The organism is Brevibacillus sp. AG (assembly GCF_028369215.1).
GTDB lineage: Bacteria > Bacillota > Bacilli > Brevibacillales > Brevibacillaceae > Brevibacillus > Brevibacillus porteri.
On the sequence record NZ_JAQMYO010000010.1, the window covers coordinates 1 to 115,343 of the forward strand.

The 115,343-nt window shown below is 47.6% G+C and carries 114 protein-coding genes, 1 other RNA gene, 3 pseudogenes, 1 riboswitch and 3 other annotated features; of the genes and pseudogenes, 46 read left to right on the forward strand and 72 right to left on the reverse strand.

The features are described from left to right. Window positions 1-40: 40 nt before the first annotated feature. Window positions 41-301, reverse strand: coding sequence for a hypothetical protein (locus tag POF51_RS23990; protein ID WP_017247929.1), 261 nt, complete (start codon window positions 299-301; stop codon window positions 41-43). 103 nt (window positions 302-404) lie between these two features. Between POF51_RS23990 and cax the strand changes: the two genes are divergently transcribed. Further along, the gene (cax, locus tag POF51_RS23995) at window positions 405-1,448 is read left to right on the forward strand and encodes a calcium/proton exchanger (RefSeq protein WP_026043017.1); all 1,044 of its coding nucleotides are present in this window, start codon (window positions 405-407) and stop codon (window positions 1,446-1,448) included. A 56-nt stretch (window positions 1,449-1,504) separates the two neighbouring features. Here the strand turns inward: cax and POF51_RS24000 are convergent, their stop codons facing one another. The 5 genes from POF51_RS24000 to POF51_RS24020 all read right to left on the reverse strand — a co-directional run bounded on the left by POF51_RS24000 (window position 1,505) and on the right by POF51_RS24020 (window position 7,750). Further along, window positions 1,505-2,839 carry a sodium-dependent transporter gene (locus POF51_RS24000; RefSeq protein WP_017247926.1) on the reverse strand — a complete coding sequence of 445 codons (1,335 nt, stop codon included), beginning with the start codon at window positions 2,837-2,839 and terminating at the stop codon, window positions 1,505-1,507. Window positions 2,840-2,902: 63 nt separating this feature from the next. Next, window positions 2,903-3,140, reverse strand: a binding site (T-box leader). A 49-nt stretch (window positions 3,141-3,189) separates the two neighbouring features. After that, window positions 3,190-3,429: a binding site (T-box leader), on the reverse strand. 108 nt (window positions 3,430-3,537) lie between these two features. Further along, the gene (locus POF51_RS24005) at window positions 3,538-3,819 is read right to left on the reverse strand and encodes a YlaN family protein (protein ID WP_007725848.1); all 282 of its coding nucleotides are present in this window, start codon (window positions 3,817-3,819) and stop codon (window positions 3,538-3,540) included. 93 nt (window positions 3,820-3,912) lie between these two features. Further along, window positions 3,913-4,845 (reverse strand): glutaminase A, encoded by a 933-nt coding sequence (gene glsA / locus POF51_RS24010; protein ID WP_017247925.1) that lies wholly within the window; start codon window positions 4,843-4,845, stop codon window positions 3,913-3,915. 78 nt (window positions 4,846-4,923) lie between these two features. After that, window positions 4,924-6,093, reverse strand: a complete 1,170-nt coding sequence (locus POF51_RS24015; protein ID WP_069852178.1) for a MalY/PatB family protein — start codon at window positions 6,091-6,093, stop codon at window positions 4,924-4,926. Between the two features lie 130 nt (window positions 6,094-6,223). Then, window positions 6,224-7,750: an AbgT family transporter gene (locus POF51_RS24020; RefSeq protein ID WP_017247923.1), complete on the reverse strand. Its 1,527-nt coding sequence runs from the start codon at window positions 7,748-7,750 to the stop codon at window positions 6,224-6,226. Between the two features lie 406 nt (window positions 7,751-8,156). On the opposite strand from POF51_RS24020, the gene POF51_RS24025 reads away from it, so the two are divergent. Further along, window positions 8,157-8,666, forward strand: a complete 510-nt coding sequence (locus tag POF51_RS24025) for a hypothetical protein (protein WP_069852180.1) — start codon at window positions 8,157-8,159, stop codon at window positions 8,664-8,666. A 95-nt stretch (window positions 8,667-8,761) separates the two neighbouring features. On the opposite strand, the gene POF51_RS24030 is transcribed toward POF51_RS24025, so the two are convergent. Together POF51_RS24030 and POF51_RS24035 are read right to left on the reverse strand one after the other, a co-directional pair. Then, on the reverse strand, window positions 8,762-8,899 hold the full coding sequence (locus POF51_RS24030; protein ID WP_007725857.1) for a sporulation histidine kinase inhibitor Sda: 138 nt from the start codon (window positions 8,897-8,899) through the stop codon (window positions 8,762-8,764). A gap of 276 nt (window positions 8,900-9,175) precedes the next feature. Beyond that, window positions 9,176-10,387 carry an ornithine--oxo-acid transaminase gene (locus tag POF51_RS24035; RefSeq protein WP_017247921.1) on the reverse strand — a complete coding sequence of 404 codons (1,212 nt, stop codon included), beginning with the start codon at window positions 10,385-10,387 and terminating at the stop codon, window positions 9,176-9,178. 196 nt (window positions 10,388-10,583) lie between these two features. Here POF51_RS24035 and POF51_RS24040 point away from each other — a divergent pair, with 196 nt between their 5' ends. Together POF51_RS24040 and POF51_RS24045 are read left to right on the forward strand one after the other, a co-directional pair. Then, window positions 10,584-12,002 carry a sigma-54 interaction domain-containing protein gene (locus tag POF51_RS24040; protein ID WP_017247920.1) on the forward strand — a complete coding sequence of 473 codons (1,419 nt, stop codon included), beginning with the start codon at window positions 10,584-10,586 and terminating at the stop codon, window positions 12,000-12,002. A gap of 427 nt (window positions 12,003-12,429) precedes the next feature. Further along, window positions 12,430-13,818, forward strand: coding sequence for an amino acid permease (locus POF51_RS24045; protein ID WP_069852182.1), 1,389 nt, complete (start codon window positions 12,430-12,432; stop codon window positions 13,816-13,818). A 284-nt stretch (window positions 13,819-14,102) separates the two neighbouring features. On the opposite strand, the gene POF51_RS24050 is transcribed toward POF51_RS24045, so the two are convergent. Beyond that, on the reverse strand, window positions 14,103-15,320 hold the full coding sequence (locus POF51_RS24050; RefSeq protein ID WP_271756248.1) for an MDR family MFS transporter: 1,218 nt from the start codon (window positions 15,318-15,320) through the stop codon (window positions 14,103-14,105). A gap of 134 nt (window positions 15,321-15,454) precedes the next feature. Here POF51_RS24050 and POF51_RS24055 point away from each other — a divergent pair, with 134 nt between their 5' ends. Then, a complete protein-coding gene (locus POF51_RS24055; protein WP_017247917.1) occupies window positions 15,455-16,336 on the forward strand; it encodes a LysR family transcriptional regulator in 882 nt (293 codons plus the stop codon). Between the two features lie 8 nt (window positions 16,337-16,344). Here POF51_RS24055 and POF51_RS24060 read toward each other — a convergent pair whose 3' ends face one another. Together POF51_RS24060 and POF51_RS24065 are read right to left on the reverse strand one after the other, a co-directional pair. Further along, window positions 16,345-17,013 carry a phosphatase PAP2 family protein gene (locus POF51_RS24060; protein ID WP_173621519.1) on the reverse strand — a complete coding sequence of 223 codons (669 nt, stop codon included), beginning with the start codon at window positions 17,011-17,013 and terminating at the stop codon, window positions 16,345-16,347. Then, a complete protein-coding gene (locus POF51_RS24065; protein ID WP_017247915.1) occupies window positions 17,010-17,462 on the reverse strand; it encodes a YaiI/YqxD family protein in 453 nt (150 codons plus the stop codon). The genes POF51_RS24060 and POF51_RS24065 overlap by 4 nt, the downstream gene beginning before the upstream one ends. A gap of 69 nt (window positions 17,463-17,531) precedes the next feature. Between POF51_RS24065 and POF51_RS24070 the strand changes: the two genes are divergently transcribed. Next, window positions 17,532-17,858 carry a hypothetical protein gene (locus tag POF51_RS24070; protein ID WP_017247914.1) on the forward strand — a complete coding sequence of 109 codons (327 nt, stop codon included), beginning with the start codon at window positions 17,532-17,534 and terminating at the stop codon, window positions 17,856-17,858. A 74-nt stretch (window positions 17,859-17,932) separates the two neighbouring features. On the opposite strand, the gene POF51_RS24075 is transcribed toward POF51_RS24070, so the two are convergent. Next, on the reverse strand, window positions 17,933-18,847 hold the full coding sequence (locus tag POF51_RS24075; RefSeq protein WP_069852188.1) for a S8 family peptidase: 915 nt from the start codon (window positions 18,845-18,847) through the stop codon (window positions 17,933-17,935). Between the two features lie 187 nt (window positions 18,848-19,034). On the opposite strand from POF51_RS24075, the gene POF51_RS24080 reads away from it, so the two are divergent. After that, entirely contained in the window at window positions 19,035-19,301 is a 267-nt protein-coding gene (locus POF51_RS24080) for a stage VI sporulation protein F (RefSeq protein ID WP_069852190.1), read from the forward strand. 112 nt (window positions 19,302-19,413) lie between these two features. Here POF51_RS24080 and POF51_RS24085 read toward each other — a convergent pair whose 3' ends face one another. From POF51_RS24085 to rnz, 4 genes are all read right to left on the reverse strand, one after another. After that, window positions 19,414-19,503, reverse strand: a complete 90-nt coding sequence (locus tag POF51_RS24085; RefSeq protein ID WP_100169674.1) for a YjcZ family sporulation protein — start codon at window positions 19,501-19,503, stop codon at window positions 19,414-19,416. Window positions 19,504-19,631: 128 nt separating this feature from the next. Further along, the gene (locus POF51_RS24090) at window positions 19,632-20,288 is read right to left on the reverse strand and encodes a YczE/YyaS/YitT family protein (protein WP_271756249.1); all 657 of its coding nucleotides are present in this window, start codon (window positions 20,286-20,288) and stop codon (window positions 19,632-19,634) included. A 26-nt stretch (window positions 20,289-20,314) separates the two neighbouring features. Beyond that, the gene (locus tag POF51_RS24095) at window positions 20,315-20,539 is read right to left on the reverse strand and encodes a hypothetical protein (RefSeq protein ID WP_017247910.1); all 225 of its coding nucleotides are present in this window, start codon (window positions 20,537-20,539) and stop codon (window positions 20,315-20,317) included. 43 nt (window positions 20,540-20,582) lie between these two features. Continuing rightward, the gene (rnz, locus tag POF51_RS24100; protein WP_017247909.1) at window positions 20,583-21,539 is read right to left on the reverse strand and encodes a ribonuclease Z; all 957 of its coding nucleotides are present in this window, start codon (window positions 21,537-21,539) and stop codon (window positions 20,583-20,585) included. Between the two features lie 126 nt (window positions 21,540-21,665). Between rnz and POF51_RS24105 the strand changes: the two genes are divergently transcribed. The 3 genes from POF51_RS24105 to POF51_RS24115 are packed head-to-tail and all read left to right on the forward strand — an operon-like array spanning window position 21,666 to window position 24,255. Further along, a complete protein-coding gene (locus tag POF51_RS24105) occupies window positions 21,666-22,658 on the forward strand; it encodes an ABC transporter substrate-binding protein (protein WP_069852192.1) in 993 nt (330 codons plus the stop codon). Window positions 22,659-22,664: 6 nt separating this feature from the next. After that, window positions 22,665-23,468 carry an ABC transporter ATP-binding protein gene (locus POF51_RS24110; protein ID WP_069852194.1) on the forward strand — a complete coding sequence of 268 codons (804 nt, stop codon included), beginning with the start codon at window positions 22,665-22,667 and terminating at the stop codon, window positions 23,466-23,468. Further along, entirely contained in the window at window positions 23,449-24,255 is an 807-nt protein-coding gene (locus tag POF51_RS24115) for an ABC transporter permease (protein WP_069852196.1), read from the forward strand. The genes POF51_RS24110 and POF51_RS24115 overlap by 20 nt, the downstream gene beginning before the upstream one ends. Window positions 24,256-24,335: 80 nt before the next feature. Here the strand turns inward: POF51_RS24115 and POF51_RS24120 are convergent, their stop codons facing one another. From POF51_RS24120 to POF51_RS24130, 3 genes are all read right to left on the reverse strand, one after another. Next, the gene (locus tag POF51_RS24120; protein ID WP_069852198.1) at window positions 24,336-24,722 is read right to left on the reverse strand and encodes a VOC family protein; all 387 of its coding nucleotides are present in this window, start codon (window positions 24,720-24,722) and stop codon (window positions 24,336-24,338) included. A 64-nt stretch (window positions 24,723-24,786) separates the two neighbouring features. Further along, window positions 24,787-25,746, reverse strand: a complete 960-nt coding sequence (locus tag POF51_RS24125) for a tetratricopeptide repeat protein (RefSeq protein WP_271756250.1) — start codon at window positions 25,744-25,746, stop codon at window positions 24,787-24,789. Between the two features lie 64 nt (window positions 25,747-25,810). Then, on the reverse strand, window positions 25,811-26,185 hold the full coding sequence (locus tag POF51_RS24130) for a hypothetical protein (protein WP_012685928.1): 375 nt from the start codon (window positions 26,183-26,185) through the stop codon (window positions 25,811-25,813). 166 nt (window positions 26,186-26,351) lie between these two features. Here POF51_RS24130 and POF51_RS24135 point away from each other — a divergent pair, with 166 nt between their 5' ends. Both POF51_RS24135 and POF51_RS24140 read left to right on the forward strand, forming a co-directional pair. Beyond that, on the forward strand, window positions 26,352-26,795 hold the full coding sequence (locus POF51_RS24135) for a DUF2621 domain-containing protein (RefSeq protein WP_017247903.1): 444 nt from the start codon (window positions 26,352-26,354) through the stop codon (window positions 26,793-26,795). Between the two features lie 65 nt (window positions 26,796-26,860). Next, window positions 26,861-27,103, forward strand: coding sequence for a hypothetical protein (locus POF51_RS24140; RefSeq protein WP_271756251.1), 243 nt, complete (start codon window positions 26,861-26,863; stop codon window positions 27,101-27,103). A 93-nt stretch (window positions 27,104-27,196) separates the two neighbouring features. Here the strand turns inward: POF51_RS24140 and POF51_RS24145 are convergent, their stop codons facing one another. Continuing rightward, entirely contained in the window at window positions 27,197-27,796 is a 600-nt protein-coding gene (locus POF51_RS24145; RefSeq protein WP_069852204.1) for a DUF502 domain-containing protein, read from the reverse strand. 98 nt (window positions 27,797-27,894) lie between these two features. Between POF51_RS24145 and POF51_RS24150 the strand changes: the two genes are divergently transcribed. Further along, the gene (locus tag POF51_RS24150) at window positions 27,895-28,722 is read left to right on the forward strand and encodes a sulfurtransferase (RefSeq protein WP_271756252.1); all 828 of its coding nucleotides are present in this window, start codon (window positions 27,895-27,897) and stop codon (window positions 28,720-28,722) included. A 244-nt stretch (window positions 28,723-28,966) separates the two neighbouring features. Here POF51_RS24150 and POF51_RS24155 read toward each other — a convergent pair whose 3' ends face one another. Beyond that, window positions 28,967-29,419, reverse strand: coding sequence for an Lrp/AsnC family transcriptional regulator (locus POF51_RS24155; protein ID WP_069852208.1), 453 nt, complete (start codon window positions 29,417-29,419; stop codon window positions 28,967-28,969). A 173-nt stretch (window positions 29,420-29,592) separates the two neighbouring features. Between POF51_RS24155 and POF51_RS24160 the strand changes: the two genes are divergently transcribed. Further along, complete coding sequence (locus POF51_RS24160; RefSeq protein WP_069852210.1) at window positions 29,593-30,765, forward strand: serine hydrolase domain-containing protein; 1,173 nt, start codon at window positions 29,593-29,595, stop codon at window positions 30,763-30,765. Window positions 30,766-30,888: 123 nt separating this feature from the next. Next, window positions 30,889-31,146: pseudogene (locus POF51_RS24165) on the forward strand (MFS transporter); the annotation flags it as partial. Here the strand turns inward: POF51_RS24165 and POF51_RS24170 are convergent. From POF51_RS24170 to POF51_RS24190, 5 genes and pseudogenes are all read right to left on the reverse strand, one after another. After that, the gene (locus tag POF51_RS24170; protein ID WP_271756274.1) at window positions 31,105-31,419 is read right to left on the reverse strand and encodes a hypothetical protein; all 315 of its coding nucleotides are present in this window, start codon (window positions 31,417-31,419) and stop codon (window positions 31,105-31,107) included. The pseudogene POF51_RS24165 and the gene POF51_RS24170 sit on opposite strands and share 42 nt — an antisense overlap. A gap of 106 nt (window positions 31,420-31,525) precedes the next feature. Next, the gene (locus POF51_RS24175; protein WP_083261740.1) at window positions 31,526-32,689 is read right to left on the reverse strand and encodes an SMP-30/gluconolactonase/LRE family protein; all 1,164 of its coding nucleotides are present in this window, start codon (window positions 32,687-32,689) and stop codon (window positions 31,526-31,528) included. Between the two features lie 32 nt (window positions 32,690-32,721). Then, on the reverse strand, window positions 32,722-32,970 hold the full coding sequence (locus POF51_RS24180; RefSeq protein WP_244521835.1) for a zinc-binding dehydrogenase: 249 nt from the start codon (window positions 32,968-32,970) through the stop codon (window positions 32,722-32,724). Window positions 32,971-33,265: 295 nt separating this feature from the next. After that, window positions 33,266-33,496 (reverse strand): annotated as a pseudogene (locus tag POF51_RS32215) (alcohol dehydrogenase catalytic domain-containing protein); the annotation flags it as partial. 93 nt (window positions 33,497-33,589) lie between these two features. Continuing rightward, window positions 33,590-34,435, reverse strand: a complete 846-nt coding sequence (locus POF51_RS24190) for an SDR family NAD(P)-dependent oxidoreductase (RefSeq protein WP_069852218.1) — start codon at window positions 34,433-34,435, stop codon at window positions 33,590-33,592. Between the two features lie 298 nt (window positions 34,436-34,733). On the opposite strand from POF51_RS24190, the gene POF51_RS24195 reads away from it, so the two are divergent. The 5 genes from POF51_RS24195 to POF51_RS24215 all read left to right on the forward strand — a co-directional run bounded on the left by POF51_RS24195 (window position 34,734) and on the right by POF51_RS24215 (window position 39,599). After that, the gene (locus tag POF51_RS24195) at window positions 34,734-35,390 is read left to right on the forward strand and encodes a TetR/AcrR family transcriptional regulator (protein ID WP_064199447.1); all 657 of its coding nucleotides are present in this window, start codon (window positions 34,734-34,736) and stop codon (window positions 35,388-35,390) included. A gap of 337 nt (window positions 35,391-35,727) precedes the next feature. Then, window positions 35,728-36,918, forward strand: a complete 1,191-nt coding sequence (locus tag POF51_RS24200; RefSeq protein ID WP_069852220.1) for a helix-turn-helix domain-containing protein — start codon at window positions 35,728-35,730, stop codon at window positions 36,916-36,918. A 46-nt stretch (window positions 36,919-36,964) separates the two neighbouring features. Beyond that, the gene (locus POF51_RS24205; RefSeq protein ID WP_069852223.1) at window positions 36,965-37,966 is read left to right on the forward strand and encodes an ABC transporter substrate-binding protein; all 1,002 of its coding nucleotides are present in this window, start codon (window positions 36,965-36,967) and stop codon (window positions 37,964-37,966) included. After that, window positions 37,963-38,766: an alpha/beta hydrolase gene (locus tag POF51_RS24210; RefSeq protein ID WP_069852226.1), complete on the forward strand. Its 804-nt coding sequence runs from the start codon at window positions 37,963-37,965 to the stop codon at window positions 38,764-38,766. The genes POF51_RS24205 and POF51_RS24210 overlap by 4 nt, the downstream gene beginning before the upstream one ends. Before the next feature lie 38 nt (window positions 38,767-38,804). Beyond that, window positions 38,805-39,599, forward strand: a complete 795-nt coding sequence (locus tag POF51_RS24215) for a DUF817 domain-containing protein (protein ID WP_069852228.1) — start codon at window positions 38,805-38,807, stop codon at window positions 39,597-39,599. Between the two features lie 55 nt (window positions 39,600-39,654). Here POF51_RS24215 and POF51_RS24220 read toward each other — a convergent pair whose 3' ends face one another. Together POF51_RS24220 and POF51_RS24225 are read right to left on the reverse strand one after the other, a co-directional pair. Beyond that, a complete protein-coding gene (locus POF51_RS24220) occupies window positions 39,655-40,638 on the reverse strand; it encodes an ABC transporter substrate-binding protein (RefSeq protein WP_069852231.1) in 984 nt (327 codons plus the stop codon). 202 nt (window positions 40,639-40,840) lie between these two features. Further along, window positions 40,841-41,989 (reverse strand): MFS transporter, encoded by a 1,149-nt coding sequence (locus POF51_RS24225; protein ID WP_017247895.1) that lies wholly within the window; start codon window positions 41,987-41,989, stop codon window positions 40,841-40,843. Window positions 41,990-42,159: 170 nt separating this feature from the next. Between POF51_RS24225 and POF51_RS24230 the strand changes: the two genes are divergently transcribed. From POF51_RS24230 to POF51_RS24250, 5 genes are all read left to right on the forward strand, one after another. Continuing rightward, window positions 42,160-42,711 carry a helix-turn-helix domain-containing protein gene (locus tag POF51_RS24230; protein ID WP_069852233.1) on the forward strand — a complete coding sequence of 184 codons (552 nt, stop codon included), beginning with the start codon at window positions 42,160-42,162 and terminating at the stop codon, window positions 42,709-42,711. Window positions 42,712-42,742: 31 nt separating this feature from the next. Beyond that, window positions 42,743-43,831: a M24 family metallopeptidase gene (locus POF51_RS24235; protein WP_069852235.1), complete on the forward strand. Its 1,089-nt coding sequence runs from the start codon at window positions 42,743-42,745 to the stop codon at window positions 43,829-43,831. Beyond that, window positions 43,832-44,371, forward strand: coding sequence for a GNAT family N-acetyltransferase (locus POF51_RS24240; RefSeq protein WP_083261741.1), 540 nt, complete (start codon window positions 43,832-43,834; stop codon window positions 44,369-44,371). Window positions 44,372-44,579: 208 nt separating this feature from the next. Next, entirely contained in the window at window positions 44,580-45,011 is a 432-nt protein-coding gene (locus POF51_RS24245) for an acetamidase/formamidase family protein (RefSeq protein WP_271756253.1), read from the forward strand. Between the two features lie 43 nt (window positions 45,012-45,054). Beyond that, entirely contained in the window at window positions 45,055-45,273 is a 219-nt protein-coding gene (locus POF51_RS24250) for a hypothetical protein (protein WP_271756254.1), read from the forward strand. A 173-nt stretch (window positions 45,274-45,446) separates the two neighbouring features. On the opposite strand, the gene POF51_RS24255 is transcribed toward POF51_RS24250, so the two are convergent. After that, window positions 45,447-47,045, reverse strand: a complete 1,599-nt coding sequence (locus POF51_RS24255) for a peptide chain release factor 3 (RefSeq protein ID WP_017247887.1) — start codon at window positions 47,043-47,045, stop codon at window positions 45,447-45,449. 186 nt (window positions 47,046-47,231) lie between these two features. Here POF51_RS24255 and POF51_RS24260 point away from each other — a divergent pair, with 186 nt between their 5' ends. The 5 genes from POF51_RS24260 (at window position 47,232) to POF51_RS24280 (ending at window position 51,761) form a co-directional block, all read left to right on the forward strand. Beyond that, complete coding sequence (locus POF51_RS24260; RefSeq protein WP_017247886.1) at window positions 47,232-48,752, forward strand: carboxypeptidase M32; 1,521 nt, start codon at window positions 47,232-47,234, stop codon at window positions 48,750-48,752. Between the two features lie 177 nt (window positions 48,753-48,929). After that, window positions 48,930-49,649, forward strand: coding sequence for a 3-ketoacyl-ACP reductase (locus tag POF51_RS24265; RefSeq protein WP_069852239.1), 720 nt, complete (start codon window positions 48,930-48,932; stop codon window positions 49,647-49,649). A 208-nt stretch (window positions 49,650-49,857) separates the two neighbouring features. Beyond that, window positions 49,858-50,007: a hypothetical protein gene (locus POF51_RS24270; protein WP_016739809.1), complete on the forward strand. Its 150-nt coding sequence runs from the start codon at window positions 49,858-49,860 to the stop codon at window positions 50,005-50,007. A 115-nt stretch (window positions 50,008-50,122) separates the two neighbouring features. Beyond that, on the forward strand, window positions 50,123-50,698 hold the full coding sequence (locus POF51_RS24275; protein WP_069852242.1) for a mismatch-specific DNA-glycosylase: 576 nt from the start codon (window positions 50,123-50,125) through the stop codon (window positions 50,696-50,698). Between the two features lie 73 nt (window positions 50,699-50,771). Next, the gene (locus POF51_RS24280) at window positions 50,772-51,761 is read left to right on the forward strand and encodes a phosphotransferase (RefSeq protein WP_069852244.1); all 990 of its coding nucleotides are present in this window, start codon (window positions 50,772-50,774) and stop codon (window positions 51,759-51,761) included. A gap of 59 nt (window positions 51,762-51,820) precedes the next feature. On the opposite strand, the gene POF51_RS24285 is transcribed toward POF51_RS24280, so the two are convergent. Together POF51_RS24285 and metH are read right to left on the reverse strand one after the other, a co-directional pair. Continuing rightward, a complete protein-coding gene (locus tag POF51_RS24285) occupies window positions 51,821-53,686 on the reverse strand; it encodes a bifunctional homocysteine S-methyltransferase/methylenetetrahydrofolate reductase (RefSeq protein WP_069852247.1) in 1,866 nt (621 codons plus the stop codon). A gap of 44 nt (window positions 53,687-53,730) precedes the next feature. Next, the gene (gene metH, locus POF51_RS24290) at window positions 53,731-57,177 is read right to left on the reverse strand and encodes a methionine synthase (protein WP_069852249.1); all 3,447 of its coding nucleotides are present in this window, start codon (window positions 57,175-57,177) and stop codon (window positions 53,731-53,733) included. A 116-nt stretch (window positions 57,178-57,293) separates the two neighbouring features. Next, a riboswitch (SAM riboswitch) is annotated at window positions 57,294-57,395 on the reverse strand. Window positions 57,396-57,608: 213 nt separating this feature from the next. On the opposite strand from metH, the gene POF51_RS24295 reads away from it, so the two are divergent. Then, complete coding sequence (locus POF51_RS24295; protein ID WP_007724452.1) at window positions 57,609-57,716, forward strand: YjcZ family sporulation protein; 108 nt, start codon at window positions 57,609-57,611, stop codon at window positions 57,714-57,716. A gap of 67 nt (window positions 57,717-57,783) precedes the next feature. On the opposite strand, the gene POF51_RS24300 is transcribed toward POF51_RS24295, so the two are convergent. Together POF51_RS24300 and POF51_RS24305 are read right to left on the reverse strand one after the other, a co-directional pair. Then, window positions 57,784-59,994, reverse strand: coding sequence for a YcdB/YcdC domain-containing protein (locus POF51_RS24300; protein WP_271756255.1), 2,211 nt, complete (start codon window positions 59,992-59,994; stop codon window positions 57,784-57,786). Further along, the gene (locus tag POF51_RS24305) at window positions 59,985-60,557 is read right to left on the reverse strand and encodes a sigma-70 family RNA polymerase sigma factor (protein WP_069852253.1); all 573 of its coding nucleotides are present in this window, start codon (window positions 60,555-60,557) and stop codon (window positions 59,985-59,987) included. Before POF51_RS24305 ends, POF51_RS24300 begins: the two co-directional genes overlap by 10 nt. Window positions 60,558-60,572: 15 nt before the next feature. Here POF51_RS24305 and POF51_RS24310 point away from each other — a divergent pair, with 15 nt between their 5' ends. The 3 genes from POF51_RS24310 to POF51_RS24320 all read left to right on the forward strand — a co-directional run bounded on the left by POF51_RS24310 (window position 60,573) and on the right by POF51_RS24320 (window position 63,811). Beyond that, window positions 60,573-61,250, forward strand: coding sequence for a hypothetical protein (locus tag POF51_RS24310; RefSeq protein ID WP_244521836.1), 678 nt, complete (start codon window positions 60,573-60,575; stop codon window positions 61,248-61,250). A gap of 43 nt (window positions 61,251-61,293) precedes the next feature. Next, window positions 61,294-61,558 (forward strand) — a binding site (T-box leader). A gap of 49 nt (window positions 61,559-61,607) precedes the next feature. After that, window positions 61,608-63,323, forward strand: a complete 1,716-nt coding sequence (argS, locus tag POF51_RS24315) for an arginine--tRNA ligase (protein WP_106833463.1) — start codon at window positions 61,608-61,610, stop codon at window positions 63,321-63,323. A 125-nt stretch (window positions 63,324-63,448) separates the two neighbouring features. Then, window positions 63,449-63,811 (forward strand): hypothetical protein, encoded by a 363-nt coding sequence (locus tag POF51_RS24320; protein WP_106833464.1) that lies wholly within the window; start codon window positions 63,449-63,451, stop codon window positions 63,809-63,811. A gap of 84 nt (window positions 63,812-63,895) precedes the next feature. Here POF51_RS24320 and POF51_RS24325 read toward each other — a convergent pair whose 3' ends face one another. The 6 genes from POF51_RS24325 to POF51_RS24350 are packed head-to-tail and all read right to left on the reverse strand — an operon-like array spanning window position 63,896 to window position 68,768. After that, a complete protein-coding gene (locus tag POF51_RS24325; RefSeq protein WP_271756256.1) occupies window positions 63,896-65,077 on the reverse strand; it encodes a thiolase family protein in 1,182 nt (393 codons plus the stop codon). A gap of 27 nt (window positions 65,078-65,104) precedes the next feature. Continuing rightward, complete coding sequence (locus tag POF51_RS24330) at window positions 65,105-65,845, reverse strand: amino acid ABC transporter ATP-binding protein (RefSeq protein ID WP_271756257.1); 741 nt, start codon at window positions 65,843-65,845, stop codon at window positions 65,105-65,107. Between the two features lie 17 nt (window positions 65,846-65,862). Then, window positions 65,863-66,528 carry an amino acid ABC transporter permease gene (locus POF51_RS24335; protein WP_271756258.1) on the reverse strand — a complete coding sequence of 222 codons (666 nt, stop codon included), beginning with the start codon at window positions 66,526-66,528 and terminating at the stop codon, window positions 65,863-65,865. A 49-nt stretch (window positions 66,529-66,577) separates the two neighbouring features. Continuing rightward, window positions 66,578-67,396, reverse strand: coding sequence for an ABC transporter substrate-binding protein (locus tag POF51_RS24340; RefSeq protein ID WP_069852266.1), 819 nt, complete (start codon window positions 67,394-67,396; stop codon window positions 66,578-66,580). Between the two features lie 44 nt (window positions 67,397-67,440). Next, window positions 67,441-68,103 carry a 3-oxoacid CoA-transferase subunit B gene (locus tag POF51_RS24345; protein WP_069852269.1) on the reverse strand — a complete coding sequence of 221 codons (663 nt, stop codon included), beginning with the start codon at window positions 68,101-68,103 and terminating at the stop codon, window positions 67,441-67,443. After that, window positions 68,103-68,768, reverse strand: coding sequence for a CoA transferase subunit A (locus POF51_RS24350; protein ID WP_069852271.1), 666 nt, complete (start codon window positions 68,766-68,768; stop codon window positions 68,103-68,105). The genes POF51_RS24345 and POF51_RS24350 overlap by 1 nt, the downstream gene beginning before the upstream one ends. A gap of 281 nt (window positions 68,769-69,049) precedes the next feature. Between POF51_RS24350 and POF51_RS24355 the strand changes: the two genes are divergently transcribed. Next, on the forward strand, window positions 69,050-70,471 hold the full coding sequence (locus POF51_RS24355; protein ID WP_271756259.1) for a sigma-54 interaction domain-containing protein: 1,422 nt from the start codon (window positions 69,050-69,052) through the stop codon (window positions 70,469-70,471). 154 nt (window positions 70,472-70,625) lie between these two features. On the opposite strand, the gene POF51_RS24360 is transcribed toward POF51_RS24355, so the two are convergent. Both POF51_RS24360 and POF51_RS24365 read right to left on the reverse strand, forming a co-directional pair. Beyond that, entirely contained in the window at window positions 70,626-71,027 is a 402-nt protein-coding gene (locus tag POF51_RS24360; protein WP_069852275.1) for a hypothetical protein, read from the reverse strand. A 51-nt stretch (window positions 71,028-71,078) separates the two neighbouring features. Beyond that, a complete protein-coding gene (locus POF51_RS24365) occupies window positions 71,079-71,921 on the reverse strand; it encodes a deoxyribonuclease IV (RefSeq protein ID WP_069852277.1) in 843 nt (280 codons plus the stop codon). Window positions 71,922-72,243: 322 nt separating this feature from the next. Here POF51_RS24365 and POF51_RS24370 point away from each other — a divergent pair, with 322 nt between their 5' ends. Together POF51_RS24370 and POF51_RS24375 are read left to right on the forward strand one after the other, a co-directional pair. Then, the gene (locus POF51_RS24370; RefSeq protein ID WP_069852279.1) at window positions 72,244-72,837 is read left to right on the forward strand and encodes a TetR/AcrR family transcriptional regulator; all 594 of its coding nucleotides are present in this window, start codon (window positions 72,244-72,246) and stop codon (window positions 72,835-72,837) included. Window positions 72,838-72,899: 62 nt separating this feature from the next. Beyond that, window positions 72,900-74,147, forward strand: a complete 1,248-nt coding sequence (locus tag POF51_RS24375; protein WP_069852281.1) for an MFS transporter — start codon at window positions 72,900-72,902, stop codon at window positions 74,145-74,147. Window positions 74,148-74,205: 58 nt separating this feature from the next. On the opposite strand, the gene POF51_RS24380 is transcribed toward POF51_RS24375, so the two are convergent. From POF51_RS24380 to POF51_RS24420, 9 genes are all read right to left on the reverse strand, one after another. Next, the gene (locus tag POF51_RS24380) at window positions 74,206-75,072 is read right to left on the reverse strand and encodes a universal stress protein (RefSeq protein WP_069852451.1); all 867 of its coding nucleotides are present in this window, start codon (window positions 75,070-75,072) and stop codon (window positions 74,206-74,208) included. A gap of 163 nt (window positions 75,073-75,235) precedes the next feature. Continuing rightward, window positions 75,236-76,297: an HD-GYP domain-containing protein gene (locus POF51_RS24385; RefSeq protein ID WP_069852284.1), complete on the reverse strand. Its 1,062-nt coding sequence runs from the start codon at window positions 76,295-76,297 to the stop codon at window positions 75,236-75,238. A 121-nt stretch (window positions 76,298-76,418) separates the two neighbouring features. Further along, window positions 76,419-77,276: a patatin-like phospholipase family protein gene (locus POF51_RS24390; RefSeq protein WP_271756260.1), complete on the reverse strand. Its 858-nt coding sequence runs from the start codon at window positions 77,274-77,276 to the stop codon at window positions 76,419-76,421. 110 nt (window positions 77,277-77,386) lie between these two features. Beyond that, complete coding sequence (locus POF51_RS24395; protein WP_271756261.1) at window positions 77,387-77,698, reverse strand: hypothetical protein; 312 nt, start codon at window positions 77,696-77,698, stop codon at window positions 77,387-77,389. A gap of 47 nt (window positions 77,699-77,745) precedes the next feature. After that, window positions 77,746-79,308: a solute symporter family protein gene (locus POF51_RS24400; RefSeq protein WP_442869612.1), complete on the reverse strand. Its 1,563-nt coding sequence runs from the start codon at window positions 79,306-79,308 to the stop codon at window positions 77,746-77,748. A gap of 88 nt (window positions 79,309-79,396) precedes the next feature. Continuing rightward, window positions 79,397-80,923: a solute symporter family protein gene (locus tag POF51_RS24405; protein WP_017247859.1), complete on the reverse strand. Its 1,527-nt coding sequence runs from the start codon at window positions 80,921-80,923 to the stop codon at window positions 79,397-79,399. Further along, complete coding sequence (locus tag POF51_RS24410; protein WP_017247858.1) at window positions 80,923-81,270, reverse strand: DUF485 domain-containing protein; 348 nt, start codon at window positions 81,268-81,270, stop codon at window positions 80,923-80,925. The genes POF51_RS24405 and POF51_RS24410 overlap by 1 nt, the downstream gene beginning before the upstream one ends. 150 nt (window positions 81,271-81,420) lie before the next feature. Then, a complete protein-coding gene (locus tag POF51_RS24415; RefSeq protein WP_271756263.1) occupies window positions 81,421-82,149 on the reverse strand; it encodes a LytR/AlgR family response regulator transcription factor in 729 nt (242 codons plus the stop codon). Then, window positions 82,149-83,900, reverse strand: a complete 1,752-nt coding sequence (locus POF51_RS24420; protein ID WP_271756264.1) for a LytS/YhcK type 5TM receptor domain-containing protein — start codon at window positions 83,898-83,900, stop codon at window positions 82,149-82,151. The genes POF51_RS24415 and POF51_RS24420 overlap by 1 nt, the downstream gene beginning before the upstream one ends. Before the next feature lie 131 nt (window positions 83,901-84,031). Between POF51_RS24420 and asnB the strand changes: the two genes are divergently transcribed. Continuing rightward, window positions 84,032-85,879 carry an asparagine synthase (glutamine-hydrolyzing) gene (gene asnB, locus POF51_RS24425; protein WP_271756265.1) on the forward strand — a complete coding sequence of 616 codons (1,848 nt, stop codon included), beginning with the start codon at window positions 84,032-84,034 and terminating at the stop codon, window positions 85,877-85,879. A 52-nt stretch (window positions 85,880-85,931) separates the two neighbouring features. On the opposite strand, the gene POF51_RS24430 is transcribed toward asnB, so the two are convergent. Then, window positions 85,932-86,468 (reverse strand): hypothetical protein, encoded by a 537-nt coding sequence (locus POF51_RS24430; RefSeq protein ID WP_083261742.1) that lies wholly within the window; start codon window positions 86,466-86,468, stop codon window positions 85,932-85,934. 207 nt (window positions 86,469-86,675) lie between these two features. Between POF51_RS24430 and POF51_RS24435 the strand changes: the two genes are divergently transcribed. Next, entirely contained in the window at window positions 86,676-87,857 is a 1,182-nt protein-coding gene (locus POF51_RS24435) for a NupC/NupG family nucleoside CNT transporter (protein ID WP_271756266.1), read from the forward strand. A 169-nt stretch (window positions 87,858-88,026) separates the two neighbouring features. Here the strand turns inward: POF51_RS24435 and POF51_RS24440 are convergent, their stop codons facing one another. The 9 genes and pseudogenes from POF51_RS24440 to rnpB all read right to left on the reverse strand — a co-directional run bounded on the left by POF51_RS24440 (window position 88,027) and on the right by rnpB (window position 97,867). Then, entirely contained in the window at window positions 88,027-88,344 is a 318-nt protein-coding gene (locus POF51_RS24440; RefSeq protein ID WP_069852305.1) for a hypothetical protein, read from the reverse strand. A gap of 89 nt (window positions 88,345-88,433) precedes the next feature. Continuing rightward, window positions 88,434-90,476, reverse strand: a complete 2,043-nt coding sequence (locus POF51_RS24445) for a molybdopterin-containing oxidoreductase family protein (RefSeq protein WP_069852308.1) — start codon at window positions 90,474-90,476, stop codon at window positions 88,434-88,436. Window positions 90,477-90,568: 92 nt separating this feature from the next. Then, window positions 90,569-90,788 (reverse strand): annotated as a pseudogene (locus POF51_RS24450) (DUF418 domain-containing protein); the annotation flags it as partial. A gap of 180 nt (window positions 90,789-90,968) precedes the next feature. Then, window positions 90,969-91,649, reverse strand: a complete 681-nt coding sequence (locus POF51_RS24455; protein ID WP_069852311.1) for a hypothetical protein — start codon at window positions 91,647-91,649, stop codon at window positions 90,969-90,971. Between the two features lie 176 nt (window positions 91,650-91,825). Next, the gene (locus tag POF51_RS24460) at window positions 91,826-92,368 is read right to left on the reverse strand and encodes an ankyrin repeat domain-containing protein (protein ID WP_244521838.1); all 543 of its coding nucleotides are present in this window, start codon (window positions 92,366-92,368) and stop codon (window positions 91,826-91,828) included. A gap of 236 nt (window positions 92,369-92,604) precedes the next feature. Then, window positions 92,605-93,090 (reverse strand): MarR family transcriptional regulator, encoded by a 486-nt coding sequence (locus POF51_RS24465; protein ID WP_069852316.1) that lies wholly within the window; start codon window positions 93,088-93,090, stop codon window positions 92,605-92,607. 97 nt (window positions 93,091-93,187) lie between these two features. Further along, window positions 93,188-94,699, reverse strand: coding sequence for a monooxygenase (locus tag POF51_RS24470; protein WP_069852318.1), 1,512 nt, complete (start codon window positions 94,697-94,699; stop codon window positions 93,188-93,190). 163 nt (window positions 94,700-94,862) lie between these two features. Next, on the reverse strand, window positions 94,863-97,199 hold the full coding sequence (locus POF51_RS24475; protein WP_069852320.1) for an S-layer homology domain-containing protein: 2,337 nt from the start codon (window positions 97,197-97,199) through the stop codon (window positions 94,863-94,865). Between the two features lie 279 nt (window positions 97,200-97,478). After that, an RNA gene (gene rnpB / locus POF51_RS24480) (RNase P RNA component class B) lies at window positions 97,479-97,867 on the reverse strand. Between the two features lie 116 nt (window positions 97,868-97,983). Between rnpB and POF51_RS24485 the strand changes: the two genes are divergently transcribed. After that, entirely contained in the window at window positions 97,984-98,292 is a 309-nt protein-coding gene (locus POF51_RS24485; protein ID WP_069852323.1) for an iron-sulfur cluster biosynthesis family protein, read from the forward strand. Window positions 98,293-98,305: 13 nt separating this feature from the next. Beyond that, complete coding sequence (locus POF51_RS24490; protein ID WP_007724325.1) at window positions 98,306-98,839, forward strand: gamma carbonic anhydrase; 534 nt, start codon at window positions 98,306-98,308, stop codon at window positions 98,837-98,839. A gap of 54 nt (window positions 98,840-98,893) precedes the next feature. On the opposite strand, the gene POF51_RS24495 is transcribed toward POF51_RS24490, so the two are convergent. Next, window positions 98,894-99,565, reverse strand: a complete 672-nt coding sequence (locus tag POF51_RS24495; protein WP_069852326.1) for a class I SAM-dependent methyltransferase — start codon at window positions 99,563-99,565, stop codon at window positions 98,894-98,896. 238 nt (window positions 99,566-99,803) lie between these two features. Then, the gene (locus tag POF51_RS24500) at window positions 99,804-100,487 is read right to left on the reverse strand and encodes a DUF1385 domain-containing protein (protein ID WP_069852328.1); all 684 of its coding nucleotides are present in this window, start codon (window positions 100,485-100,487) and stop codon (window positions 99,804-99,806) included. Window positions 100,488-100,565: 78 nt separating this feature from the next. On the opposite strand from POF51_RS24500, the gene yfkAB reads away from it, so the two are divergent. Both yfkAB and POF51_RS24510 read left to right on the forward strand, forming a co-directional pair. Beyond that, window positions 100,566-101,681, forward strand: coding sequence for a radical SAM/CxCxxxxC motif protein YfkAB (gene yfkAB, locus POF51_RS24505; RefSeq protein ID WP_017247841.1), 1,116 nt, complete (start codon window positions 100,566-100,568; stop codon window positions 101,679-101,681). A gap of 31 nt (window positions 101,682-101,712) precedes the next feature. Continuing rightward, a complete protein-coding gene (locus POF51_RS24510; RefSeq protein WP_007724320.1) occupies window positions 101,713-101,967 on the forward strand; it encodes an alpha/beta-type small acid-soluble spore protein in 255 nt (84 codons plus the stop codon). Between the two features lie 2 nt (window positions 101,968-101,969). On the opposite strand, the gene POF51_RS24515 is transcribed toward POF51_RS24510, so the two are convergent. The 5 genes from POF51_RS24515 to POF51_RS24535 form a co-directional block, all read right to left on the reverse strand. Further along, window positions 101,970-103,379, reverse strand: coding sequence for an MDR family MFS transporter (locus POF51_RS24515; protein ID WP_083261743.1), 1,410 nt, complete (start codon window positions 103,377-103,379; stop codon window positions 101,970-101,972). A gap of 180 nt (window positions 103,380-103,559) precedes the next feature. Next, window positions 103,560-103,748, reverse strand: coding sequence for a hypothetical protein (locus POF51_RS24520; protein ID WP_007724315.1), 189 nt, complete (start codon window positions 103,746-103,748; stop codon window positions 103,560-103,562). A 100-nt stretch (window positions 103,749-103,848) separates the two neighbouring features. After that, window positions 103,849-104,196, reverse strand: coding sequence for a LysM peptidoglycan-binding domain-containing protein (locus tag POF51_RS24525; RefSeq protein ID WP_017247838.1), 348 nt, complete (start codon window positions 104,194-104,196; stop codon window positions 103,849-103,851). A gap of 152 nt (window positions 104,197-104,348) precedes the next feature. Then, window positions 104,349-105,569, reverse strand: coding sequence for a metal-dependent hydrolase family protein (locus POF51_RS24530; protein ID WP_069852332.1), 1,221 nt, complete (start codon window positions 105,567-105,569; stop codon window positions 104,349-104,351). A 165-nt stretch (window positions 105,570-105,734) separates the two neighbouring features. Further along, on the reverse strand, window positions 105,735-107,270 hold the full coding sequence (locus POF51_RS24535; protein WP_069852335.1) for a fumarate hydratase: 1,536 nt from the start codon (window positions 107,268-107,270) through the stop codon (window positions 105,735-105,737). A 182-nt stretch (window positions 107,271-107,452) separates the two neighbouring features. Between POF51_RS24535 and POF51_RS24540 the strand changes: the two genes are divergently transcribed. The 3 genes from POF51_RS24540 to POF51_RS24550 all read left to right on the forward strand — a co-directional run bounded on the left by POF51_RS24540 (window position 107,453) and on the right by POF51_RS24550 (window position 110,940). Continuing rightward, on the forward strand, window positions 107,453-109,411 hold the full coding sequence (locus POF51_RS24540; RefSeq protein WP_069852337.1) for a beta-propeller domain-containing protein: 1,959 nt from the start codon (window positions 107,453-107,455) through the stop codon (window positions 109,409-109,411). A gap of 80 nt (window positions 109,412-109,491) precedes the next feature. Next, complete coding sequence (locus POF51_RS24545; protein WP_048032371.1) at window positions 109,492-110,178, forward strand: tetratricopeptide repeat protein; 687 nt, start codon at window positions 109,492-109,494, stop codon at window positions 110,176-110,178. A gap of 108 nt (window positions 110,179-110,286) precedes the next feature. Beyond that, window positions 110,287-110,940 carry a SurA N-terminal domain-containing protein gene (locus POF51_RS24550; protein ID WP_083261744.1) on the forward strand — a complete coding sequence of 218 codons (654 nt, stop codon included), beginning with the start codon at window positions 110,287-110,289 and terminating at the stop codon, window positions 110,938-110,940. A 58-nt stretch (window positions 110,941-110,998) separates the two neighbouring features. Here the strand turns inward: POF51_RS24550 and POF51_RS24555 are convergent, their stop codons facing one another. The 5 genes from POF51_RS24555 to POF51_RS24575 all read right to left on the reverse strand — a co-directional run bounded on the left by POF51_RS24555 (window position 110,999) and on the right by POF51_RS24575 (window position 115,137). Continuing rightward, a complete protein-coding gene (locus POF51_RS24555; protein ID WP_069852342.1) occupies window positions 110,999-111,688 on the reverse strand; it encodes an MBL fold metallo-hydrolase in 690 nt (229 codons plus the stop codon). A gap of 99 nt (window positions 111,689-111,787) precedes the next feature. Further along, complete coding sequence (locus tag POF51_RS24560; RefSeq protein WP_069852344.1) at window positions 111,788-112,576, reverse strand: ABC transporter ATP-binding protein; 789 nt, start codon at window positions 112,574-112,576, stop codon at window positions 111,788-111,790. Between the two features lie 90 nt (window positions 112,577-112,666). Next, window positions 112,667-113,107 (reverse strand): hypothetical protein, encoded by a 441-nt coding sequence (locus POF51_RS24565; protein ID WP_069852346.1) that lies wholly within the window; start codon window positions 113,105-113,107, stop codon window positions 112,667-112,669. Further along, a complete protein-coding gene (locus POF51_RS24570; RefSeq protein WP_017247830.1) occupies window positions 113,104-113,934 on the reverse strand; it encodes a DUF3100 domain-containing protein in 831 nt (276 codons plus the stop codon). Before POF51_RS24570 ends, POF51_RS24565 begins: the two co-directional genes overlap by 4 nt. A gap of 27 nt (window positions 113,935-113,961) precedes the next feature. Continuing rightward, on the reverse strand, window positions 113,962-115,137 hold the full coding sequence (locus POF51_RS24575) for an amidohydrolase (protein WP_017247829.1): 1,176 nt from the start codon (window positions 115,135-115,137) through the stop codon (window positions 113,962-113,964). Between the last annotated feature and the right edge of the window lie 206 nt (window positions 115,138-115,343).

The window sequence follows — 115,343 nt, forward strand, 5'->3', positions numbered from 1 at the left end:
AACAGTCGTAAGCTGCGTGCCTGTTTTCCTTTTTCGAGTTTCATTTCGAACGTTGTGATTGCATGTGCTGGGCCATTTTGACGAAACGCTCTTCCGGTTCTGTGGTCCCGCAAACTCCACATTGTATCATGTAGTTCTCACCTTTGTACGGCTGGTGAAACATATCGAGCTGTTCTTGATGGAGTTCCGCTACGACTTCGCCTGACTGTGGGTCCAGTCTAATATAGCGAGGGGTCTGCTCGATGACAGTGAACCTCATCCGATTCGATTTACATGTCGGGCACAACAAAGGCTGGGTCATAAAAAAACACCTCACTTTTCTTGTTCATGGTTAGTTTTGTCCAGAACAGGAACTCTATACCTATGAGGTTTTAGGGATGAGTAAAAACTGCTGAGGTGATGATATGAACTTGAGACTCTTTTTCTCATTAGTAGGCGGAAGCATGCTGTTAGCTCTTTATGCCCACTATTTTTCTGGAAATGAAATGCTCCAATTCGTAACGTCTTCACTTGCCATCATTTTTTTGGCGGCTTGGCTCGGAAAATCGACAGAGAGCGTCGCCCATTATGCTGGGGACCGAATCGGCGGCTTTCTTAACGCTACCTTCGGAAATGCCGCAGAACTCATTATTGCTTTTTTCCTGGTGAAAGAGGGCTTGTTCGATATGGTCAAGGCCTCTATTACGGGTGCAATCATCGGAAATATGCTGTTGGTTCTTGGCTTGAGCACGTTTCTGGGCGGTCTAAAATACAAAGAACAAACCTTTAATAGCAGGCTGGCAAGTCACAATGCTTCCCTGATGACACTCGCGATCGTCGCTTTGTTCATACCGGCAGTCTTCATGTTCGATCTGCCTATGATCAAGGTGGAGATCATCAGCATCGTCATCGCCAGCCTGCTCATCATTGCCTACATTTTGTGGCTTATCTTCTCGATGATTACCCACAGCGATTTTTTATCGGATATCGAGCCGCAAGAAAGTGATGCGGTATGGTCAAAGGGTGTCTCTCTCTTAATGCTTGCTGTCTCCACTTTTTTCGTGGCCGTTGTCTCGGAATGGCTGGTAGAGGGTGTACAGCATGTCTCCGAATCGTTAGGGTGGTCTGAGTTATTCGTCGGTGCTTTTGTCATTGCGATCATCGGGAATGCCGCAGAGCACAGCGCTGCCTTGCTTTTGGCACTAAAAGGACGCATCGGTGCAGCAGTCGAGATCGCGATCGGCTCCAGCCTGCAGATTGCCTTGTTCGTAGCCCCTACTCTCGTCATCATCAGTCTTTTGCTAGGCAATCCAATGGACATTGTGTTCACTACCTTTGAATTGGCTGCGATCGGAGTTGCTACCTTTATTACGATTTCCATCACACGGGATGGCGCTACGAACTGGTTTGAAGGCGTACTTCTGTTGACGGTGTATATTATTTTGGGTACGGTCTTTTTCTTCGCGTAGGGTGCAGGAACAAAATAAAGGCTCCGCCATCCTCTGTGGCGAAGCCTTTCGTTGTTTTACCAGATACCCAGCATTTGCAGGAAAACTGCGAGAATCGCGATAGGTGCTACATATTTAATCAGGAGAAGCCAAATGATAAACAGGCGTTTGCCCAGAGAAGTATGCGCCCCCAGTTCGTTTATCAATGTCTCGCGCTTCATTTTCAAAGGAACGAAGATCGAAATGAGCAGCGCTCCAAGCGGCATCAAGATATTGCTGACCAAAAAGTCCATCGCATCAAAGATAGACTTGCCGAACAGCGTAACCTCGCTCCATACGCCGAATGACAAAGCCGATGGTACACCGACGATAAAAATCAACAGACCAATCACCCAGGCGAGACGTTTGCGTTTCTTTTCGTCTCCTTTTGCAAGAGAAGCAACGATAATTTCTAGCATGGAAAAAGCCGAAGTCAATGTAGCGAAAAGGAAAAGCGCCAAAAAGATTAACAGAAAAATGCTACCGAAGGCAATTTGTTCAAACACGGAAGGCAGTACGATAAATAGTAATCCCGGCCCCGCTGTTGGTTCTACTCCAAGGGAGAAGACTGCTGGGAAAATTGCCAAACCGGCAAACAGCGATACGAGCAGATTCAAACTGACAATCGATCCAGCAGAACGAACCAGACTTTCGTTTTTGGCAAGATACGAGCTGTACGTAACCATGACGGACACCCCGACGCTCAGTGCGAAAAAGGATTGACCCAATGCGTACAGGATCGATTCAGCACTCAGCTTGGAAAAATCAGGACGCAGAAAGAAGGAAACCCCATCCATCGCCCCATCCAACGTCAAGGAACGAACCATCAATACCATAAATAAAAGGAACAAACCAGGCATCATGTACTTGTTAGCGGACTCAATTCCACTCTGTACGCCTCTCGCTACTACCCATGCGGTAATGAGCATGAAAACCAGCTGGGCGACTACTGCACTAACAGGATCACCGATGACGTCACCGAACACTTTGTCATAAGCTGGCCCTTGCAATTGACCAGTAAACCCGCGAAGAAGATAACTAAGAATCCAACCTCCCACCACACTGTAAAAGGACAAGAGCAAGAAGCAAGTGATCACACCAAGGCGACCGATCCAATGCCAGAGTGAGCCAGGCGCAATGGTTTTATACGCACTGATCGCCTCTTTTTGTGTACTGCGTCCGATTGTGAATTCTCCTAGCAACAACGGAAGACCAATTACTAGCGTAAAGATGATGAATAGCAGAAAGAACGCTCCACCACCGCTCGTTCCAACCATATAAGGAAATTTCCAAATGGCCCCCAGTCCAATCGCTGAGCCTGCCGCTGCCAAGATGAAGCCGAGCCTGCTCGTCCATTGTTCGGCTTGTTTCATAGTTTTCACCCTCCAAAGATCTTCTTTTTATGCTCAAAAATGGATACAAAAAAACCCGCCCCAAAAAGGGACGAGTTACTTATTTCTCGCGGTACCACCCTACTTAGACATCCCCTATTGGCGATGCCTCGCTTCGTCATTGATAACGGGTATGACCCGGACTCTCCTACTGGCGGCGCCTGCGTTCAGAGGTCAGCTCAAGAGTGAATTCAACGGGGCTTACATCAGGCTGCTCTCAGTCTATGGCAGCCTTCCCTGTCATGCAGCAGGTCCGTTTACTAGTCTCTTTCCTTGCTTGTTTCTATGATTAGGTTGTTGGGCGTCTTGCGAAAATAAAAAAACCCGTCCAAAAAAGGGACGAGTTATTCGCGGTACCACCCTGATTAAGTGCACGGGATACAGATTCCCTAGGCACTTCTCTCCATCATTGATAACGGGAATGACCCGATTCCTCCTACTAGGCAAATGCCATTAAGAGGGCTGCTCAGGAGGGAATTCTACGGGGCGCGCTTCAAAGCTGCTTTCAGTCTAAGGCAGCTTCTCCCTGACAAGCGGTGATTCCGCATACTAGTCTCCGTCATTGCATTTCAAAATTAATAAAAAATTATAGAGTTTAATTTAATATAAATATACGAAATAGGCAAGTGTTTTTTCTTTCAACAAAATGAAAAGCGAGGATAATCGCCGCTCTCCTCGCCTTACTTTTGATTAAACAGTTCATGAAGATGGGCCAATTTACGTTCCAATGAGCCCATAATTTCTCGACCAATGTCTTCGCTAATCAGTCCTAAGCGGACCGCGTACTCTACTTCACGAGAAAGCCCGAACATTTGGGTATCCAGCACTTCTTCATACAGTGGGCACTGCGGCATGGTCAGGTTTTCCATCTGTACGTCGATCAGCTTGTAAATTTTGTCGGCGTCTGCTTGAAGCAACGCTAGCGCTTTTTGTTCCAGATCGGGAACCTTAATTTCTGTCAAAACCTATCCCTCCGTTTGCCTCCATCCTTATCATACATAGTACGCGATTCTGGGCCATTTGAAAAGGGGAGAAGACAGATCAACTGCAAGAAGCTAAAAGATACCAAGCTTCCACTCTTTTGAAAGCAGCTCCAACAGCTTGACACCGGCTACCGAATTTCCTTTTTCATCCAGGGCTGGACCGAACACGCCAATCCCCATTCGCTGTGGCACTGTTGCCATAATACCGCCGGCAACCCCACTTTTCGCGGGGATTCCTACGTCAATCGCAAACTCACCAGAGGCATTGTACATCCCACAAGTCACCATGAAAGTCTTACAGATTCGCGCTACTTCTTCTGGAATCACTCTCTCACCTGTATTCACGAGAATTCCGTCTGCTGCAAGCACCATCCCTAGTGTCGCTACTTCCTTCGCTGTCACTTCTATCGAGCAATGGCGAAAATACAGATCAAGCGTCTCTTCTACATCCGTTTCCAGAATGCCGCTGTCCTTTAGAAACCAAGCGAGGGCACGATTGCGATCAGCCGTTTTCTTTTCAGAACAATAAACAGCTTGATTAATAGAAAGATGAGGATTCCCCGTCATTTTCCGCATCAAAGCCATCACAGCATCTAGCCGCTCGTCCACGTTGGCACCGCGAATCATGCCCGCAACCGCAATGGCTCCTGCATTGATCATCGGGTTCAGTGGTTTATGGGATTCGGTCGTCTCTAGCTTAATAATCGAATTAAACGGGTCTCCAGTTGGTTCTTTCCCCACATGCCGAAACACGTATTCCTTTCCGTTCTGGCATAAGGCGACGATCAGAGAGAAAATCTTGGAGATACTTTGCATCGAGAAAGGCACATCTGCATCCCCAGTAGAAAGGATCGTCCCATCGGGCAAGCATACAGCCACTCCCAATTGATGTGAATTGACTTTTGCCAATTCAGGGATGTAGGACGCTACACTCCCCTTGTTTGTATACGCAAGTGACTGGTTGCGTACTTGCTCCAATTGTTCGGACGCTTGTTTCAAATCCATCGAAAAACCCCTCAGTCTATTACGTCGATGTATATAGATTCGATTGTAGATTTCTACATGAGACATGTCAAATTATCCCTACTTCTGCACGGCGTGCTCCAATCGTTCCATCGCTTCGACTAGAATCGATCTCGGGCAAGCAAAATTGATTCGCATGAACCCTGCACCATCCTGTCCAAACGTTGTACCATCGTGCAAACCGAGCTTTGCATCCTCACGAATGAGCTTGTTCAACTCCGCCTGACTATGTCCTAGCTGTCTAAAATCCATCCACCCCAAGTATGTCGCTTCCGGAAGTGCCATGGATACCCCAGGAATACGAGTCGATAAAAACTCATGCACATAGGCTGCATTCTTACGTAAGTAGATCAACAGTTCTTCCAGCCATGCTTCTCCATGTTGGTAGGCAGCAATCGTTGCTTCCATTCCAAATAGATTCAGATTCTCGTAGCCCATTTTGGATGCCGTGATGGAAAAGTTCCGCAATAACTGCTGATTTTCTGTCATCAAATAGGAAGTATACAGACCAGCCAAATTAAATGTTTTGGCGGCTGATAGGAAAGTCACACTCTGGTTGGCCAATTCCGGTGCCAGCGAGTAGTAAGGCGTATGAACATTTGGCTCATAGACCAAATCCGAATGAATCTCATCGGCAACCACAATCACGCCATTTTCTACACACAATCTTCCCAAGCGCTCCAGCTCTTCTCTGGTCCATACTCGCCCGATTGGATTATGGGGTGTGCAGAGTAGCATGAGCTTCACCCGCGGGTCGCTCAGCTTTTGTGTGAGGTCATCCCAATTCATTTCATAACGCCCGTCACGCTCCAAGAGTGGGCTGGTAACGACGTGACGTCCGCGATTTTCGACTGCATGATAAAAAGGGTGGTACACAGGCGTCTGGATCAAAACACCATCTCCCGGGGCTGTAAAAGCCTCTACGGCTACGTGTATGCCAGGAACGACCCCAGGTATACCTGTCATCCAGCTCACTTCTACCTCTACACCAAATCGCTTGTGTATCCACTCTTTCAAGCTCTGAAAAAGGGCATTTGACTTCAACGTGTATCCGTATATCGGGTGACTCGCGCGTTTGATCAGTGCCTCTGTGATTTCAGGAGCGCAAGCAAAATCCATATCCGCCACCCAGAGCGGAAGCATTCCTTCACCGTTCACTTTTGGATTCTGAATCTCCCATTTGACACTATCTGTCCCTCTGCGTTCGATGCGCTGATCAAAATCGTACACTTTCGTTTCCTCCCTTATTCCCTTCACATGCATACACACAGCATAAACCGTCTTTTTCCAATTGTCCAAGCTTCAGGTGTACGAAAAAAAGAGCCGCCCAGTGAGCGACTCTCTTCTTCCTATCAATAGATTAACGAGCGTATACGCCAGGACCAAATGGGAGGTCAAGGTAGTACCATAATGTCAATTGCAAGATCCAAACGACCAGGAAAACGATTGCAAATGGAGTCATGGTAGAGAAAATCGTTCCCATTCCCGCATTCTTATTATACTTCTGATAGAACGCCAGGAAGAGCGGGATGTACGGATTCACAGGTGAGATCGTATTGGTTGCAGAGTCCGCAATTCGATAAGCGGCCTGGATAAATGCCGGGTTGTAATCCAACAGCATCAGCATTGGCATGAATACAGGTGCAAGGATCGCCCACAGTGCTGAACCACTCGTGATAAACAAGCTACAGATACCAGTGAAGAGTGTAAAGGCAATAATGATCGGCAAGCCAGTCAAGCCCATGTTTGTCATGAATTCTGCACCATTGACAGCCATCAAAATACCAATGTTGCTCCAGTTAAAGAACGCGATGAACTGTGCTGCTGTAAACGCTAACACAATAAAGCCGGACATATCCTTGATTGCTTCGGACATGTAATGCGGAATGTCCTTCGATGTTTTAATCAATCCCATTGCTCTACCATACACAAACGATACGGTCACAAAGAACAACAGGATGATGGGAATGATCCCTTTCAAAAACGGTGATGTCAAGAATTCACCTGTCTTTGGATCGCGCAACAGTGAACCTTCTGGAACGACCAGCAATGCTACAATCACCACGAAAATCAGCGCTGCGATACCCGCTTTGCGCAGTGCTTTGTTTTCTTGCGGAGTTACTGCTTCGAATTGTACGTTTCGATCGCCGTGATACGTGCCAAGACGTGGTTCGATAATTTTATCGGTAATCCATCCTCCAAAGAAAGCGAGGATAACAACGGAAGCTGACATGAAGAACCAGTTATCTACTGGCGTAACCATTGCATTCGGATCAATCGTTTTCGCTACTTCCGTACTGATCCCTGCCAAGAGAGCATCTGTACCAGCAATGAAAAAGTTCGCTGTAAAACCGGAGGATACACCAGCCATACCAGCTGCAAAACCTGCAATCGGGTGTCGCCCCATTGCCAAGAACACAAGACCGCCAAGCGGAGGAATAATAACCATGGCTGCATCAGAAGCAAGATTTCCTAAAATACCGACAAAGACAATTGCATAACTGACAACCGATGCCGGAATACCTGCCATCATTTTGCGTAGAACTGTCGTCAAAAGACCGATTTTTTCTGCCAGTCCAATTCCAAGCGTCATCGCCAGAACGAGACCAAGTGCTGGAAATTCAATAAAGTTTTTCAGCATACTTGTTAAAATCCAATGAATACCTTCGACGCTAAGCAAACTCTTAACGGCAACCTCTTCGCCTTTTGCAGGATGCATAACCGAAAAGTCCATGGCTGCGAGGATTGCAGAGACTACCATCAATACACCACACAAAATAATGAACAATACAAATGGATGCGGGAGCTTATTCCCTACCGTTTCAATCCATTTTAGGATACCTTTTTGCTTCATCAGATCTACTTGCACATTCGTGCCTTTCGCCATAGTTTCGCCCCCTTATTCGTTTGAATTCCCTGAATGTTCTTGCGGATTTGCGACCATCCTCGGGATGAATGATGTGGTCTTCCTTCTCTAGCGCTCATCGCCGTTGATGGTTCAGCGGGAGAAAGACGAAGTGAGCTTCCCTTATTTCGTGAAAGCCTTTCCAAGAATCGAAAGGCTTGTACACAATGCCTTTTATCTGACCTCAACTTTTAAGTAAAAGTTCAAATAAAGCAAGCAAAGTTCACTCACACATAATAACTTGCTAATATGATTATATAATCTATAAAATCCATGTCAATAATTTTTAGACTATTTTATGAAATTTTCGCTTTTTGGATAATTGCTGTCATTTGCGAGTCTATAGTAATATAGAGATTGATTACGAATGATCACGGAGGAATGACGTATGTCTGATGTTATCGTGTTCAAAGGGGCCATTGCTTTCCCTATTACATTGGATCCAACCGTTTGGGTTTTTGATGAACGCAAATTCGATCTGAAAACATACGCGGGCGAAGATGATAGCTCGCTGGCTACACAAGCAAAGTATTTGGCTGGCACGGGGACGCAGTGGGATAAGGAATTGCGCGAAGGGGCTACACTTCCTTCCGAACGAAAAAGCTTAGCCGAAGAACGTAAAGTGCTCGAAGGCGAGTACGGAATTCGTCTCGATCCCTTCATTACAAACGCTGAGCCCCTACCAGAGGTGACTCATGTCCGTCTTCACCGCGAGGATCAGGAAGCGATCGTTCTTCCACTTGCAGAGGCAAGAAGAGCCATCCTCCAATTCTCCAAAGACGGCAAGCCTATTAAAGAGGATGGTCCTGTGTACTTTTATTTGCCGGAAGTGTTGCTGGCAAATGAAGCGCCAATCAAAGGAATTACCGCTTTGGAGTTTATTACGGAGCAAGCGTAAGACAAGCCACTTAAGTTGGATAACAAAAGCCATCCTCCTTCGAAAAAAAGAGGATGGCTTTTGCCATATGTTACGTATGTGTGATGATTTTGCTCTTAGGCGCTGAACTGCGTGATACGGATATTCCGATGCTGTAGTTCTTCGCGAAGCAATTCGATAAAAGCTGCATCTAGTTGAAGGTCGACAGCGCGATGATATACTTCTATCAACATTTGGTCACTTAAGTATTTCACCTTTGCTCACCTCCATCTCTAATATGAGCCCATTGTAACAGAAGCCTTTGTATCGAACAACCGTTCGGATATCCACAAGCATTGTGGACATCTTGTTGGTAACATGTGGGCAAATTGTGTGTAACTTATAAGTATCCAAGCATTTCCTTTGTGGATGTTTTCTTCCATTTATCCACAGTCAGTCGAAAATTGTCGAACGAATGATGTGACTATTCTGTCATAATGACCCCTTAAGAAAAAAAGCCACCCTGTACAGGATGGCTTTTTTCGTTGCTATTATGCGTTTGCCGCTTCTGTCACGTGCAGAACTTGCTTGATGCGATCAATTGCCCAATCCAGGTCTTCTTTGCTGATGACGAGTGGCGGTGCAAAGCGAATGGTTGTCTCATGTGTTTCTTTGCACAGGAGTCCCAGTTCTTTTAGTTTTTCGCAATATGGACGAGCGGCTGTTGTCAGCTCCAAACCAATGAACAGACCGCGACCGCGAATCTCCTTGATGATCGGGTTGTTGATTTCTTTCAATTTCTCCATGAAGTATGCGCCCATTTCCAGGGAGCGCTGTACAAGACCTTCGTCAGCTAGTACATCCATTGCTGCGATGGCAACTGCGCATCCGAGTGGATTTCCGCCAAAGGTAGAACCGTGAGAGCCTGGCTCAAATACGCTCAAGATTTCTTTATCTGCTGCTACTGCGGAAATCGGGAACACGCCACCACCAAGAGCTTTCCCCATGATGTACATGTCTGGTACTACATTTTCCCAATCGCTGGCAAACATTTTACCTGTGCGACCGAAGCCTGTTTGGATCTCGTCGCTGACCAAGAGTACATTGTTTGCTTTACATACCTCTTGTGCCTGCTTCAAGAAGCCCTCTTGCGGAATGATGATCCCTGCTTCGCCTTGGATTGGCTCCAGCATGAATGCTGCTGTATTCGGTGTAATCGCTTGCTTAAGCGCTTCAATATCGCCATAAGGAATGATTTTGAACCCAGGTGTGAATGGTCCGAAGCCACGTCTGTACTCTTCAGCAGAAGAGAAGGAAGTTACTGTGACAGTACGACCATGGAAGTTGCCTTCACATACGATGATTTCTGCTTGGTTCTCTGGTACTTTTTTCACGTCATAAGCCCAGCGACGAACCGCTTTGAGTGCTGTCTCTACTGCTTCTGCACCAGTGTTCATTGGCAGGATCATTTCTTTTCTTGTCACCGCAGAGAGCTTTTCGTAGAATTCACCCAGTTGGTCATTGTAAAAAGCACGGGAAGTGAGCGTTACTTTATCTGCTTGATCTTTCAGAGCTTGGATGATACGTGGATGACGATGCCCTTGGTTCAGCGCAGAATATGCACTCAGCATATCCAGATATTTATTGCCTTCCGGATCGTGTACCCATACGCCTTCTGCTTTGGAAATAACGATCGGTAGCGGATGATAGTTATGCGCACCAAATTTTTCTGTTTGTTCAATAACCACGTTTGTTTTACTCATGTCGTTAGCCTCCTTCAAGATCACTTGCTAAAATTATCTAGCAAGAACGATGCCAAATAGGAAAACCCCACAAAGTCGATCCAATCCGATCAAACAAGCAAAAAAATTTTGCATCTCGCATTCATAATCTTTTGCAGTGCATAATGTTTTTGCACTCATTCCCTTTATGCTATGATACCTTCATAAGGAAAGGCTGGTGACCACGGTGTCGTCTTCTAGGCAAAATTCTTCAGCTGACACTCTCTTGCGCATTTATGAACATATTTTGGACAGAATGAATGAAGGTGTACATGTCATCGATTCGGACGGGACAACGATTGTCTACAATTCCAAAATGACCGAGCTGGAATCGATGACCAGACAAAACGTTTTGCACAAACCTTTGGCAGAGGTTTTTCAGTTCCCGTCTGGACAGGAAAGTACCTTGCTCACATGCTTGCGTACCGGAAATAGCATTCGCAATACACGCCAAACGTATTTCAATGACAAGCAAAAAGAAATTTCAACCATCAACCATACGTACCCCATCATTGAAAATGGCAAGATCATCGGCGCAATGGAAATCGCAAATGATGTTACCAAAATGGAACGATTGATCAGAGAAAACTTGCTGCAAAAAAACGGGTCACGCTACACATTCGAGCACATTATCGGGAGAAGCGGTCCTATTCTCGATGTCATAGAGAATGCCAAACGCGCAGCACGCACCTCCTCATCCGTATTGGTCGTGGGTGAAACGGGTGCCGGGAAAGAGCTGTTCGTGCAAAGCATTCATAATGCCAGTCTGCGTGCTTCTGGTCCCCTTATTTCACAAAACTGCGCTGCGCTTCCGGATAGCCTCATCGAAGGGCTTTTGTTTGGAACTGCTCGCGGAGCATTTACTGGCGCAGTGGAGCGACCTGGATTGTTTGAGCAAGCAGAAGGCGGAACCCTTTTTCTCGACGAAATCAACTCGCTTAGTATGCCACTCCAGGCAAAATTGTTGCGTGCTCTGCAAGAGAAGTCGATTAGACGTATTGGTGACACAAAGGATCGATCGATCGATGTACGAATCATTGCAGCTATTAATGAAGATCCTGTTGAGGCAATCGCCCATTCGCATTTGCGAAAAGACTTGTACTATCGCCTCGGAGTTGTCACGTTATTTCTCCCCCCGCTTCGGGAACGCAAGGAAGATATTCCGATGCTGGTCAGCCATTTTATTGAGAAATACAATGAGCTCTTCCAAATGGAGGTAAGAGGCATCAGTGACGAGGTTCTGCAATTTTTTATCCAGCATGACTGGCCTGGTAATGTGCGTGAGCTTCAACACTTGATTGAGGGGGCCATGAATCTGATGATTGACGAATCAACCATCCGCTATGAACACTTGCCCTTACACTTTTTGCGTCGTACGCCAGCCGCTTCCGTAACAATCGAGCAACCCTCCCCTCACACGTTGCCTTTTGTGGACGAAGGAAAGCCGTTAAAGGAAACCATGCAAGAATTTGAAACAGCATATATTCACCATGTTGTGGAACGCTATAACGGAAATATTTCACGAGCAGCCAAGGAATTGCAAATTAGTCGTCAAAGCTTGCAGTATCGTTTGCGTAAGCTGGGAATTAAAGGATAGAGACCTTTTGGTTTGAGTCAACATAGTGGAGGAGAAGAAAAAGCACAGTTCTCTTCGACTCTGACACGCTTTCAAAAAGGGCCCGTCGATCCAAAGCCACCCTACGGGCGGAAGTTTCTCGAGGAAGAAGTGTTCGACAAGCGTGGTCCCCTTTTTGAAGTTCCGACTGGGTAGGCGTTGTCAAGGTCTATCGTTACCTTCTAAAAGCTTTACCTTATCATTTTTAATGAACGCCAAGAAATTTGGCGTTTTTTTAATTATTTTGCATCAACTGCCGAATCATTTTGCACATTTTGGTAGTATATACCTCAAAAATAATATTTTCATAAATTATTTCTTTTGGTATCATTCTTGCAGAGCATATATCGCTATCGCGCCTGAAAACGCATACATCCATTGAACATACTCGCGTGAAGGAGAGGGTTATATGTCCACAAGCAACATGGAGCAGCACAATCAATTGAAACGCACGATGAACAGCAGACACCTCTTTATGATTTCTCTTGGCGGCGTAATCGGGACCGGGTTATTTCTCGGATCAGGTTATACAATTAGTCAGGCAGGACCAGTTGGTGCCATTCTCTCCTATTTAGTCGGCGGCTTTATCATGTACCTGACTATGCTATGTCTGGGCGAGCTGACAGTTGCCATGCCTGTGGCCGGTTCGTTCCAAACATATATGACCCGCTTTGTTAGCCCAGCACTTGGGTTTGGTGTAGGTTGGTTGTATTGGCTTGGTTGGGCCGTGACCGTTGCTTTAGAGTTGTTGTCATCAGGATTGCTGATGCAACGTTGGTTCCCTGACTCACCTGTTTGGATGTGGTGCGCGATCTTCGGTGTAGTGCTCTTCTTATTAAATGCTTTATCTGCTCGAGCGTTCGGTGAATCTGAGTTCTGGTTTTCCAGCATTAAAGTAAGCGCTATCATCTTGTTCATCATCTTGGGTGGAGCGGCGATGTTTGGCTTCATCGACCTGAAAAACGGTCAGCCTGCGCCAATGCTCTCCAACTTTACAGAAAGCCCGCTTCTCCCCTTTGGAATCACAGGCTTGCTGATGACGATGATCACCGTGAACTTCTCCTTCCAAGGTACCGAGCTAATCGGGATTGCCGCTGGAGAAAGTGAGGATCCAGAGAAGACGATTCCGAAGGCCATTCGTACGACGGTTTGGCGTACACTCGTTTTCTTCATTCTGGCGATTGCCATCGTGGCAGGGATGATTCCACACCAACAGGCGGGTGTGATTGAAAGTCCATTTGTCGTCGTTTTTGACAGTATTGGGATTCCTTATGCCGCTGACATTATGAACTTCGTTGTCCTGACAGCACTTCTATCTGTGGCCAACTCTGGTTTGTACGCAGCAACTCGTATGCTTTACTCCCTGTCCAAAGAAGGAATGGCTTCGAAAAAGCTTGGGGCCGTAAATGGAAAAGGGATTCCGATGAACGCTTTGTTGATTACGTTTGCCATTGCTCTCTTGTCTCTTCTGTCCGGTATTTTTGCAGAAGATACGGTGTTCATGGTGCTGTTGTCTATCGCTGGTCTCGGCGCACAAGTGGGGTGGATCTCCATCTCCGCTTCGCAGCTCGCTTTCCGTCGCCATTACCTGAAAAATGGAGGCAAGCTGGAGGATCTGAAGTTCCGTACACCTTTGTATCCGATACTGCCTTTGATTTCCTTGATCTTGAACTTGCTCGTTCTCGTAAGCTTGGCATTCGATCCAGAACAGCGCATCGCCTTGTACTGCGGAGTTCCGTTCATGATCATTGCGATATGCGTGTATCAATTCCATTTTAAAAAGAAAATCGAAGCATAATCACAAAAAGAAAAGCTTGCAGCCCCCCTCTTTCAAGAAGGGACTGCAAGCTTTTCATGTTTTATATGCGATGCGATAGGCTTGGCAATACTACAATGAGATTCGGACAATTTCCGTAACGACTACCATGGCAAAGACTGCAAATCCAAGGGAACTCGTTACCAGCAACATGCGCTTCAGCTTTTTCATATCTTCCATAAAATTCCCTCACTTTCTTGCGCCAATCTTCTCTATCGTTATATACGTATGAACAATGGAAAATGTTTCATTTCGCCCAAAAATATTTACGATCGAGCTATTTTCTTAAGATCATTCCCGATTTGTCCGGTTTGTTGTTCCATGCGATATAGCATCCAGGTCACCCAAAACCCGATGACCAAACAAATGGTCCATGGCAGCCACGGCGTTTGCAAGCGCAGCCCTACATCGTACACCCATCCTCCTGCTATTTGTCCGAACGAACCCCCGATGGCAATCGAATACCCGTTGAAGCCGTAATAGGCGCCAACCAAGTCCTTGGGAGCAAAACGAGGAACGACATCCACCAGATTCGGAACAGCAATCATGGTACCCAGTGCAAAAAGGAACACATCCAAAAGAATGAGCCACAATGAATCGGCAAACGTGAACAAAAATAGTCCCACACTCATAAACAACGTTCCGATGCCAATCAAGGTAAGCCTTTGCTGATAACCCTCCAGCAATTGTGTCACTTTCATTTGAAATAAGATCACAAACAGCGAGAGAGCAGAAAGCACGATCCCTACATTCACCTTGCTATGCGTAACATTTTCAACAAACTGCGGAATCGTTAAAAACACCTGCATATTCAAGTAATAATACCCCATCAAAATAAAGGTATATCGTACAAACAGCTTGTCCTTCACTACCGTGGACATACTTTCCCATATGCTATGCCGTGTATTAGTGGCGCGAATTGGTGGGAATAAAAAGAAGATCACGATTGTATTCACTCCGAAAACGGCTCCTGCAAACAACGAAATGTACGTAAAATCAATAGCCGAGAGTGCTGTCCCCACGATTTGGGAACCGACAACCGCAATATTTCCAAGCACATTGCGAAGGGAGAATACTTCTTTTCGAATGGCCTCAGGTGTAATAATCGCATAGGCAGCAGAGCAAGCAGGCTCAAACAACGCCCCACCCAATCCGGAAAGAATCGCGGCAACAAAAAAGTGCCAGGTCTCGGTACAAAAAGCGAACATCGCAAAACCAACGGCACGTACGCCCAATCCGAGGAACATCGCCCCTTTGTATCCGAAGGCATCCGCGATCACACCGCCTAAAAAAGCAAGACCTTGCTGGGAAAACTGTCTGACACTCAGGACAATCCCTGCCATCGCCAGTGTCCAGCCGATGCTGCCCGTCAAATACAAAGTGAGGTACGGGATTAATGCATAAAAACCCATATTCATCATAAAAGATGTGCTTAACAAGAGCTTCACTGAAAAGGGCGTTTCTCGCCACCATTCCCACTTCATCCCAATACCCCTCGCTCTCCCGATAGCCCACATGAAATAAGGATATCCCCAGCTTAGCGAACAGGGTATAATTTGGGAAACGAACATTTTTGTATATGGTAATCAAATATTTAGATAAGAGGGATTCCAACTGTATGGACTTCGAACAATTACGCGCTTTCTACACATTGGCCCAAACGAAAAATTTCACCAAGGCTGCGGAAATGCTCCACTTAGTCCAGTCTACGGTGACAATGCGAATCAAGCAACTGGAAGAAAAAGTTGGCAAACCTCTTTTCATTCGTGATAAAAGAAGTGTTGAGATTACCCAAGCGGGCTTAACCCTTTTACCGTATGCAGAGAGAATCCTCAAACTGTCCCATGAAGCCCTAAATGAAGTCGCTTCACTCCAGCCTTATGAAGACTATTTATCGATCGGCAGCTTAAACGCGATCTGGACTTCCACCCTCGAGCCAATCTTGAAAGAATACCACTATCGGTATCCACAAATTGCGATCAGCACCAAGACAGGGCACTCGTCGGATGTCATCCAGTATTTGCTGGACAACGTGATTCAAATCGGAATCGTGTACGTTCCCCCATCCTTGCCCAACTTTGACGTTATTCCAACGTGGGATGATGAAATTGTCTTGGTTTGCTGTCCAGAGAGCCCCATTGCCGCATCTACACACGTCGATTCGCGCGAGCTGCGCAATCTGCCGCTGCTGTACATGAATTGGGGCCCTCCTTTTAACGAGTGGATTAGACAGACATTGCCGCGTAATTACGTACCCAAGCTGACAGTAGACAAAGCGGAGCTCGCCATCGATCTGATCAAAGAAGGTCTCGGCGTGAGCTTGTTGACGCGCTCTACCGTCAAAGCAGAGCTTGCGGCAGGTACCTTGAAGGAACTGATCATAACAGGCAATAAACCTCCCAAACGATCGGCGTACATCGTCTTGCCAAAGGACAAAAAAAATAAACCCAGCGTAGAAAAATGGCTGAGTTTAATGAGTGAATTAGGGTATTCCACCTAGCTTGCTTATTACCTGGACTGCGGTATGGGGTCGACGACCGTGCTTCGTCTCCCCATCCATTCTTCATAGCCAAGACGAAGGAGAAAGTACCAGCACATCGACAGGAAAAAGCCGGTAAGCACATCGCTCAAATAATGAACCCCCAAGTACACACGGCTGAACGCGAGCAATGCCACGAAAATAAAAACCGCAGGCTGCACGAGCGACGACCATCTTTTCTCCGCAAACCACTGGGCAATCCAAAACGCGACCATGCAATAAAAGGCTGGTCCAATCATCGCATGACCACTCGGAAACGAAAACGACTCCGGCAGCTCAATCAGATTGACGCCACTCGGTCTAGGTCTCTCAAAGAACCGCTTTAAGAGCTCATTCGCTACTTCACTGGCACCGAGGGAAATGAGAACAAACATTGCCTCCACACGATATTTCTTTATGTATAGGACAACGAACATGATCACCGCTACAGGTACAAGAAACATGCCGCCGCCAAGATTGGTTACCAATCGAAAAAAAGCAGTCCCAACATCCGAGCGAATCGACTCTGCAAATGCGATGGCAGCTTGATCCATACCAGCCACTTTCCCTGCTACGTAGAGGGCAAACATGCTTGTGGCAAGTACCGCAAATGTAAGTGCTCCGCGTACATATCCATTTTTTCTAGTTGTCTGATTCATTGTTGATCTCCTCTTTCCATCAAAAAGCGCAAGGACTCAGCAAATCGTTGATCGTCTTCACGCGTGCGAGCAGCAGGCCCCTTTGTACGACCTCCCCCTCGCCGATATCTCGCTTTTTCATTTCGTTCTTCCAAATGAAATGTAATCCGTTCTGGGTCAAAAACCATCCCGTGGGGTGTCAGGGCATGGGCTCTCTTTCCTAGAATAAGCGCTGCCAGACCAATATCCTGCGTCACCACGACATCCCCTGAACTCGTTTCGTTCGCCAGCTTCATATCTACGGCTTGTGGGCCGGCATCTACCGTTACATGATTGGCGTTGCCGATTTGATGATTATAACTGGCAAAGGTCAAACAAATCCAGTCGAGCTCCTTGCACAATGCTTGGGCAGTTAAGAGTGCCTGGCGCGGACAAGCATCCGCATCGATAAGAACACGTCCTTTTGACATAGTTGCTCCTTTCGTGTGTATTTCTCTCCCCGTACCGATTCATTTTTGGTATGATGGAAGTGGAGAGGAGTGAGTTCACCTTTGCGCTATCAATTTATCCATGATGAACGGCTAGGTATACGACTTCCCGTGCTGCATCTGGAATGGGAAGATTATTCGAAAGTAGAAAGAGCGGATATGTTGCTGGAATGGGAAGAAATCCGCGCGACCATTCCGGATAAAATACACCGGGTAGAGAAGGTCATTATCGAGAAAACCAAACTAATGTCCGAAGAAGAAAATTTCGTTAGATCTTGCGAATTGAACAGCGAGATCCACGAATTGGCCAGTGTTATTAATGATCTTAATATATGGTTCCGTGTCCAGCAAGACCATGACTCCAAAACCCATCAATAATTCGTTTATAAAAAGCAACAGCTCCTTGGCTTCTTTTTTAGCCTCGGAGCTGTTTTTTCGTAGGAACGCTATGCTTATTTTCGCTTGCGACCAATTTCTAACGCCTTCAGCCCTGCTACATGCGGGGCAGCCATCGAAGTGCCATTCAACTTTTTAAACTGATTTCCCGGCCACGTAGATAAAATATCAACCCCGGGTGCCTTCATATTTACGCCCTTGCCTCTCGCACTGAACGTTGCCAATTTTCCCGTTTGATCAATCGCACTAACCCCTAATACACCATCGTACCGCGCTGGATACTCCGCTTCTCCCCCTCCGTTGCCTGCAGAAGCTACCAGTACGATTCCTTGCTGATAGGCCCGACCAACTGCTCTCGCCATTGCTTCGCTATATTGGGGCATGCCAAAGCTCATGTTGATAACATCCATCTTATTGGCAATTGACCATTGCAGAGCCTGCAAAATGGTCGACAAAGATGATTGACCCTCATGATCAAAAGCACGGACGTCATACAAATGGGCCTCTGGAGAAACTCCGACAATTCCTCTTTGGTTCATCTCGGCTACGATGATCCCTGCGACATGCGTCCCGTGTCCATTTTGTTTGCCGCGCACTAGCTGGATGCCACCCTTTATTTGGCTCTTCAAATCAAAATGATCGCGGGAGATTCCCGTATCGATGACAGCGACCTTGACGCCTGCTCCTCGCCCCTTTCGCCACAATCTCTGTGCCCCCACATATCGCACTCCCCACGGGATTTCATCCTCTCCTTCCGCATGGACGCTTACGGTAATGTTCTCTTCCACCATCGCTTTATACCTTCGAAAAAGCTCCTCATGCTGCTCAAATATCTTTTGTTTGACACACAAGCAAGAAAGGTCATCATAGCAGCGCCATGGAAGTCTCTCGGTTTTGGTCAGAACCTTGGTTTTCAAATCTGACAGAATCTCGGTAAACGGCGTATCCCGATGAAAGCTGACAATTTTCAACCCACTAGCCTCCTGTCATGCATCGTTCTGACTCATCCTATGTCACGGCTCCCTCTGTGGGTTTGGGCCTTTGCACAACGTTGACCAAAATAGGCGAATAGCCGCGTGAATCTGTCCAAGCGAACTCCCTTGCTTTTCCATATAACTGCATAGGGCAGGCGTATTCCTTTGAAAGGAGCGAAGCATCATGGCAAAAGCAAAAGCAAGGGCAAAGGTCAAGCAAAAAGCGAAGGGCAGTCCACGTGACTTACTGAAATCCATCAACAAGAAAAGCAAGAAAAAATGGACGATGGGCGATGTACGATCACTGGCCAGAGACTTCTCCATGAAAGACTTGAAGGATGACAAGAAATTAAGCGAGCTGATTAAAAAAGTCAGCAAGGCGGTCGGAGTCAAATTATCCGATCAGCAAATGTCCAGCGTGAAAAAACAAGTGCATGATCGCCTGGGATAGGAAATGCCTCCCTTTGGCTTCGCCCCTCTTTGGCGAAGCCTTTTTTTGCAAAACAAAAGAGAGAGCGAAAAATCGCTCTCCCTCCTGGCGAAGCTAATGACCAGTGTTTTCGTTAGTCGCAAGAGCAAGCAACGATAACGAGCAGTACGAACAACACCAGTATTAAAGCAAAGTCGTCAAATCCTCCGTTGAACAGACTCATTCGCTTTCCCTCCTTTGCCAGCAACTAGTCATACTGTATGTGCGAATGCTCAAAGATGATTGGACCATCGCCTATACAAGACTGTTTTTCCTGGTTTTTTACACAGTTACTGGCAAATGGAAAGGAGATTAGCTCGCTTGTCTTTCAATTGGCTCTGGCAGTCCATACTGCTTTTTCATGACTTGACGCCAAAACGGAATGGTACGTTGAATCATCGGTCCCGTTAACAGTGCAATCAGTAACGTGCCGATTGACACAGGTCCACCCAACGCAGCACCTGCAAGCAGTACGGTAACTTCTATGATGAGTCGGACTCGCTGGATACTCCAGCCAAGACGCTCGTTCATCGCCAGCATAAAGCTGTCGCGCGGTCCTGCCCCAAGAGAAGGAGATAAATACATCCCGATCCCGACAGTCAAAACAACAACACCTGTGAGAAACATCAAGAGCCTCGCCCAGATAGATTGTAGCTCAGGAATAAAATCTAACCATAAGATAAGATCGAGAAAAACACCAAAGCAAATCATATTTAAGAACATTCCAAAATTAGGCTTCATTTTTGCCACGAAATAAGTGGCGAAAATGACAACGACTCCTACGATCTGAGACCATAGGCCAATCGTTAATCCAAATGTTTTTTGCAGGCCGATATGAAAGGTTTCCCAAGGTGCTACGCCGAGGTTTGCTTTAATGGCCAGTACCGTACCGAATGCACCGACGAACAAACCTAGTACAAACATCAAGTAGCGAACTGTGATCGACCTGTTGAACCCTCTGCCAGACACGTCTGCTCATCTCCTGACGATGTGGTTTACTTCCAGCCTGCAATGACTTCGTAAAAAAGTCCGTCCTTACGGTAATACGCTTCGGATTTGGAGAAGTTCAGGTAGGTCTGTGCCTCTGCAAGCTGCTCTCCTGTCAAAATGACCTGACGTTGCTTGTTCACATCGTCTCGATATTCGACAACGAGGCTGACTTCTTCCGACTGACAGTGTTGAATGAGTTCTTCTGGTGTAGCAAAGGTAATCCGCTTCATGCTCCCCCACCTCCTCCATCGTGATCATTCATTATAGCAGGGATTATGGCTTTCTCCCATCGTTTCTCTCTCGTTTTACAGATATGCTGCCAAGATCATCAGCCAATTGGGTCGCCGAAAAAATTTGCTGCGCTTCTGCCAACAGATCCTCCATCGAAAAATCCCCGTCTTCATCTTCATAACGTGGACTAAAGTGAGTCAGGCACAGTTCTTTCACGCCCGCGTCTTTGGCAATTTGAGCTGCCTCACGTGCTGTGGAATGCCCGCTTCTGGTCGCCAGCTCCTTGTCGTGATGGGCGTAGGTCGCTTCGTGGACGAGCAAATCCGCCCCTTTTGCCAGTTCCACAACCGCTTGGCTCGGCTCCGTATCTCCACTGAAGACGATTTTTCGTCCTGGCTGCGGCTCTCCAACGAAGTCCTTTCCGTCCAGAACACGACCATCCTCGAGCGTGACCTGTTCTCCTCTTTTCAAGGCTCCAAATAACGGCCCTGACGGCACCCCGGCCTGCTTTGCCAGTTCTACTTGAAATGCTCCTGTCTTTTCCTTTTCCATCACAGCATAAGCAAACGAAGGCACGCGATGTTTCGCCATTCGACAGCTCACCACTATTTCTTCGTCCTCGTAGATTACGCCCTCACTGACGATTTTTATTTCCAAGGGATATTGCAAATGAACCGGACTTGCCTCCATGATCGCTCGAAAATATCGGTCGAGCCCTGGTGGTCCGTACAGCTCTAACGGAGTCGGTTCGGTATTGCGCAAAGACCGGCTCGCAAGCAATCCGATCAGTCCGTACAGATGATCCCCATGCAGATGGGTGATAAAGATTTTATCCAACTGACTAATTTTCATCGGTGCTCGCAGTAGCTGGTGCTGAGTCCCCTCTCCGCAGTCAAACAACCACCACTTGCCTGCCTGTAAAAATCGCAAGCCGATCCCACTCACATTTCTTCGCGTAGTAGGTGCACCTGATCCGGTGCCTAAAAATGTAACGATCATGCTATGTCCATCTCCTTTGTGGCCTTCCCTCATCATGTGCCTGTCTCTATCTCTAGGCATTCACCCTTTTTTGTCTGGGCGCATAGCCTACAACATACAAAGCCTAGCAAGGAGGGACTCCTAATCATGAAACGCTTTTTGGCGCTGGGGCTGGCCGCTTTTCTCGCTATGACGGCCGTCTTGACTGGCTGCTCCAGCACTCCCGAAAAAATAAGAATTGGTGAAGTGACTCGTTCTTTGTTTTACGCCCCGCAATATGTCGCACTTGAAAAAGGATTTTTCAAGGAAGAAGGTCTGGAAGTAGAGCTCTCAACCATACCTGGCGGAGATAAAGTGATGGCAGCTCTGTTATCTGGCGGCGTCGAAGTCGCGCTCGTCGGCTCCGAGACTAGCATCTACGTCTCTCAGCAAGGAGCTGCCGATCCAGTTGTCAACTTTGCACAGCTCACGCAGACGGACGGTACCTTCCTTGTTTCCCGCGACAAAATGGATGACTTTACTTTCGACAAGCTAAAGGGCAGTGTCTTCTTGGGCCAACGTAAAGGCGGCATGCCGCAAATGGTCGGCGAGTATGTACTCAAAAAGCACAATATCAATCCGCAAGGCGACCTGGAACTCATTCAGAATATCGAATTCAAAAATATCGCGTCTTCCTTCGCATCTGGTACCGGAGCGTATGTACAGTTGTTTGAACCGGAAGCCTCCCGCTTTGAACAGGAAGGAATCGGCCATGTCGTCGCCTCTTTTGGCAAAGAGAGCGGAACCGTTCCTTACACAGCCTTTATGACAAAACAAAGCTATATCGACAGCAACGCAGCAGCTATTCAAAAGTTTACCAATGCGGTCTACAAAGGGCAACAGTGGGTTGCCAGCCACAGTGCACAAGAAACGGCTGATGTGATTGGCAAGTACTTCGAGCAAATCGATCCAAAGATTCTGGAAATCGCTGTACAGCGTTACTTGGAGCAGGGCTCCTACGCTACCGATCCCATCCTAGACGAAAAGGAATGGAACCAGCTACAAGATATTATGGATTCCGCTGGTGAGTTAAAGCAACGTGCTGATTACACCAAGCTGGTAAACACCACATTTGCTACCCAATCCAAGGAAGGGAAATAGGCCGTCATGAAGCAGATTTCTTCTACGCCGGCAAAAATAGAACTCGGCCACGTGACCCATCTTTATTTATCCACGACCAGGGCGTTCATGGCGGTCCAAGACATTAACCTGCGCGTGGAGGAAGGCGATTTCATTTGTCTGGTTGGTCCCAGCGGTTGTGGAAAGACGACGTTGCTCTCCCTTATTGCAGGGCTTGAGAAGCCGACAGCAGGCAAGGTGTGGATCGACGGAAGAGCAGTCAGCGGAACGTCTAGGCAAGTTGGCTACATGCTTCAGCAAGATTATTTGTTCAATTGGCGCTCCATCGAAGATAACGTGTTTCTCGGACTCGATATCCAAGGCATCCGCTCCAAGGAAACAGAAGAGTACGCCCTGCATCTGCTGGATGAAATGGAACTGTCTGATGTGCGCAAATCCTCTCCCCTACAGCTGTCAGGCGGCATGCGACAACGGGTTGCACTCGTCCGAACACTCGCCTGTCAACCTGATGTGCTGTTGCTTGACGAACCATTTTCTGCATTAGACTACCAAACCAAACTCAAGCTCGAAGACTTGATCTTTTCAACACTACGCCGGCATAAAAAAACGGCAGTCCTTGTGACACATGATCTCTCGGAATCGATCGCGATGGGCGATCGCGTTTATATCTTTTCACGCAACCCGGGACGCATCAACAGCGAGATTGTCGTACCCAACCCGATCCGGGATGCTCTGCCGTTCGACGCCAGAAATCATGATGGATTCCAAGACTTGTTCCATCGCGTGTGGAAAGAGATGGAGGTAGTGTCTGATGCAGCCAAAGGAAATTGAATCCGTCCATCGTCGCTACTTGCAGCTTGAAAAGCGTATGAGCTTTTCCGTCTTTGCCACACAATTGTTTCTCTTTCTCGTCTTTCTCGGCTTATGGGAGCTCTTGGCTCGAACAAACACCATTAATGCACTCATCTTCAGCTATCCCTCCAAGGTTTGGGCTCAATTTTGGTTGCAGCTGCAAGATGGCAGTCTTCTCCCGCATGTCGGCTTGACCGTATGGGAAACGATTATCGGCTTTCTCTTAGGCACGATTCTTGGAACCGTCATGGCAACGATTATATGGTGGTCCCCTTTTCTCTCCCGCGTACTAGAGCCTTATCTGGTTATTGCCAACAGTATGCCAAAGGTAGCCCTCGGTCCGGTTTTCATCGTCGGCTTTGGTCCAGGTTTGCTCTCCGTCATAGCCATGGGGTGCGCGATCTCGGTCATCATCACCACAATCAACGTCTACACCAGCTTCAAAGAAGTCAATCAAAATTACGTCAAAGTCGTGCAAACACTTGGAGGGAGCAAACGGCAAATCTTCACGCTCGTCATTTTGCCAGCTACCATCCCAACCCTTCTCGCAACGCTGAAAGTGAATGTCGGACTTTCGTGGGTGGGCGTCATCGTCGGAGAGTTTCTCGTATCCCAGCAAGGCTTGGGGTATTTGATCATATACGGCTTCCAAGTATTTAATTTCACCCTGGTCATGATGAGCTTAGCCATTATCGCGGTCATCGCTACCCTGATGTATCAAGGCGTAGCCTATATAGAGCGGCGGCTCACCAGCCAGTTCAAATAGATGGCTTCTAAAAAACGGTGCCAACCATCTACCGAGGATGATTGCACCGTTTTTTCATGGATCAATAGGTTCTTACGAGGTTAAGGGGCCACGATCTCGACCTTAATTCTATCTGGGTCCTCGAAAAACAAAGCATAATGTCCCTCGCCTCCAGCATGCGGATGCCGATCCTGATAGAGCAAAGAGATACCGCGACGAGCAGCTTCCTCCCGCAGCTTTTCCACATGTTCTCGATCCCGTGCGTAAAATGCCAGATGATTCAAACCGACTCGACACCGATGATACGGGGTATCGAGGAATCGCTCTTCGGCCTGAACGAATACCAGATAGGTACCATTCTGTTTCCAGCTTACCCCACTGGCCCATTCTTGATATCGCACATAGCCCAGCTCTTCCTCCAGCAACCAGCCCCAAAAATCTTTGGAGCGTGCCAAATTGGAGACGTACACTTCAACATGATGCAGCATCCCACAGTCCCCCTTTTACAGAAAAACGCCCGACAGCGAAGTGCCGGGCGCTCTAGCTATCGATTTACTTCCAAAACTTCCACTTGCTCTTCTTCGCTGTAGGATCGTCCATGTGGCTCTCGACGACCTTCTGTTGGGCGGTTGCTTCCACTTCGAGCGCTCCAGGTACTCGATTCAGGAAGTGATCGACCATAGGCTTGTAGTTATCTGGCAAATGCTCTTGCATGCTACGCAGAATGACGATTGCCTTTTCCATTTGATCGGTTGCCAACAGAGCGTTGGCATAGTTGAAGCCAGCATACGGATACGGGAAATGCGGCGTCCAGAACTTTTCACAAATCTGAATCAACTGATAGACATAACCCGCTTGTCCCAATTCACCTGTCACAGTCATGACGACCTCAAAGCGGTCTTTCGCTCCTTCAATCGCTACCGTGTACCATTTCATCGCATTCAGGAGATCCTCCTCCGTCAAAGCCAGACGAGCCAGCTGCAGCTGTGGTCTCCAAGCGCCTTCTTTACTTGCCAACGCCTCTAGCTGCCCTTTCAGTTCATCCTTTTTCCCTCTTTGCACGAAGCTCTCGACAAACATGTTCAAGCCATTTTCTTGATTCGGGTCTTTGTGCAGACCAGTATGTAGGGTCTCGAATGCTTTTGGCTCATCTCCCTCAAACGCGAAAATCTTTGCCAAATTGGTGCAAGCCGTACCCGATGACGGGAATCGTTCCAGACAATCTGTCAGGATTTTTTTAGCGCTTTCAAATTCTCTCGCCTGCATATGAACGACTGCACGGAAAATGAGAGCAGACTCGATTGGACCGTATAATTCGAGAAGCCTGTCAGCAGCGACAGCGGCTTGCTCATGAAATTGACCCTTCACCAACTCCATCGCAAAATCGCGAAGCTTATCTTTTTCATCCCAGTACTTATCCAGATTTTGCGGAATGATTGTTTTCTGGTAGTCCTCTCGGGACATATCGATGGTTTGACCAAACTCATTGGTAAACGTCACAAATTCAGACATGAAACAGCCTCGCTTTCATTTCCTCACAAAAGTTTCAAATTCTCCACACAAGGAAAACCGCCAATTAGATCCATGCTTTGATATTTACTTTACGGATAAATTCCTCCATTGATTCCTTCGCGGGTTCGTCATTTGCCTCTTCTGCATCTTCCATGCCCATCAGTTGTCGAAACAGTGCTTCGTTCCTTGTCGCCAATGCAAAATCAAGTAAAGCCTCATGCGAGATGCGATTGGCTTCTTCCTCCAGCAATTGCTCCTCCAAGGCGATATCCTCTTCTACAACAGCGATATGCTTATCAATTTTCGGTATGCGTAAAACCCAGGAAAATGCGCTGTCCGGATTGCGGTCACGAGCAATCAGGTAACCGTATTCACCCAAAGGCAAACCTTGCTCGAAGGAGTCGGCAACAATGACGACGCGTTGTCCAAGCTTGAACATGAGCGTCAACTCCCAATAAAGATTAATTCTAATCATACTAAATTGTATGTGTTCTTGGGAAGAGCAAACCCAAGGATAGGCAAACGCACAAAAAGTTTGTTGCTCGAACCAAAATAAGGTACAATTTTTACTAGTGAATGGATATTGGTAATGAGGTGTACAAGGTATGGGTGAAATGTCTACAGGGTTTTCCCTGTTTATCGTTGGCTGGACCATTGTTCTCGTAAGTCTTATGGCGATTGGCGGGTATTTCATGTTCCGCAAATTTCTCAAGTCCATGCCCAAGCAAGATGGAAAATCTGACTTGGATTGGCAAGATCATTACATTGATCAGACACGTGCACTCTGGACAGATGAGGGTCTGACCTTGCTCAATGAATTGGTTGATCCTGTGCCACAGTTGTTTCGTGATGTTGCGAGACGTTCCATTGCAGCGAGAATCGGCCAGATCGCACTGGAAGAGAAAGCAACCACCATTACAACAGATTTGATTGTAAAGGGGTACATCGTAGCAACCCCCAAGCGTGACCACAAATGGCTCATTGCTCACCTGAAATCCAAAGAAATCGACTACACTCCCTATGAGAAATATTTGAATGCCGAGGGATAATTGAAACTTCCTGTGGAGTGATCCGTAAAAAAGGGTAAGACCTTTTTGGCAAGGAGACGATGTGGATGTCAGTCCTACTCACGATTTTGGGGATCGGTTTCGTTATCTTGATTATTGCGATTGTCATAGTGGCGGTCCTCTTTAAGAAAGGCGTCCGGTTCTTGTGGAAAATGACCGGACGTGGCTATCACAAGTACAGCAGCAGTGATTACCGATATCGCCCTTTTTGGAAGATGGGGCATCGAACATACGGTCATCGTCATTATCGTCGCAAATATTCTAGCCATAGTGGATTTTTTAGCAGCTAATGTAATTGAAATGAGAGAACATGAAGGAAGTTCCCAAAACAAGCAACAAACCTCCAAAACCACTAGATTAGTGGCGCTGGAGGTTTGTTTTATTTAAGCATCGCTGCTTTTTTTGTTTACGTTTTGCGGCCCTCCGGATATCCCACCCGATACCAGGAATGCCATGATTTCTGAGCTCTCCGTATCAAGCAGCTGTACCTGATCGCTCGGGAACAACAGGAGATTCCCTGCAAAATTGTACGACTGTGGCAAATAGACCGCTACGTGGTCTGTGAGACCAAAAGAATCGAGGCTTTCCTTTGTAATAAACCCCATTGCCTTCGCATTTCCATCCTTAGATAGCGTCACGAGCACCGGCTTGTCAAAGCTCTTCTTCTCACCTACAAACGCTCCGATCAAATCCTTGATGGACGTATAAATGAGTTTGATAAACGGCACTTTCTCGAAGAGGGTGGACACGAGCGAAAGCAACCCGCGTGTCAGCACATTGGATGCAAGGAAGCCTACAATCGTGATGCCGAGTATGGTCAGGAGGAAGCCCAGTCCTGGAATTTGGAGGTTAAACCAGTTGTGGACCAGCTTATAGAACCAGCTATCCACTGTCGTGAAAATCCAGTACAAAATATAAATCGTCACTGCCAAAGGAATGACAAACAATAACCCCTCTAAAAAATAGCGAATGAAACGCTTCATCTTTCTTCTCCTCTCCCCTATCCACCTACCGTAATTATTGTACCTGATTGGGTTGCCATCTGCTATGATGAAGAAAAAAAGAGAAAGTAGGGAGATTCATGCAAGCACTTGTCACACCTCAATGGCTCAAGGATCATCTGAACGATGAAAATTTGCTGATCGTCGATTGTCGTTTTGCTTTAAGTGCTTCTGAAGCAGGTGCAGAGGAATACGGGAAAGATCATATCCCGCAAGCCCTCTACTTTCATCTGAACCGTGACCTTTCTGGTTCCAAAAGCGAGCATGGTGGACGTCATCCTCTACCAGATCCAGATCTGTTAGCTGCCCATTTTTCAAATGCGGGAATCGATGCCAACACGACTGTCATCGCCTATGATGATCAGGAAATGGCGATGGCTGGACGTCTATGGTGGCTGCTGCGATACCTTGGTCACGATCGGGTAGCTGTACTCGACGGCGGATACGCTGCTTGGAAAAAAGCTGGTTATGAGGTAACAGCAGAAGTACCTACTGTACAAGCTCGAGAGTTCGTCCCCCATGTCCGCCACGACATGCTGGTTGACATGGAATGTGTCAAAAAACGCAGCGAGCATACTATATTACTCGATTCTCGTGCGCCAGAACGCTACCGCGGTGAGAATGAACCGATCGACGCAAAAGCAGGTCACATACCCGGGGCGCACAATTTCTTTTATAAGGACAACCTCGCTGCTGATCAGACGATGCTTCCGGCAGACGAGCTGCAAAAGCGTCTCGCTCCTTACGCTGACAAAGAATTGATCGTCTATTGCGGCTCAGGCGTGACAGCTTGCTCCAATCTGCTTGCTTTCCATGCTGCTGGTCGAACAGATGTGAAATTGTATTTGGGTAGCTGGAGTGATTGGAGCTCGTACGAGGAAAATCCGGTTGCTACCGGTGAAGAGTAATTCCAAAAATGGAATGGCGGCGATCGCTTCCCTACGATACTGGGAGCGGTCGCCTTATTGTTCAAAGAAAATAAAATATTAGACTATGCAATCCGCCCATACAAACAAGCCAGTCAAAACACGAAAATAAAGTGTTAGACTGGCTTGTTTTTTGAACTATCGATACCTGTTAGCTTAGTCATTTCTAAGGTCTTCGAACTTCGGAATCGGATTCCTTTTTTCATGCTGTTTTTTTCGTTTCCAGCTATCGCAGTAAGTTTGCGTTATCAAATGAAGGTATTAGAAATTTATAGTCGATAGGCGATGACATCACGATCAGCGTTGTGTAGGTTCCGTATTTATCAGATTGATTTCCGAATTCCTCGAGGGCTTGGGTGGATTCGGTCATGACTTTCAAGAGGTAATTGTGTTCCCCACTGATACGATAACATTCCACAACATCGGGAGTGGAGCGGCAAAAATCAAGGAAAGCGTGACAATCTCTCGTATGAAACAGGATAAAGGCTACCGTATGCTTTCCCACTTTTCCAGGGGAAATGATGGTGCGATACTCGCTTATGACCCCTTTTTCCTCCAAACGTTTCACCCTCTCCGTCACCGCGGGCTGTGATAATCCTACAAATTTTCCGAGGTCGGTCATGGAAATCCTCGCTTGGTTTTGCAGGTGGTAAAGGATTTGTTTATCAACGTGATCCATCAATATCGTCTCCTTTTAATTTATAAGTATTTCCTATCAAACTTCTTGAATTTATTCGTGAAGAAGCACATCTAATTTGATTACCTTATGTAATTACCTTAACTAATTTTATAAAATTAACTTACAATAGTAAAGCGATGAAGACTTTAACTATTCTGAAAGGATGAAAAGAGTTGAGTAAACTTTATGCAAGAAAAAATGATCTGGAACATTTGGCAGATCGTATTGATGAGGTCATCGAGCGAACGCTGTACGAGAAGCGATTGGTTGGTGCGGTCATTAAAGTAGCGATAGATGGGGAACTGGTTTATAGCCGTGCAGCGGGTTTTGCTGACCGAGAGGAAAATCGGCCCATGAGAGAAGAGACGTTATTCCGGCTGGCATCGGTAACGAAACCCATCGTTTCAACGGCTGCTCTCGTGCTCGTTGCGCAAGGGCGGTTACAACTTGACGACCGCGTTGATCGTTGGCTGCCGGAGTTTCGGCCGCGTTTGCAAAACGGTGAGTACGCAACAATAACAGTTCGACACCTAATGACGCACACCGCGGGTCTGACATACCGCTTCTTTCAAGAGGAAAATGGTTCCTATCAACGAGCCGGGGTATCGGATGGCATGGATCAGTCGGTTATCACGCTGGAAGAAAACTTGCGCCGGATAGCCTCTGTTCCCCTTCTCTCTACGCCGGGAACCGAGTGGAGATATTCCATTGCGACCGATGTGTTAGGGGCAGTCATTGCAAAAGTTACAGAAACACCGCTTGATGAGGCTATCCATTCGCTGGTAACAGGACCGCTTACGATGCAAGATACGGGTTTTACTGTAATAGACCCCGAAAGACTGGCAACGGCTTATGCCAATGATCTGCCAGAGCTTCGACCTTTGCTTGATCCCGACCACCTTCCGTTTATAGAGGGCACGGCGGGCTTCCGGCTTTCCCCTGGTCGTGCACTTGATAGCGCAGCTTTTCCTTCTGGCGGAGCAGGCATGGTTGGCAGTGCCGGGGATTTTCTAGAATTGCTGGAAACATTGCGCAAGGGAGGGTCTCCGCTTTTGCCAGAGTCTTTGGTTCGCGAATTGACCACCAATCAGATTGGTGATCTGCCAATGGCCTATTGGCCAGGTCGCGGGTTTGGTCTTGGTTTTACGCTGCTCAAGGATCCTGTCGCCGCAAACACCCCTGAATCTCCGGACACATGGCGTATGGGGGGCACATATGGTCACTCATGGTTTGTCGATCCCTTGCAGCGGCTCAGCGTCGTGGCGTTCACCAATACCGCTCTGGAAGGCATGTCCGGCCAGTTTACGGTTGACCTTTGTGAAGCTGTATATAACAGGAATAAGTAATCGAAAACGAACACAAGAGCCTTGGTCTAGAAGGAACAAGCCAAGGCTCTTGTACAGAATTTGAACAAACCGGACTGTACAGCAATCGTTTCATATCAAACCGTAAAGAGAGGTGCCTACGTCATGTACCATCATACAACTACCTCGACAAAGAGTGTCTCTGGTGCTCTCCAATCCGACAGTCTTCCCTGGTCCGGCTTACTGGCCCTTGCTATGGCGGGATTCGTCTGTATTCTCACCGAAACGATTCCGGCTGGCTTGCTGCTTCAGATAAGCGAGGGGCTTGGAGTATCGGAGGTCCTGGCGGGTCAGCTTGTCACCTTATACGCCCTTGGCTCACTATCGGCTGCGATTCCATTGACAGCAGCGACACGCGGATGGTATGGCGTTAACACCGTATTTGGTAGCGCTGGCAATCACTTCCTTGCCGGCAATGGGGGAGATGATGATATCTCCCTTGCCCTGACCCAGCATCGGCGGAAGCCCGTAGTGCAGCGTCAACATAAGACCGTGTACATTCGTCCTGTACAGATCCTCCCATCTTTCCTGTACTTCATCAGCCTTTTGAATATCAGCAGGTACTGCCATAACCTCGTACAATCCCTCTTTATGCAATTCCTGAACCAGCTCATCCAATCGATGCCCCGATGCCACTGCTAGCGCCTGTCACCAAGGCCACTTTGCCGATCAGACTCTCCTTCTCATTCCAAGATAGCTCCAAATCATCCAGATTCATTTCGCACTCTACCAAATTCCAACATTATTTTGTTAAAAGCACGCGATGAACACCCTTGCTGCCTCCCGGTGCCGTTCCTATATATAAATATCCGTTATGGCTTACAGCCGTAGTTACGCCATACAGTTTACCTTCCGGATCATGCCAGCTTCCGATAAGCTCTCCCTGCGGGCTGAGCTCCATAGCAAGCCCATGCTTCGCCGGTGCGCTTGCGCCGCTAAGCAGCGACTCCGGCAATTTGGCCATGGTACTGGCTAACCAAGGGTTGCTATGCATCTGATCTACAAAAGAAATGCGAGTCGTGAAGATACCGACCCAGAAATGACCTTGATCATCACGCGTAATGTTGTCTGGAAAACCTGCGAGATTGTCTACGAAAATATCAGATGTACCCTTCTTCGGTCCTTTAAGCCAGTATCTAGTCAATTGATAATGATACGATTCCGCCACAAGCACAAAATCTTCATCCGCAGACAAGGCGACTCCGTTTGCAAAATAAAGGCCTTCTAACAGGACGGTCGTTTGCTTGGTCTTTGGATCGTACTTCAGCAAACGTCCATGCGGCTTGTTCTCGGCAATTTCCTTGAAGGTCACACTACCATAATTCGAAGTATCAGAAAAATAAATGGAGCCGTCCTTGGCAATATCAAGCTCGTTAGCTAGATAGATCGGCTTACCGTCCACTTGATCAGCCAATACCTCTATGCTCCCGGATGGGTTAATAGACAGCAGTCCCCTCTTGACATCAGTAACGATCAAATCGCCTTTGGCATCGAATATAAGCCCATTAGGAGTTCCTTTGGTGTCTGCAAACATTTGGGCTTTTTGCGGATTTCCCTCTGCATCGAAAGGAACCTTGTAAATCTTCCCATCTGAATCTCCTGTATATAGCTGACCTTCTTTATCGAATGTAATGAATTCAGGGAATTGAGGGGCATCAGTCACAAGCTGAGCCGAGCTGAGTTTATTGTTTTGTTTCCACGGACCCGCTTCCTCAAAAGAGGGGGCCGTCGGTGCTAACCATTTTGCCGGTTTGATCGGTGAAGGTACAAGCAAGAAAACGAGTATTCCTAGAACGAGCACCGCGAGCAGCGATAGCCCCCATCTGTATATCCTAGCACGTAGTGAGCGTTTAGGACGATTCACGCCTTCAGTAGATTTAACGGATCGAACTTGTGTATTAGGCATTAGTGTGTCTCCTTTTTCATATAAGCGAGATTTTAGATTTGGACTACGATTTTACCGAAATATTGCTTTCCTTCAGCCAAGAGCGCGAATGCTTCTCCAATTCGGGCCAGCGGGAATACATGGTCGATGACGGGATATAAACGATGATGGGCAATCGCCCGATTCATCTTTTCGAAGTGATCTCGGTTGCCGACTTGACTGCCGCGAACAGTTGCGGGTTTCTGCAAAATGCTGGAGACATCGTATTCCGGAATGGTCAAGCCCGATAAGAACCCGACCATACTCAAGGTCCCTCCAGTGCGAAGCGCATTTATGGATTTCCCCATCGTTGCTGCTCGACGTGATGATGGCTCGTGCTCCGGCCATAAGCGAGAATTGAAGTCCGAAGATGGATACCCCGCCCGTTCCTTGCAGCAGCACGGTATCACCCGCTTGCAAACCGCCATATTCGATTAGCATGCTCCATGCGGTTAATGCCGCGATCGGTAAGGTTGAGGCCTCCTCATAAGTGAGGTGATCGGGAATAGGGACGACTCCGCCTTCATGTAGAACGACATATCGGGCGCTATTCCGTTCAACGGCCCCCAGGCTTTCTTCTAACACCCCAGGTCTTGGGCTGCCGGCAATGAATCGCTGTTGAAAATTACCCGCTACTCGGTGTCTGACCTGGAACCTTGTTACTCCTTGGCCAACGGCTACAATTTCTCCCGCTCCGTCTAATAATGGAATGAAGGGAAATTTGACTTCGATCGGCATTAATCCGCTGAGGACCACTAGATCACGGTAATTGAGAGAAGCTGCCCTCATGCGGATCAGTACCTCCTTAGGTCCTGGCGTTGGTGTCTAGTTCCGTTATGATTAATTCCTCGAAGCCGAAGCCGTTTTTCAGCTGTATAGCTTTCATCGAATTGTCCTCCCTGCAAGATCAGATTGATTACCCGGATTCTTATTATTGCTGCTGGATCCTTCACGCGGACGAATCATGCTTCCCACAAGCCGAAGACTTTGTTTTCGTGTAATGAATCGCGATAACTGCGCCCCGAGATAATTCTGCACACCCGGAACGACGTATACTTTCCCTTCCTTCAACGCACGAAGTGCAACCTCGACGACTCTTTCCGGAGTGTCTTTCTTTCCGACGGAGGCTTCTTCCGCTCCTACGACATTAAAGAAACTCGTGTCCGTCGCACCGGGACAAAGTGCGAAGAATTTAATGCCGCGGTTGCGGTTTTCAAACCATAACGCTTGAGTAAACGACAGGACGAAAGCTTTCGTTGCCCCATATACGGCCATATAGGGAAGTGGTTGAAATCCGGCGGTTGAAGCAACATTGATAACTGTACCTGAGCTTTTGCGCAACATATCCGGCAAAAACAAGTGGGTCATATCTACAACAGCGGCGACATTGAGCATAACTTCTTCATGTTGACGCTCGCCTGACACTTGTTCAAACAAACCATGCGTAGCAAAGCCTGCATTGTTGACCAGCAGTTCGATATCCACTTTCAAAAGTCGACATTGCTGATATAACTCGCTGGGTGCGCCCTCTTTCGCAAGATCCATAGCGATAACCTCGGCTTTGATGCTATACATCTTTCTGAGCTCTGATGCCAGACTCTCAAGCTTGCCCTTCGATCGGGCTACGAGTACTAAATGGCTGCCTTGTTTGGCCAGTTGTCTCGCGAATTGCTCTCCAATACCGGAAGAAGCTCCCGTGATGAGCGCCCATTTACCTTGAATCGTCATATCGCTACTCCCCTTCTAGAAACCATGTTATAATATAGAAACATCGTTACCGAATGAGCAGAAGTAATTATTCCCGATTCTCAAGGAATGTGATAATCATCATACCATTTGGTAACAGTGTTTCCGAACGAGTTCATTGTATCCCGGCTTTTCTAGAAAGTCAATCTTTGAATATCCTTGAACATCCTTGAACATCTACCGTCTCATTGACAACCGCTTAACAACTGTATAAAATTCCTTGCAAGAGCGTCAGAAACTTTGTTTCCTGACGATAACTTGATATCCGAAGGTGATGATTATGAGCGATCAAGATATCTCCTCCAATGCAAACTCACGAGTGTTGAAAACCTACCAAGAAGCCCGCTTGCAAAATATTGAAAATCTCCGCAAGCTCGTTGTTGACGCTGCGGCAACGCTCTTGCAAGAAGAGGGTCCGGAAGCCGTTACGGTGCGTAAAGTATCGCAGAAAATGGGTTGCTCGACAAAAATCATTTATAACTTGTTTGTCAATAAAGAGGGCTTGGCTCAGCAGCTGTATCTGGACGGTTGTAAGCTTCTCGCTAACGAATTCGAGGGGACGCCGCAAGCTGCTGATCCGGCGCAGCATTTGCAGAATTTAGGCGAAGCCTTTTGGCAATTCGGGCAGCGTTACTCCAGTTATTATAAACTGATGTTCGGAGGCGCATTCGCGGATTTCAAACCGGACGAGGAAAGCCTAAATGGTACCGTAACGGCCATGCGGCAATTATTGACGGTGATCAGCAATGCGCAAAAGCAAGGTCTCATCCCTGGCCAGTATGACACTGAATTAGTTATCCGCGTATTCTGGGCTTCGCTCCATGGCGTCATTCATCTTTACATGGGAGGACACTTAGGAGATGTACAATCGGCGCATGCGGTATACAGGCAAACGTTGTCTTTAATTGTCAGCTCGTTATTGCCGGATAAAGCTTAAAAGACGGCAAGCTCTTCCCGGTTTAGGGGAAGAGCTTGTCTTTTTTCACACTGCAAGGATACCTTCAATACTAATCTCTACTTCAATTCTTTGCTTTACCACTATTTGTGATACGCTTCTCCGCGCTTGATCTTAAACTAATCTGCCCGTTAGTTGAATAACTTGCCGTCAGTCTAACACTTTATTTTGCAGTCTAGTGCTTTATTTTTCAGTCTACAACTTTATTTTCATGGAACACTTATTTTTTTCTTCCTCTATCATTTTCGCTATCATTCATAGATAATAATTATCATTATCAAAAACTATTGCACTTGCCTGAAAAAAGGTGGATGGATTCATGAAGCCTAACGAAGAATACGAGCCTAGTCGTCAAATGTCACTCCACGAGGTTCGCGCCTATATGATCTGTAACTTCGATCGTCCGTTAAACGTAACTACGTTGGCAGCGATGGCGAACTTAAGTCCGAGCTATTTTGGTGATTCGTTCAAGAAGGCTTACGGGCAAAGTGTCATGGACTATGTAACGAGTCTGCGTATCAATCACGCCAAGCGATTGTTACGTGAGACGGATATGAAGCTGCGGGAGATTGCGAAAACAATCGGGTATAGCGATGAGTTTTACTTTAGTCGGAAGTTCAAGAAAGAAGTGGGTGTATCCCCCTCCTCGTATGAAAGAGTTTCCGAGCGCAAAATTGCCGTCTACTCCCCTTCCCTACTGGGACATCTAATGGTACTGGGAATTATACCAGTCGCTGCTCCTTTGGATGCGAAGTGGACCCCGTATTACTATCAGCAGTATCAGCAACGGATTGCGGTTCATCTAAAAGCGGTCGAAACACCATGGAACGATGACGATCAGGAAATGATGCTTCTGGCTGCCAAGCCTGATATTGTCATCAGCCACATAGTACTTCCCGAAACTACTAGGCAACGCTTGTCTGCACATGGCATAGACGTCTTGACCCTTCAATCTTCTGGCTGGAGAGAACAATTACGTGAAGTTGCCAGTTACACGGGCAAAGAAGCAGCTTGTGACTCCTGGATTGCTTTTTATGAAGCGAAGGCTGCTGCCGTTCGCGCAGACCTGCAGTCCGTGCTCAAACAAGATAAATTTGCGATCATTCGACTTTATCGGGATGGCATCTATCTCTACAACAATAAGGGGATGAAGGAGCTTCTGTGCGATGATTTGCAGCTTTCTCTTGTGGAAGAGGAAACGGAACCTTGCAATCGGCCAATTTCGCTTGAGCAGCTTGTGAGCTTAGACCCGGAGCGAATCCTGTTGTTCGTTTGTCTGGATGAGTCGACACGTATAAACTGGCTGACGCTACAGCATCATTCGCTTTGGAGAGGACTTCGCGCTGTTCAAGATGGGTATCTCTATTCCTTGCCTTCTAATCCGTGGTACGAGTATTCACCCGTTGCCATGAATCGGATGCTGGATGAAATGCTACTGATCGTAACGGGGAAAAGTCCAAATGCGATTCAAGGTGTTGTCCATGGAGCCCCTTTCTTGTGTGAATTATAATGTTTTCCAGTGAGAAACATTATCAACGAGAGGGGATTCCACTTGTATGACAAAGAAAACTAGCCTTGCCCTGATGCTGACCACGACGATGCTCGTTGCTGGACTTACGGCAGGCTGCGGGAGCAATGCAAGCAGTGAGGCAGTGACGCAGAAGGTCGATTCGTCCGCGACTGGGAGTGTCGAAGGAGCGGCAAAGAGCTCATCTGACCAGCCTGCCTACCCGCGGGTACTAAAAGATGAAATGGGTAACGAGGTGACATTGCCTGCCGCACCTGCCAAAATATTCGCTCCCAATCTTGAAGATACATTGGTCGCATTAGGCGTTGCTCCGGTCGTGCAGTGGTCAACGGGCTCAAGACCAAAAATGTATTTGCAAGATAAGCTAAAAGATGTGCCGTCCATTACCTTCGCAGGTGGATTGCCTCCAGAGCCGGAAGCGGTTATGGCCCATGAGCCAGATCTCATCCTCTTGCACAATGCCAACCATATCGAAAGCGGCGTGTACGATAAATATAAGATGATTGCTCCGACATATGTGTTCAAACATGCAAATTCTGATCTTGAATCTTCCGTACGCGTGGTTGGCGATCTGTTGGGCAAGTCGACGGAAGCTGAACAAGCTTTGCAGACATATAAGGAGCATGTCGAGTCAGCCAAAAAGGAGTTGGCCCCTCATATCCAAGGCAAAAAAGCCGCAATCATTCGCTTCAATGGCAGAGGGATGTTCTTCATCAAATACGATTTCTTCAGTGGATACGTACTTACCAAAGAACTAGGCTTTTTGCCAAGCCAGGTCGTATCCAGCGGTGACATTAATTTATCACTAGAGAGCTTACCTGATTTGGATGCGGACTATATTTTCCTCATCAATGACGCTGGTACGGGGGATGCGTTTGAGAAAGACTTGACAGAGAGTGCTGTTTGGAAAAGCATGGAGGCTGTGAAGAACGGTCGTACGTTTAAAGTTGAGGGAGATCACTGGTTAAGTGGTGGTCTGATCGCACATATGAAAGTCATTGACGATGTGAAAGGATTGATTGCAAAATGAGAATCATAGAGAAAAACGGCTACTCCCCTAGTAATTGTGTAGAGTGGACACTGCAATCAAGCCAAGGTCGTGACTATCGGATTATGATTGCGATTCCGGAGGCTGAGGCCCCTCCTGAAGGGTATGCGGTTATTTATGCCGTGGATGGCGATGCGATGTTCGGAACGATTGCCGAGACAGTGAAGGTCCAAACCCGTAAGCCCAAGGGCTTCAACCCAGCCATTGTTGTAGGAATCGGCTATCCATCACGTCTGCCATTTGACATGGACCGCCGTTGTTATGATCTGACCATGCCTGTGGACGCAGCTACGCTTCCTGACCGACCAAATGGGCAGCCTTGGCCAGAGTATGGCGGAGTTGATTTGTTCCTCGATTTCCTTGAACAGCAGCTGATGCCAGCTATTTCTTCCGAGTGGCAAATAAATCCGAACAAACAGGCGATTTTCGGCCACTCCTTGGGCGGCCATTTCACACTGTATACGATGTTCTCTCGTCCGAAGCTATTCTCTCACGTCATATCAGGCAGTCCTTCCGTTTGGTGGGGCAATGACGAGGTATTGAGGGAGCAAGAGCGCTTCATTGCCCAATGGAAAGGGGAACACGACGTAAAGCTTCTTGTCATTGTTGGCGGTGATGAACTCTCCTTCATGGTCGAGGGTGCACAACGGGTCGTCGAGCGCATGGAACCACTCGCTACCAAAGGTATTCAAGTGAGCTACATCAAATTCGAAGATGAGGGCCACGTAAGCGTGCTGCCTTCCGCGATCAATAGACTGGTGCGGTTTGTGCTTACGGATTAACTCTCTGAAACTACTTTCAGAACGTAAAGGACAGACAAATGATACGATATATTCGTTTATTGCTTCATTTCGGCTATCAAGAAGCCATGTCATGCTTGTTTCCGGTCTTTATTTTTGCTTCGCTGGCCTTATCCAAATTCGTCACCATTCCTGGTTTGCCGAGGTATGACCTCCTGCTTTTGCTTTGCCTACTCTTCCAAATCTTCATGGTGAAAAGTGGCTTGGAGTCTCGGGACGAATTGAAGGTCATCACGGTCTTTCACGTGATCGGGCTGTGCTTGGAAATATTCAAGGTGCATATGGGATCTTGGAGCTATCCAGAGGATGCGTACAGCAAGGTGTTTGGCGTTCCTCTTTACAGTGGGTTCATGTACGCCAGTGTCGCGAGCTACTTATGTCAAGCTTGGCGCCGACTAGAGGTCTCTCTCTCTGGCTGGCCGCATCAGATTATCGCCACCATTTTGGGCGCCATGATCTATCTGAACTTTTTCACCCACCATTATATTTGGGATTTGCGTTGGGTGCTGATGGCAGCTATTTTCATTGTCTTCTGGAAAACCCGTGTTTATTTTAGCGTCGCGAACGAGCGATTTTTCATGCCCATCCCTCTTAGTTACTTTTTGATCGGTTTTTTCATTTGGATTGCGGAAAATATAGCGACGTTCCTCGGTGCTTGGAATTATCCGAATCAAAGAGCAGGCTGGGAGCTCGTGCATCTCAGTAAAATCAGCTCGTGGTTTTTACTTGTCATCGTGAGCTTTATTATCGTGGCGGAATTGAAGCACGTAAAATCCAGAAGATCCCAGTCCCATGATAACAAGAGACACATATAAAAAGCCTATCTACTCTTTCGATCGAAACGTCAAAGGGTGGATAGGCTTTTTCTTCTTATTTGATTACGTTGCTCAGTACATTCTCAATCATTTGGCGGTTAGCGATGACGCCTGTGTACAGCCAACTGGAATCTTTCGCAAACGTATAGGCATTTCCATTCTTCACAGCAGGGATATTCGCCCATACGGGGTCCTTTTGCAGCTGTTCCAAACCAGTTGGATTACTGTTTACGATAAACAAGTACTCGGCATCGAGTTCAGCCAATTTCTCCATGGAAATCGAATTCCAGTTTGCTTCTCCTGACTTGGAGATTTCCTGAACGATGGCAGGAACCTTAAAGCCGAGGTCCTTGTAGAGCACATCGCCGCTAGACAAGTCCTGACGTGCTACGTACACATTTTTCCCCGTCATCCACAGTGCTGCCGCTGATTTTTCTCCGATCGCTTGCTGCAACTTTTGTTTGGATTCGGCTGCAAATGTCTCATAAGCCGCCAGCACTTTCTTCGCTTCTTCCCCCTTGTTAAGGACTTCTCCTACTGTCAGGAGTTCTTTGCGCCAATCGCTGTTCTTTTCTTTTCCGATTGTATAGGTTGGCGCAATTTTTTCGTACTGACTATACTTGTCGCCTTGGATCAAGGTCGCGCTATCCAAAATAATCAGGTCAGGACTGTGGCTCATCACAACTTCTGGTGGCAGATCATAAGGAATCGCTGGAATACCCGCCAGCTCCTTTTGCAGGTAGCCCTGTACCTCACTGTTCCCTACAGACCATTGGGCGACTGGCTTCACTCCCAACGCTACTAAATGATCCTCCAGATAAGAAGCAATCACGCGCTGCGGTCGGGCTGGGACTGTTACTTCATTTCCCATCGCATCCTTCAGTACTCGTGGAGCTTCAGCCCCCGGTGTCGCAGTCTGACTGTCACCCGCTTGAGTCTCTGGATTCGCTGCGTTCGGCTGGCCAGAACAAGCGCTCACGATTGTAACTAGGCTTGCCAATACGACACTGGCTATCGAAAGTTTGGCTGTTTTCTTCATTGGTGTATTCCTCCATCTGCGTCATGCCATCAAGCAGCGGCAATTGCCAACTCGACCACATTTTCATTGAGAATAATTATCAAAATCACAATGGGTATTATATCGGATTATGGCACGATGCTCAACTTTTTGTTTATGGAAACGAAAAAAGACCCCCTGCTTACTAAGCAGAAAGTCCTTCTACTCTCTATTTTTAATCCACTTAGCGCGGAACCCCGCTTAACAAGAATCGATGTAGTCCCCCGATCAGACACACGCCAGCTGTTACAAAAAACGCAATGAAGTAGGAATGGTGCCAATTCCCCAGCAAGCCTGCCAATATTGGGCTCAATACCGCTCCGATCGACAATACCGCTGAGTAAATACTAAACACACTCCCGTATTGCTCTCGGGGTGAATGTACCGTCAAAATGGTCGCAAAAGCTGGGAACAGCATCCCAAAGCACGCCCCGAAGAAAAACATCATGACGTGAATCGGAATCGCCAAGCCGATTGCGAGGGCGTACAGAAGAAGGCTAAGCACACCCAATCCAGCAAACGTTCTCGTCTCTACGGGGACGCGATGCAGCCAAAACTGGCACAGAATCGCTAGTGCCCCCAAACCTTTCAAACTGAACAAGATGCCAGTAACTGCGGGGGACAGCCCTTGTTTTTGGATGAGCAAAGGCACTTCATAGATGATTGTTCCTTGGGCGTAAATGATCGCAAATCCTCCAAGAAACGCAGGGTACAGCATGCGATTTTCCAGGATAGCGGTAAGGCTCTGCTTGCCCCCACCTTTGATCCGTGGCGTGGACGGCGTGCTTCCCTCTACTCTTTGGGGCAACATCATCCAAGCGAAAACGCCAGCAATGATCATCATGTAGCCGAGAATCACGAATGATTGACCATAGCCGAACTGCACCGCCAAAAAGCTACCGACTGCCGGGGATACGATACCTGCCGAGGTAAGGACCAATCCCTTTTTACCCATGATTTCGCCCTGCTCAAGTGCCGTCTTCCCTGTTTCTCCGAGCAAGGCAGAACAAGCAGGGGATACAAACGCCATCAAAAACCCGAGCATCAGCCGAAAGGTAAAAAAACCTGCGGTATTTTGCACGATGCCTTGGCCAATCAGCATCACACCAGCCAAAATCAATCCACCTGCGATAAACCATTTTTTCGGATAGCGATCGAGAAAAGGTCCTGCGAGCAGATTGCCTGTCAAATTGCTGATCGCATATCCGCCGAGCACGAAGCCGATCATCGCAGCGGATACACCCAATACGTTTAAATACGGCGCAAGAAGTGGCGTCTGCGCGTGCATGTCAAAGGCAACAAGAAACAAAACCACTAACAGGAGAGCCCTCAAAGCATTCCCTTCCTCTCTAACGGCCTATCTTTGTCCCAGTATATGAAGGGAATGGTACAAGTAGGATAAGAAAAGAATAGAGAAAATTCGGAATAAATGTAGCGTTTATTTTCGTATTACCGTAATATTTACTGTAATACGGTAATTGTTTTTGGTCAGGAGGTGACTTTTTGGAGCACGTTTACAAAAAAATACGAGCGCTTCGTATACAGCAGGAGCTTACTTTAAAGGATTTAAGTGAGAAATCAGGATTCTCCGTCAGTTTCTTATCACAAGTAGAGCGTGGTAACAGTTCGCTCGCGATTACTTCTCTGCAAAAAATTGCGGAATGTCTGGGTGTCCCCATTACGTACTTCTTTGAAGTAGAAAAAGATATCACGTACCACACTCCCATTGAAAAGCGTCAAACGTTGCAGATTGAAGGTTCACCTGTGAAGTACGTTCGAATCGGTGGGAATTTCCCCGATAGGGCGCTTGAACCCCTCCTCAACGTGTTGCCACCCGGACAGATGAAGCATGTCGCCTTTCAGCATCCAGGTGAAGAGTTTTATTACGTCCTAAAAGGATGTGTCACCATCGTCGTCGACGGAACAGAATACCATCTCGAACAAGGAGACACGATCCACTTCCCTTCCTCTCTCCTTCATACGTGGTACAATCCTTCCACTGTTGAAGAAGCCGAGATCCTGTCCGTTTTGACGCCTGTCATTTTTAGAACCTAACATTGTCTACCAATAAAAAAGGGTGATCTGGATGCAAGAAAGACTGGAAAAGCTGCACGCGTATATGGAAAGCAGGAAACTGGACGCGTTGATTATTACGCATCCCAAAAACGTGTATTACTTTACCGGATTTTTGACAGAGCCACATGAACGTTTCATGGGCCTCATTTTGGTGAGAGGCGAGTCCCCCTTCCTCTTCGTTCCACTTCTGGACGGTGAAAAAGCACGGGAGGCTTGTCCTGCCATTATGATTTACACCCATGACGATTCACAGAATGCACTTACTGTGCTTCAGCATTTGCTGCCGACTCCCCTCTCTCACATTGGTGTGGAGAAGAACCATTTGACAGCGAAAACATATGAGGCACTCGTATCGATCGTGCAAGCTACAGAAGCAGTGGATGTCGGAGAATTGCTGGGCAATATACGTGTGGCTAAGGATGCATCTGAAATCGCGACTATCAAGCGAGCTATTTGGGTGATGGAGGAATCCCTACGCCGTACGCTCCCTCTGATATCCATAGGGATGACGGAACTGGACGTCGTCGCAGAGCTCGAATACCAGATGAAAAAGCTAAAAGCCCAAGGTCCATCCTTTTCAACGATTGTACTAGCTGGAGAAAAAGCAGCACTGCCCCATGGCGACCCGGGGACACGTGTGATTCAGGCGGGTGAAGTTTTGTTGATTGACGCAGGGGTGTATGTCGATGGGTATGTATCGGACCTGACTCGTACTTTTGCAGTTGGTCAACTGGGTGCAGAATTGCTAGATATGTACGATACGGTCTTGCAAGCGAATCTGGCTGGGATACAAGCCGTTCGACCAGGAGCTCTGATCGCAGAGGTTGACCTAGCTGCACGAGGTGTCATTGCGGACCGGGGCTATGGAGAATTTTTCATCAATCGTGTAGGGCACGGAATCGGATTGGAGCTTCATGAGGCCCCGTACGTTCACAGCCAGGCAGTTGGAGAACTCATCCCAGGCATGGTTTTCACGATTGAACCGGGCATTTATAACACGAAGATCGGTGGCATCCGCATTGAAGACAATGTGCTCGTCACGAAGGATGGCGTAGAAGTATTGACGTCTTTTCCCAAAGAGCTGCAAATCATCGGATAAATGAAAAAAGAAATGGCTGGTGTCGTTCCTTTGAAAGTGCTAGAAACAGATCGTCTCATCCTCCGCTGGCAAACTGCCGAAGACGCTAATTTTGTCTTGAAACTGATGAATGAGCCTTCTTGGATTCGATTTATTGGCGATCGTGGTCTTCGTACGCCAGAAGACGCCCGCAACTATATTTTGAATGGTGCTGTCGCGATGTACGCGAGTCATGGCTTTGGTCTGTATTTGGCAGAGCTGAAGGAAGGAAATGTTCCGATCGGTTTATGTGGACTGATCAAGAGAGATTCGCTGGAGGATGTCGATATCGGCTTTGCCTTACTGCCCGCATACTGGGGCACAGGCTACGCGTTTGAGGCAGCCTCTGCCGTTCTTACCCACGGAAAAGAAGTTGTCGGCTTAAAGCGCATCGTAGCAATCACTAACCCCGATAATACATCTTCTGCCAATCTTTTAAAGAAAATCGGCCTGCAAGATAAAGGGATGATTACCCTTCCAAATACTACGGAGGCAGTCAAGTTTTTTGCCATCGAGTTCTAGTCCATACTGTCCAAATGAGTCGTGGAAATGGTGAAATGGATTAGACTTCCGTTGTCAAAAGAAAATAAAGTATTAGACACTAGTCAATATTACATCGAGAAAACTTGGAAAAGATACCAAAAGGGATTTTATCCTCCATACTGAGAATTATTATAGACAAATATTCGGATATTTGACTTTAAACATTCCAGGAAAGGCAGTGAATGAAATGGCTATACATACGTTTCAACCGCAACTGTATTACAACAATATCGGCTCTTATGAACCGGCGCTGGTTATAAACGACGGCGACACGGTTATCACCTCTACCATCGATGCAAGAGGATGGGATCACATGGGAGAAAGCGTTGCCCCCAGAGGAAATCCGATGACGGGTCCCTTCTACGTGGAAGGCGCACAACCCGGTGATGTGTTGGAGGTTAAGCTGGAATCGATGACGCCAAACCGGGACTGGGGATGGACATGCAATGTGCTTGCGCCTAACGTAGTCGATCCGCTGACAGCTACAACATTGCCCACTCTGGAAATAGTCCGCTGGCAGGTGGATGCTGCGCAGGGTATAGCGCGGTTAGAGAAGCCGACACCCGGTTTAGAATACCTGAACCTGCCGATTCGTCCGTTTTTCCGTCCGTGTGCATAAGGGCAAGACGATAAAATGGCCTAGGGTGGAGTCCGACACTCACTTGTCTTGCATCGGCAACGTCAGACCGCTCGAACAAGCGCTTCAGCACGCAACTACTGAAATGCTCTCCTTGCTAGTTGAAGACTATGGGCTCTCGGTAAATGAAGCAAGCCTGCTGCTCGGCCAAGTCGTCGAATATGAGGTGGCCAACGTGTTCAATCCCGCTTACAGTGTCGCCTGTAAAATTCCAAAAGCATATTTACCTGTTCGCAAATCCTAGCCTGCTCAATCAATAACACCAGTCTACTACTTTATTTTCTTTGAACATCCGTATTCGTTGTACTTAAACAAGTGGATACCTGTGTCGCCTGTGCCAAAGTAAATGTCGTGCAAGACAGGCAACTGCAAAGAGGGCCTCACCGTAATCGGGAGGCCCTGCATTTCTTTTTTCAATTAAGAATGAACGGATTTCAAACCAAGAGAACTCTCGTGGAACTTGATATTCGAGTACTTATCCATCGCAACACGCAGCTGGTACTCGCTCTCAAACAGCATAACGGGACGGCCATAACGGTCAGAAACGGTTCTGTTCTTCACAGCATCGAGGTCTGCTTTCTCCCCTTCGAGCCAGCGAGCGATTTGATACGGCATACGAGTCAACATGATGTCTACCCCGTACTCGGCTTTCAAACGGTATTCCAGTACCTCGAACTGAAGCACACCTACCACGCCAAGAATCAGCTCTTCCATCGGATGGGTACGGAATAACTGCACCGTTCCTTCCTCGGTCAACTGCATGATCCCTTTTTGGAATTGCTTGTGCTTCATCGCGTCCTTCACCATCACCTTGGAGAAAAACTCTGGCGAGAAGTGCGGCATTTCTTCGTACTCAAACGTTTTTCCAACACAGAGTGTATCACCGATCTGGAAAATGCCCGGGTCAAAAAGACCGATGACATCTCCCGCGAACGATTCATCGACTATTTCGCGGTCCTGTGCCATAAACTGTACTGGCTGCGCCAATTTGATGTCTTTGCCAAGACGGACGTGCTTGACTGACATTCCCCGCTCAAACTTTCCGGAGCAAATACGCAAGAAAGCGATGCGATCTCGGTGAGCTGGATTCATATTGGCTTGGATTTTGAAGATGAAGCCGGAGAACGCGTTCGTATACGGATCGATCAAGCCTTCTGTACTTTTCTTCGCAGAAGGTGCTGGCGCCATTTGCAGGAAGTTATCAAGGAATGTTTGTACACCGAAGTTGTTGATGGCACTACCGAAGAAAACAGGTGTCAGTTGTCCTTTGTTGATCAGTTCAGGATCGTATTCATCTCCCGCAACATCCAGCAGGGAGATTTCGTCCTGCAATTGCTGCCACAGTTCTTGACCGACACGATCACCGATTAGTGGATCTTCTGCTCCTTCTACAGGGAAAAAGGAAATATCCTCGTGCTGTGTATTGTTTTGATACAGCTCGACACGAGACTTCATGCGGTCAAATACACCGCTGAAATAGCTACCCATCCCAATCGGCCAGTTCATCGGATAAGAACGAATACCCAATACGCGCTCAATTTCTTCCAAGAGCTCGAATGGGTCTTTACCGTGACGGTCCAGCTTGTTCACGAACGTAAAGATCGGAATACCCCGCATCCGACAGACCTTGAACAGCTTGATCGTCTGTGCCTCTACCCCTTTTGCTACGTCGATAATCATCACAGCAGCGTCAGCAGCCGTCAGCGTACGGTACGTATCTTCACTGAAGTCCTGGTGACCAGGTGTATCCAAAATGTTGATGTGGTGTCCGTTGTATTCGAAATCCATCGCACTGGACGTTACGGAGATTCCACGCTTTTTCTCGATCTCCATCCAGTCGGAGGTAGCGTGCTTGGAATTTTTGCGCCCTTTGACCATCCCTGCTTCACGGATGGCTCCGCCGTAGTAGAGCAGCTTTTCCGTCATTGTCGTTTTACCCGCATCCGGGTGGGAGATGATGGCGAAGGTACGGCGTTTTGCTATCTCATTTTCCCATTGGGGATTGGATTGACTCATCTTCATTCTCCTGTCATCGCAAATAAGTAACACATTCGTTTCCTCTACGATTATACCGACAAATGCTTGTCGCATCCACCTAGTAATTTTTCATTAAACCGTTATAATATTCAGTAGTAAAAATTTTTTGACTGCATGACTTACATATTAATTACCAGAATATTACAATTTTACAGGAGGAACCCTATGTCAACGACTGTGGAAACACGTACGGCCGAATTCCGTGACTATGTGAAGAAAATAACCAGCTACACGCAAGCACTGAACGTTCTTTATTGGGACAAGGCTACACAAGCGCCTCGCAATGGAATGGATGCCCGTTCTGAAATCATCGGGACTTTGGCTGGCGAGCAATTCAAGCTGGCGACGTCTAAAGAAATGGAAGCGCTTTTGACGGAACTGAGTGAGCCATCTGTCCTCGAAACATTGGATGAAATTACCCGTCACAGTGTGCTGGAATGCAAAAAGGAATTTGACCGCAACAAAAAAATACCTGCTGACAGGCATCAGGAGTACGTCGTGCTGACCGCCAAAGCAGAAACGGTGTGGGAAGAAGCTCGTGCCAACAACGATTTTTCCATGTTCCAACCGTACCTTGAGAAAATCGTGAACTTTCAGCTCGAGTTCATCGAGTATTGGGGTCATGACGGTAAAAACAAGTACAACACCCTCTTGGACATGTATGAGCCTGGCATGACTGTCGACCAGCTCGATCCGATCTTCGCCACCTTGCGCGAGAAAACTGTCAAGCTGGTAAAAGCAATCGCCGACTCCCCGAACAAGCCAGACACATCATTTTTGACGAAAAACTTCCCTGTGGCAGACCAAGAAGCATTCAGCCGTTATATCCTCGAGAAAATCGGGTACGACTTCAAGTCTGGCCGCATGGATCGCAGTGCGCATCCGTTCTGCACCACCTTCAATCCTGGTGATGTCCGCATTACGACGCGCTACGCTGAAAATGATTTCAACTCTGCGCTCTTCAGTTGTATTCACGAGGCTGGCCACGCGATGTACGAGCAGAACATCAATCCTGACCTGCTGTTCACTCCTCTGTGCGATGGTACCTCCATGGGGATTCACGAATCTCAATCCCGCTACTGGGAAAACATGGTCGGACGCAGTCTGCCGTTCTGGAATCACTTTTTCGCGGACTTGCAAAAAGCGTTCCCTACTCAATTCGAAGGTGTGTCTGTAGAAGACCTGCATCGTGCGGTTAACGCTGTTACTCCTTCCTTTATCCGTACGGAAGCAGATGAGTTGACGTACAACCTGCATGTCATGATCCGCTACGAAATCGAGAAAGGCTTGATCAATCAAACCATTCAAGTGGCTGATCTGCCAAAAATTTGGAACGAAAAAATGAAAGAATACCTGGGTGTCGAGCCACCGACAGATGCACTGGGTGTGCTTCAGGATGTACACTGGTCAGGCGGAATGATCGGCTACTTCCCTACTTACTCGCTGGGTAATGTGTATGCGGCACAATTCGTCCACGTTATGGAGAGTGAGATCAACGGCTACGAAGAACTGATCGCAAAAGGCGATTTCGCTCCAATCCGTGAGTGGCTCAAGGAAAAAATCCATCAGTACGGTAAAATGAAGAGCCCTCGTGAACTCGTTCAAGCGATTACAGGCGAAGGTACAAATGCGACTTACTTGATGAATTACCTTGAGAAAAAATACACAGACGTATACAAGCTGTAAGCAGTTATCCCTTTGCTATCCAATGTTCTCCCTGCTCAGGGAGGACATTTTTATTTTGTAAAGTTACCTTTCGTAACCTACGTACATAAAAGTGCATCCTTCCCCTCGAGGATAAATGCTAGTACACTGCACAATATACATGAGATTCCTATTGTCTTGAAAAAGGAGTGTTATCGATTGGCTATCGATCTAAAAGGAAAAACCGCAATCATTACAGGAGCAGGTAAAGGCATCGGTCGCGCTACTGCAATTGCTTTGGCAAAAGAAGGCGTGAATCTCGGCCTCTTGGCTCGCTCTGAGGAAAATTTGAAGCAAGTAGCGAAGGAAATAGAAGCATACGGCGTGAAGGTCGCGATTGCGACAGCAGACGTTTCCAACTATGATGACGTCACGACAGCCGTTACCTCTATCAAAAATGAATTGGGTCACATTGATATCCTGCTCAACAATGCTGGCGTCGCTAAATTCGGTAAATTCCTGGAGCTTGAAACGAGCGAATGGGAACAAATCATCCAAGTCAATCTGATGGGTGTGTACTACGTCACTCGCGCTGTACTCCCTGGCATGATTGACCAAAACTCCGGTGACATTATCAACATCTCCTCCACTGCTGGACAAAAAGGAGCTCCTGTCACCAGCGCGTATAGTGCATCCAAGTTTGGTGTTCTTGGCCTGACTGAATCGTTGGCTCTCGAAGTGCGCAAACACAACATTCGCGTAACGGCGCTTACGCCTAGCACAGTAGCAACCGATATGGCCATTGACTTGGGTCTGACCGACGGAAATCCTGAAAAGACCATGCAGCCTGAGGATATTGCTGAGTTCGTGGTTAGCCAGCTGAAGCTGAACAAACGCATCTTCGTGAAATCCGCTGGACTGTGGTCCACCAATCCATAGAAATGGCACGGCAAAAAAGCGAAAAGAGTCCGTTCGTACAGGCGGATTTCTTTACGCTTTTTTTCGAAGCCCTGTGAAATCGCTTCCTTTTTGTTCACGTTCTATCCACGATTTCTTCACGCCTTATTCACACCTGCCCAACCAAAAATGCCCTCACCTGGAGTATGATGAACATGTAAAACATTTCCACAAAGTGGAGGGTATCCTTATGATACAAATGCTGTCGAATTGGTTGTGGGGGAATGAAGAACAAGAAGTCGTTCCATTCGAGACGAAAAGATACGTCCGGAATGAAATGGAGCAATTCACGTTCAATGAGCCACAGCAAGTGCTGCCGTATCCGCTTCCCCAGTTATAAGATCCAATACTTGATCCAATATAACCTGAAGCTGCCGAATCTGGCAGCTTTTTTTGCTCCTTTCTGAAAGCGCTCACTGATGTGCTACAATGTGGTAAACAGGAGGGGTTCGCTTTTGGTCGAGTTCACAGAAAAATGGTTGCCCACATACATTCGCCGCGATTTGGCGGTCTTATTTTGCGGTATCAATCCAGGGCGTATATCAGCTACGACGGGTTTCCACTACGCCAATCCAGCCAACCTGTTTTGGCGTGGATTGTACGAAGGCGGCCTGACACCTCACAAGCTCTTGCCCGAGGAAACCGCTACCCTCTTAGACTACAACTACGGTATTACCGATCTGGTATCACGCCCTACCCGCTCCGCAACAGACCTGCGCAACGAGGATTATGCCACAGGGGCAGAGCTGTTCGTCCAAATGATCCAGACTTACCGGCCTCGTGTCATTTGTTTTAACGGCATTACTGCTTTTCGTCACGCGACTGGACAAAAAAAAGAAGCCATTTCACTGGGGCTGCAGCCACTCAGGTACTTTGGGACCGAAGATTGGTCTGGCAGCTATGTGTTTGTCGTCCCGTCTACCAGTGGGGCTAACGCATCTTTTACACGTGAGGAACGAATCGCCAAGTTTAGTGAGCTGAGTCATTTTTTACGCGAGATGAATTGGCACCCTCTTCCCGCGCCTAAGTAGATCCTTTCGTGTCAACCACTCCTCTTCTTCCATACAATACTTGTAGCTCTGTACGCAAGGAGGGGCATCAGCAGTGGACGACCTCATCAAAAAAATCCAGAACAGATACGACATGACCGTTCTGCATCACAAAACCATTCGGGATACATCCAAATCATTCGTCATTTACTTGGAAACAACCAATGGCAAATTCATCGGAAAAGCTTTCCCTCTGCAAAAGGAACGTTTACATTTCATTCTGAATGCAGAAGCGTATTTGCGCAAAAACGGCGTACTCATCCCCGACATTCAACGAACCAAAAATAATAAGCGTTACATCACTCATAAGGAAAATCTTTTCGTTCTGCACCAAAGGCTATCCTGGCCAAATATTGCGTATAACTCCCCTATTCGAATGGAACGGATCGGCATGGTATTAGGCAAATTTCATGCGAGGTCGCTCGGTTTTTCCTCCAACCATGGCATCCTTTACAATGGCGCAGAAAAATGGTCCGTGGAGTACAAAACAGATTTAGCTGCCATTGAGAAGTGGGAGCTTCGACACGCTGGGAAGAATGATCAAAAATACACTGCGCTCGCGGAATATCTTCCTTTTTTTAAACAAGCCGGGATCACAGCCAAGGAACATTTGATATCCTCTCCATACTTCTCGAAATGGAAAAAGGAACCCCTAAGCAATCACTATCTCTGTCACGGAGATTTTAACAATGGGAATTTGCTCGTCAGTAATCAAAGAATTGCAATCATTGACTGGGAGGATGTTCGTTACGATTTTCCGTCCAAAGACATTGCCCGTGTGCTATCCCTTGCGATGCGAAAAAATGAGCAGTGGAACGAAGAATGGTTCTCTCATATATTGAGTGGCTATCTCCAAGAAAATCCCCTATCGATAGAACAACTGCATTTGCTCTTTGTCGATCTCTCTTTCCCACATATCATTGAACGTTTCTTACGCAAGAAGCTGTATGCCCAGATGAGCCTTGCTGAGATTCAACAGTTTTGCAATCGGGAAGCTCTCAAGACCGCCTATATGTTAGACGAGATGAAGGCCCATGTATATTAGACGCACGGCTATAGCCTGTCTATACACATAGGCCTTCCCTATTTTACTGATGTATACCGCTAAGTCTGAGCCAGCTTCACTAATGAGCTTTGCTGACGAGTGTATTGAATGAGCTCTGCCGCCATCTCGTAATAATTGAAGGGTGTAATCAGATAGATGCCATTGAAGTAACGAACGGCCGTGTCGACCAATTCCTTCGCGATTGCAATCCCTTCCTGGCGGGCGGCCTCCCCCTGTACCTTTTTCATCCGTTCCAGAGCTTCTGTCGACAGCTTGATTCCCGGCACTTCATTATGCAGGAACTCCGCATTGCGCGAGCTGGTCAACGGCATGATCCCGATAAAGACAGGAATGCCGATATGCTTCGTCGCCTCGTATACATTACGGATGGACTCAGCATCGTACACAGGTTGTGTCATAATGTAGTCCGCGCCTGCCTCGACCTTTTTTTCCAAGCGGGCAACGGCAGCATCCATGTTTCGGACATTCGGATTAAAGGCCGCGCCCACGATGAACTGGGCTTTTTGCTTTAACGGACGTCCTGAGAACGAAACGCCTTCGTTCAACTGCTTCACCATGCGAATCAGATCAAAAGAGGTCACATCAAATACCGAGCTGGCACCTGGCAAATCCCCAAAGCGCGATGGATCCCCAGTAATCACCAATATTTGGTCGATCCCCAAAGCGTGCAGCCCCATTAAGTGCGATTGCTGCCCAATGAGATTGCGGTCCCGGCAAGCGATGTGTAAGAGCGGATCGATTCCATGTCTGCTCTTCATGAGTGCCCCGAGAGCCATGTTGCTCATCCGCACTGTCGCCAACGAGTTATCCGCCAACGTAATGGCGTCCGCTCCTGCTTTGTGCAGCTCGCAGCATCCGTGGAGAAACTGGTCTGCATCCAGATCACGCGGCGGATCAAACTCGACAATGATCGTCGTTGCTGTTTTTACGCGCTCGACAATGCTTGGTTTCTCCCTCTCCCTCGTGTTCTGCACAGAAATCGAAGGACGATCACCAGCTACGATGGTCGGGTTCACACGCGCTTGCGGCTCAAGTGACTCAAGTGCATCCGCAATCGCCTTCACATGTGCAGGTGTGGTTCCGCAGCATCCGCCAATCAACCGTACCCCCTGCTCACGCAAGCGAAGCGCACTCTGTCCAAAATATTCAGGTGACGATTTAAAAGCGTATTCTCCGTCAGTCATCCCCAGACGCCCCGCATTCGGGAATACGGATAAAAGTGCATCTTCTGGAATCACTGTATTTTCAAACGAGCGTAGCAATTCAGCGGGACCAAGGCGACAGTTTAGTCCGATCACGTCAGCGCCTGCGGCTTTCAGCTCGGAAAAAGCATCTGTCAAAGCGTAGCCATCACGTGTGCGTCCTACTTCCAGAGTGGCTAACTGCGCGATTACAGGGACATCTGTGAGCGGACGGATTACCTCGATCGCCAGAAGCAGCTCCTCCAAGTCCACGAACGTCTCCAAAATCAGTCCATCTACGCCCGCATGCAACAAAGCAATCGCCTGTTCCTCATACTGGTCACGGTATTCGTCCAAAACCTTTTTCTTCACCCGTCCAGCCAAAATCGATCCGATGCTCCCAGCCACATAAGCATCATCCTGTGCGGCTTCCCGTGCAATGGCGACTGCTAGCCGGTTAATCCGCGCTACCTTATGCTCCAGACCGTAACGGCTCAATGCATCTCGGTTGGCAGAATACGTATTTGTCTCCATGAAACGTGCACCGGCCTGATAGTAAGACGTATGAACTTCATGTACCAAGCGCGGGTTGGATAAACACAGCTCTTCAAAGCTGACGCCAACCGGGACGCCCAGCCCGTGCAGCTGGGTCGCCATCGCACCATCTCCGACTAGCAGGTGGTCTTTCAAATAGGCTCGTAAATCTTTCTTTCTCGTCGTCAACTCAATCCCTTCTCTCCCCGTTTCATTTATCTTTACTACTTTCCTTACACTTCAAAAATAGATGGACCTGCGTTGAAATAACGTGCTTCAGGATGTGCAAATACCATCGCCGATACGGAAGCTTCTGGCTCCATCATGAAGCCCTCTGTCAGCTGAACGCCGATATCCTCTGGACGCAGCAGACGGAACAACTGCGCCTGATCTTCCAGGTTCGGGCAAGCAGGGTAACCGAAGGAGACACGAATGCCCTGATATCTAGCACCAAAGCGCTCGAGCATCGTCATCTCAACCGGATCAGGAATGCCCCACACGTCGCGCATGACGTGGTGAATTCGCTCTGCAAATGCCTCTGCCAGCTCCAATGCCAAGGATTGGAGGACATGAGAGCGCAAGTAGTCACCACGCTCTTTTAGCTCTGTAGATTTTTCGCGAATCCCTCCCCCAGCCGTTACGGTCAGGAATCCGACATAATCCATTTCCTTGCTCTCCACTGGTCGCAAGAAGTCGGACAGGCAAAGATGAGGTTCTTCCAGCTGACGCGGGAACGAGAAGCGCTCCAGCAGCTTGCTGTGGTCTTTTGGATCATAAACCAAAATATCGTTGCCATCTGACTGAGCCGGGAAGAACTGATACACGCCGTGTGTCGTAATGGTTCCTTTTTGCTTCGCTTCATTTAATAGCTCTTCCACAATGCCATACAGTTCCAGTACCTTCTCGTCGCCTGCCTCTATCAATCTATCTACATTTCCGCGAACACCGAGGTGTTTTCCGAGGAGCATCCGCAGGTTCAAATACGGTTGCAGATGGCTGAGCGGGTATTGTCGCAGAACATGTCGTTCACAATCTGGTGGCAGATGGATCGGAACCGTTCTGCTGACGGCTGAGCGAGCTGGCAAAGGTGCTTTTTTCTCCTCGATGACAGGTTGAGCCGTTGCAACTGCTTCCAGCAGATGTTGCTGTTCCTCTACCAAGCGATCACGTTCTTCCGGATTTTGCAGACGATTTACGAGATCCAGACCATCCATGGCATCTTTTGCGTATAAAACAATTCCACGGTATTCCGGTGCGATCCGGTTCGATGTGAACTTGCGCGTCAACGCCGCACCGCCAACCATCATCGGGATATCAATGCCTGCATCACGCAGGTCTTGTGCTGTAATGACCATTTGCTGTGCGGATTTTACCAAGAGTCCAGACAGACCGATGGCATCCGGCTTTTCTTCTCTGCATGCGGCAATCAGTTGCTCTGGCGGCACCTTGATCCCTAGGTTCACGACATTGTAGCCGTTGTTTGACAAAATAATTTCCACGAGGTTTTTTCCGATGTCGTGTACATCGCCCTTGACTGTCGCCAGCAAGATTTTCCCCTTGGCAGCGGCATCGCTTTTTTCCATGAATGGCTCTAAAAACGAAACGGATGCCTTCATGACTTCTGCACTCTGCAATACTTCTGCCACGATCAACTGGTTGCCGTTGAACAGGCGACCAACCTCTTCCATCCCAGCCATCAGCGGACCGTTGATGATCTCGAGCGGTGTGTATTTATCCAGAGCCAGCTTTAGGTCTTCCACCAGGCCATCCTTGGAGCCTTCGACCACATAACGGGCCAAGCGTTCTTCGAGCGTTAACGAGGAGACTTCCACACTGACTTCCTTTTTCTTTTGGCGATAAAATTCGGTAAAGGCCGCCAATGTCTCATCATTTGTCTCGAATAGGAGGGCTTCTGCCAGCTTTCTCTCGTCTTCTGGAATCGAAGCGTAGCGCTCCAGCTTTTCCGTGTTGACGATGGCGTAATCAAGCCCTGCGAGAGTTGTGTGGTACAAGAAGACCGCATTCAGTACTTCCCGACCCGCAGGAGGCAAGCCGAAGGAAACGTTACTGACACCCAGGATCGTCTTGCAAGCAGGCATTACCTGTTTAATCAAACGAATTCCTTCTACGGTTTCCTTGGCAGAGCCGATGTATTGTTCATCCCCTGTCCCTACTGGAAAGACGAGTGGATCGAATATAATATCCTGTGGTTTTATGCCATACTGGTTGACAAGAATGTCGTACGAGCGTTGCGCGACCTCCAGCTTCTTTTCGCGAGTGATAGCCATACCCGCTTCCTCAATCGTTCCAACGACAACGGAGGCACCGAATTTGTGAATAAGCGGAACGACTTCCTCAAATCGCTCCAACCCGTCTTCCAAGTTGATCGAGTTGAGAATGGCCTTCCCTTGCGAATAGCGAAGTCCCAGTTCCATGACCTTGGCATCTGTCGAGTCGATCATGAGGGGCGCTTTTACTTTTTTCACGATGAACTGTAGGAATTTTTCCATATCTTCGTATTCATCACGGTCGGGGTCAGCCAAGCATATATCGATGACATGTGCGCCGCGCTTCACTTGTGCTCGGGCAATATCAGATGCTTCTTCATAATGACCAGCTGCAATCATTTCACGGAATTTTTTGGAACCGATGACATTGGTCCTCTCCCCTACTAGTAGAGGACGATTGTCATCTTCGACGTAAACAACCTCGATCCCGGAGACTGCGCTCAGCGGTTCCACAGCTGCACTGCGCGGCTTGCAGTCTTTCAACGCTTCTGCCATCGCTTGAATATGGTCAGGCGTTGTTCCGCAGCAACCGCCAGCGACGTTTATCCAGCCCTGATCAGCGAATGCCCGCATTTTCGAAGCAAGTCCCTGTGGCGTTTCATGGTAATGACCGTTCTCGTCTGGCAAGCCTGCGTTCGGATAACAGCTAACCGCACATTGGGCAATTCCTGACAGTGTCCGCAGATGATCACGCATGAACTCTGGTCCTGTCGCACAGTTCAGACCAATGGAGACTGGCTGTAAATGCTCCAAGGAGATGTAAAACGCCTCGATGTTTTGGCCCGCCAGCGTTGTGCCCATCGGCTCAATCGTACCTGACAGCATCACCGGGAGCTCCTGTCCAAGCTCTTCAAAAGCTTTGCGAATCCCGATTCCGCCAGCCTTGACGTTTAACGTGTCTTGCGAGGTTTCCAATAGAAGAACATCGGAGCCGCCAAGGATCAGACCTTTTGCCTGACGATAATACGCCTCGACCAGTTCTTCGAAAGTGACACCGCCTGTCAACGCAAGGGTTTTGGTCGTAGGTCCCATTGCACCTGCTACAAAACGCGGCCACTCCTCCGTAGAATAGGCATCCACCGCTTCTCTGGCCAAGCGGGCTGCGGCTATATTGATCTCAAGGTCTTTTTCTGGCACATCGTACTCAGCCAAAACGATGGAAGCAGCACCAAACGTATTTGTCTCGACGATGTCTGCGCCCGCCGCTAAATATTTCTCGTGAATGGAACGGATCACATCTGGTCTGGTCAGGTTCAGGAGTTCATTACAGCCATCATAGGCTTCACCGCCGAAATCATCAGCAGTCAGGTTTGCCTGTTGAAGCATGGTGCCCATTGCACCGTCCAGAATCAGAATTTTCCGGGAAAGTTGTTCGCGAAAAGTTGGTTTCATTGACGTGCCCCTTTTCTACCTTGCATCGGCTTATTCTCCGTAATTGGGTAAATAAAAAAATCCTCTTCTTTGAAAGAAGAGGATTTGTCAGCAGATACGAAAACGCCTGAGACATCCTCTTATCTTTCAAAGCACATAGCTTTGCTGGAATTGGCACCGGATTTTTACCGGTTGCCGAGGCTTCATCAGGCCAGTCCCTCTGCCTCTCTGGATAAGAGTCGTACACTTGTCATTTAGTTGTTTGGCGAAATGTCTTGAATGTTTGCAAGTATCTTAACACCCCCTTTGTCTCCCCGTCAATTGTGAATTGTCTATTTTTTACTGAGCCTCTCCTCATACGCGCCCATTTTTGCCTTAGCTGGGCATCCGCCCAGTCCAATATCCGCATTCGTGTATAGACTGGAGTATAACGGAAAGGAGGGGAAACAAAGATGAGTACATCATTCTGCGGAAACGGATTCTTCGGTGACTGCTTCGCAATCGTGCTCGTGCTGTTTATCCTGTTGGTAATTATTGGGTGTTCATGTGACGACTGTTAGATAAGTGTTTAAAAAAGGCTATCCCAAAAGCCATCAGGAATGGCTGCGGGATAGCCTTTTTTTCTTGTTATTTGGTGATGATCTTGCCTGTCACGGCATCCAGAGTAATAAATTTTAGCGCCAGCTTTTCGTCACTCCACGGCACATACGCCAGCTTTGGTTGAGCTAATTTTTGCCCATCCACATCTCTCATCAAATAGACCAGCTTTAAAGGCATGACGCGTAAATACGCCTCAACAGCCTTGTCTTTCGAGACGATCTCGTCGGATGCTGGAAGCTCCACCAGCTCGTGCGTCTCTCTGTAGTTTTCAAACTTTGTCACTTTGCCAGAAGACGGATCGACTGTTACTGAATAAGCCGCTTTTTGCCCGCGATCCTGTACTGGAATGCCATCCTTGCTCATGAGATATCTGAATTCCCATTCGCCCGATGACACAGGATTCGCTTCGCCTGGCTGTATAACTTGTGCCAATTGCACTTCTTTTACGCCTGGATCGACGTATTTATGCAGAAAGGCGAGTGAAGCCTCTTCTGCTTGCTCTCGTTTGACTGTCACTGCTGTATCGGAACGCGGTGATCCCAGCCCGACGACACTGCCTGTTTCTGCGATGACTTCTACGCCAATATACTTGTCATTTTTATCATTCCAGACGTATTCCTTGTGTCCATCACGGTAACTCTTACTCTCTCTATAGGTCGAGTCATCTACTTGTATACCGAATTCCGCTTGCAGCAGTGCTTTTGCCTCATCCTTGGAGCGAACCTTGACGTATTCCTTTGGAGATTCGATCGGATGTGCTTCCTTCGCATTTAACTGATCATAGGCAAGCCCGTTATCTCCCGTTCCATATACAATCTTGCCATTGGTCGCGTCGATATGCCACTCCGTACCATCTTCACGTCCTCTTTGCATGAAGGAAACAGCTGGCGTGTACTCCAGGATAGGTTGCCACTTCTCCCCTTGTTTGGATTGTGGCTGTATTCTCGGATTCTGCACGTATCGAAGCTTCATATGCTCGCTCAGCTCTTTGATGGCTACCTCTTCTGATACAGCAGTCGATATATCCGGGTACTGCGACGGCTCGAATGTTTCGGGCTCCATCCTGAAATATTGGACGTGGCCAGAGTTAGTTGTTGTTATGCTAATTTCATCAGACAACACTGGCAATTCGTTATGATATCGCAGATACACCCCTGGATCGTTGGCGTCCAATAACCGATAGTGTTCACTATCCGCCCCGAGCAGTTTGTTCAAAAACTGTCGCTCTTGCTGCAAGGCTTTTTCTCCTTCTGCTTCTTTCCGGCTCGCTGCTTCCTTTTCATCCCTATTCAAAAGCCTGTACGATTCCAGTACTTGACCATTTCCATAGATCACAAGAGAAACCTGATGCCCCTCCTTGTTCGTTTTCCCCAAGATGAATGACATGCCATCGTGGTTCTTTTCTTTATCCAATAGAAGAAGGGACGGGTTCAAATCTGGCATGGCATCTGTCAGCTTGGTGAAAAAGGCTTGTTCACTCTTGTTCAATCGCCCGAAAAACGCAACTTGCTCCTGTTGGTCAATTCCAACCGACAATACGTTGAACGGAACGGGCTGGCCGTTTTCCATACGTTGATAATTCACGCTCATCCATGGGCCTTTTACCATATGCTCGTCGGTATAGATCTGAGTCTCGACGTGCTGATAGGACTTGCTTTCCTCTCCCAAGAAAGCTTGAAGAAATGCGTTTGCTGCATTCTCCGCAGTCTTGGCTGATGGCAAGTTCATCTCCTTCTGTTCTTTCCGATCACCGTTTATTGTAAAGCTCTCAATTTGTCCTGTCTGTGTATCATAAACAACATTGGCACACGCAGCATCGCCTTCGAGTAAAGTTAGTTCACTGATTCCATGGCTTGTACGATCCACTCTTATTGTCATCTTGCTCAAGGCTGGGATCGCCTTTTTTAATGGTAAAATTGCCGCTTCCGGCGACACTTTTACGCTGCTCTGGTTTGCCTCTGTATTCTTTTTATCCGTTGCAGTTGTTGCCACTGCATTCGTTATATTTTTTCCACTCGGCATCTGGGGAAACCAACCTTGTTGATGCAAGCCCACAGCAGTTACCGCCAAGCACGCAGCCAGCGATCCAGCCATAAATAATCTGTTTCGATTCTTGTGTTTATTCTTTGCAATCGCACCTCTGATCCGTAATTCCATCTCTTTTGTAAACCTCACTTCCTCCACTGATTCCTCACTTGCTCTCCGTACCGCTTCACGCATTTCCTTATCTACGTCCATTCCAATCCCTCCTTTTCACACAATGCCTTAAAATGTTTTCGGGCCCGTGACAATTGGGTTCGTACGGCATCTTCTGAAATATCCAACACTTGTGCAATCTCTTTTATCGACAAATCTTCATAGTAATGAAGTACCATGACTTTTCGGTACAGCGGCGAGAGCTTCATCACCTGCTCCGCTACCTGTACCTTGCTCATTCGTCCGATGACAGCAGATTCAACATTTACGGTGTCTACCTTTTCCGGCGGTGCTTCCTCTTTGGAGAGGTATGTAGAAAAAATCTGGCGAAAGGACCACGAACGCAAATATTTGCGGGACTCGTTGATCGCAATTCGGTAAAGCCACGTTTTTACGCTACTCTGATGGCGGAACTGATCCAGACCCCGATACGCCTTCAGGAACACTTCCTGAGTAATGTCTTCAGCGATTCCCCGGTCCTTGACGATCAAGTAGGCGAGCTGCACGATGTTGTCTCCGTACTCACTCATGAGTCTCGTCAGCTTCTCCTCGTTGGTCAGTTGCAGCGTCCAGTCCGCTTCGCTACTTTTGGCACTTGCATTCACGCGCTGTTCACCTCCTTGTTTCGTGTTGATATGTATTTGATCCAGCTGGCTTATTTTTGTGACAAGATTATCCAATTATTTTATCAATCATCCTTTTCCCTGCTTCCACTGCTGCACTACGTTGCGTTGCTTTCATTGTCAGCGCACATTGCTTTTGCTATCATGAGGCTTATTGTAGAGCGAAAGGAACGAGATGACATGGCTGACTTGCAAGCACGTGAAAAAGACAAATTTCTGTCCTGTTTGGAGACCATAAAAGAACTATCCAAATCCGAGTTTGAAACCTATTCCATCGTTAAGAATACCGAAACCGGGGAACATTATCTCCACTATTTTTTGTCCCACATTAATTTATCCGAGGGAGGCAGAAGAGACGATTACGATCACTTCCTGCCGATTGAATCCGACGATATTTTAGCGATTATGTTTGGCGAACAGCCATACCAGTTTCCGGAGAACTGGCGCTCCGCTTATTTGCGCAGTGGTAATGACAATCGATTGATCCCGTTCGATCCATCGGAAAATTACGATCTGGACGATGCCGCTGCTGCCGAGCTGGCCATGCTCGAAAAGCTGGAACAGTACAAAGAGCAAATGATGAACGCGGATAACCTCAGCGCGGAAGAAAGAGAAGAGCTGACCAAACAATATTTCGCGGAATTAGATAAGATTTTGCAAAAACCGGAACAGTGAGTTGCATCCTGACGGTTAAAACAGCTATAATTCTAGAGAAACAAACGAATCGTTGATGAGGAAAGTACTCCTTGTGCGAGGCTGTAGCGAGTCGGGGACGGTGTGAGCCCGATGCCAAACCATGTGAGGAAACGCCCCTCGGAGATGCGGCCTGAACATCCTACGCCAGTCAATATGGGCAACGGATCGTGTAGGGCTATGCCGGGACTGCCCGTTACAGCAGGTCAAGCGGTTTTTGTCTTCCAAGTTTACTGGAAGGGAAAAACAACAAGAGTGGCACCGCGGGAGTATAACCTCTCGTCTCTTTTTCACAGGAGACGTAGAGGTTTTTTTATTTGAAAGGAGTAGAAATTTTAGATGAGCTACAAACACCAAGTCGCTGAAAAGATTGCCGCTACGCTCTCCTCGATGGGCGTAGACACACTGACAAAAGAAGCCGTATACGGCATGCTGGAAACACCACCAAACCCTGCAATGGGCGATGTGGCCTTCCCTTGCTTCCAATTGGCAAAAGCATTGCGCAAAGCCCCACCGATGATCGCAGCAGAGCTGGCTGGACAGCTCTCCGGTGCACCATTGCGCGAATCACAAGCAGTTGGACCGTATGTGAACCTGTTCCTGGACCAAGAAAATGTAGCAGAGCAAGTAATCGGAACAATCATTACGCAAGGCAGCACATATGGAAGCAGCAATGTCGGTCAAGGACGCAAAGTACCAATCGACCTCTCCTCACCGAATATCGCCAAGCCGTTTTCCATGGGGCATCTGCGCTCTACTGTAATCGGGAACGCGATTGCCAACATCATGGAAAAGCAAGGCTACGAGCCAGTGCGCATCAATCACTTGGGTGACTGGGGTACGCAGTTCGGTAAACTGATCGTTGCGTACCGCCTCTGGGGTGACGAAGCAAAGGTAAAAGCAGAACCAATCAAGGAGCTGCTCAGCCTCTACGTTCGCTTCCACGAAGAAGTCGAAAACGATTCTACGCTGGAAGACCAAGGCCGTGAATGGTTCAAAAAGCTCGAGGATGGCGACGAAGAAGCACAGCATCTGTGGAAATGGTTCCGTGATGAGTCCCTCAAGGAATTCATGAAGATCTACGACCTGATGAACGTAGCCTTCGACTCCACACACGGTGAAGCATTCTACAACGACAAAATGGATCGCGTTGTTACGTTGCTCGAGGAAAAAGGTCTGTTGACTGAATCCGACGGTGCGATGGTCGTGAACCTCGATGAATACAACATGCCGCCATGCCTGATCAAAAAATCAGACGGCGCTACCCTGTACGCTACGCGTGATTTGGCTGCTGCCCTCTTCCGCCACGAATCGTACGATTTTGCAAAAGCACTCTATGTCGTAGGGAACGAGCAACGCCTCCACTTCCAGCAGCTCTATAAAGTGTTGGAAAAAATGGGCTATGCTTGGTCCGCAAATATGCACCACATCCCATTCGGCATGATGCTCAAGGACGGCAAGAAAATGTCCACGCGTAAAGGGAAAGTGGTTCTCTTGGAAGAAGTGTTGGCACAGGCCATTTCTGATGTCCAAAAAGTCATCGAAGAGAAAAACCCTACGCTATCCAATAAAGAAGAGGTGGCTCGTCAAGTCGGGGTAGGCGCAGTTATTTTCCATGACTTGAAAAACTTCCGCCTGAATGATGTCAACTTCTCCTGGGAAGAGATGCTGACCTTCGAAGGGGAAACTGGACCATACGTGCAATACGCACACGCTCGTGCATGCTCGCTCTTGCGCAGAGGTGGCTACCAGTCAGCAACGACAGTGAACCTGGCTGCCGGTGCACTCGACAGCAAAGAGGCTTGGGCAGTGATTACCCTCTTGAACGCGTTCCCAGAGGTAATCGAACGTGCTGCCGATAACTTCGATCCGTCGCAAATCGGCAAGTATGTAATCGACCTGGCGCAAACGTTCAACAAGTTCTATGCGAATGTACGCATCCTGGCTGAAGAAGAAGATGTGAAAGCATCCCGTCTCCAGCTCGTAGCAGCAGTCGTTGCTGTACTAAAGGAAGGTCTGCGTCTGCTCGGTTTGGCTGCTCCAGAAGAAATGTAAGAAAGAATACGAAAAGCCGGTTGCCTTCCTCTTGCGGGGAAGCGCCGGCTTTTTTGATAGTCCCGTGTCATCATCATTCATCTGTGAGATAATGAAACGATGGCAGATGAATGAGGTGATCAACGATGGGAAGACGTGTACATTTTGGAAAGACGGATTTTACCTTGCGTCTCACTGGCTTGCATACCTTCTTAGCCTTGAAGAGCACCATCACGTTACCGTATCAATCGATCAAGCATGTCGAGGTCGGTTCTTTTGTTCCGCCAAAATGGATGTTGCGCATGCCAGGGACGTCTATAGCTCCATTGAACATATATGAAGGAAGCTTTCAGCACGGAAATGAATGGTACTTCCTTTCTTTTGCCCAGACTGATTCGTTGTTGATTCTAAAAGTAGAGGGTCATGTTAAATATCAGCATGTCATTGTACAGCTGGAAAACCCAACAGAAGTAGCGGCCACATTGCGAAAATACTTACACGAACAATAGGTCCCCTAATAAGCGATCACACTTTCATGGCAAAAAGCCCCGACATATCAAGGTTCGGGGCTTTTTCATATGCACATGAGAATTTTACATCGTCAAATTTTCATAGATCACTGACATCCCCATGCCACCTGCCATGCACAGCGTCACCATGCCATACTTCTCTCGTCTGCGCATCATTTCGTTCATCAACGTCACTGTCAGTTTAGCACCAGTAGCTCCCACAGGGTGACCCAAGGCAATCGCGCCTCCATTGACATTCACCTTGCTCGTGTCCAGCTCCAGGCATTTGATTACAGACAAAGCCTGGGCGGCAAATGCCTCGTTCAATTCGATGAGTCCAATGTCACCCTGCGTCAATCCCGCTTTCTCCAGCACCTTCTGCGTGGCGGGCACTGGTCCGATCCCCATCACGCCAGGTTCGACGCCTGCGCTGGCAAAAGCCTTGATTTTCACGAGCGGAGTCAAACCCGCTTCCTCCGCCTTTTCACGAGACATCATCAATACAGCGGCTGCGCCGTCATTCATCGGACACGCATTTCCGGCAGTGATGGTTCCTTCTTTTTGAAAAACACTTTTTAGCTTAGCCAGCTCTTCCAGCTTGATATCATGGCGAACGGATTCATCTTGCGCAAATACGCGGGTGCCTTTGCGATCCTTGATTTCAATCGGTACGATCTCACTCGCGAACGTGCCCGCTTCGATTGCTGCCGCTGCTCTTACGTGACTCTCGTAGGCATAACGATCCTGCTCCTCACGGGAAATACCGTACTGTACAGCCAGCCGTTCTGCGGTCATGCCCATATGCTCACCGGTCAACGAGCAGATCAAGCCATCGGACAAGAGGGCGTCCTCCATAGACAAATTGCCGAATTTGCTGCCCCAGCGGTTCTTCACGAGGTAGGGAACATTGCTCATGGACTCCACTCCCCCCGCAATCACCACTTCCTCTTGACCTGCTGCTATGGCTAGCGCACCGTTGCCAATCGCCTTCAATCCTGAACCACATGCTTTGATGACGATGTGACCATAGACATTGCGTGGAAATCCCGCCAGCTGCGAGCTGATACGTGCAGCATTGAGTCCTCCCCCATGTACGTAACCATTGCCAAAAATCACTTCATTGACTTGTTCCTTCGGCAAATCAACCTTATTCATCAAGCCTTCCAATACTTGCCGCCCCAGCTCTGTTGCCGGTACGTCACGCAGGCTCTTCCCGAATGCACCCACTGCACTACGCACACCCGCGACTATGACCACATCTCTCATGCCACAGCTCCCTTTCGTTTTCTGCCATTACAGTACACGGTTCAAAAATTCTCTCGTGCGCTCTTCTTTCGGGTTGTTGAAAATTTCTTGGGGTCTAGCCATCTCGATGATCTTGCCTTGATTCATAAACGCAACCCAATCGGCCACTTCCTTGGCGAACCCCATTTCGTGCGTCACAATAATCATCGTCATTCCTTCTTGCGCGAGCTGCTTCATTGTCTCTAGCACTTCCCCTACCAGCTCTGGGTCAAGCGCTGAGGTTGGCTCGTCAAAGAGCATGATCTCAGGCTTCATCGCCAGCGAACGAGCAATTGCCACGCGTTGCTTTTGTCCACCGGAGAGGCTGGACGGGTAGGCGTCCGCTTTTTCAGAAAGACCTACCTTTTGCAACAGCCGGAGCGCTTCCTGCTTCGTTTCTTCCTTGTCCGCTTTCTTAGCAATCAGCGGTGCCTCCATGATGTTTTCCAGTACCGTTTTATGCGGAAACAGATTGAAGTGCTGGAACACCATGCCTACCTTTTGCCGTACTTTGGTCAAGTCATCCTTTTTCGGGTCGATGCTTTTCCCTTCGATATAGATCTCTCCGCCGTCCTTGATCTCCTGAAAATTAATGCATCGAATCAATGTGCTTTTCCCCGATCCACTGGCACCGATCAAGACGACGACCTCGCCCTTTCCGACTTGCAAGGTAACATCCTTAAGAACTTCCACTTTTCCGAAGCTTTTCTTCAAATTTTGCACGCGTATCATTTCTCTTTGCTTTTCCATCGTCTTTCCCCTCCGCTTTACGCCTCTCCTTTGGCCAGACGCTTCTCCATGATGTGGACCACAAACGTAAACACCATGACAATGACCAAGTAATAAAGCGCCACAATCAAAAAGTACGTCATTTCGTCAAACGTTTCCGCAGACAAGCGGCGGGCCAGTGAGAACAACTCATCCATGGCAATGAAAGCGGCCAGAGACGATTCCTTCAAAGACAAAATAAACTGGTTGCCAAGCGGCGGGATCGATCTTTTCATCGCTTGCGGCAAAATGATCCGACGCATGGTCTGACGAGTGGACATGCCCAAAGACAGCCCTGCCTCCATTTGTCCTTTATCAATTGACTGAATGGAGCCCCGGAAAATCTCTGCGATATAGGCTCCGCTGTGAATCGCCAGAGCGAGCGCTGCGGACCAAAATTGACCGAGGTCAATGACTTTGTAAAAGCCGAAATACAAGACGAAAATTTGCACGACCAGTGGCGTACCGCGAATGATCATGATGTACGCATTAGCTACGAAACGTGCAACAGGAAGCTTGGATACCTTTAACAAGGCGACAAACAATCCGATAATCGAGCCTACGATAACAGAAGCGATCGTCAACTGAAATGTCAGCAGCAACGGCTTCCAAAAAAACGGCAATGTCCGGAAAAACTCTTCTGTCAGATGGGCAAAACTGGGCACTTGATGCCACCCCTCACTCGTAATGGAATATACTTGTTATACCAACTCACTATTCGGCTTTGCTGATGTCGCGATTAAAATACTTTTCGCTCAATTTGACGTAGGTACCATCTTCCATCATTTGCTTGAGCACTTCGTTGATCTTGTTCAGCAATTCCGTATTTCCTTTGCGCACTGCGATTCCATGCTTGACTTCCGAGAGTGGCGACCCGCTTTTCTTGAGCTTCAAGCCTTGCCCAATGGCAATCTCCCCTACGACGCTATCTGTAATCACGACATCATGTTTTCCCTGCTCCAAGGCACGCAGAGCCGTTACATCACTGTCATACGTTTTGATGTTATCCGTATACTCCCGCGCCATCTTTTCATGTGTAGTGCCGAGTGCAACTGCCACTTCCTTGCCTTTTAATCCTTCCAGCGTGCTAATGGTCCCATCCGGGCGAACGAACAGTTGACCACCGGACAAGTAGTACGGGTCTGCGAAATCAACCTGCTGCTTCCGCTCTTCTGTAATCGCATGGCTGGCAATCGCCGCATCGTAGCGTCCTTCCTTTACCCCTGCGATAATACCGGAAAAAGGCGACGTGACTGGCTTTGGCTCAAGCCCCAAGCGCTTGGCGATCTCATTACCGATCTCGACATCAAAGCCGGTCAATTGACCATCCTTGAAGTAGCTGAATGGCTGATATTCACCTGATGCCGCGTATACAAATACGCCTGCCTCTTTTGTCATGGACGATGCATTTCCAGCAGTAGCCCCACCCGCTTGACCTCCCGCGCTGTTAGTGGAAGCGCCTTGGCTACATCCGCTTACAAGTAGTGACAACGAAAATACGACTCCTGCGATTGTTTTCCATGTTTTTTTCATCTGTTCCATCCCCCAATTCTTTATGTTCGCGCTTACAATTCTCATTACTCTACTATTTGTAAATTTTCTGAAATCATTAGAGGTGCTCCGGTATGCGTGATGACATTTTCCAAGGTGTACGGGTACATGACCTCTGTCAAAAGCAAGCCTCTTTGCGTGACCTCGATAACGGCCCTCTCGGTGATAATGAGATCAACGCAGCCCTTCGCCGTCAGTGGCAATGTGCACTCCCTGCGAATTTTGGGCTCGCCTGCCTGATTGACATGGCTCATGAGCACGATTACTTTCTTCGCGTAATAGGCTAGCTCCGCTCCTCCACCAATTCCGTGAACGCGTGAGCCAGGAACAATCCAGTTTGCCAGATCTCCTCGGCGATTCACCTGCAACGCCCCGATAAACGCTGCATCCAGCTTTCTTCTTCGGATCATGCCATACGCTATGGTACTGTCGAAATACGATGCCCCCGGTACAACGGTAACAGGTGCTCCACCTGCGTTGGAAATATGCTCGTCCTCTTCTCCCTTTAACGGCGTAGGTCCGACTCCCAAGATTCCATTCACCGAGTGAAACATGACTTGCCATTCATGCGGGATAAAATCAGCGACGAGCTCAGGTATCCCAATCCCCAAGTTCACTGCCATTCCGGGAGCGACCTCTTTGGCTGCACGCCACGCAACCATATTTCGCTGATCCATTTCCAACCCCATTAGCTGTTCCCTCCGCCACGAACCACGATATAATCCACAAAAATGCCAGGCGTCACGATTTTATCCGGGTCCAGCTCTCCTACAGGAACGATCTCCTCCACTTCAGCTATCGTGATATCTGCGGCCATCGCTACTAGCGGATTCAGATTTCTTGCCGCCTTGTCATAAATGAGGTTTCCGTAAGTATCCGCCTGTTTCGCATAGACGATCCCTACCTCCGCTGTAAGGGCAGCTTCAATCTGACAAGTTCTTCCGGCAAAAGCAAATGGCTCTGCTCCTTCCATTCGCTCTCCTCTCACATGCGCATCTACAACGATTCCCGGAATGCCAACACCTCCTGCCCGAATCTTTTCTGCGAAAATTCCTTGTGGACAAAATGTCACTTCCAGCATCCCGTCCATCATTCGTTGACCTGCTTCGGGATTGGAGCCAATATGTGTGGTTATCAGCCGCCTCACCCGTCCATGACTAATCAGCTTTCCGATTCCGATTTCCGGATACCCCGCATCAATTCCGATGAGTGTCAAGTTTTGCACGCCTTTGTGCAAGATCGCATCAATCAAGTGTGCTGGGGAACCAATCGTGCCGAATCCGCCATACATCAGCCGGGTGCCATCCAGAACATGCTCCACTGCTTGTTCGTGCGTCACCAGTTTTGATAACATCGCATGCTTTTCCTTATCTCTTATTCTTGGGTCAATCGCTTACGTCCAACTATGTAATAGCAATTCTTGTGCCAAGTCTTAAAAGGGCAAGAAAACGCAATCAAGCTAAAAGCATTCCTTTCCGGTTGAGTCGAAGTAGATTCACTTTCGAATCGAAAAGTAGGAAAAGTCTAACTTTTCTCTTGAATCTATTTCGACTCAACTATTTTTAATTTCGATTCACTATACAACGATCAATTTGATCTTGTACAATCAGTTGAAAAACCAGGGAGCTACTCAACATGGAAAAAGCTGCGGAGATACTAGCACTGTCTTCTGTTGATCGTTTTATTGACATCTTGAACACACTGGCAGATGGGATATTCATTGCTGATGCGCAGGGAACTACTTTATGGTTAAACAATGCGAGTGAAAACCTGTGTGGCTTACCAAAAGCTGAACTCATCGGGCAAAACGTATCCGACCTCGAAGAAATGGGGATTTTCAGTCCTTCAGTCACCCGCTTGGTTTTGGAAACGGGAAAACCGACCACAACCATTCAGCTCGTCAATAATAAGGGAAAATTCCTGGTGACTGGACATATCATCCCGGATGAGGACGGGAGACCGGAGTTGATCGTTTCCCACTCGCGCGATATCACCGAGGCAGCCCGTGCCAGTTCACAGCTGGAAGAGACAGCCGCTTTGCTAAAGCGGTACAGCGAAGAGATTCAGCTCATGAAATGGGAAGCGAGCCAGAGCTCCTCCCAAACCTTGATTGGCAACAGCCGTTCCTATCTAGCCCTGCTAGAATTAATGAAAAAAGCAGCCCCTGTCGACACGACCGTGTTTATTACGGGTGAAACAGGTGTAGGAAAAAGCTATCTTGCGGAGCAAATCCACCAGTTGAGCGAACGAAGAAGCGGACCGTTCGTCCACGTCAACTGTAGCGCCATTCCTGAAACCTTGATCGAGTCAGAGCTGTTCGGATACCACAAAGGGGCATTTACGGGGGCGAGTCACTCGGGGAAAATCGGATTAGTGAAAATGGCAGACAAAGGGACGCTTTTCTTGGATGAAATCAGCGAGCTTCCCTACCACTTGCAATCGAAATTATTGCTGCTTTTGCAAAACAAAACATTTATGCCGATCGGCGGCACCAAAACATACACAGCTGACATCCGCATCATAACGGCAACGAATGCCAACCTTCAGGAACTCGTGCGGTTGGGAAAATTCAGGCACGACCTGTACTATCGCCTAAATATTTTGCCAATCAATGTTCCGCCATTACGGGAGAGAAAGGACGATATTTTCCCTTTACTCCACCACAATTTACAGCGATTCAATAGCAAGCATAACCAGAAACGTCGTTTTTCCCCGGAAGCGCTGGATGTTTTGCATCAATACGAATGGCCTGGGAATGTGCGGGAGTTGGAAAATTTGGTAGAGCGGATCGTTATTACGTCCAAGCTGGATGAAATCCAAGTCAGTGATTTGCCAGAAGAACTGCGGAGTATTCGTGAGCTGGAGGAAGGGATTCTTTCACTCGGTTCTCTTTCTCTTACAGAGCGGATGGAGAAAATTGAGATGGAATTTATTCTGCAAGCATTGCGCACACACAAAACGACTCGCAAAACAGCAGCAGCCCTCGGCATTACCCAGTCTCTTCTCATGCGACGGATTAAAAAGTATGGGATTCAACTGGATTCTGAGGACGAGTGATTGGGAAACTTAGTTAAACACTGAGTCAACATAGTGGAGGAGAAGAAAAAGCGTTGTTTGTTCATCGATACTTTTAAAAATGATCATCTTTATCTTTTCAGATTGGTATATAAAAAAGGAGCGCTACCTCGCAGCGCTCCTTTTCATTCTTGAATTATTCCTCAATCTTCTTCGCTTTTTTGCCAAACCACGTATTGGCAACCAGCTCGACTACTTGCTTCGGCAATGATTGTGGTGCTTGTATTTCCGTCCCTACCTTGTCCACTGTGCGATACAGCAAAGCCTTGTCATCCGCTGGGTCTGACATGGTTTGCAGTATCCACTCGCCGATTTGTCCGGCGTTTGTCCACTCTTCGATCATCAGCTGATACTCCCCTGGAGCCAGCTCGATGTAATCTTCGTCTGTCACATCGACAATCGCATATCCATCATGCTCGATTTCAGCATCGTATGTATTTCCGTTCGCCGCTTCGTACAGAGCGAGCTCCTCCGGGTTATTCAAGTTTTCTGTAAGATGAGTAAAATCCGCAATCGTCACCTTAATACGCTTTTTCATAGGTACCCCTCCCGTGTTGAACACATCATTTCACACTCTACCACAACATGGTCAACCCTGCCAATTGTCTCTAAGTAGACGAACATGTTTGATTTCTTCGCTATGGCCCCCTTCTGAGCCTCTCGCCGTTTCCAGAACGATGGGAAGTCCTTGCAATTCGGGTGTTTGCAAGAAAGCGGCAATGGCTGCATCACCGATCATCCCTTTTCCGATGGAAGCATGTCGGTCTCGAAAGGAACCACTCGGATAAACGGAATCGTTCAGATGAACGGCACGCAAGCTCGTAAAATAATCGAGCTCTCGCATCTGATCGGCTACTTCCCCCCAATCATTCCCTTTCCACAATCCGCTGGCAAATGCATGACACGTATCCAGGCAAAAGCCTACCTTCTGTGGCTCAGCAAACAATTGTCGAACCTGCGTGAGCTCTTCGAGTGTTGTGCCCATGCGATTGCCTTGTCCTGCATTGTTTTCGATTAACAGCTGGGCTTTTCCATTCCAGCCATCCAGTATTTGATTGACCATCTGGATCATGATTTTGTAACCGGTAAGTACATCAGCGCCTTTATACTGGCCAAAATGAACGACCACGCCCAACGCTCCACAAGCTTCGGCAATTTCAAGGTCATTTCGTACGGAGTCCACTGTAACGGCGAAAAGCTCCTGCTCCTCGACGCAAAGATTCACCGGGTATGGCGTATGGGCAATCGACAGCATGCCGTTTTGCTGACAAAAAGCGCGACATCGCTCTGCGTCCCGGGCATCGAATTGCTTGACACCTAGGCTTCGCGGGTTTTTCGGGAAAAATTGAAAGGATAACGCTCCTTCTTTGTATGCAGTTCTCGCTGCCTCCTCATACCCATGACGAATACTGACATGACAACCGATTTGCAAGGTAATCCCGCCCTTCTCTCGCTTCCTTTCATTGCTTGTTCAAAAAGTCGTCTTTTCAGCACCAAGAAAGTGGTGTGAACCTGAAAAAGGAGGAGCGGAATGTAGGGAACCTACATGAGCACCGGACTTTGAAGGTGAACGCCTCTTTCGACGCCGAATAGACTTTCATGACGACTCCGTGATCAAAAGACGACTTTTTGAAATACCTCTATCATTTTTCCCTCTGTCTCTTCTTCTCAATCGAATACTTGCGTTTCCCTGTCAGATCGAATAAACTGAAACTAAACCGAACGTTCAGTCTAGAAGAAGGAGCATTTCTAAAATGTCAAAGCGTCGTCTCGATGGGGAGAAAACCAAACAACATATCGTAGAGAAAGCCACCGAGTTATTTTCTCAGAAAGGCTATTCAGCCACTTCCATTGAGGACATTTGCCAAGCAACTGGAGCGAGCAAGGGCAGCCTCTATTACCACTTCAGAAACAAGGAGCAGTTGTTCCTGTATTTGCTTGAAAAACAGTACAACGAATGGGAATATCTGTGGCAGGAAAAAGAAAAAGAATTCGAGACATCTATCGATAAACTGTACGGCTTAGCTGTTTTTTTCTTGGAGGATTATTTGTCCCACCCTCTAAAAAAAGCGGGCGAAGAGTTCTCCGGTAGCCAGCTAGCAGATCCAGTCATTTTGGAACAAGTGCTAGAAATGCTCGGCTCCACGTATACCCTCTATACTTCCCTCTTCCAAGAAGGAATCGACCGAGGCGAGTTCGCCCCATGCGATCCCGAAGAAATGGCGATGATACTGGAAGGGCTGATGAACGGAATCATTAACGTGGGTTATCAAATGGAAGACGAGCGTCTTTATGCTCTGCTGAAAAGGAGCATTGACGTTTTGCTGCATGGCATTGTTGCCAAGTAGCATTTTTTTCAACTTTTATTAGACCGGACGTTCGGTATAACTTTTTGGGAGTGAAATGACCTATGAAAGGTCTTTGGGGAAACAAAGTTTTTCTCACCGTCTTTATCACGGATACATTAGAAAACATCGGTATATGGATCCGAAACATGGCCTTGCTCTATTATGTGATGGAGACGAGCGGCAACAATCCGACCGCCGTATCGCTCTTGACCGCTATCGAACTTGCGCCGATCTTGGTTTTTTCGATTATTGGTGGGGCATTGGCTGATCGCTGGAATCCGAAGCGAACGATGATAACCGGGAACCTGTTAAGCTCCCTCTCTGTTTTAGTCATCGTGTATTTGCTCTGGCAAGGGATGTGGATCGCTGTATTCTTTGCGACATTTATCTCAGCTGTCGTGTCGCAGTTCTCCCAGCCTTCCTCTGCCAAGATGATGAAGCGTCATATTCCTGATGAGCAAGTTGCAGCAGCTGTGTCTATTTCACAAAGTACGGGTTCAATTTTTCTTCTGGTTGGCCCAATCGTCGGTACCTTCTTCTTTGAACATTGGGGCATCTACCCTTCCCTGTTAACGATGGCCGGCCTCTTCTTCGTCTCGGCACTGATCCTCTTGACACTCCCTACCTCAACTGCCAGTGCAACAGAGGAAGACGGAACTCTCCTTTCTGAGATTAAAGCAGGTTTTGCCTATGTAAAAAAGCGACCAGCCTTACGCGGGCTTGCCGTTACCTTTGCGTGTCTGGGACTATCCTCGGGTCTTATCAATTCGCTGGAGGTATTTGTTATCACGGATCGTCTATTACTCTCCAAGGAAGCCATTCAATGGTTTACCGCATTAGACGGATTGGGTATGCTGTTAGGCGGTATTTTGGCTTCCATTTACCTCGATCGCCTGAATGGTCGTTGGGTCATTACAGGTGGATTGATTTTCTTCGCTCTTTCCGTCGCCGTAGAAGTTCTCTCTGTATGGGTATACGTCACCGCAGCAATGCGCTTTTTCACCGGAATTGGGATGGCATTTTTACAGATCGTGATCGGTATGTTCATGATCAAACTCGTGGATGAAGCGTATATCGGACGAGTGAATGGAACGATTTCACCGCTCATGGTCGGACTCATGATGATCGGTTCCTTTGTTGCAGGTCCGCTCATGCAGATGACTTCATTGATTACGGTATTTCTGATCGCATCTGTCATCCTTCTGCTCGCTGCATGGGGATGTACTCGAATCAAGTGGGATTCGGCCGAAGTTACACCAGATGGAGCTAACCATCTTCTCGAACACAAACAAGCGCAAACTCTATCGTAAGAGAATGCGCCCAAGCAAAAAAGCTGTCCACCAAGCGGACAGCTTTTTCTAAAAAATGCTATGTTTTCACAATGAGGAGTGGTGTTTTCGTACGATGAATCGTTTTAAAGGTAACACTACCAAGCAGCGTACCTGCAACTGCACCTTGGCCATGATGACCGAGCACAACCAGTCCAGCGTCGATTTCTTCAGCTGTCTGGCGGATCACAGTAGCTGGATCTCCAACCACGACCTTGCTTTCAAAAGGGAGCGATGCAGCTTCAAGCATCTCCTCGCAAGGTTTTAACGTTTCACGTCCCCAACCTTCGAGTGTATTCATGTTATCCCAGCCTACGCCATATACACCTGCGTATGTGACTGGTGGGATGACAACGGACAAGAGTGTAAACGATACATCCGGGAGGTGCTGCCCCATCTCGACGGCTTTTTTCGCAGCTTCCATCGAATGATCGGAGCCATCTACTGCAATGAGTACTTTATTCCAAGGGAAGCGGCTCTCATCTGTCTCCTCCGCAATGAGGAAGACCGGAACTTTGACATCGTGGAGTGTCGGATAGCTGACACTTTGCAACAGGAAGCCTGTAATGCGGCCGTAGCCATGTGTTCCCATTACGATGGCAGCATAGTCATTCGCAGCGTGCTTTGCAATGACTTCATGCGGCTCTCCGAACTCAATCTCCAGTTCATACGTAATACCTGCTTCTTCTACGATCGACAGGAATTTTTTGAGATCATCTCTTGCTTCATCCAATTGATAATCTTCTACAACATCTCGTCCCAACCTTCTGACAACATTGCGTGAAGGGAACGGTGAAATGGCATGAAGCAATGTGATATCATGCTTATTTTTGGCGTAGGCCAGCGCGAAGCGGACCGCCTGAATGGACTGCGCTGAGAAATCGACAGGGACTAGAATACGGGACATAATGACACGTCCTTCCTCTTTTTCATCTGGCAAATGTGGTGTAGCTCTATGTATCCATCTGCCTTGAGTCCATTGTAGCCCTGTGAGCCCTACGTGTATGTAGGGGTTTTCCCTGATCTTGGTAGGGATATTCCCTGATAGGGAGTCCTATTCTTTCAATGCCCTAGTCCATGACAGCTGTGATAAAAATAGTAGGCTTTTCACTCAAATCAATGTCCGTGATCTCATGATCATCCACCATCCGCCGATTCGCCTGCTGGTCTCTTCGAATGACCCGAACGACTGGGCGCGAAGGTAAGCCTCTATTTTGGTCAATGATCACACCGATCTCTCCTGTCGACAGCTTCAGCGAGGTTCCTGTCGGGTACATAGCAATCGAGCGCAAAAAGTGAATGACCATTTTATGATCAAAACGTTTCTCCGCGAGCCCCATAACTTTTTCGCAAGCCTCATACGCAGGCAACGTCTCTTCTTCCTCTGAAAAAGGAGAGATGAGATTATCGTAGTAGTTACAAATCGCAACAATCTTGGCGAAATCATGAATCTCATCGCCAGTCAGGCCTCGTGGCTGCCCACTACCATCTACCCATTCATGATGCTGCAAAGGAACGTGAGCGGAGACAATGCTCATCTCATGTTTTTTTCGCAACAGATCAAAGCCCAGCCACGTATGATGATTGGTCTTGCTGTTCTTTTTGTAGGCTGGGGCTTCCTTGTCGACTGACAGCTTTCCAATGTCATGCAAGAGTGCTCCGATGGCGAGCTCTTTTAGTTGAGCCGTATTATAGCCTAATCCTACGCCCATTACTGTTGCCATCATGCACACATTCAAGGAATGAATGTACATAGCGTTGTCGGTCGTGCGAATCTCTCCCAGATTCAAGAGCACGCGACGATTTCTCAAGGTTTCGTCTATGATACTTCCCACTGATTTTTGAATGCCGCGAACATCAAAATTTTTTCCAGACTGCACACACGAAATCGTTTGCGACAGATTGCGGATGGCGTCCTTCCGAGTGGTCTCCGTGACGACCTCTTGCTCTTTCACTTCATCGAGCAGCGGGTCTTTGATACTTAACATCGTGACGCCAAACCGACGCAATTTATTAATCATTCCGACTGTCAGCTGGACACCTGCATGCAAGAGCGTTAAGCCTTCACTTGTATAAATGCTTCGAGCCAAAACATCTCCTGGCTCTACTAGGTCTACATTCACATATTTCATGGGGTCTTTCCTCCTGATTCCATCCTCCCCTGATGCTTCTTCCCTATCTTCGCTTTGAAAAAACCTGTTTCGCATGATTTTGCCGAAAAAACATCCGTAATACCAGATGCCTTCTCATTTTTCACCTGTTCCTGCCAAGACCAAGCCATGTACAAAGTCCAGAAAATTGGGTACGAGCATCCTGGTAGCCTTGTCTGTAATAATGCTCCAGCTTCTCCTCTTGACGTTCAAAACCTCGTAGAAAGGTACCCACTGGTGGTGCGATGACAAACGCTTTGCCTTCCTTCTGCATCTCTTTGACCTGCTCAATCGTCTCGTAATAGATACGAAAATGACGAATGAAAGCTTGGCACAAGCGCGTACTTCTGGAAAAAAGACGCTCGATACGCCATAGCTGGCGCATCCACTCACCTGGCGGAGAAGAAGAAGTAAGCACAATAATATGCTTTTGATTACCATCAAGCATGGACCTCATGAAAGGGACCGGATGCACGATGCCACCATCCCATAGCTTACGTCCGTTGATCGTAACCTGGGGTGATAGAAACGGAAGACTGCACGAAGCCCGAATCACATGGAAAATATCCTCACAGTCGTCTTTCGTAAAGTAAACGGCTTCTCCTGACCCGCAATCCGTTGTGACGACGACAAACTTTTCCTTCGCTTCGCGAAACCGATCAAAGGCGAACGGCTCCAACTTGTTGGGCATCTCATTGAAAATAAAATCCATGCCAAACAACGAGCGCTTCGTGATCAAATTTTTATAGTGAAAGTAGCGGGGATCGCGAATGTATTTCGTATGATAAATCTTGCCCAATCCGCTCTGCCTCGCCAAGTATGCCGCTCCATTGCACGCACCTGCTGACACGGCAATCACATACGGGATGTATAGCTCCTGCTCCATGAAGTAATCCAGAACGCCAGCGGTATAAATCCCACGGCTTCCCCCTCCCTGCAAAACGAGCCCGACCTTTTCCATACCAATCACCCATTTTGATTTCGTTTACCCGTAGTATGAATGGTTGCCCAATGAAACATGCAGGGCGGGATCGTGCCAATCAAAAAACGACCCTCAAAAGGGGTCGCCACTCAATCGTCTTTTTTCATCATGCTGTACTGATCACGGACCATCGCTACATTTTCCTCTTGCTGCGTCAACTCCAGCTTATAGAGGATATCGGCAAGCACCACGGCATAGATCAAGGTTAATTCCCCGGTATTGACCGGCTCTCGAAAGTAGCTCCCGATCATTTCATAGCCTTTGCGCTTATAGGATTCGGTCTCTTCCTCTTCCAGTGCTTCACATAGCTCTCCAATCAGATCATCCAGTGCCAGCCTTGCGCGCTCATAGACATCTGGCTGGTCATGTGATAAAACGTCAGACTCTTTCCTCGTACCCACTTACCCCCGCCTCCTTCTACTCCTAGAGTGGGGCACGCGAAGAGGCTTTATGCAGATTCTTGTTCTGGTTTCTTCGCAGGTGGAACTCGAATTCCCGTCAACGCCTGAAACAGTACGCGTTGATACTTCATCTCAGCATCAGGATCAGGCCGATCCAGTAGTGTTCCGAGCACAGCTCCTAAAAAGCCGAGTGGTATGGAGAACAATCCAGGATTCGTCAGTGGAAAAAGTGGCTCCACACGGATAAGTCCGGTGAGGGGATGCATAACAGTCGGTCCTAAAATGACCAGTACCACTGATGCCGTTAACCCAGTCAGGACGCCACAAATGGCTCCTCGCACGGTAAACCGCTTCCAATACAACGTAAACAACAGCAGTGGCAAATTGGAAGATGCTGCTACAGCAAACGTCAGCGCAACGAGAATTGCCACGTTCATTTTTTCTGCACCGATAGCCAACCAAATGGAGATCACGCCCACTGCCACTGACGAAAGCTTTGCCATGGTGACCTGTTCTTTTTCCGATGCCACCCCTCGTCTGATCAGATGACTGTAGACGTCATGCGCAAACGCAGAAGAGGCGGAGAGCACGAGTCCTGTCACGACTGCTAATATCGTCGCGAAGGCAACGGCTGCAATGTACGCCATCAAAAACTCTCCACCGAGAGCATCCGCCAAGAGCGTGACGGTCAGATTCCCCCCGAAGCCCACATTTTTCAATGCCTCGTAGCCTACAAACGTGCTCGCCCCGAAGCCGAGAAAAATCGTCATCAAATAAAAAGCTCCGATGACCCACGTAGCGGTGTAAATCGAATTACGCGTCGTCTTTGCGTCCTTGACTGTGAATAACCGGGAGATAATATGGGGGAGTCCGGCGGTACCGAGAAGCAAAGCCAGATGCAGGGAGATCGTTTCCAGCGGATCATGAAGTTGATTACCCGGCTGTAAGAACTGTTCCTGAAGAGGTGTAATCGTACTCACATGTGAAAACATTTCGGAGAAGCTCCAATCAAAACGGGCAAACACGATCAGACTTAGGATCAATGTCCCTGTCAGGAGCAAAATCGCTTTAATAATCTGAACCCACGAGGTCGCCACCATCCCGCCGAACACAACGTAAAATGTCATCAGGCTCCCGACAACGAGGACAGCCGTATCGTAACGCACTCCCAATAAATAATGAATGAGGGCACCTGCCCCAACTAATTGCGCCAGCATGTAAAAAATCGTAATTAATAGAGTTGTACAGGCAACAACGCCACGCAGCCAAAGACTGTCAAACCTGACGGCAATTGCGTCTGCCAACGTATAGCGTCCCAAATTATGCAACGGCTCCGCAACTAAAAACAAAATAATCAGATAAGAGACGAAAAAGCCGATCGCATACACGAACCCGTCAAAGCCGTACATCGCAATCGTTCCTGCAATCCCCAAAAACGAGGCAGCACTCATGTAATCGCCTGCAATGGCAATGCCATTTTGTAACCCGTTCAAGCGATTTCCTGCTGCATAAAAGTCTTTCGTAGTCCCCGTCTGTTTGGCAGCCGAATAAGTGATCGCCATCGTTCCGATAATGACGGCAAGGAAAAAGATGATCGTCGTCACGGACAATACCTCTCCCTTCTTGCAAAAATGAAAAAAGACCAGGGGTTAACCCCAGCCTTCTTTTCGTGGCATGAGCTTCCTTCGTTTACTGTTTCTACGCTGAATCTTTCATTCCTGTATTCGCTTTCACCAAAATTTCATCGTACTTCTTATCATCACGGGAGCTGGACAACAAGGTTCCGATCCATGCTGCCAAAAACCCTAAAGGGATCGAGACAATGCCCGGATTCGGCAACGGGAACAGCGCTTCGCCGACCAAAATGGCTTTTCCAGCTACAGGATTCCAAACGTTCGGACTCAACGCAACCAGAATGAGAGAGCTGAACAAACCGACGAGCATCCCGCTGATTGCTCCTGCCGTATTGAACCTTTTCCAGAAGATCGTGAACAAAATCACTGGTAGATTTGCACTCGCCGCTACTGCGAAAGCCAGCGCAACAAGGAAAGCCACGTTCAGATTTTGCGCAAACAAGGCAAGCAAGATGGAGACAATCGAGACACCGACTGACGCCCATTTGGCCATCTTCATTTGCTCCTTTTCTGTTGCTTTTCCTTGTCGTAATACGTGTCCGTAAAAGTCATGCGCAAAGGCAGAAGCGGCAGTCAGCACCAGCCCAGCCACTACCGCGAGAATGGTAGCGAAAGCAACCGCCGATACGAAGGCAAACAAGAAGTTACCACCTAGTGCTTGCGCTAGCAGTGGAGCTCCCATGTTACCTGCGGGGTCCATATTCCCCGCTCCTACAAACGCTGCCGCTCCGAAGCCGAGGAAGATCGTCATGACATAGAAAGCACCAATGATCCACGTCGCGTACACAACTGATTTGCGAGCTGTCGTCGCATCTTTTACGGTGAAGAAACGAATCAAAATATGCGGCAATCCAGCTGTTCCGAGCACAAGCGCGAGATTCAGTGAAAGGGTATCTAGCCCCACTTTAAACTTGTTGCCAGGATTGAGGAATTGTTCTCCCAATGGGGTCACCGTCTTCATTTGCTCGAACATTTTCAAGAGATTAAAATCGAATTTGGCAAAAACCATCATAGAGATGATGAATGTCCCGACCATCAACAAAACCGCTTTGACGATCTGCACCCACGAGGTTGCCGTCATCCCGCCGAAGACGACGTAGATCGTCATCAATGCCCCTACGATCAATACGGAGGTCGTGTAATCCAGCCCCAATAGCAGCTTGATCAAGGCCCCTGCTCCGACCAATTGCGCGATCATATAAAAAATCGAGATCGCAATCGAATTGAGAGCGGCAACACCACGAACCTTTTTATTGTCAAAACGCGCGGCTATCATATCTGCCATCGTGTATTTTCCTAAATTACGCAAAGGCTCTGCTACCAAGTAGAGCACAACGAGATACGCGACAAGAAAGCCGATACTGTAGAAAAAGCCATCAAACCCACTCAACGCAATCATCCCGGCAATTCCCAGGAAGGAAGCAGCGGACATATAATCTCCCGCAATCGCGAGGCCGTTTTGCCAACCCGTCAAGCCTCCTCCAGCGGTATAAAACTCACTAGTCGTGTTCGTCTTTTTCGAAGCGTAAAAGGTGATGACAAGTGTCAAAAGAACAATGCCGAGAAAGAGTAAAAATGCAGTAACGTTCATTAGCCCCTTCCACCTGCCTCTTGTTTGATTTTCTCAACGAGTTGATCAAACTGCTCTGCCCGCCTGGTGTACAGAATACAGAGACCCCATGTCATAACGAACTGAGCAAAGGCAAATACCCACGCCCACGAAATGGCTCCAAACGCTGGTTGGTTCAGTACGGTGAAGTAAGAGGTTAAAATCGGAAGGGTAAAGTAAAACACGAAGAAAAAAATAGAAGATGGCAAAATAAACGCTTTTTTTCTTCTTAAGAGCTCTTTGAAAGTGGCTGACTGAATCACTTTTGCATAATCAACAGCATCCTTCTTTTGATCCTCGGCTTTTTTTGCCGAAGCGGATTTGCCCATGGGAACCTCCCCCTCATCTACAAAAATGTAAGCGCTTCCTACATTGTAGAGAATCCTTTTCTAACCGTGTGTTTTTCTGCGTAAGATGTCGGGGAGAGTGTGTCAGTGGCAGATTTTTAGCCACGATCTGCAAACGATTGATCATCAGGCTTACTCCTCAAGACGTTTGAGCAAATCCTTGGCAGAGGTCCGAGATACGGGAATACGCGGTCTTCCTTCTCCCTTCAAAATCAGGTTGTAAGCACCGTTGAACCATGGTTCGAGCTCGCTCACAAATTGAAGATTGACCAAATAGCTCTTGTGAGTACGGAAAAAGTCGTATGCGAAAAGCTTATCCGCCAGTTGTGTCAGGGTCATCCGCGTCGAGTACGTTGCCGTTTGGGTGACGATTTGCACATATCGCTCCTCCCGCACTGCATATACAATCGTCGCTGGATCAATAACTACTAATCTGCTATTGTCTTCTACCAACAGCTTGGTTCGTTTTGTCTGGACAGGCTCTACTTTCGGTTTGACCAGACGCTCGCGTATCCGTTGCATCGTTTCTACCAGGCGCTTGGGCTCCGTAGGCTTCAACAAATAATCGACGGCGTACAGCTTAAACGCATCGATGGCAAATTCCTCGTACGCGGTACAAAAAACGATGAGGGGATGCTGCTTGCGTGATGCGAGCATTCTTGCTGCCTGCGCTCCTTCTAGCTCAGGCATTTTCATATCCAGGAAGACGACATCCGGTTCGTGCACATCGACCATTTCCAACAGCTCTCGCCCGTTGGTGGCATAGGGCAACAATTCTACGTCTCCTTCTTGTAGCAATAAATAGCTCAGTTCTTCGCGTGCTAGTCGCTCGTCTTCTGCAATCATGACGCGTATTGGCATCAGGCACTCACCTCTGTTGTCATTGGAATGGTAAAGGTAATCGTACTGCCGCCTTCTTTTTTATTGGCAAAATGAAGTTGGGCCTCTTGTCCGCACAAGCTGATCAGACGTTGGTTGACATTATGAATGCCAATTCCGTTGCCCTCCTTACTCTCCATTGGCACCTTTCCCAGAACTGGCAGCAAGTTGTCGGGAAAGCCTTCGCCATTATCTTCGATTTGAAAAACAACGTGCACATCCTGCCGTTTCACATGGAGTATGATCTCACCGCCGTTCGTGATGTCGCGAACACCATGCTGAATGCAATTCTCAAATAACGGCTGCAACGTACCAGGAGGAATAAGAGCTTCCTCTACCCCCGCATCAATGATCGTGCGAACGGCGAATTGCTCGGAAAATCTGATTTTGATAATTTCCAAATAAGCATGTAGGTGATCCAACTCCTGTCTCACAGTGACAAGCGGACTCGCTGTGAGCTTCAGGTTGAATCGCATGAACACACCAAGCTGAATGGTCATATGCCGGGCTAGCTGCGGATCAATTCGTATCAAGGTCACAATTGAATTCAATGTGTTGAACAAAAAGTGAGGATGAATCTGTGCCTGTAGCATCCGCAACTCTGCATCCTTCATTAAACCTTTCATTTGCTCCGTGAGAGATAGGGTCAATTGATTGGAGATCAGGTTGCCAAGCCCTTTAGCTAGTGCTTCCTGGACTTTTCCTATTTGTTGCGGCCTCCGATAATAGAGTTTGATCAGACCGACGACGCTGTCCCCTTCTTTAATCGGCACGAGAATCGCTGCATGCAGGTTACAATTTTTGCGTTTGCACCCTACGCTCTCTCGCGTGAATCCCTTATCGATTCCGCCGCTATACAGAGCCCGCTTATCGAGCTCACTATTGAGTGCTTCTCCCGGATGATGATGATCTGCCCCCACTCCAACGTGCGCAAGAAGCTGTTCTCGATCGGTTACCGCAACGGCTGCTGCTTTCGTTTCTTTTTGTAAGACGAGGGCTGCTGACTGAGCCGTTTGCGGGGTAAGCCCCCTTTTCAGGTGTGGCAAAATTCTTTCCGCTATCGTAAAGGAACGCTCCGCCTCAATGGCAGCCGAACGTTCTGCCTCTTGCAAGGCAACCCGTATCATCGTCGTAAAAATCGCAATCGAAACACTGTTCGTCAGCACCATCGGAATCCCAATCACGTTAACCATGGTTCGCGCCAACTCGGGCGGAGCTGCCATGATCAATAAAAGCGACATCTGCATAATGGGCGCGAACATGCCGATGAACATGGCTTTGGACGGAGAAATAACCCGCTCCTGTGAGAAAAAACGTGCGACGTATCCTGCCAGCAACCCCGTGATCGGGATCGACAAGCCCATCGGTGCTGCGGCGAATCCTCCCAATTGAAAGACATGAAGCCCAGCAATGACACCTGCCCCCAGGCCAACGAGAGGCCCTCCGAGCAAACCTCCAATGACAACCCCTACCAAAGTAGAATTGGCGATCATTTCGTCATACGACAAACGAAAAATCCAAAAAGCAGGGAGATAGCTCTCCCCTTGCACGACCACTCCTGCATATGTACCTGCAATCCCAAACAATCCGAACATGACCGAAAATGCGATTGACGTCCCTACGTGCAATTCACGGTCTAAAAGCTGGCGAAACAACGGTGTCCTTGTCAAAATAAATGCTAGCGTCAAAAGAATGCCCATTCTTTCAATGAGCAATAACGTGAGATTGTCCACCGTAGCCTCCCTTAGTTTAAATCTTCTATAAATTCCGCATATTACCCTCATTTCCCTGCTGGACAGACAACCTCGCTAGGCTGATTGCATACGCTGTGTGTGCAATGCTTCAGGAGAAGGGTGATCATACCATGTGTGGAATTGTAGGATGGATTGATTGGGAAAAGGACTTATCTGGTGAACGTAATGTGCTGCAAAAAATGACCCAATGCCTCAAGGATCGAGGCCCTGATGCAGAAGACTTTTGGCTGACTCCTCGTGCGGCCCTTGGTCATCGTCGACTTGTGGTCGTAGACCCTGCTGGCGGACAGCAGCCTATGTCTGCTCTCAAAAACGAACATGCCTGCACCATGATTTACAATGGTGAATTGTATAATACCGAGGATTTGCGAGCAGAGCTGCTTGCTTGCGGACATACCTTTCAATCTCACTCGGATACGGAGGTACTTTTGCACACGTATTTGGAGTGGGGCCCAGACTGTCTGTCAAAGCTAAACGGTATCTTTGCATTTGCGATCTGGGACGAACGCGAACAAAGATTGTTTGTCGGCCGTGACCGGATGGGGGTTAAGCCGCTGTTTTATGCGCAAAGAGGCAGTTCATTTCTGCTCGCCTCCGAGCTAAAAGCCTTGCTTGCTCACCCCGAAGTCAAACCAGAGCTCTCTCGTGAAGGCTTGGCGGAGGTTTTCGGAATCAGTCCCGCTCGTACGCCTGGCCATGGTGTTTTTCACAACGTACACGAGGTTCGGCCCGGCTCCTATCTGTTGGTAACGCGTGATAGCCTCAAGCAAAAACGTTACTGGCAGCTCGAAAGCCATCCACATACGGATGACCTGGCGACAACTGCTGAACGTGTCAGGGAGTTAGTCACGGATTCGATTGAACGCCAATTAGTTGCGGATGTTCCCGTATCGACCCTCTTGTCAGGTGGGTTAGACTCGAGCATTATTACAGCTGTTGCGGCAGATCATTTTCAAAAAACAGGCCGCGGAACCCTGCACAGCTACTCCATTGATTACGTAGACAACCGAAAGCATTTCAAGGCGAGTGCTTTTCAACCAAATGAGGATGAACCTTATGTGCAACTCGTTACAAAGTTTCTCGGAACCCAGCATCACACGATTGAGTTCGACACAGACGATTTGATTGAATCCCTGAAAACAGCGACACTCGCCCGCGACTTGCCGGGGATGGCTGATGTGGATGCGTCCCTCTACCTGTTTTGCCGCGAAATAAAAAAAGAGACGACCGTCGTCCTCTCTGGAGAATGCGCAGATGAAGTATTTGGCGGGTATCCGTGGTTTCATCGTGAGGAACTGCTGAATGCCGGAACGTTCCCTTGGTCGAGAGCGACGAAAGAACGTGCTTCCTGGCTATCACCTGATCTTCGTGATTGGGTCAAACCTGAGGAATACGTTGCCATGCGATATGAGGAATCTCTCGATGAAGTCCCCCATCTCCCAGGCGAAGACCCTCTCGAAGCTCGCCGACGGGAAATGTTTTATTTGAATATTACGTGGTTCATGAACACACTGTTGGATCGCAAAGACCGAATGAGTATGGCGGCCAGTCTGGAAGCGCGCGTCCCGTTCTGTGACCACCGCATCGTGGAATACGTCTGGAACATCCCATGGGATATGAAGACGCACGGGAATCGGGAAAAAGGAATTTTGCGAAAAGCTATGGAAGGAATCTTGCCTGATGAGGTTTTGTATCGCAAGAAAAGCCCGTACCCGAAAACACATAATCCCGCCTATACGGAAGCCGTTCGCTCTTGGCTGCTGGATATAGTAAACGACTCTTCCTCTCCACTGCTTCAACTGGTAGATGTTCCAACGATTCGAAAAATTGCCGAGTCAGATGCACAGGCTTCGAGCATTCCGTTTTTCGGTCAGCTCATGAGTACACCTCAGTTGTTCGCCTATCTCGGCCAGCTGGATTATTGGCTGCGGGAGTACCGTGTTTCCATTCGAACCTAAATACAAAAAGCTCCTCGCCCCTTATGATTCAGGGGAATTGAGGAGCTTTTCGTTACTTTTTGGTTCTTCCCCGTTGCTTGGTTCTAGGTGCCGATTGTGGTTTCGGGTTGAGGGGAATGGTAGCAAGTGATTGATATCTCAGATCAAACTGCTCGCCTGAGCGTTTCATGATCGTGAACGTTTTGGTTGCGCCGACTCGGATCAAACGGTAGTCCACTCTTGTTTTTCTCCCTCCCCCGCTCAGTATCGCAGCTACGGTCCGATGATCCGGCAGATTCACTTTTATCTGCAACGACAACACAGTTGCAGGAAAAGGTGGGATTTCACGATAAGGAACACAGAGCTTACCTTTTAGTATCCGCAAATGGAGATTCCGAATCATCACTTCCGTCAATTGCTTTCCCCAATACCGGCGGAAAATACGGGAGATTTTTCGTTTAGTGTTGTATTTTTCGGGCAATGGCGTGTAATCCACACCGTTTACGGTATAAACAGGCTTTCCTCTCGGCGAATTCGCGATCTGAGTCCAGACATGCTCTGCTGAAGTGATAAACTGCTTGAGCCTCTGCAACTCATCCAAGGATTTCACCTCCTCCATAAACCGTATGGTGGTGGGCTTATGCTAGTACGCCCGATTTCAGCGTTCTAAACACAATGGACAATAATTCTGAACATACATATAAATTGCAATCATATTATCGAGATGATAGAATATAAACCGCTTTCACTTCTCTTGTCGGGGAGTGCGTTTTTTTGCCTTTTAAGTTTAGCACTATTTAATTTCTTGGAGGTTGTAATGAATTTCATCATTCCCATCGCTGGCTTACTCATCGTGATTGGGTTAGCATTATTAGGGAGCAATGGACGTAAACAGGTCAAATACAAACCGATCATCGTCATGATTGCTCTGCAATTTTTGCTTGCCTTTCTTCTTCTGCACACCAAGTTTGGGTTTATATTCGTTTCAGCCATTTCCAAATCGTTTGAAAAGCTTCTTGCCTTTGCTGCGGAAGGAATCAATTTCGTATTTGGTAATCTGGCAAACGACAGACAAATGTCCTTTTTCCTTGGTGTATTGCTCCCAATCGTCTTCATTTCCGTCCTCATCGGTATTTTGCGACACTTCAAGATTTTGCCGATTATCATGAAGGCAATTGGCTTTGTACTGAGCAAAATCAACGGCATGGGTAGACTGGAGTCATACAACGCTGTCGCTTCCGCTATTGTCGGCCAAAATGAAGTTTTCATCACTGTAAAAAAACAGCTCGGTTCCTTGCCAGAGCATCGTCTGTATACGCTGTGCGCATCAGCCATGTCTACTGTTTCGATGTCGATTGTCGGTGCGTACATGACGATGATTGAGCCGAAGTACGTCGTCACGGCCCTGTTCTTGAATCTGTTTGGCGGCTTTATTATCGCTTCGATCATCAACCCTTATACAGTGAACGAAGAAGAAGATTTACTGGAGATTCAAAGCAATGAAAAGCAGTCCTTTTTCGAGATGCTCGTCGAGTACATCATGGACGGCTTTAAGGTAGCAGTAGTCGTGGGCGCAATGCTGCTCGGTTTTGTTGCCTTGATCGCGGCTGTGAATAGCTTGTTCGGCATGATTTTCGGCTGGACGTTCCAAGAAATGCTCGGCTTCGTCTTCGCTCCTTTTGCCATCCTGATGGGCATTCCTTTTGCGGAAGCGATGACTGCTGGTAGTATCATGGCGACGAAGCTCGTAACGAACGAGTTTGTAGCGATGATCGAGCTGGGCAAAGTCGTATCTGAACTGAGTCCACGTACAGTAGGAATTCTCTCTGTCTTCCTCGTTTCGTTCGCGAACTTCTCCTCCATCGGCATTATCGCTGGTGCGGTGAAAGGTCTGAATGAGAAACAATCCAATGTAGTCGCTCGCTTTGGGTTGAAGCTGTTGTTTGGTGCCACGCTGGTTAGTCTTTTGTCTGGTGTCGTCGTCAGCTTTGTCCTGTAAGTGATATGAGAAAGTGTCCCTCTGCCATGTGCAGTAGGGACACTTTTTTTTATGGTTTGTTTGGCGCTTCTAAAATTTCATAGTGGAGCTGGTTAATGAAACTGAGAACCTTTTCAAAGTAACGAATACTCTAAGGCTTTCTGAGACTCTTGTAATTTATTAGATTTATCTAATTCAGGTTGGGGGTCATAAACTCCTCAGCTACCCTAATATCTTTTGAAAGTAGTAATTCTGGATATTTTCTGTCCACTCTCTTTATGCATTCGATAAAATCCTGACTGTTAACTCTTGCTGAGATATCCTCAAAAATTTCACTAAGCCAATACGCTTCTTGCTCTGTGCAAGTATCGAAGAACTCGATGGTTTCTAGAACATTGGCACTCAGTATTTCAGTCAACTTTCCCCAAAATTCATATACTCTCGGATCATTCAGGTGAAGTTCTGAACGTTCTTTAATCAGTCGCTTTATTTGATTGGAATCAAGCATAAGGAAACTTTCTCCCCTGTTAGTGTTCCGCTACATTCACGAAAAAATGGAGCAGCGAGTGCCCTGCTACAGTCGGGCACTCGCTGCTTTTATCGAATAATCTTTTCCACATCAACCCGTCCAGAGAAAAACGTCGCGCCTCCGCCCATATCCGCGATTCGGTCCGGTGTGAGGGCATTTACATAATGCTTCGGACCTTCGTTGTCTGCCCATAAGCCTTGGCTCACGACGACACCCGAGAGAACATTTTCACCCACAGCCGCCACGAGCTCGCACTCTCCCCGCTCATTCCATATGCGGACCGTATCTCCATCACAAATGTCTAGAGCACCAGCATCCGCCACATTCATGTGTAAACGAGGTATTTTTTCCATCTTCTTATGTTTTTCATTATTCGAGAACGTGGAGTTCAAATAATTGTGATTGGGCCCTGGGACAAATAAATACGGGAAATCCCCATCATTCACCAATGGCGTGTACGTAGGTAATGGGGGCAGCCCTCGTTTTGCCATTGCTTGCGAGTAAAGCTCAATTTTTCCACTTGGGGTGGGAAGGTGTTCCAAAAAGAAAGGTTCCAGATTTGCTTTGGCATATTGCTTTTCTACCAAAGTTTCAAACGTGATTCCTTCCAAATGAGGATTGCCGTGCCCCTCTAACGCCTGTCTGACCATCTCTGTATCGCTGTCTTGAAAAGCAGGTTCGTCATACCCCATGGCAGCAGCCAGCAAGCGGAAAACATCCGTGTTGGACTTGCTCTCTCCAAATGGGGCGATCACCGGCTGCTGAAGTTGAATGTAATGATGCCAATACGACGTGTAAAAATCAGTATTTTCATAAGAAGATGTCGCTGGCAAAACGATATCCGCATAAAGAGCCGTCTCCGTCAAAAATAAGTCATGTACGACCGTAAACAAGTCCTCTCTTGCCAAGCCTTGCCGCACTTTGTTTCCCTCCGGTGCGACAATGGCTGGATTACTCGTATAGACGAAGAGCGATTTCACCGGTGGATCTGTATCAAGCAACGCCTTTCCAAGTTCATTCATGTTGATGACTCTCGTCTGTTTATTTGCCAGCAAATCTGGTCGCTGCACGGCAAGCTTGTTGTGCTCCAGGAAACCTTTATTCCCTTTATTGGCCCCACCGCCTTTGACAAGCCACTGCCCTGTCAGGGCCGGAAGACAAGCAATCGTCCTTACACACATTCCACCATTGTCGTGATGCTGAATGCCATTTCCAATGCGAACAAAGGAGGGGGATGTGGTGCCATACATTCTCGCCAATTTGTAAATATCGTCGATAGGGACACCCGTTATGGCTGATACGGTAGCAGGATCGTACGTCTGTACATGCTCCCTGAGCTCTTCATGTCCTACCGTATACTTTTCCATAAAGGTTGAATCTACCAAGTTTTCAGCAAAAAGCACATGCATGATACCCAAAGCCAAAGCCGTGTCTGTTCCGGGTAAAATCGGGATAAACCAATCAGCCCATCGACCTGTCTGATTTTTATGGACATCAATCACGACGATTTTCGCCCCATTTTTTCGAGCCTGTTCCGCAAACACCACTTGATGCATGTTGGTGCTAACCGTATTGATCCCCCACATGATGAACAGCTTGGTATGAACGGTGTCTTCCGGATCTGTTCCAAAGGCTCCGCCCATCGTGTAGCTGTACCCTACAGCCCCTGCACTGTTGCATATCGTACGGTCAAGTTGACTAGCCCCCATACGATGGAAAAAACGGCGATCCATTCCTTCCACACTAATCCGGCCCATGTTTCCGTAAAAGCTATAAGGCAAAATGCTCTCGGGACCGTCTGAGTCGATCAAGGCACGCCAGCGTTCGGTTATGGTAGTGATGGCTTCCTCCCAACTGATTCGAACAAACTCCCCACTCCCTTTTTTGCCAATACGCTTCAACGGATGGGTGAGTCTCTTGGGATCGTAAATGCGCTCTGTCATGTTGCGGACTTTGTTGCAAATATTCCCCTTCGTCACCGGATGATTCGGGTCCCCTTCAATTTTGACGATTTTCCCCTCTTTTTTATGAAGGAGCAATCCACATTGGTCCGGGCAATCAAGTGAACAGACTGCTGGAAAAACACCGTTTTCCTGGGTCGTATAAGTCATGGAGGTTCCCTCTTTCTCATAACAGTAACTAGCTTTTATACGCTATTATAATCGATTGAAAAAAGAAGGTACTACCCCTGCTGAATGAGAAGTTACTGATTTTTATTTTTATATACCAATCGTCTCATTGCGATTTCTAATGGGCCGTTCAACTTATGTTTTTCTAAAATCGTGGCCAATAGCAGAGAAAGCATCCAATTACCCACGGCAATCAAAGCAGCAATCCCGTTACTAACATGGTCCCCCTAAATCAAGTGCTACTGGTGACAAGAAAAGAACAAGCATCGCTTCATTCCATACAAAGAAGGTTAATTTACAAAACACTTTTGAATGTAAGGAATGTGTAGACTTATTTTATTATGATCTTCCTGTTGTCTAAAAAAACTATTCCGAAAAGTTACCTTTTCGGAATAGTTTAATGTCTTATCGAGGGATCAATATAGGTCGCCCACAGTTAACGATTGTATAAAAGTACAGCGACACAAATTTACGCTATCTTCTTGGATACGACTGCGGTGCGAGTCGTTGTTGATCCTTTTTTACAGGAGGTACATACGGTTCAATAGTCACTGGAATACCAAGTCTCTGTTTGTGTTCGTCCAACGTCGGAGTATCAGGATATATGTTGCCTTGAGTAATTTTGAATGGTTCTTCGAATTTTCCCCTATACGGATTATATTGGAGCGGCATATTGTACGACCCAACGCCGTAGCTGCTCGTCGTTGTATAGGTCGTCTCTTCATAATGTATCCTAGTTGGTTCAACTGTAAAGGTCATCTGAACGTCTGGACCATCCGATTGTCTCGATGATTTGGAAGGCTTTTTGACCGTTTTCTTTGGTTGCTTTTTTGATGCCGTCTGTACGGGCTTTGTCGATGACTGCTTTTTCGCTTCTGTGCCAGGCATGCTTGCTACCAACTCTGATGGGGTTGACTGAACTACTGGTTGTTCAACCGGATACGCCGATACATTGGTTGGCCTCGTCCCTTGATTGGCTAAATCCATAACCGGAGTGGAAACTGACAAATGCGAAGCCGAAGCCGTTTGCGGTGCTTTTTGGACGCTTTTCGCGTTTTTCTGATCGGCTTTTACTTCCTTAATCAACGTTGGCCACAGGTATGCATTGAAACCTAGCAACGCTACCATAAGCGTGATTCCTGCTACTTTTTTCATTATCACATTCTCCGTTGCTGTTAGATTTGGAGTGTAAAAAGTATGAGAACTATAGAACTATAATATGGAAATTATACGTTATCAGTCTAATGATTTCCAGAATAATAGCCTGAACCCTATTTCTACGCTTTAACAAACGCTGTTCTAATCCTGGATATATGCTTCTAGTAATGCAATCATTTCACGATTCCCCAACATTCTTGCCTCTGCGATTGGGGTCCCCAACTTGGTTGGGTGTTCAGTGGTGATCTAAAGTTCTTATAATTCAAGTCAGGGTCAGCTCCATGCGTAAGTAATTCGTTAACCATGTCATAATTTTTTTGTGCTACTGCTAACATAATCATGGAGTGCTGACCAGACAAAAAATTCGGATTTGCCCCATTTTCTAAAAGGAACCTTGCTCCATCCAGATGGCCATCTGCAACAGAGAAAGTAAGTGCTGTTCTCTTGTAGCCTTCGTCAATTTCCATATACGCATTAGGGTCCATCCCAGCTTCTTCTGAAGGCATATGTTCTTCTGCGATCGCTACAACATTTGCTCCCGGGTCAGTTCTAAGCCTATTCATTTGGTCATAATCGAGATTCATTGATACTTCGGGTTGAAAACGAGTAGGAGTATTAAATGTTGTCTTGTCCACTTGACTTGGCACTTTATGATTAGAATTGGTTACAACATTCATCTCCTGATCTTTAACCGCGTCATAATTAGAGTTTGCCATAAAGCACACTGAAGATCTCCGAACTGCCAGGCTAAAGAAATGTTAATATTTTCTTTTTCATATTCCCCTATTAAACGGCTTGTCGTGGACGACTGATATAATTATTCTTGGTGATAATTATGTTTCTTGAACCTATGTTACTAAATCAACGAGACAAACCGTTTCAGTTGTCAAGAGGCCCCCGAGGCAATGAAAAAGGCCCCATCAGTGTGATGGCGCCCCTTTTGTCTATGATTTTAGAAATCCCAATCCAGCAAGTCCTCCAGCAGTTCGCGGGAAAATGCTAATTGCTCCGGTGTGTATTTATCCAGAAAGCGCATAAATCGCTGTTCAATGTCCTGATGCATCTGGTGATGAATCTTATACAGCTTTTGTCCCTTTGCCGTTAGCCGATAGTACACTTCTTTCTTATTATCAACCAGCTGTTGCCTTTTAATGAAATCAAGCTTCCATAGCTTCTTGCTAATTCGGGTTATGGACCCTTTCGTTAAATTGACTTTTTCCGAAATCGTGGTGACATTGATGGGACCATGATCCCCGATACAGGCAATGAAATGAATTTCGGATAGCGTAAGGTTTAGCTTCATCCCCATCTCGGATTCCAGCATCTGCATCTCTTCTGCCATTCGCGCAGTCAATTTGCTTTCTCGCAGCTCTTGCTGCGTGACTAGCTGAATATAAAGCTGTATGATCCTCTGCTTGGAAAGTTCTGTGCTTTGCATATCATGTCTCCTAGATAACCATCTCCTCTCCATTATACACTGATTGTTTCGAGAAAAACAATTTCATTTTGTTTTACACGAAACAATCCTGTTGCAATCAATCATGTCCGCACCAGTGGATGATTCCTTTCCGAATCGCTTCCATCGGATTAGACTCCTCCTGTGAAACTGCCCATGCGATATATCCATCCGGTCGAATCAACGCTGTATGCACGTCATGCCAATCAGCAGCTCCCTTAGCAAGCGACGCGCGAACTACATGGACATGCTTGTATTTCGACCAATCTAAAGCAGCGTCCAATCGTTCATCCGAGCCAAAATGTAGCAAGAGGAATGAACCAGAATGAAAAAGCTCGTATGCATTCTGGCACTCACCGTTCTCCAGACGCAGATTCAGCTCTGTAAAACGTCGACCGTTCAATACATGCGGCTGCGTCTCTCCATTCGGTTCATACTGGACATTGAACGCAGAGATTTGGGTAGCCAGCCGATAATTTGCCTCGGGTATTTGCAGCAGGGTGGACAGCATATTCCTCAAAGCTATGACGGATGGAGAGAATTCCGAACTACCGAACAGCAGCGATTGCACCTGTGTATTCGTTAGTAATGCGGTATTGATGGGGAAACGCTCAGTATGATAGCTGTCCAATAGCCAATCCGGTGCCCAGCCTTTTAATTGGGCCGCCAGCTTCCAACCTAGGTTGATTGCTTCTTGCAGACCAACGTTCATCCCCTGTCCACCAGCTGGAAAATGAATATGCGCTGCATCTCCCGCCAGGAAAATTCGACCCTCCCGATAACGTTGAGCTTGCAAGGTCGCATTGCCAAAACGAGTCATCCAAAACGGGTCGGAAATTCCCAAATCGTCTCCAAGAATACGCAGTAAACTAGCGCGCAATTCCTCCAATGAAACGGGTTCTTCCTTTGGCACTGCCATTCGCTCCGGATCGATCAGTACCACTCGATGCATCCCTGCTGGCAAGGGTACAATCATGACCATACCATGTTCATTAAAGTAGGAAGGTAATCCTGATTCCGGGGGATTTTTCAAAACAACATCCCCTTGCATTGCCGTAAAAGTCGTATTCTTACCGATAAACGGAATGCCTGCCTGCTTACGGACAATGCTAGCAGCGCCGTCTGCACCGACCACGTATAGTGCCGTCAGCACAGCCTTTCCATTCGGCCCGACAGCCTCAACCTCAACCCCTTGCTGATTTTGGTGTACTGCAACTACCTCCTCTGCCCTGCGTATTTCCACCCCTAGACTTTTCGCCCACTCTTCTAGTACCTTCTCCGTGTCATGTTGGGGAATAATCAGTGTGTAGTTGGAGGAAGAATCTAAGACAGAAAAATCCAAGCGTGTATCAAGTGCTGAAAAATGACCTGTCGTAATCGGCTTTCCTTTATCAAGTAATTTCGCTTTCAACCCGCGCATATCCAGGATTTCCAGTGTGCGTGGATGTAAAGTGAGTGCCCGTGAATAAGGGGTTGTTTCCCTTAAGCGCTCAAACACGCATACCTTCACTTTGGCCAACGCCAGCTCTGCAGCCAGCATCATTCCAACTGGTCCACCGCCAACAATAATCACTTCATAATCGAGTTGCATGAAAACCACTCCTTGTTTTTTGTTTTGCACGAAACAATTTGAATATATCACATCCTCTTTTAATTGAAAATGTTTTTCAATTAAATACTTACTAAAGACTATCCTGACAAATGAAAAAGCGACCCCTTCTCGAATCGAGCAAGAGATCGCCTTTTTTATTTTCTTATCGTTTGGCTACGACAATCACATATACGTGACCTTGATCGTTTGTCCACAAATCCACTTTATCCTTGGAGGAAAGATCGCTTTCTTTCAAGTCATTACCGTTGTAGTATTTGATCTTCGCGTCTTCTGTCATCTTCAAGCTCGTCGATACATCATTGAAGAATACGTATTTGTCTTTGTTCACACGGGATTCAATTCCGACGAAACTCACGTTTTCCTTCGCCAGCTTTCCACTGACGGAAGCAGCAATGACATCGCCGTCACGATCAAGGGTCAATGTCACGTACTCAAATTGATCGACGTCTTCAATCGCATCCTCATCCGTTACATCGTACGTCTTGCCGTTAACCTCTACTTTCGCGGAAGTCACCTTGCCGTCATCGTTTCGAACCTCAACAGAGTCAACCACACCGCTTACTTTCCTAGGCGCACCTGTAACGGCCTTTACTTTGCCAGCGTTATTGAGTGTCAGCGTGTACTCGGTGTCGTTGGATGCTGCATCGCTGTCAATCGTGACGCCGGACAAGAGCTCATACACTTTCCCGTTCACGGTAATTTTGGAACCGGATTTTTTCGTCACGTAGCCTTTTACGGTTTGCTTTTCCAATGTCAGCTCCACAATGTCATTCGTGCCGACGTTGTATTTCCACGTAAGGATACGGTGGTCATTAAACTGATCGGTTTTAATCGTCGTTGGAGATACGGAGCTGCCATCTACAGTCAGCTTCGCATTGGTCAAGATGTCGTAGGTTTTCCCGTCGATTTTCACAGTTGCCAGTTTTCCTGCTTGATATGCGGTTGTGTCTGAGACCAGCTTGTTCGTAGCTGCACCTACCCCCTGCTCTACTTTGATCAGATTTCCATTCTTGTCAAACGTAAGAACTGCAATTTGGCCGCTCGTCAACTCATCCAGTTCATCTACTTCGTCTTCGTCTACGAACAACTCGGTATCTTCATGCACCTCGAAATTAACGCTGCCAACGCGAATCCGGTTTTTGTCTGTATCAACGGTGATAGTATCCGTGAGGCTCAGCTTTGTGTAAACAAGCTCAGATACTTTGCCATCCACGTTGAGTGTCAGCTCGACTAAGTCATCTTTTTCGATGTCAGAGAACGAAGCACTTGTTTCTTTTGCTTCTGGATGCGCCTTGCCTTTGATCGTTGCTTTGGAATCCAGAACATAGGTCGTACCGTCTACTCTTAGCTCATTCTTCGAGTTGGAACCGCTCACGGAAGATACTTTTTCCACAATTCCTTTTGTCGTGTTGTCGCTAATCGTGATGGACTTGATCTTGCCATTGTCGCCGACGACTGCCACAAACTTTTGGCCGATGTGAGAACGGCTTACATTTACGCCATCTTCTACTTCCAAAACGACTTCTCTTCCATTGACGATTGCCTTGAATTTCTTCTCATCACCTACAGCCGTTGTAAAATTAAGGCCAGTCTTCACGATTCCTTCGACGATTTCGGAGTCAGAAGTAACAACGGTGAGGAACGCCACTCGGCCGTTTTTCGCAATGTATTCCACCTGCGCGCCTACGACCAGATTGCCGTATACTTGCGCGGAATCAGCTATTTCGATTTCTTTGTTTTGTCCGACTAGTTTCAGCTTTTTGTCAGACTTGTCATACGAAGCAACTGCGCCCTTTACTACTGGCAACTTTTGAATGGTTCCTTTTGCATTGCCATCTTTGTCATAGTAAGCGCCGCTTGCGTATACTGGTGTTTCCATGAACTTATCTGTATACTTTGCCACAATATCACGTGGAGCTGCTGCTGTCGGTGTTTCTTTTGCATCGTAAATACCAGCTCTGTCTGCTTCCAGTAAGTACGGGATGTACCACTCGCTTGAAGCTGATGGACGAACGTCGATCTTCAAGCCTTGAACGTATACGGTCAGTGCTTCCGCAATTTTTACGTTGTTGTTAGGTTTGAATGTACCATCCGGATAGCCCTTGATGATGCCTTGCGATACGGCTAGATTGATATAGCCTGTCGCCCAGTGATCTGCAGGCAGGTCTTTAAAGGCTGTCTTTCCTTGCAAGAGCTTTGCTTGTGCATCTGTGTACCCGAGTGCCAACACCGCAACTTTGGCGAACTCCGCTCTCGTCACTTCTTTATTCGGCTTGAACGTGCCATCGGTATACCCTTTTAACACACCAGCATAATTCAATGTCAGAATCGCATCTTTATTTACGTTTCCTCCGATATCGGAGAATGGCAGTGCCGTAGCAGCCAATCCGGTACCCGGCAACGCAAGCGATCCAGCCAGAACAGCTGTCGCCAATAATTTTTTGAAATCCTTACTTGCTCGATTCTTTTCTTTTTGCAAAATAAACCCCTCCATCAATGTAACAGTTTTATCAGTTCATTCTCTCCAGCAGACACTCCCATTTGAAGAAATGATGGAATTGTCCGCAGTAGAACTGTTTTCTTCTGCCGAATGCTCTTTTTAGACGACAAGATTTCCGAAAAAGTTTCAGAGCTTGTTCACGGTAAATCATTCCACTGTTCTTCAAACATGGATAGGTAGCGGGTTCACGATATTTCGCAGAACGTAAAAAAACCACCTGAGATCTCAGGTGGTTTTACATTTCATTCCAGCAGGAAATGCTATAAGCCAGGTTCTGTCTCTCCCGTGCTTCAAGCGGGGCAATCCCTCGCACCAAGAGTGGTAGCCATCTATCTATGGCATCCGAAGATACCATCCGTCCTTTCCGTTTGATTCCTTCAGGACGGTTCCCCTACCTAATTTGGGTTTCTCGCTCGCAGGGTTTACCGCGTTCCATCTTTTCTGTCGCCAGAAAAGCTACGTTTCTGTGGCACTTTCAGCGTACTCGGGCCTCAGAGAGAGCCCTTTCCACGCCGTCAGCAAGGCTTGCACCTCACTGCCCTGGCTTGCACCAGGTACGAACACTCCAGGCATCTCAGCCTGGGCGAGCCTGGACTTTCCTCTACCGCCAATCGTCGAAACGATTACGGCAGCGACTACCCACATTTCCTGCACATCAGAATCAGTAACATCTACTCTATCACATGCCTCATACATGGTCAACAAGCAGGATTTGGAAGCTCCATTTGTAGTACAATAGAAATGGCTACAAGGAGGTAGGACGATGATAACCATTACTCCAACTGCGGCAGTACGTCTTGCACAAATGATCGCGGAAGAAGCGGATGCTGAACAGCTCGGAATCAGACTCGTCCCGACTACGACGGGTTGTGGTAGCTATACATATAGCATCGCCATTACGGAAGCGGACAAACACGATATTGTCCAAGATATTAGTGGGATTCATTTCTTTTATCAAACGCATGAGATAGACAAGCTCTCCGGGACAGTCATCGACTGCGATCCTGCAACTGGCCGCTTCTCCATTTTCCATCCGCGCCCGATGCAAACAGATTGCTCGCTTACTCATTGATTAGGAGGTTACTATGCTGCTCTTATCATTTGAAAACATCAAACCAAAGATTCACCCTACTGTTTTCCTGGCAAAAGGCTCCGTCGTTTCTGGCGATGTCGAAATCGGTGAGGATTCTTCTATTTGGTATAACACCGTGATCCGCGGGGACATCGCTCCAACTGTCATTGGAAAACGCGTCAGTGTGCAAGACAACAGCACCCTGCATCAAAGTCCGAACAACCCGTTGATCCTCGAAGACGAGGTGACCGTTGGACATAATGCCGTTCTACATAGCTGCGTGGTACGACGCGGTGCATTGATTGGAATGGGTGCGATTGTTCTGGATCGTGCGGAAATCGGGGAAGAAGCCATGGTTGCTGCGGGTGCACTCGTTCCTCCAGGCATGAAGGTGCCACCTCGCTCGCTTGTTGTCGGCAATCCAGCGAAAGTAAAACGCGAACTTAATGAGGCAGACTTGAAAGAATTCGTACGCATTCGCCAATCGTATGTAGATAAAGGAAAGATGTATCGCCAACTGGAAGAAAGCCCGCTAGAACGGGAATAGGAAAAGGAACAGGGAGGTCGAAGGCGCACATGCACCTTCTATTCTCCCTGTTTTTTATGATTTACGAATTTCCAAATAATGCGTAGCGCCCACTAAAAACCGAAAGTTCGTCGGTTCCAGACTGGCTGTGTGGCCGAACCGTCGTATCTCTTCCATGAGCTGTGGCAGCTTGCTATATGGTTTGCGATCCAATCCGATTAACGGATAGAGTCTGATTCGACCGCCAGGCTGACAAATGCGCAGCAATTCTTTGATCGCGTTCAAGTGAAATTGCTCATCGAACTGTTGCTGGTACAAAAACAAGAAGTGACTGCCAAGCACCAGTGAAAAGTGATCGTCTGCAAAAGGCAATTCCGGCAGCAAGCCTGCGACGTATCTTTTACCGATGCCTTCATCGGCACGATACGCGGCAATGAATTGCTCCAGTGACCTTTCTCTGTTTTGATGATGCTGGCCAAGCGAGCCGTAATATTCCCAATGAAGGGTGTGTACGATACCAGCCAGCTTTTGCGTCGATTCCTCGATCTCTCGCTTCCCCTTCGTATAAATCTCTTCTGGCTTCATTTCATAAAGCGGATCGACTGCGATTGCCTCTCGTCCATGTTGGCATGCCTCCGCTGTAAAGGAGGACGCTCCTGCACCGACATCCAGGATCGGTCCCATCGCCAAGATTTCGTCTGAAAGTGAAAACATATCCACATACTCTTGATAGGAACGACATGTCATTGCCACTCCCACTTGCTCGTATACCCCTACATCCTGTTCTTTTCTGTTCTTTTCTTTTCTTTTCTTTTCTCATCTCGTCTCGGCTCTCCTCATCTCATATTCCTCGATCCCTTTTCAAAGGAAATGGGATGAGTTGAGCAAATATTACCAAAATACTTTTCAGGATTCAATGTCACAACCAACCTGCGCATGGAACAAAAAAAAGCGGCGTATCCATAGTGGAAACACCGCTTTTTCCTTACGAAGCATTCTGCAAACGATCCACTTCGCGAATGTGCTCAAATAGCATATACGAGCGGATCGCTGTCTCTAAATGAAGCTGATCCGGTTCTTTGGTCGTGCTGTATTTTTGAAAGAAAGCCGATAGCTTGTAAAGAAAACCGAAATATTTACGCACGTAGCGATCCCCGAGCATGCCTACAAGCAGTCCCACTACCCCACATGCGACACTCCATTCTAAAGGTAAAAAGAATACGGACAAAATGAACCCCGTAAAAAACCACACGACCAGATTCGTCGAGCAACCGTCATTCACGATATCTGCCCGTTGAATCTCTTTCAGTGCTGCTAGCGACTTCTTACCGCCATAGCTAAACACTTTATGTTCCGCACCGTGAAATTTTTTCATCATTCTCGGAAAAACGAAGTGAAAGCCTGCGATGTATACAGCTACCCACATCGGATCGATGATGGCCCAGTCAGGCTTCACGATCGCTGCCAGTACATAACCAGCAAGGAGGAGGTGAAACAATTGATAGTACCACGGAAAGGAGAAAAATATTCGATACCAGAGCTTCCCAATCGTTTTCAATGTGATTTTTTCCGCCCACATATGAATCACGCCGTCTTTTACTTCCGCGCAAGCCAGCACATTTCGATCATGAAAAAGCACACCGCGTCCAAAAGACATCCCCATAATCATCTCGTTAGCTATTCTCCTTCCGCCCTAATGTCGTTATAATAGGTTGAGTTGTACGCAGAATGAAGGAGGTTTCCACAATTGATCCGCATGGTTCCAACTACATCATTAACACCTTTACACGATCCATGGGAGCCGTTGTTCAATGCGACACCCCCCGCCTATAAACTTACCAGCGTCGAGTTTACTGTAACGAATCTGTGCAATCTCCGCTGTGAGCATTGCGCGGTTGGTGATACATTGCGATACAAAGACGATCCCGCTCTCCCTGTCGATCTCATACTCCGTCGTCTCGATGAAGCAAAAGACCTGCTTACTATCAGTATAACAGGCGGAGAACCGATGTACAGCGAGCGCACCGTGAAAACTGTGATCGCGCCTATTCTACAATATGCAGCAGATCGTGGACTGCGGACGCAAATCAACTCCAACATGTCCATGCCGTTTTCTCGGTATGAGTTGATCCTGCCTTACATCGACGTCATGCATATTTCATGGAACTGGTCTACTCCCGAAGAATTCCATGATATTGTTTACGCAAAAGCACGGCAGCCGGTTTCAATCAAAAGAGCGGAAGCGCAGTTTCAAGAGATGATGGAAAATGCCCGCAAGCTCTCGGAAGCTGGTGTATTTGTCTCAGCCGAAACGATGCTGAATCATCGCACATGGACAAAGCTCGATACCCTCCATCGTCAGATTCAGGAGATGGGCAGCAAGCGACATGAGGTACACCCGATGTACGCGAGTGATTTTGCCCGTGATCTGGATGTACTTTCACTCGATGAGCTTCGTCAAGCCATTCATCGGATGCTCGATGTACGTAATGAAGATTTGTGGATGCTTTTCGGGACGCTTCCGTTTTTCGCTTGTAGTTCTGAAGCGGCAGACAGGGAATTGATCAGCAGACTACGCTCAGCGAAAAATGTGACGACTCGCAATGATCCTGATGGTCGCAATCGTCTTAACATCAACATTTTCACCGGCGATGTCATCGTGACCGATTTCGGGGATGTAGAGCCATTGGGCAATATTCAAACCGACCAGCTCCAGTCGATGTTTGGAAAATGGCAAGAACACACGCTGAATCAGAAGATCAATTGCTTTTGCCCTGCTGCTGGATGTGCAGGACCTAACCTGCTCGTTGCTAATACTTACTATCAGGAGACTGATTTCACTCTGCGCAAAGCACTCGTCTAATTGGGCACACTAGGGCGTGAGGTGATCTACCATGAGCAGACGCAAACGCCCACTCGTCCCCGAGGCGAGAAAAGGACTGGACGCCCTAAAAGCGCAGGTTGCACACGTTGCTGATCCCGCGCAAGCCAAATTCGAGGTCGCAGAAGAAATTCATGTTCCATTGCAGCCCGGCTACAATGGACAATTAACCTCTCACGATGCCGGTCGAATTGGAGGACGCTTGGGCGGCAGTATGGTCAGAGAAATGGTTCGGATGGCAATGGAAGGCATGAATAAAAAACCGTGATCCTATTGTTTGGGAACCCCGCTATTTGAGTTATGCGAATGGCGGGGTTCTTTGTCGAGCAATCGAGTATTGCCGATTAGAACACTGGCTATCAAACTGATTCCAATTAGAATCAATCCAGTGACAAAGACACCGTGCATAGCTTCACTAAACACCATTCCAGCCCGCATTCGCCATTCTACAATGGTCCCAAACACACTGATTCCAATCGTCCCCCCAATGGAACGAAATAATTGCGATGTCGACATAGCAACGCCCCGATCTTGCGGTTTTACAGCGCTGTGTGCGGCTGTACCGAGTGCCGGATAGATTGCCCCCATGCCTAGACCTGTGACAATCATGTAGCTAACGAGTTGTGTGTTGGTTGTCTCTCCATCAATCGTGCTCAGAAGGAAAAAGCCGGTCGCCATGATGAGTAAGCTGGGAATCAAAATCGCCCGAAATGAAGCTTTTTCCATCCATCTTCCCCCACCCGTCGAAGAAATCGCTGCGGACAGCATGAGTGGCACTAAAAGGAATCCAGCTTCTGAGGGACTCGCCCCGCGTACCCCTTGAACGAACAGAGGGATATAGGCGATGGCACCGAACAAAGCGGCACTCACAAAGAATCCTACGAGATTGCCATATCCGATGACCGGAATGCGAAATAGGGAAAGCGGAAGCAGGGGCTCCTTTGCTTTGGTTTCAATCCAGATGAACAAACCGAGAAGGAAGATACCCGCTCCCCCTAACCCGATCTTGTATTCCCTCCCCTCCATAACAAGGGACAGCAGGATAAAAATGATGGCTGCACTCAAGCTAGTCGCCCCATACCAATCAATCACTGGCTTCTTAGCATAGTGCCGCTGGTCACGAAAGGCTAGAGCAATGATCAATAAAGCAGTGATACCGATAGGAAGGTTTATAAAAAAGATCCATCCCCACGGCAGATGCTCCACGAGAATTCCTCCCAACGAGGGACCGAGTATACTCGTCATGGCAAAGACAGCTCCGAAAAGTCCTTGAAATTTGCCTCTCTTTTCGGGTGGATACAGTTCACCCACAATGATGAACGCAACCGGCATTAATGCCCCAGCGCCCAACCCTTGAACTCCTCTCGCGGCAATAAGACCCGTAATGGAATTAGCCATGCCGCACAGGAGAGATCCCACAAGAAACAGAAACAAACCGATCACATACATTTTTCTCGGCCCAATCAAGTCCGCCATTTTCCCATAGATGGGCATGCTCGTGGTCGATGTGAGCATATAAATGGCGAACACCCAGCTATAAAGAGAAAGACCTCCCAGCTCTTTGGTAATTGTCGGCATGGCTGTTGATACAATCGTCTGATCCAACGATGACAAGATTAGCCCCATCAGTACTCCACTCGTAACCAATCCTACGCGACGCTTTTCCTTGTTCAACTCCATCACTCCCCTTTTTGAAGTCAGTTGATAACAGCTCCAAAAATATAAGGGAATTTTCAAAAAAAGAGTAGACTTTTTCTTTCTGATGAGTTATTCTGATGATAGAGTCTGCCCCTAAGAACTACGAATGAATCATAAATAAAAACCGCCTCCATTATGGACGCGGTTTTCTTGTTTTTCCATTCATCTCAGCTTGTCGAGCTTTTTGGCACTTGCCTTACGAGGTCCAAGCATCGCCTTTCCTATGTCGCCCACTTTGTTTACAGAGTCAAAAACTTGGTCGATCACATCCACCAGTTCACGAATCTGCACCACTTTTCCATAGACGCCCATGAAATGGTGTCTGACGTTTTTTCCATTTAACCCTAGCATGGCCGCACCTCCTCTTAATCCTCTCGTATCACTTTATGCAGGATCAGGCGAAGAGGAAATAGCGATGTGTGGAAAATTATTCGGCCCTCTATCCGGCTGCTTAGCGTGGACGAGGCGTGCCGGTCGGACGTGGGCGCGGAGGTTGTGTCGGCGTAATGGCCCGCTCCAGACGAGTGACACGGTTCTCCAACCGATCTACTCGATTATCCAGCCTGCGAAAATCTTCGCGAAGCGCATCTACTCGATTCTCCAGTCGATTCAAACGACGCTCGACATCCCCACCAGGAGCTGGTGTCGGAGTCGGAGTAATCGGGATATACAAATTTTGACCAACGTAAATGTAGTAGGGATAGGCGATATTATTCACGCGGATCAATTCCTGAACGGATACACCAAAACGAGCCGCAATGCTGTTCAGCGTATCTCCCGAACGGACTACATAGTTCACGAATCTCACTCCTTTTTTTCTGTGATCATTCGTTATTAACCTATGCCCGCCCTGGTACACGCGCAATAAACCAATGCCCATTTTGGCAAAAGAATAGTCAAACACCCAGTACAAACGCCGTTACAAACCTGAAAGAACAAGGCTCAGTCCCATCAACACTTGGAATAGACTGTCACACCCTCAAGAAACACTTCTTCCACTTGCTTCAATACCTCTATCTCTTGTAGTGGATCCCCTTTTACCACAAGCAAATCTGCAAAATAACCTGGCGCTAACGTACCGATCTTGTTCCCTTGGTCCAGCACCTCAGCAGCGCTTTGGGTAGCAGCCTGGATCGCACGAATTGGCTCCATTCCCAGCTCCACCATCAGCTTGATCTCTTCTGCCACAGGGGTAATCGGATAGCCTTCCAATACGATATCCGTACCCGTAGCGATCTTTACGCCTGTATTTATCAATTGTACGAAGTTCTCCCGGTACGCCTTTTCCGATTCGATGAAAAAGGCTCCCTGCTCGATAAGCCCTTCGCTCAATATGCCTTGATTCGCCTGTTGTTGCTCATTCCAAATATGTTTGTAGTAATCAGCAATCTGGAAAAAGGTGACCATGGTCGGTACCCATACCAGTCCTTTTTCTTTCATCTGTTCTGCCTGTTCGACGGTCATAAACGTCGCATGCTCGATCGTATCAAATCCCGCATCAATCGCCATCTGAATCGCAGGTTGGAGCGAGGCATGCACACAGCATTTCCGTCCCAAACGATGCGATTCATCAACCGCCGCATCCAGCTCCTCTTGCGTGAACTCCGGCGTTGCTGTACGGTGACTCGTCATGAGCTTGATCCAGTCGGCTCCTGCTCTCACTTGTTCACGTACGGCTGTCCGCACTTCCCACGGACCATTTGCTTCTCGCAAGGCCCCCTCTAATTGCCAACCGTGCCCCCCGGTCATAATAATCCCTTGGTTGACCTGAAAAAGACGAGGGGAAACAATGAATTTGTTCTTGGCTGCCAACTTCAGCGTACTGCACAATCCATCTGGTGCTGCTACATCGCGGATCGTCGTAACCCCCAAGGAAAGTACCTCTTTCAAGTTCGCTGTCGCAAGTAAAGCCACCAGTCCATCGTTGTTGCGATACTCAGCGGAGTCTGGTTTACTCCACCAATACCCGATATGAACATGTAAATCGATTAAGCCTGGCAAAATGGAGCATCCGCTGTACCGCTTTACCTCTCCTTCCGAAATGGAATCCGTAAGCTCTGATTCTGTCCCCACTGCGAAAATTTTTCCTCGCTCATCAATCCCAACAACGCCTTGTTCGATTACATGCTCTCCATCTCCGATAATAACGCGATCAGCAATCAACCATTTCATTTCTGTCCCCCCTGTCAAAAATGAAAATCCATCTGTCCGCAATCCTGGTTAGTCCCTCGAAAGTTCATCATGCATCCAACCTTTTCCTCCTTGTTTCTTGGCCTCGTAAAAAATAAAAAAACCTCCGGCTACACAGAAGTGCGCCAGAGGTTTTCCCTTTATCCCTTATTTAAATACAGGTGCAGCAAATTGTGCCAGTCTCTCTGCAGACGTTTTCTCGACATCCGCATGCAAGCTGTTGCCATGCGCATCCATCGTTACGATTGCCGCGAAGCCTTTTACATTCAAGTGCCACATTGCTTCTGGAATACCGAATTCCATGAAGTCAACACCGTTTACTTTTTTGATGCAGCGTGCGTAGTATTGTGCTGCCCCACCAATTGCATTGAGGTAAACAGCACCATGCTCATTCAATGCTTTCAGTGTTTTTGCACCCATTCCGCCTTTTCCGATAACGGCGCGGATTCCGAATTTCTTGATGATTTCGCCTTGGTATGGCTCCTCACGGATGGAAGTCGTCGGACCAGCCGCTTTTACATGCCACTCACCCTCATGATCCTTCATCATAACTGGACCGCAATGGTAGATGATGCCGCCATTCAGGTCCACTGGACAGTCATGATCCATCAGGTAGCTGTGCAGCGCGTCGCGTCCTGTGTGCATTTCTCCGTTGATGATAACCACATCGCCCACTTTCAGGCTGCGGATTTGTTCTTCCGTGATCGGCGCTTGCAGAACAACTTCACGAGGCTCATCGTCTGTTTCGTCCGCAGCTGCTACTGGCGTCAAGTCCATCGCCACTTCTTCATCTTTATACAGATAACGAAGGATTTCACCAGTCTCCGGGTTCAGGCGAACACCTTGACGGCGGAAGGCCCAGCAGTTGTAGGCAACGGATACGAAGAAGCTTGCTGGCAGGCGGTTTTCCACGCCGATTTTACAGCCGAGCAGAGTCGCGTTTCCACCAAAGCCCATCGTTCCGATTCCGAGTTGGTTTGCGGTTTCCATGATGTAGTCTTCCAATGCAGCCAAATCAGCGTTTGGATTGACATCTTCTACTTTGCGGAACAATTGATGCTTCGCCAGTGCATAACCGGAGGTGCGATCGCCACCGATTCCTACGCCGATGAAGCCGGCACTACAGCCTTGTCCTTGTGCTTGGTATACTGCGTGCAAAATGCACTTGCGAATGCCATCCAGGTTGCGGCCCACTTTGCCCAGGCCTTCGAGTTCACAGGGCAGGGAGTATTGGATGTTCTTGTTCTCACAGCCGCCGCCTTTGAGAATCAGCTTGATTTCGATTTCATCCTCTTCCCATTGCTCGAAGTGAATGACAGGAGTACCTGGTCCGAGGTTGTCCCCTGTATTTTCACCCGTCAAGGAATCTACGGAGTTGGAACGCAGCTTACCTGTTTTGGTTGCTTCTGCAATCATTTCTTTGATGGCTTGTTTAATGATCAGCTGGTTGACTCCAACCGGAGTTTTTACTTCGAAAGTTGGCATCCCCGTATCTTGACAGATCGGAGAAACATTTTCTTCTGCCATGACGACGTTTTCCGCAATCGTAGACAAAGACAGCGCTGCACGAGTGCCAAGATCCTCTTTCACTTTAGCTGCATTGACGGCACGACGCACGTCTGGTGGTAGATTCGTAGAAGTATCCGTGATGAGTTCCAGAATGCTTTGCTTCAAGTTTTCCATCTATGACGCCCCTTTTGACGTAGTGGTGTAAATGGTAGCATAAACCGCCTATTATTATAGCACACGCTCCCCCACCTGTCCGTAGATTGCTGTCCAAAGAGTGCGTGAAACATTCCGTAATCGTGCTTCGTCTTATTACCGACAACAAATTTTGGCAAGAAGCAAATATGAGGGGGATCAAAATGAAAAGAACATTTGCCGGGCTTCTCGCCTCCATGATGGTGGTGACCGCTATACCCTTCCTGTTCGCAACAGGTACAGTAGCGGAGCCAACCGTTCAAGCCGCATCTACAGAAGAGTTGCCAGTAGTCGGTTCCTATGCGGAGCTAAAAAAGCTCATCCAGTCATCAGACCTGGACAGCTACCATTACGCCACCATGGAAACGACTGCCGCTATGCCAGTAGCAGCACCTAGCACAGCCAACAAAGTAGCGGACACTTCCGGTGGAGCTGCTCGCGGTGATTTTTCCACAACGAACACACAAGTGCAGGGCGTCGATGAAGCAGATATCGTAAAGTCAGACGGCACTTATCTTTATCAAGCTACGCAAAATGAAGTACGCATCATCAAAGCGTATCCAGCCACCGAGATGAAGGTCGCAAGCCGTATCAGCTATGACAATGGAAAATTCGTACCACAAGAAATGTACGTAGACGATCGTAGACTCATCGTAATCGGGCAAGCGGATGAGACCATCTCCTATCCTCCAGGTCCTGCTTCCAAAAGAGGCATCCCCCGATACCAAGGAATGCAATCCGTGAAAACCATGATCTACGATATTACGGACAAAAAACAGCCTCGGCTCATTCGTCAACTGGAGCTAGAAGGCCAGTACATGTCGTCCCGCAAAATCGGCGCGAGCTTGTACGTGACAGCCAACCATTACATGGATACGTATCGTATTATGCAAGAGAAAGCAGAAGTGCCAGGTCCAACGTATAAAGACAGCGTCCATCATAACCAATACCAAACCATTCCCTACAGCGAGATTCGTTACTTCCCGGATCACTTTCGTCCAGAGTATTTGATCGTCGCCGGCGTGAATCTGGATGATGCAAAACAAAAGATGTCACTGAATACGTATCTTGGTGCTGGCGAGAACATCTATGCATCCACCAAAAATCTATATGTAGCCGTCACCCAGAACAGTGCTCAGCCAGTAGCGGTTAAGCAAAAAGGAGCGACAACTCCTTTGATTGCACCTCCCATCGAGTCTGATACAACCATTTATCGTTTTGCCATGAACAAGGGAGACATTCGATATACGGGAAAAGGGTCGGTGCCTGGACGCATTCTGAACCAATTTTCTATGGATGAAAACGACGGTTATTTCCGAATCGCCACCACGAGCGGGAACATGTGGCGAGACGATGAGCTTACGTCAAAAAACAACTTGTATGTTCTCGACAACAAACTCGAGGTATTTGGCAAGCTGGAAGGCATCGCTCCAGGAGAACGCATTTACTCTGTCCGTTTCATGGGAGATCGTGCCTACATGGTGACCTTCAAAAAAGTCGACCCGCTGTTCGTTCTCGATCTGAAGAAGCCTTCTGCTCCAAGCATACTAGGTGCCCTCAAAATTCCAGGTTACAGCGACTATTTACACCCGTATGATGAAAACCATATCATCGGTTTTGGCAAAGAAGCAGAATCTGATAAAGACTGGGCGTACTACCAAGGGATGAAAATTGCCCTCTTTGACGTCAGTGATGTAACGAAACCGAAGGAAAAGTTCAAGACTGTTATCGGGGACAGAGGAACAGATTCCGAGCTATTGCGCAATCACAAGGCTCTGCTGTTCTCCAAAGAAAAAAATCTGCTAGCTTTTCCTGTATCCGTCCACGAACAGACAGCTGAACAAAAAGCCAAAAACGATATGCGCGAGTATGGCCACTTTACTTTCCAAGGTGCCTATGTATATCAGCTCGATCTGCAAAAAGGTTTTCAACTGACAGATCAGATCACCCATCTGTCGAAGGAAGATGTCGCGAAAGCAGGCGAAGGCTGGTACGACAGCTCCAGTAACATTAAACGGATACTCACGATTGGCGACACACTCTATACCGTTTCTGACGATTACGTCAAAACACAGCAGCTCTCTACCCCCAAAAAAGAGAATATCTTGCCATTGACGAAATAGCGGTAATGCTCTGTCATGCGGACAGGTTCTGTGCTAAGATGGGGTAATAGATGCAGCGTAAATAGAGAGGGTGTCACTACGTGGAGTATTTGAGTTTTAATTTGACATCAACGCTGGCAGGGATTGCGGCTGTGCTGTTGGTTATGTTTATTCGCCTGCACTGGCCCTTCCGCTTTCAGTACATGGCCAATCTTTTCAAACGCCGTTTGAATATTCGATTGCGCTGGCTGGAGGCTTCCTATCGGAAGAACCGTTCCCGTGCTGTCGCTATGCTGGATAAATCAACACATGAGATCATGCTTGGCAATTATGAAATGGCCGAAAAATATATCGTTCAAGGAATCAACGTTTGCAAAGAACGACCAACGTTATTCAATCAAGCGATGATTCACTACTTGTTTTACAACCTGGCGATCGTTTACTATTCATCCGAACGATACAACGAATCGTTGGAAGTGGCGTTTCGTATTTACCAGCGTGATCAGGGAATGACTGATTCCTTAGCTCTTATTGCCTGTTCACACGCCCGCCTGGGTGAAGTAGAGAGTGCGATAGAAGCTTACCAGCTGATCGCAAGCAAACGATCGGCAAAAGACTGGAAGCTCTTCTGCTTGGCAGAGATTGAAGCTGCCAAAGGAAATTACGAGCGAGCCCTTTCCCATCTCAAGCAATTGATGGACAAATCAGCCAGTCTGTTGCATCTGAATCACACCGTACTGGAAAAACGCTTGGAAGAGTGGAAAAAAGCCTCTACACAAGCCAGCTAATCGATTGACGACCGCACATTGCTTTATGTGTGCGGTTTTTATTTTCCTGTCCCCGTAACGCTGCTCTATGCACAGTCGTATAACTATCATGAAAGTGAGGTATTTTTAATGAAAAAATTCAATGTATCTATACTTGCTGTCTCAGCACTTGTACTCGGTCTCGCTGTAGCGGGCTGTACACCTGGAAAAGATTCTGCTTCTTCCTCTACAGAGGCACTGGCTAAAGTAGGAACTGTCTCTATTTCCAAAGATCAAGTATACGAGGCTATGAAAAAAGAAGCTGGGAAACGCGTGATGTCTGATCTCATCATAAAGGAAATATATAAACAAGAAGCGGTTGCACAGGGAGTCACGGTAAGTGATCAGGAACTGGACGCAAAAATTAACCCAATCAAAGAAAAAATGGGGCCTGAGAAATTCCAAGAGTATTTGACTGAGGAAGAAATTACCGAGGATGAATTGCGTGAGAGATCACGTTTGATCCTGTTAAGGGACAAGATGTTCGAGAAAGCTTACCCGATCACGGAAGAGCAAATCAAGGAATACTATGAGAAAAACAAAGAAAAGCTCGATGGTACGCTGGAAGAAGTACGTCCAAAGGTAACGGAGAAAGTCAAAGATAAAAACAAACGTTCCAACATGAGTACGTGGATCAAGGAATTGAAGAAAAAGCATAATGTTCAAATTTTGGACAAAGCATTTGAAAAAGTAGAGGATACAGAGAAAGAAGCGGACAAAGCAGAACTTCCTGCTTCAAAATAAATCGGACAAAAAAGACTTGTGTCAGCCTTTTGAGGCGCACAAGTCTTTTTTGTACATATTACCTACGTGCAATGGCAATGAGTTCCTGCAAAAACACCTTAATTTCGCCTTGAAGAATGGGGCCATGACCAGTGGCTAAATACTCAATGGGCCAATCCTGCAAAATCTCCAAGCCCTCCGTAAACTCAGCCGCTCGCTCTGGTTCACGTGCTACCCATTGCTTCAAGTGTTCTTGATAAGCTGTCCGACAGTCCACTTCCCCGCCAACGATTTGACCGAGTTCTGTGTTTTCAAAGCACAAATGATCGCCAACAAAGCAAATTTTCGTCTGGGGATCAAAGAAGGCAACAGAGCCTTCTGTATGAAAAGAAAGCTGTCGGAAACGCAGGGAAGGCAGATCTCCCCCACTACCTGTAAACGTATGGCCGAATAGCGTCTGTGAAAAATCGTCCAGTTCGTAATAATCGTCGAGGTGAATCCAATTGTTTCGAGAAGGGAACATATCGGCATTTCCAATATGATCAGCATGTCGGTGAGTGAAGTAGACATATTCCGTTCGCTCTGGCTTGACCCCAATCTCTGCCAACGCCTGTTGAAAATAAGAGCGTTGCTTGCGCTGGTGAGAATCAATCAATACAAAGGCATTCCCTTGTTTGATCACATAGCTGTTTACGAAGCTATTCCACGCTTCCTCATAGGTGATGATCGCCCAGGTGGAGTCTGTGATTGGTGCAATCACATTGTTCATGCCTCCATCTCTCCTCTCCTCCCAGATACAATTTCTTATTGCTATTATACACAATCATGCACAACCTTGCTGATTCGTGCCCAAACTTATCCTACACAATCAGACTGTCGCCTCTTCCCCTAAGCTTACCCAAGATCTTCCTTGTGAGCGTTGAATGTGAACAGGTACACCGAAAAAGCTTGTCAGACGCTCTGCCGTCAGGACCTCATCTGTTGTTCCAGCCTGGTCTACTTCTCCCGCTTTTAGCAGCAAGGTATGCGTGAAGCAAGGCAAAATTTCTTCGATGTGATGGGTGACATAAATGAGAGTTGGTCCGTTTGGCTGTTTGGCGATTTGTTCGATCATGGCCAACAGCTGTTCTCTTGAAAGCAAGTCCAGTCCAGTGCAAGGCTCGTCTAGGATGAGTAATCGAGGGGAAGCCATCAATGCACGAGCAATCAGTATTTTTTGTCTCTCCCCTTGCGATAAAGCCGCAAAACGTCTGTTTTTTAATGCACGGCATCCAAAAGTATCGAGTAAATGCGACGCTTTCTCTACGTCTGCCTCCTCTGGAACGGAATACAAGCCGATGGTTGCTTCTCGTCCACTCAAGACGACACGGAGTGCGGTTTCATGCTCGTGAAGCTGTGCCATCAGTGCTGTGCTTACCCAGCCGATTGATTTGCGCACCTCGCGTAAGTCGACTGTTCCGTAAAGATTGCCTAATACACTGACCTCTCCCTTTGTCGGCCACACATAGCCACAAATGATATTCAACAGACTGGTTTTACCAGAGCCGTTTAAACCGACTAAACACCAATGCTCCTTGTCTTGCACTTGCCAGGCAATGTCTCGCAGAATCGTTATTTCATCCCTTTGCCAGGTAACCTTTCTCACATCAATGATCATGCTCTCTCCACTCCTGACTCTCACAGTTGTATGTGAAAAGAACCTCCATGGCATATGGAAGCACACGGAGGCCCTAACACAAAAACAGTTTCATAAAAATTTGCCTTGAAGCTTAAATACAATCTCCGCAAACAGCGTAGCGAAGAGGAACGTGCCGGTAAAGACGACGAGAGACACGACTACGATACGCCAGCTAAGCTGTTTGAATAGATGAACGTCTTTTCCGAGTGATAGACCTGCATACGCGAGAATCGGCGTGGCCAATGCGAGCAGATTGATCTTGGCAATCGCAGCAGCCGTATATTCGTTCCCTGGAAAAAACGGGGATGTCGCAAGCATCGCAAACAAAGAGATCCATACAATGACGGGAGATTTGAACGGAAGAATGCGAGTGAAGCCCATTCCGATCAATGTAATGACCGCCAAGAGCAAAATACCTGGCAAAGATTCCATGAATGGTACTTTATAACCGATCCAGTTACCGATGAGAGCAATGAAGCCAATGATAAAAATCGTCAAGATTTGATTCATGCGCTTTTTCTCCCCCCTTCTGCTGCAGAAGAAGCGCCTTTGCGCCCAATGATAGGCTCAAGCCATGCGTACAGCTTTTGTGTGACCGGCAAAGAGAAGAAGATACATACGTACGTTCCGACGATACTCATCATCAAGTTTGCCGCACCGGAATAAAAAGCAATGTCTTTTTGCGCTTCTGGGAAAATGACAGCCAATGAGCCTGTTGCTGCTGCCATCATACTACCGGAACCAACCGCGGCTCCCATCGCCAGAGAAATCGGGTGAAACAACCCACTGCTTCCTAAAATACTTGCAAGTATCGACATATAAATGGCACCAAACAAGGTTCCGCAAATATATACGCCCAGCGCGCCGCGAGCTTCGGCAGAGTTTGCTCCGAACTTTTCTACGATAATCGCCAAGTTTGGCTCACGGTCGAGAGAATAAGTAGCCCCAATTGCTTCACGCTTCAGACCCAACCACAATGCGACTGGCAAACCAAATGCGATTGTCCCTACAATGTGTCCCATCTCTTGAACAATCAAAGATACACCAGAACCAAGTAGCTTAGGCAGCTCAGGACCGATATTGGCTCCCAGCTTCGCAATAAAGATCAAGAACGAAACACCCAAAATATTGGCTGCGACGTTCATTTCTTTTTCGCTCAAAAATTTAAACTTAGGCCAGCTGATTGCCCCGCCTAAAACGAGGGCGTAGAGCATCGGAAACAGAGCGATAACCCCGATGCCAATACTGATTTTCTTTGTCCCGATAAATTCTGTCAATGCGACGAGAACAAGTACGATAAAATGCAGCTTGTACTCATTGACGCGTCCCTCTGCCATACAACATCCCCCTCACTCTATCTCGCTCTACTCCATGACGACTTTTTGAGCTGCCCGAACAAACAATTCCACGCCGCGTACCATTGCATCCTCATCAAAATCAAAACGTGGATGATGGTGCGGATACGTAAAGCCTTTGTCTGGATTGCCAGCACCCAATTGAATAAAACAGCCTGGAGCTTTTTTCAAATACTCAGAGAAATCTTCACCCGGCATCAAAGGATCAATGTAAATAATCTCTTCTTCTCCCCAACGCTCGCGGATCGTATCCTCCATCAGCTTCGTCACCTGCTTGTCGTTGACAACCGATGTGTAGCCATGTGAGAACGTCAATTCATAACTTGCGCCATGCGCTTCCGTAATTCCTTTAACAATTCGTTCAATCCACATCGGAATATTTTTGCGAATCTCCGCATCGAAACAGCGCGTAGAGCCTGTCAGTGTCATCGAATCCGGAATGATGTTATAAGCTGTCCCTGCATTCAGCATCGTCACCGAAATAACGACCTTGTCCAACGCACTGACATTGCGGGATACAATTTGTTGCAGGCCAGTAATAACCTGTGCCCCAATGACGATCGGGTCAACCGATGCTTCCGGTTGCGAGGAGTGCCCGCCTTTGCCTTGAATCTTGATATCGAAGCGATCTGTCGATGAAGTAAGTGCCCCGTAAAGTACACCGAATTTCCCGACAGGCATGTACGATGCCAAATGAATGCCGATAATCGAATCCAGTCCGTCTGCTGCACCAGCTCTTACGATTTCAGCAGCACCACCTGGCGGCAGCTCCTCGGCATGCTGGAAGAAGAAACGAACCTCGCCTTTGATTTGATCCTTGTACTGGGACAAAATTTTTGCGGCTCCCAACAGCATCGCTGTATGACCGTCATGTCCGCACGCGTGCATCACGCCAGCTTTTCCTGATGCATATGGCACATCATTTTCTTCATGGATGGGGAGCGCATCAATGTCAGCGCGAATACCAAGAACTTTTCCTGGCTGTGATCCGATCAGTCGAGCGACGACACTCGTTTTAGTTGGCCGCGAAAGCTCTAAATTCCCGAAAGATTCCAACGTTTCGTAAATAAATTGAGACGTCTTCTCCTCTTCAAACGACAATTCTGGATGCTGATGGAGATATCTTCGCCATGAGACTACCTGCTCAGCTACTTCATCCGCCCATTTCTTCGTTTCCAAACTCACACAATCACTCCTTTTTCTGCTTTCTTCCTCAAAATCTTCCGAATCAGTTAAGTTTAACTAAAAAAAATATCGTTTTGTGAATTCTATCACGGAACGATGAAAATAACAAATGTCCATTCCACGAGGACAAAGCTGTCGAATCCACATCTGTACCTGTCTATTTATTTGTTATTTTAGAATTTTCTATCGATAATGTCCATGTAAAA

Excerpts from the sequence above, each read along its gene's own strand:
- POF51_RS23990 (WP_017247929.1), bottom strand. The coding sequence starts at position 301 with ATGACCCAGCCTTTGTTGTGCCCGACATGTAAATCGAATCGGATGAGG.
- cax (WP_026043017.1), top strand. The coding sequence starts at position 405 with ATGAACTTGAGACTCTTTTTCTCATTAGTAGGCGGAAGCATGCTGTTA.
- POF51_RS24000 (WP_017247926.1), bottom strand. The coding sequence starts at position 2,839 with ATGAAACAAGCCGAACAATGGACGAGCAGGCTCGGCTTCATCTTGGCA.
- glsA (WP_017247925.1), bottom strand. The coding sequence starts at position 4,845 with ATGGATTTGAAACAAGCGTCCGAACAATTGGAGCAAGTACGCAACCAG.
- POF51_RS24020 (WP_017247923.1), bottom strand. The coding sequence starts at position 7,750 with ATGGCGAAAGGCACGAATGTGCAAGTAGATCTGATGAAGCAAAAAGGT.
- POF51_RS24025 (WP_069852180.1), top strand. The coding sequence starts at position 8,157 with ATGTCTGATGTTATCGTGTTCAAAGGGGCCATTGCTTTCCCTATTACA.
- POF51_RS24035 (WP_017247921.1), bottom strand. The coding sequence starts at position 10,387 with ATGAGTAAAACAAACGTGGTTATTGAACAAACAGAAAAATTTGGTGCG.
- POF51_RS24045 (WP_069852182.1), top strand. The coding sequence starts at position 12,430 with ATGTCCACAAGCAACATGGAGCAGCACAATCAATTGAAACGCACGATG.
- POF51_RS24050 (WP_271756248.1), bottom strand. The coding sequence starts at position 15,320 with ATGAAGTGGGAATGGTGGCGAGAAACGCCCTTTTCAGTGAAGCTCTTG.
- POF51_RS24055 (WP_017247917.1), top strand. The coding sequence starts at position 15,455 with ATGGACTTCGAACAATTACGCGCTTTCTACACATTGGCCCAAACGAAA.
- POF51_RS24060 (WP_173621519.1), bottom strand. The coding sequence starts at position 17,013 with ATGAATCAGACAACTAGAAAAAATGGATATGTACGCGGAGCACTTACA.
- POF51_RS24065 (WP_017247915.1), bottom strand. The coding sequence starts at position 17,462 with ATGTCAAAAGGACGTGTTCTTATCGATGCGGATGCTTGTCCGCGCCAG.
- POF51_RS24080 (WP_069852190.1), top strand. The coding sequence starts at position 19,035 with ATGGCAAAAGCAAAAGCAAGGGCAAAGGTCAAGCAAAAAGCGAAGGGC.
- POF51_RS24085 (WP_100169674.1), bottom strand. The coding sequence starts at position 19,503 with ATGAGTCTGTTCAACGGAGGATTTGACGACTTTGCTTTAATACTGGTG.
- POF51_RS24095 (WP_017247910.1), bottom strand. The coding sequence starts at position 20,539 with ATGAAGCGGATTACCTTTGCTACACCAGAAGAACTCATTCAACACTGT.
- rnz (WP_017247909.1), bottom strand. The coding sequence starts at position 21,539 with ATGATCGTTACATTTTTAGGCACCGGATCAGGTGCACCTACTACGCGA.
- POF51_RS24105 (WP_069852192.1), top strand. The coding sequence starts at position 21,666 with ATGAAACGCTTTTTGGCGCTGGGGCTGGCCGCTTTTCTCGCTATGACG.
- POF51_RS24110 (WP_069852194.1), top strand. The coding sequence starts at position 22,665 with ATGAAGCAGATTTCTTCTACGCCGGCAAAAATAGAACTCGGCCACGTG.
- POF51_RS24115 (WP_069852196.1), top strand. The coding sequence starts at position 23,449 with ATGCAGCCAAAGGAAATTGAATCCGTCCATCGTCGCTACTTGCAGCTT.
- POF51_RS24120 (WP_069852198.1), bottom strand. The coding sequence starts at position 24,722 with ATGCTGCATCATGTTGAAGTGTACGTCTCCAATTTGGCACGCTCCAAA.
- POF51_RS24125 (WP_271756250.1), bottom strand. The coding sequence starts at position 25,746 with ATGTCTGAATTTGTGACGTTTACCAATGAGTTTGGTCAAACCATCGAT.
- POF51_RS24130 (WP_012685928.1), bottom strand. The coding sequence starts at position 26,185 with ATGTTCAAGCTTGGACAACGCGTCGTCATTGTTGCCGACTCCTTCGAG.
- POF51_RS24135 (WP_017247903.1), top strand. The coding sequence starts at position 26,352 with ATGGGTGAAATGTCTACAGGGTTTTCCCTGTTTATCGTTGGCTGGACC.
- POF51_RS24140 (WP_271756251.1), top strand. The coding sequence starts at position 26,861 with ATGTCAGTCCTACTCACGATTTTGGGGATCGGTTTCGTTATCTTGATT.
- POF51_RS24145 (WP_069852204.1), bottom strand. The coding sequence starts at position 27,796 with ATGAAGCGTTTCATTCGCTATTTTTTAGAGGGGTTATTGTTTGTCATT.
- POF51_RS24150 (WP_271756252.1), top strand. The coding sequence starts at position 27,895 with ATGCAAGCACTTGTCACACCTCAATGGCTCAAGGATCATCTGAACGAT.
- POF51_RS24155 (WP_069852208.1), bottom strand. The coding sequence starts at position 29,419 with ATGGATCACGTTGATAAACAAATCCTTTACCACCTGCAAAACCAAGCG.
- POF51_RS24175 (WP_083261740.1), bottom strand. The coding sequence starts at position 32,689 with ATGCCTAATACACAAGTTCGATCCGTTAAATCTACTGAAGGCGTGAAT.
- POF51_RS24180 (WP_244521835.1), bottom strand. The coding sequence starts at position 32,970 with ATGGTCGGGTTCTTATCGGGCTTGACCATTCCGGAATACGATGTCTCC.
- POF51_RS24190 (WP_069852218.1), bottom strand. The coding sequence starts at position 34,435 with ATGACGATTCAAGGTAAATGGGCGCTCATCACGGGAGCTTCTTCCGGT.
- POF51_RS24195 (WP_064199447.1), top strand. The coding sequence starts at position 34,734 with ATGAGCGATCAAGATATCTCCTCCAATGCAAACTCACGAGTGTTGAAA.
- POF51_RS24200 (WP_069852220.1), top strand. The coding sequence starts at position 35,728 with ATGAAGCCTAACGAAGAATACGAGCCTAGTCGTCAAATGTCACTCCAC.
- POF51_RS24205 (WP_069852223.1), top strand. The coding sequence starts at position 36,965 with ATGACAAAGAAAACTAGCCTTGCCCTGATGCTGACCACGACGATGCTC.
- POF51_RS24210 (WP_069852226.1), top strand. The coding sequence starts at position 37,963 with ATGAGAATCATAGAGAAAAACGGCTACTCCCCTAGTAATTGTGTAGAG.
- POF51_RS24215 (WP_069852228.1), top strand. The coding sequence starts at position 38,805 with ATGATACGATATATTCGTTTATTGCTTCATTTCGGCTATCAAGAAGCC.
- POF51_RS24220 (WP_069852231.1), bottom strand. The coding sequence starts at position 40,638 with ATGAAGAAAACAGCCAAACTTTCGATAGCCAGTGTCGTATTGGCAAGC.
- POF51_RS24235 (WP_069852235.1), top strand. The coding sequence starts at position 42,743 with ATGCAAGAAAGACTGGAAAAGCTGCACGCGTATATGGAAAGCAGGAAA.
- POF51_RS24240 (WP_083261741.1), top strand. The coding sequence starts at position 43,832 with ATGAAAAAAGAAATGGCTGGTGTCGTTCCTTTGAAAGTGCTAGAAACA.
- POF51_RS24245 (WP_271756253.1), top strand. The coding sequence starts at position 44,580 with ATGGCTATACATACGTTTCAACCGCAACTGTATTACAACAATATCGGC.
- POF51_RS24255 (WP_017247887.1), bottom strand. The coding sequence starts at position 47,045 with ATGAGTCAATCCAATCCCCAATGGGAAAATGAGATAGCAAAACGCCGT.
- POF51_RS24260 (WP_017247886.1), top strand. The coding sequence starts at position 47,232 with ATGTCAACGACTGTGGAAACACGTACGGCCGAATTCCGTGACTATGTG.
- POF51_RS24270 (WP_016739809.1), top strand. The coding sequence starts at position 49,858 with ATGATACAAATGCTGTCGAATTGGTTGTGGGGGAATGAAGAACAAGAA.
- metH (WP_069852249.1), bottom strand. The coding sequence starts at position 57,177 with ATGAAACCAACTTTTCGCGAACAACTTTCCCGGAAAATTCTGATTCTG.
- POF51_RS24295 (WP_007724452.1), top strand. The coding sequence starts at position 57,609 with ATGAGTACATCATTCTGCGGAAACGGATTCTTCGGTGACTGCTTCGCA.
- POF51_RS24300 (WP_271756255.1), bottom strand. The coding sequence starts at position 59,994 with ATGGACGTAGATAAGGAAATGCGTGAAGCGGTACGGAGAGCAAGTGAG.
- argS (WP_106833463.1), top strand. The coding sequence starts at position 61,608 with ATGAGCTACAAACACCAAGTCGCTGAAAAGATTGCCGCTACGCTCTCC.
- POF51_RS24320 (WP_106833464.1), top strand. The coding sequence starts at position 63,449 with ATGGGAAGACGTGTACATTTTGGAAAGACGGATTTTACCTTGCGTCTC.
- POF51_RS24325 (WP_271756256.1), bottom strand. The coding sequence starts at position 65,077 with ATGAGAGATGTGGTCATAGTCGCGGGTGTGCGTAGTGCAGTGGGTGCA.
- POF51_RS24330 (WP_271756257.1), bottom strand. The coding sequence starts at position 65,845 with ATGGAAAAGCAAAGAGAAATGATACGCGTGCAAAATTTGAAGAAAAGC.
- POF51_RS24340 (WP_069852266.1), bottom strand. The coding sequence starts at position 67,396 with ATGAAAAAAACATGGAAAACAATCGCAGGAGTCGTATTTTCGTTGTCA.
- POF51_RS24345 (WP_069852269.1), bottom strand. The coding sequence starts at position 68,103 with ATGGGGTTGGAAATGGATCAGCGAAATATGGTTGCGTGGCGTGCAGCC.
- POF51_RS24350 (WP_069852271.1), bottom strand. The coding sequence starts at position 68,768 with ATGTTATCAAAACTGGTGACGCACGAACAAGCAGTGGAGCATGTTCTG.
- POF51_RS24355 (WP_271756259.1), top strand. The coding sequence starts at position 69,050 with ATGGAAAAAGCTGCGGAGATACTAGCACTGTCTTCTGTTGATCGTTTT.
- POF51_RS24360 (WP_069852275.1), bottom strand. The coding sequence starts at position 71,027 with ATGAAAAAGCGTATTAAGGTGACGATTGCGGATTTTACTCATCTTACA.
- POF51_RS24370 (WP_069852279.1), top strand. The coding sequence starts at position 72,244 with ATGTCAAAGCGTCGTCTCGATGGGGAGAAAACCAAACAACATATCGTA.
- POF51_RS24375 (WP_069852281.1), top strand. The coding sequence starts at position 72,900 with ATGAAAGGTCTTTGGGGAAACAAAGTTTTTCTCACCGTCTTTATCACG.
- POF51_RS24380 (WP_069852451.1), bottom strand. The coding sequence starts at position 75,072 with ATGTCCCGTATTCTAGTCCCTGTCGATTTCTCAGCGCAGTCCATTCAG.
- POF51_RS24385 (WP_069852284.1), bottom strand. The coding sequence starts at position 76,297 with ATGAAATATGTGAATGTAGACCTAGTAGAGCCAGGAGATGTTTTGGCT.
- POF51_RS24390 (WP_271756260.1), bottom strand. The coding sequence starts at position 77,276 with ATGGAAAAGGTCGGGCTCGTTTTGCAGGGAGGGGGAAGCCGTGGGATT.
- POF51_RS24405 (WP_017247859.1), bottom strand. The coding sequence starts at position 80,923 with ATGAACGTTACTGCATTTTTACTCTTTCTCGGCATTGTTCTTTTGACA.
- POF51_RS24410 (WP_017247858.1), bottom strand. The coding sequence starts at position 81,270 with ATGGGCAAATCCGCTTCGGCAAAAAAAGCCGAGGATCAAAAGAAGGAT.
- POF51_RS24415 (WP_271756263.1), bottom strand. The coding sequence starts at position 82,149 with ATGCCAATACGCGTCATGATTGCAGAAGACGAGCGACTAGCACGCGAA.
- asnB (WP_271756265.1), top strand. The coding sequence starts at position 84,032 with ATGTGTGGAATTGTAGGATGGATTGATTGGGAAAAGGACTTATCTGGT.
- POF51_RS24435 (WP_271756266.1), top strand. The coding sequence starts at position 86,676 with ATGAATTTCATCATTCCCATCGCTGGCTTACTCATCGTGATTGGGTTA.
- POF51_RS24440 (WP_069852305.1), bottom strand. The coding sequence starts at position 88,344 with ATGCTTGATTCCAATCAAATAAAGCGACTGATTAAAGAACGTTCAGAA.
- POF51_RS24445 (WP_069852308.1), bottom strand. The coding sequence starts at position 90,476 with ATGACTTATACGACCCAGGAAAACGGTGTTTTTCCAGCAGTCTGTTCA.
- POF51_RS24455 (WP_069852311.1), bottom strand. The coding sequence starts at position 91,649 with ATGAAAAAAGTAGCAGGAATCACGCTTATGGTAGCGTTGCTAGGTTTC.
- POF51_RS24460 (WP_244521838.1), bottom strand. The coding sequence starts at position 92,368 with ATGGCAAACTCTAATTATGACGCGGTTAAAGATCAGGAGATGAATGTT.
- POF51_RS24465 (WP_069852316.1), bottom strand. The coding sequence starts at position 93,090 with ATGCAAAGCACAGAACTTTCCAAGCAGAGGATCATACAGCTTTATATT.
- POF51_RS24470 (WP_069852318.1), bottom strand. The coding sequence starts at position 94,699 with ATGCAACTCGATTATGAAGTGATTATTGTTGGCGGTGGACCAGTTGGA.
- POF51_RS24485 (WP_069852323.1), top strand. The coding sequence starts at position 97,984 with ATGATAACCATTACTCCAACTGCGGCAGTACGTCTTGCACAAATGATC.
- POF51_RS24490 (WP_007724325.1), top strand. The coding sequence starts at position 98,306 with ATGCTGCTCTTATCATTTGAAAACATCAAACCAAAGATTCACCCTACT.
- POF51_RS24495 (WP_069852326.1), bottom strand. The coding sequence starts at position 99,565 with ATGACATGTCGTTCCTATCAAGAGTATGTGGATATGTTTTCACTTTCA.
- POF51_RS24500 (WP_069852328.1), bottom strand. The coding sequence starts at position 100,487 with ATGATTATGGGGATGTCTTTTGGACGCGGTGTGCTTTTTCATGATCGA.
- POF51_RS24510 (WP_007724320.1), top strand. The coding sequence starts at position 101,713 with ATGAGCAGACGCAAACGCCCACTCGTCCCCGAGGCGAGAAAAGGACTG.
- POF51_RS24515 (WP_083261743.1), bottom strand. The coding sequence starts at position 103,379 with ATGGAGTTGAACAAGGAAAAGCGTCGCGTAGGATTGGTTACGAGTGGA.
- POF51_RS24520 (WP_007724315.1), bottom strand. The coding sequence starts at position 103,748 with ATGCTAGGGTTAAATGGAAAAAACGTCAGACACCATTTCATGGGCGTC.
- POF51_RS24530 (WP_069852332.1), bottom strand. The coding sequence starts at position 105,569 with ATGAAATGGTTGATTGCTGATCGCGTTATTATCGGAGATGGAGAGCAT.
- POF51_RS24535 (WP_069852335.1), bottom strand. The coding sequence starts at position 107,270 with ATGGAAAACTTGAAGCAAAGCATTCTGGAACTCATCACGGATACTTCT.
- POF51_RS24540 (WP_069852337.1), top strand. The coding sequence starts at position 107,453 with ATGAAAAGAACATTTGCCGGGCTTCTCGCCTCCATGATGGTGGTGACC.
- POF51_RS24550 (WP_083261744.1), top strand. The coding sequence starts at position 110,287 with ATGAAAAAATTCAATGTATCTATACTTGCTGTCTCAGCACTTGTACTC.
- POF51_RS24555 (WP_069852342.1), bottom strand. The coding sequence starts at position 111,688 with ATGAACAATGTGATTGCACCAATCACAGACTCCACCTGGGCGATCATC.
- POF51_RS24560 (WP_069852344.1), bottom strand. The coding sequence starts at position 112,576 with ATGATCATTGATGTGAGAAAGGTTACCTGGCAAAGGGATGAAATAACG.
- POF51_RS24565 (WP_069852346.1), bottom strand. The coding sequence starts at position 113,107 with ATGAATCAAATCTTGACGATTTTTATCATTGGCTTCATTGCTCTCATC.
- POF51_RS24570 (WP_017247830.1), bottom strand. The coding sequence starts at position 113,934 with ATGGCAGAGGGACGCGTCAATGAGTACAAGCTGCATTTTATCGTACTT.